Origin of the sequence: Arthrobacter sp. yr096 (genome assembly GCF_900108925.1) — a bacterium.
Taxonomy (GTDB): Bacteria; Actinomycetota; Actinomycetes; order Actinomycetales; family Micrococcaceae; genus Arthrobacter.
Window position 1 is genome coordinate 1 of record NZ_FNYI01000005.1, and the last position, 114,384, is coordinate 114,384.

Genomic DNA, 114,384 nt, shown 5'->3' on the forward strand with positions numbered 1-114,384 from the left:
CCAACAACTTACACCACACAACACACTGCACGCGTCCACTATGTGGTTCCCGAACAACAACCCACCACGGGTAGCCGGAACCAACAACTAAATAACAACACCACAGTTGTAACCCAAAGATTTCCCACCCACCCCCCACACACGGGGGACGGGACGGGTAACAGAGTTACGGCGGTCATAGCGTGGGGGAAACGCCCGGTCCCATTCCGAACCCGGAAGCTAAGACCCACAGCGCCGATGGTACTGCACCCGGGAGGGTGTGGGAGAGTAGGACACCGCCGGACAACCATTCACGAAGAGCCCCGACCACCACGGCCGGGGCCCTTCGCATTTAACACACTTGTTGAAATTCGGGTCTATCCGTGTTCGTGGATTTCACAGGGACAATACATGTTTCTGCACGTGTAGCAGGCAGGTTCCATGGTGCAACGGGGGCAGACGCCGCACTTTACGGGGGCGGTGTGCCTCTCGGCCTGCTCTGGAATGAAGGCCTCTCCACAGCGGTAGCACGGTGGCCGGGAGCTGTTCGCCCCGTGTGCACGCGCGTGGTTGCCTGACATCAGAAGTCTCCGACGCCTGTGAACATCAGCACTGCCATCAGGAGGAACAGGATCCCTGTTAGCAGGTCGGTACGAATGCGGGGAATCAAGTGGGCGATTGATCGGCCGATTTGGTGTCCGGCGACTGAAACGACGAAGGTGGTGAACGCGAACAGGATGGGAGCAACCCATAGCTCATGCCCGGCGAGGCCCAAAGCAGCGCCGGCGGCGACGTTGTCGATGCTCAGGGGTACGGGCAACCATCGCCGTGCCGTCTTCATGTCAAGATCGGCATGCTCTGGTGAACGGATTGCTTTGATGGTGATCCACAAACCATAAGCGGCCAGGCCGATGCCTCCGATGATCTCAGCTGTGTCCTCGATCTGTGTACTGAGGTAGACGCCAACCAGCATCCCGACGACGGGCGCCAGCCCATCCCACAGGCCAAAGATTGCGGACGTTCTGACCGACGTGCGCCAGGACGGTTTGAGTCCACCGAGGACCACTGAGGTTCGAAAAGTGTCCAGGCTCAGGGCGAATCCCAGCCCCAGAAGTGCAATCATGATGACTTTCCTTTCAACACCGTCGATGACAGCGTTACGTGCGTTTTTCCGTTCGTGGCCGGTACCGGCGTCGTTGACCGCTTGGTGCGGCCCACTTGGGTCTGGGAATCAAGGGCTGCGTTGTGGGGCGTGCGGGGTCGTTTGCCGCTGCCAGCGCTGCCTCAACGAGTCCGTGATCCGGAGCGAGATGACAGACCGGATCAGTCCGGGCGGCGTCTCCAGTGAGGGCAAACGCCTGACAACGGCAGCCGCCGTAGTCGATGTCCTTGCGGTCACAGCTGCGGCATGGATCGGGCATCCATGCGTCGCCGCGGAACTGCTGAAACAGGGGAGCCTCCTCCCAGATCCACTCAAGCGAGTGTTCGCGAACACTCGCAGGAGGAATCTTCAAGCCACGGGCCACCTCATGTGCCGCCGGACACGGGAGTGCCTCGCCGTTGGGAACCACAGTGAACTGCCGGCGGGCCCAACCGTCCATGCACGGCTTGGGATATTTGCTGTAGTAGTCGGGCAGTACATAGATGATGTCCATGCGGTCTCCGAGCCGTTCTTGAGCAGCCTGGACCACAGCCTCTGCTCGCTCAAGCTGCTCCCTGCTGGGGAGCAATGCGGCCTGGTTGAGTCCCGCCCAGCCGGCATACTGCGTATTGGCGAGTTCTATACGGTCAGCCTCCATCGTCTCGGCCATCTCGAGAATGCCGGAGATTCTGTCAATGTTCTGCTGGTGCAGCACCACGTTCAGGGTGAGCGGCCATCCCAGCTGCTTGACGAGCTTTCCAACCACCTGCTTACGTTCGAAAGAGGGGGTGCCGGCGATCAGGTCCGACAACTCTTGGTCATCGGCCTGGATACTCAGCTGCACGTGGTCGAGACCCGCCGCGCGGAGTTGCTCCGCACGACGTGTGGACAAACCGAGCCCGCTGGTAATCAGGTTGGTGTACAAGCCCAGTTGGTTGGCGTGTTGGACGAGGTCAACGATGTCGTGACGCTGAAGGGGCTCGCCGCCGGAAAGGTGAAGTTGCAGAACACCCAGCTCGGCGGCCTCGGTAAATACCCGTTGCCATTCATCGGTGGTGAGCTCATCACGGTAGTCATCGAGTTGGAGCGGGTTGGAACAATAGGAACAGTGAAGCGGACACGCATACGTGAGCTCAGCGAGCAGTCCGTAGGGTTTATCCATGACTTACCTCCATGCTGTGCTTGGTGACCAGTGCTGCCACGAAGCTTTGGACGTCGCCATCGGCAACTTGATCGAATTGGCCGCGCAGTTCGGCGCTGATCTCTGCGATGGTGCGGTTCGAGTCGCATAGCTGGACGATGGCAGCCCCAGTAGCGTTGAGAACCAACACCGTTTCCGGCGACAACAATGCATGCTGCTGGCGAGCGGCGTTAAACACCAAGCGGACATGCGGCGCAAGCCGCGGACGAGCGGTCTCGCTAATTCGGTCCATAAGCCTGGTCAATCGAATCGAGCATGCTCCACAGCACGTCACATTTGAATGACAGCGCTGCTACCGCGGCGGCTTGTGTTTAGGGGGTGATGCAGTGCGTCCGCACAATCTCAATGCCATGTTCGGAGTCCCTGGGAGCCTGGCTGATCCGGGCACGAAAGTAGGAGAGTTCGTGGGGGTCGATCCAGGTATAGTGCCGCTCGAATGCATTGAGCCGATGAGCCATCAAGTCCGGCGCAAACAACTCTGTCAGCTTAAGGATGTTCATGGTGGACTTATTGATCAGGCTCCGGCCATGGATGCTGGTGACCACATTGTTTTCCCGGTACAACCGGCCGATCACCGGAATCATGGCCTCGGCGAGAGCCTCCCGGCCCATCCACTTATCAAGACAAGAATCTGCACTGTGCCGCATCGGGCTACCTTTCGAGTGAGTAAGGTCCCGTCGGGTTTGGTTCCCCGGCCCTCAAGGGACTTTGCCAACGGGTCATTCAGGCCGGGGTACCAAAAGTTCGTCAGGCGACAGGCCGCCAGAGGATGGCTGAGCGGAGTTCTTTGGCTGCGCGTGCGGGGTCTGCTGCGCCATAGATAGCGCCGCCGGCCACTGCCACTTCGGCACCGGCCTGCTGTACATCCCCGATGGTGGCCACCTTCACTCCTCCAGCCACGGAGAACGGCACACGGGCCTCCGCCCCGGCACGAAGCAATCCGCTCAGATCAAAACCGGGTTTGGCTTGTTCGTCCAAACCAGCGTGCATCTCAACGAACTTCGCACCCAACGCCCGGGCTTCCTTGGCCCGGGTGACCTTGTCCGCCACACCAATCAAGTCCACCACGATGCCCTTGTTATGGGCCTTGGCGGCCTTCACAGCACCCGCGATCGTGGAATCATCGGCCGTACCGAGCACAGTCACCAGATCAGCGCCGGCCTTGAAAGCGATATCGGCTTCCAGTTCCCCGGCATCCATGGTCTTCATGTCCGCGAAGACAATCTTGTCCGGGTGGGCTTCCTTGATCGCCGTGACAGCGGACAATCCCTCGGCCTTGATCAGCGGCGTGCCCAGTTCAATGATGTCAACATACTCGGCAACCTGACCGGCCAGCAGCAGGGCCGCCTCGGTGGTCAAAACATCCATAGCAACTTGAAGCTTCATAACGGTTCCATTCATTCGATAGTGAACTACAGCTATATGCCTAATGGTCCGGTCAATGGAGGGTGGGGAACACGCTGATTAAGGATGGTAAAACCTACCTTTTAGGGTTGGTCGCCGGGCTTGCCGCTACCACGCCCAGGGTCGTTGGACTATGCCAATGCCCCCATCGGGTCCCAGGACGGCAGCACCGTTGGTTGCTTTCCGAGCGCCACTTGCAGTTCCGCGGGCAATCGCGATTTGTCGACCACCACCTCGAAGACGTACTCGTCGAACCAGTTGTCGGCCATGGTGAAGAAGCCGTTCTCTCCGGCCTCTTCGCCCCAACTGTTCTCAACCCTCCAGCGGCGCGTTCCGCCGTCGTGAATGTCAACTCCCGTAAGGAGCATCGCGTGGGTCATCGCCGACTCGCCATAGCGAACCCGGGCTTCCTTGCCCATGGCCAGCTCAGCACCATAGAGGCCCGCGTAGTCGAACAACCGGGCATCCCAGATTCCGTCCTTGCGGACCATGTGCGGTCCCACGTCGCACCCGAACCAGACCGGCTCGCCGTCCAGGATAGTGTCCCGGGCCAACTGCTTGGCCACCCCGATGTCAACGTTGAGGTACAAAACGGGGTGGGCTTCGATCACGTTCCCCAGGTGCTCAACAGTCAGGGTGCTTCCCTTGGCGTGCTCCGCCCTGGGGTCATCCACCAAGCAAACGTAATTATCAAGGTCACTGGTGGTGTACTTGGACAGGAATTCATGTGGCGTCAGTGGGCCCACCCGATGGAAAGTCCTTTCATCATCCGTGTAGTCCCAATCGATGGCTGAGGGCGGTGTACCCAGGTGCAGCGTCAGGATTCGGTGGACATCAGCAAGGATTCGGCTCTTCGCCCGGGCCAGGCCGGCAGCGTCATCCTGCTGAATTGATCCGCGCAACTCCCAGGCACCCCGGCGCAGTACGGAACGAAGGATCGAGTTCATGCGCCCTGTGTTGGACGAGGACTCCGTTTCCGGCATGGCCGACTTGGGTACCGCTCCATACTTCTGGAAGATGTTCACGGCCATATTCCACTGACCCCCGTCTCCGAGGACCGTGTGAAGCAGGTGTTGGACCAACCGATCGCCTTCGTCGCGGTCTGCCGTCTGCATGATGGACTCGAGGAAGTAGTTGGCGCGTTCCAGCTTGTCGAAATACAACGGGAAATTCTGCGAGAACTCGAAGTTCTTGACCCTCAGCTTCACGCGGGCTTCGGACCGCAGCAGGTTGAGTGCCGCGAAGAGCCAACAGCGGCCAGTCTTTTTCTGATGAGTAACCCGCCAGTCATCCAGACGGTTCGACATGCTGTTGGATAATGCTGTGGCCACCTGATGGTCAATCGCGAGCTCATCGACGCTGACACGGACAATGGCATTCTGTTTGTGCTTCAGGTCAGGATCCGCGGCGAACGAGTCTCGCAGGGCCGATACCTGGTCTGCGGTCAGCGCTTTGGATTTGCGCGTGTATTCGTCGGACGACGCACCGGCATCCACATATCCCACGGTCATCTTTTGATCCTTTTCCCTTGGCGCAGCTTGCGGGCAACCGTATGTCGCGGCCCGGTCGGTTCACCAGGGAGTGCCGCTGAAGTGCAGAACGTTGCCGTTCGGCAGCTCATATGGTCCGCGGCACCTCAGATATTCAGCGCGCGTCGGACGGCGCGGTTGTTTCGACGGGATACCGGAACCACGGTTTTCGCCGCATCGTCCATAATCAGGACAAGCTCGCCCTTCTCTTTCCGCTCAACTTCCCGAATGCGGCTGAGATTGACCAGATACTGTCGATGCACACGCAGGAACGTGCCTGTGTCTGAAAGATCATGCTCGAGCTTGTCCAGGCCGGACAAGGCTGCCCGAAGGCGTCCTTCATCCGTGAGTAGCCAGACTTCATTCCCTTCCATTTCGGCCATGGTGACCTCTGACGTTGCCAGCATCACCATGCGGTTCTCCTCGCGGAGGGCGACAACTCGGCGGGAGTGCCCCAACAGGACGCCACCTGTCTCTGCTTGTGGAAAGTGTTCGCCTGCGAAGGCGCCGAACGAGATCAGGTGCCCGATCAAGTTCTTCTGCAGGAAGACCGGGCGGATTCCTATCGATGATGGTTCATCGACGAGCGGTGTGAAGATCTGCGTTGAACCGGTCCAGCCCGGGTCCACATTTGCCCGCTTTGTGGCATAGCGGGCCGCATGGATGAAAGGAGGCAGCTGTGGGGTCCACCTCACCACGGGATCGATCGCTGGGGTGTTGCCGGGAACGCCCAGGATCACGCTCGCTATGTCGTCGGCAATGACCACCGCTCCCGCCGTGTCGACGGCAACCATCGGCTCATTCGATCGTCCCCGGGCATGGGAATATGCAGCCAGCAGTTCGTTTCCCCCGTCATGGGCACGCCGGCGCAAACTTTTCTGTGTATGGGTGGCGGAACTCTCCAGCCACTTCCTTGCAGAAAGAGGGAGATCTCCGCCCCAGCAGGAAATGTTCAGGACAGCGAGAGGCTCGCCATTTACCACCTCACGCACGGCGATCGCTCCGCAAGACCAGCTGTGGAATGCCTGCAACCAATGCTCGGACTGCTTGATCATCACGGCACGCCGGGTTTCGAGAGCTGTTCCCATACTGTTTGTTCCCACCGCGCTCTCGGACCAGCTGTACCAGGGGGCGAGTCCTCCCTCGGTGGCAACCGAACGCGTGTTTTTGTCCCCCCAAGCGGCAACAATTCTGCCGTTGGCATCCGCGATGGTCACCACCCCACCTGCGCTGGCCACCTCATGTGCCATGGCCGCTGCGCAGAAACCGAGTTCCGCGAACACCACGTCCTGGTCCAGCGAAGACATAGTGGGGGAAACCGCGTTCGGTGCTTCCGAAAGGAAGGGGTCGATGCGGTAGACGTCCCGGGATCGTTGCCAGGAAATCGCCACCTCGGGACGAACCCCGTCAAGGTCGTCTTCACCGTGGACGAATCGCTCCCATGCAACATATACAGGTGTGCGGGGCGTGGTCTGGAGCTGTTGTTCAATGCGCACTGCGAACCGCCTTAGCGTTACTCGTCGCATCGGGGCCTGCCGCGGCAGGAACTGCAGATGCGACGAAACGGGCTTGACGATCCCAGGTGTTGCCCACGATCGACAAACAGCAGGTTCGGGTGGGCGTTGATCGCCAAGCATCCAACGGAGCGCATTCTCGCGGGAGTCGTTACGGACTCTATTGCGAGGCAACACGTTTGGCAAGGGAATCAGGGACTCGACCTTTGGCTCATGGAGGCGGCCGACCCACAGATAGAGTCTGTGGATGAACCTCACGCATAGCCTGGATGTCATCCCGGCGATTGGAGATACCGGTCAGCTGCAGTTGCGCCCTTTGGAGCTTTCAGATGCCACTGAGCTGGCTGCTGCGTACCTCCGCAACCGTGACCACCTTGCGCCTTGGGAACCTGTGCGTGATGACGCCTTTTTCACCACGGAAGGGCAGGCGGACGTCATCCGGGGCAAACTGGACCTCTATGCAGCGGGCAGCGAAGTGCCCTGGGTGATCACCGGCACAAGCGGAATCATTGGGATGATTACGCTCACCGGAATCGTCCGTGGCCCGTTCCTGAACGCCAACCTGGGCTACTGGATTGATGCGGAATGCACCGGCAAGGGTGCAGCGTCAGGTGCCGTGTCCGCCGTCGTGATGATGGCTGCAGAGACACTGGGCCTCCATCGCATCCAAGCTGCGACTCTGGTCCACAACGCAGCCTCACAGGCTGTCCTGAAGCGGTGCGGGTTTGAGCGCATCGGTATGGCACCGTCCTACCTTCAGATCGCAGGGGAGTGGCAGGATCACGTCCTGTTCCAGCGCATTCTGTTCTAACCCCGCCCGGCAACAGGCCGCGGTCACCGCCAGAGGGTACGCCAAGGGCGTAAAGCGCCCCAAAAAACCTTGAAAATCCGGTGATTTTGGTCAAAAAGGGGCGGAAACACGCGGAATTTGCTGGCCATGAGAGCCCAAGCTGGTAAGTTTTCGAACAGTGGCTTGCTCGCATTCCGCTTGAAAGCTCAAAAACGTATGAGTCCAGGAGGACGTAAATGGCTAAGAACCGTAGTGAACTCGTTGCAGAGGTAGCAGGCAAGGCTGGCACCAGCCAGGCAGCAGTCAACTCCGTGCTCGATGCACTGTTCGAAGTTTTCGAGACTTCTGTCGCCGCCGGCGAAAAGATCACCATCCCGGGCTGGCTCGCAGTTGAGCGCACCGACCGTGCAGCTCGCACCGGCCGCAACCCGCAGACCGGCGAAACCATCCAGATCGCAGCCGGCCACAGCGTCAAGCTGACCGCTGGCTCCAAGCTGAAGGCTGCTGTCGCCAAGAAGAAGTAATTACTCTTCGGCGAACGCCTTGAAGGGACGGCAACCTGTTGGTTGCCGTCCCTTCTGCTTTGGGTAATGCACATAGCACCCTCCCGATTCGCAGCCCGGCGACCGGTAGCGGACAATGGATAAGTGCCATCAGCAAGAAGTTCCGCAACCGCCCCTTCGTCTGCTCCCAAGCCGGGAGCGCGGGGAGGCACTACAGCCGCGGGGATTTCCCTGCCATGGCAACTGGCAGGACTAGCTGCCCTGTTCCTGGTTCTGGCAGGGGCACTCATCTTCTCAGGAGCCTCCGCCGCCCGCCAGGTCTCGGACCCGGGCGCGTTGGTCCGGTGGGGCCTCCCCTTCGCGAAGGCCATCCACAATGTTTCCGTAGCCACAGTGGTTGGCGGCCTGATCTTTGCCGTCGGCATCCTGCCCAAAAACCTCGGCGGCTCCCGCTCCCGTGAGAAGGACCTCGACGCACCGGAGCATCCCGCTTTCGCCCGAGCACTGGCAGTTGCCGCTGCAGCAGGGGCGGCATGGACATTGTCGGCGGTCGCTGTGTTGGTCCTCACCTACGCCGACGTAGCGGGCCAAGCACTTTCCGGAGACGCGGAGTTCACCCGCTCGCTGGTGTATTTCATGACGGACATCGAAACGGGCAAGGCCTGGCTCGCGGTCACCATCATCGCCGCCGTGGTCACCACCGCACTCTTCGGTGTCCGTTCCTTGACCGGCCTGGCGTTCACTCTCTTGCTGGCCTTGATCGGGCTCATTCCCACCGCCCTGATCGGTCACTCTTCAAGCTCCAGTGACCACGAAGGCGCCATCAACTCCCTGGGCCTCCACCTGGTGGGCGTGTCCACGTGGGTTGGCGGCATCATCATGCTTGCGGTCCTCTCGGGAATTCTCACGGGTTCCCGGAGCAACGGAACTCCGGACATCACCGGGCAAACCCTCCGGCGCTTCTCCTCGCTGGCAGGCTTCGCCTTCGTCCTGGTGTTCGCCTCTGGCGTCATCAACGCGGCCATCCGCGTCACCAACCCCGCAGACTTGTTCGGCTCGTCATACGGCCAACTCATCGTCGCCAAGGCACTCGCCACGCTGGTGCTGGGTGGAATCGGCTTCATGCACCGCCAGTGGGTCATTCCGCAGCTCGGCAAGAGCGGTTCCATGTCTGCCCGCCGCGTGTTGTGGCAGCTGATTTTGGTGGAGCTGCTGGTGATGGGCGCGACGTCGGGACTCGCCGTAGCGCTGGGACGCTCGGCACCGCCGCAGCCCACCACCTATGCACCTGATGCGTCGCCGTCGTTCATTCTCTCCGGCTACGAGCTCCCTCCTGAGCTCACTCCGGAACGCTGGCTGACCGAGTGGCGTTTTGACTGGCTCTGGGTGGGGGTCGCGCTGTTCGGTGCGGTCACCTACATCATGGGCATCGTCAAGGTCCGCAAGCGTGGCGACCAATGGTCCTGGTTCCGGTCAGTGAACTGGATGATCGGCCTGGTGGTGTTCACCTACATCACCTCGGGACCGCCGGCTGTCTACGGCCGTGTTTTGTTCTCTGCGCACATGGTGGACCACATGGCACTCACCATGGTGGCTCCGATCTTCCTGGTCCTCGGCGCACCGGTAACCCTTGCCCTGCGTGCCCTCCCGGCCAGGGGCGAAGGCGCCCACGGCTCACGGGGACTGCGCGAATGGTTGCTGCTGTTTGTGCACTCAAAGTTCTCGCAGATCGTGACGCACCCGTTGTTCGCTGCGGCAAACTTCGCAGGGTCCATCGTCCTGTTCTACTACTCGGACCTCTTCGGCCTGGCGATGCGTGAGCACGTGGGCCATGAGCTCATGAACGTGCACTTCCTGTTGACCGGTTACATCTTCGTGCTGAGCATGATCGGAAGCGACCCCCTGCCACGCCGCGCTCCGTACCCAATGCGCCTGCTCCTCCTGCTGGCCACCATGGGCTTCCATGCCTTCTTCGGCGTGGCCATCATGGGTGGCACCGGGCTGCTGGCTGCAGATTACTTCGGCAACCTGGGCCGGGCATGGGGTCCGTCGGCCATTGGAGACCAGCAACTTGGCGGCGCCGTGGCGTGGGGCATCGGCGAAGTGCCCACATTGCTGGTGGCAATCGGAGTGGCAGTGATGTGGTCCCGCTCGGACGAACGGGAGACCCGCAGGGTGGATCGTGCAGCGGACAGGAATAACGACGCCGATCTCAGTGCTTACAACGATATGTTTGCCCGGCTCGCTGACCGCGATGCCAAGCTGGCAAGCCGCACTGCCCAACCATCCAGGACGGCCCCGGCCGAACGCCCCACCACAGGCCCTGCCGGGCAGACTGAACCAAACACCAAGCTGGAAGGACGCTGATGAGCGAAACCGTACGCACCCAACTCCGGGTCCGGGCCTCCGAACTGGAGGGCCGCGGCTGGCTCAACACGGGCGGCAAGTCACTGGACCTGGAATCCCTCCGGGGAAAGATCGTGCTGCTGGACTTCTGGACCTTCTGCTGCATCAACTGCCTGCACGTCCTGGATGAACTGCGCCCGCTCGAGGAAAAGTACTCGGACGTCCTGGTGACCGTTGGGGTGCACTCGCCCAAGTTTGAACATGAAGCGGATCCCGTCGCACTGGCATCTGCCGTTGAACGCTACGAAATCCACCACCCCGTTCTGGATGATCCCGAACTGGCAACGTGGAAGGCCTACACAGCCCGCGCATGGCCAACCCTGGTGGTCATTGACCCCGAGGGCTACATCGTGGCGCACCTTTCGGGCGAGGGCCACGCAGATGGCCTGGCCGTTCTGCTCGAGGAACTCGTGGCCGAGCACGAAGCCAAGGGAACCCTCCACCGCGGCAACGGCCCGTACGTGGCTCCGGTACCGACGTCGGGCACTTTGCGTTTCCCCGGAAAGGCCGCTCAGCTGGCCAACGGCAACTACCTCGTAGTGGACTCGGGACACCACCGGCTGGTGGAACTCCGGCCCGATCTGGAGACCGTGGAGCGAGTCATTGGCTCGGGCACCAAGGGGTACCTGGACGGACAGGCGGAAATCGCGCAGTTCAACGAGCCGCAGGGCGTCGCTCTGCTCCCCTCCGAGCTTGCTTGGAAGCTGGGCTACGACGCCGTGGTGGCAGACACCGTCAACCACCGCTTGCGCGGTGTGACGCTGAGCTCCGGCTACGTGCAAACGGTAGCGGGCAACGGTGTACAGCGCCTGCTCGACGCCGGTCCCGCCCGGGTGACGGACACCGGCGCCGGCACGTGGTCTGAACATCACGACGGCGGCCAGGCCGACTTCGCTGCCGACGCCATCGATGTTGGGGCGCTGGGTCTGGGCACAGGGGTCTCCCTGTCCTCGCCGTGGGACGTGGTGTGGAGCGAGAAGCTGCAGCGCGTTGTTATCGCCATGGCAGGAACCCACCAGATCTTCGCCTTTGATCCCTTGAGCAACCAAGTTTCCATCCTGGCTGGTTCCGGACTTGAGGGCCTGTTGGATGGCAAGGCCGAGGAATCCTGGTTCGCGCAGTCGTCCGGCCTGGCCATCGACGCCGACCACAACATCTGGGTTGCTGACTCGGAGACTTCATCCCTGCGCCGCCTGGTGGTCAGCGATTCGGGGGTGACCGTGGAAACCGCTGTAGGCAAGGGCCTGTTCGACTTCGGCTTCCGCGACGGCGATGCCACTGAAGCGCGTCTCCAGCACCCCTTGGGCGTCACAGTGCTTCCCGACGGCTCGGTGGCAATCGCCGATACGTACAACGGTGCCGTTCGCCGGTATGACCCCGCCACCAAGTCCGTGTCCACGTTGGCGAGGGGCCTCGCTGAGCCGAGTGACGTGGTGGTGGTCCAGGTGGAAGGCAGCGAGCCCCTGCTGGTAGTGGTGGAGTCGAACAAGCACCAGCTGGTTCTGGTTCCCATCCCCAAGGAAGCCCAGCAGGTGGACGAAGGTGCCTCCCAGACACACCGTCCCAAGAGCCCGGTGACCCCGGGAAACCTGGAGCTCGCAGTCCGGTTCAAAGCCCCCACCGGCCAAAAACTGGACGACCGTTGGGGCGACCCCACACAGCTGAAGATCTCCTCCACACCGCCGGAACTGCTGGTCTCGGGAGGCGGAACCTCGGTGGGCTTGCTGCGCACCCTTGAGCTGTCCGCCGATGTTCCCGAGGGCATCCTTCACATCACGGCCCGCGCGGCCGCCTGCGATGGTCCCGAGACGGAGGACGGCGAAATCCCGGATCACGCAGCCTGCCACCTGTACCAGCAGGACTGGGGCATCCCCGTAGTCCTGCAGGCCGACGGCGAATCGGAGTTGGTACTGGACCTCCGCGGCATGGACTAAGCCTTAGCTACTGAAAAGGCCCGGGTTTGAACTCCTCAAGGGGTGGCCCGGGCCTTTTCATGCCGCGGCAGCAGTTCCACGTTGGCCGTTCCTGAGCCACGGATTATCCACATAGTCCACGTGTGCAGTGCTGGCTCTTTGCCTGGAACGGCAGGCTGAGGGGATGGAAGCCGAGGAAGCCTTGCGACGTCTAGGGGGTGCGGCTAGACGGCCGGCCATGACCAGGCTCGGCGTCACCGACGCAGCGTTGAGACGTGCCAGCCGTGGAGGAGTGCTCCAGCCCGCGCGGGGAGTGTATGCCTTAGCCTCGGCTGATGCCGCCCACGTCGGGTTGGTTACTAACCGTCAGCTGCTTACGTGCATTAGTGCTGCCGGTTTCTACAACCTCTGGGTGCTGGCGAGCAGCGATTCCGTGCATGTGTACCAGGCCCGTGGCGATGCCGGAGTCGCAGCAATTCAGCACCGAGGGTTGCTGTTGCCTGCCCACCCATACCGCCCGGTCGCGTCCCTGGCCGATGTGCTGATACATGCTTTGCGCTGCCGGCCGTGGACGGAGGCCTTGGTGATGGTGGAGTGCGCCGTGGGCAGGGGTGACATGACAGTGGACTTCCTGCTGAGGCGTCTGAAGGGCAAAAGGAACGGCAAAGCCCGGGCTGTCCTCGGGTGGGTGGACCGCGGAGCGGAATCGCTGTTGGAGACGTTGGCCAGAACGCACTTCCGGCTGGCGGGGATCAGCGTGCAAACACAGTTCTATCTGGAGGGTGTGGGCTACGTGGATCTAATTCTGGAGGGCTGGTTGCTAGTGGAGCTCGATGGTCGTCACCACTCTGACTGGGCTCAGGTTAAAAGGGGCCATCGCCGAGGGAATGTCTCAGCTGTGAAGGGCTACACAGTGCTCCGCTACTACTACGCCGACGTAGTCCACAACCCTGAGGAGATGGTTCAGGAGGTCTTGGCGGTGCTGGCCCGGGGAAACCGCTCAAGACGCCGTCACGCTGAGCAAGGTTTTGCCGGCTCTAGAGAGGTCCATCCCCAGGAATCCAAGGAACTCGGGTGGGAATCGGGCCAGAAAGTTGCGGGGCGTGACATGGCTGGGCCACGGGGCGGGGAAGAATAAGTCAGAAGGTCAGCAGGGGAGTGACGGTGACCGTGTCTTCGCCAACGTCCAACTGAGTAGTGAAGCTGAAGTCATGCTCCACGCTGAGGTCGTTGCCCAGGCCGCTGAAGAGGTTGATCTCGCGGGCGGTCAGGCGGGCCTTGCCGTTCAGTGGTGCCACTACCCATTTGCCGCTGAAGGGCTCGATGGTGATTTTGGGGTACTCAGTGATTTCCCATTTGATGGTTCCGTCCACAACCCGGGCGTTGCTGACATGGTAGAACGGGCAATCCGGCTGGAGTCGCTGCTGCTCTGTGGCTTGGGCGGCACACGTGTCCAGGAATTCCCGGACCTTTCCAGCGACGGCCTCGTTCATGGATTTCGTGGAGCGCGTCTGCAGGTTGAGGGGCGCCTGGCCGGCGTCGCGCGTGGTCACCAAGGCAGACGTCGCGGGGGCCTCGAAGTAGGTGCCGTTCAGGCTCGCTTCATACTTGCCGGGGAAGAACACGGCGAAGGTGTTACGGCCGTTGGGCATGTTCACGGGCACACCGTTGAGCGTGGCCTCGCTGGCGTTGACCACAGTGACCTCGATGGTGGGCAGCGTGGTGGGCACGAACGCCCATTTCGCGAAGAACAGCCATTGGGTCCCGGTGCGCTCCATCAGGAACTCGGTGTGGAGCTTACTGCCGTCCAGCGTGTAGTCCACCGGCACGGCCATCCGGTTGCTGCCGCGTGCTTCGGGGTTTCCCACTTTGACGTCGGACATTTTGGAGGCGGCGGTTTGGAGAGCTGTTCCATCGAGCATGGCCGCGTTGGAACTGGGTACTTTGGCGCGGAGGAGCCCCAACGCTTCCTCGCCTTCACCCTTCTGCAGGGCTTCCAAATACTCCTTGACGGGCTGCTGGGGACTGGCCACCGAGGAGCTCACCAAGTTGATGCAGACGATCGCCCCGGCGGCAGCAAGCATCAGACCGAGCAGCCATCCGGCTGCGGTCTTGACGAACGCTTGACTCAACTGCACGCCCTTTACGTTACCTGCCGCGGCAGCAATCACTGTGCAGGAAGACCCCGGACTGACTTATATCCACCGTTTGGAGAAGGCCCGACGGCGGGTGGCCGCACGCGGTGCCGCCACCCGGCGTCGTGGTTTCTGCAGAGAAACAGGACTAACGGCGGCGCCGTGATGATGTGCCGAAGACTCCGCGCATGAGGTCGCGCCCAAGCTGCGTTCCCATGGATCGGACCATGCTCTTGAGTCCGCCGCCCAGCGCTCCACCGAGGGCACCGGCGATGTCACCGAACATGCCGTCCTGCTGCGGGGCCGGGGCAGGAGCCGGGGCCGGAGGAGCCGGGTAAGACTCCGGGATCGATGCGGGCCGCGAGCTGGGCCTTCCGAGGATTTCTTCCTCGATCCGGCGGGCTTCGGCATCGATGTCTGCCTGGGAAGAGCCTGACGAGGAGCCGGAGGAAGATCCCGGCGAAGAGGCGGGCGCCGGCGGCATCCCCGGCGCGGCTTCGCCCGTGGGGGCAGCGGCCTGGCCATTCAGTTTCTCGTAGGCGGAGACGTTGTCCACTGCCGTGCCGTATTTGGCCAGCAGGGAGGACGCGGCCACAGTGCTCCGGATCAGGTCATCGGTGCTGGGGCCCATGACGGATTCGGGCGCCCGGAGCCGGGTGAGGGCCACGGGAGTGGGAGCACCTTTCTCATTCATGACCGTGATGACGGCTTCACCGATCCCGGCAGTGGTGAGCGTCTCTTCGAGGTCGTAATCGCTCACCGGGAAGGTGGACACCGTTGCCTTAAGTGCTTTGGCGTCCTCGGGGGTGAAGGCGCGCAGGGCATGCTGCACACGGTTGGCCAGCTGGCCGAGGACGTCGGCGGGAACGTCCTTGGGAGTCTGGGTGACAAAGAAAATACCCACGCCCTTGGAACGGATGAGCCGGACCGTTGTGGTGATGGCTCCGAGAAAGGCCTTGGAAGCGCCGTTGAAGAGCAGGTGTGCCTCGTCCAGGAAGAAGACCAGCTTGGGCTTGTCCAGGTCGCCGGCTTCCGGGAGGTCCTCGAACAGGTCCGCCAACAGCCACATCAGGAACGTGGAGAACAACAGGGGCTTGGTCTGCAGCGTGGGGAGTTCAAGGCAGCTGATCACACCGCGGCCATCCGGGGCTGTACGGAGGAGCTCGGCGGTATCGAACTCGGGTTCCCCGAAGAACTTCTCCATCCCTTGGGCCTCAAGGGTCACCAGTTCACGGAGGATCACGCCTGCCGTGGCCTTGGACAACCCGCCGAGGTTGGCGAGTTCGGCCTTGCCTTCGTCCGAGGTGAGGAACTGGATGACCGCCCTCAAATCCTTAAGATCAATAAGCTCCAGGTTGTTCTGGTCCGCGAAATGGAAGATCAGCTGGAGGCTGGATTCCTGGGTGTCGTTGAGGTCCATGATGCGGGACAGCAGGATGGGCCCGAACGAGGTAATGGTGGCGCGGACCGGGATGCCGTTGCCATCCCCACCGAGCGAGAGGAACTCAACCGGAAAATTCTTCGCAGACCAGTCCTGCCCCAGCGCCGACGTGCGCGCCGTGAGTTTCTCACTGCCGGTGGCCGGGGTGGCCAGCCCTGACAGATCACCCTTGATGTCCGCGAGGAAAACCGGAACACCCGCCGTCGAAAGCTGCTCGGCAATCATGTGCAGCGTGACCGTCTTGCCGGTACCCGTGGCTCCGGCCACCAGCCCGTGCCGGTTCATCATGGCGAGCGGAAGCCGGACCTGCGCTTCCTTGTGGATCTCGCCGTCTACGATCGCGGCGCCGAGTTCAATGGTGGCACCTTCCAGGGTGTACCCCTGCTGGATGGTAGCGAGCTTTTCGGCAGTGGTTTTGTTAGCCATGCGCATAGCTTAGCTGTGCACGGCAAGATCCTTGCTGAACGCCAAATGCTTGATTTCCTCGGGGTCCGCGGCGAGGTCGAACAGCGCTTTGTACCCTGTGGCCAGATACAGGTTCTTGGCCTCCGGCTGGCGCGGACCGGTGGTCAGGTAGAGCTTCCGGTAGCCGCGGCGGCGCGCTTCGTTTTCAAGTTCCGTCAGGACCAGGCGTGCCAGTCCACGACGCCGATGGGCTGAGTGCGTCCAAATCCGCTTGAGCTCTGCTGTGTGCTCGTCGTAACGGCGGAAGGCCCCGCCGGCCACGGATTCGCCGTTTTCCTGAATGATGATCAGCGCGCCATGCGGGGCAGCGAATTCTTCGGCGGGGTAGCGGTTCAGTTCCTCCGCGGCCCCTTCGCTGCTGAACAGGTCCCCGTAGCGGGTGTTGTATTCGACCGCGAGCTCGTCCAGGAGCGGACGAACGCGGGGATCGCGCATGGGCAGGCTGAGGACGGTAAGGCCCGACGTCGGCAGGGTTGGCGTTGTTGTCATGTCAGGCCTTTCGCAGGGCGCCGGTAAGTTCGCGGGTAGTGGTCAGGGTTTCCAGGATCCGGCGCGCCAGGGCGTCGTTCTCCCGGAACGGTGCTGCATTGGTGTTGGGCCTGGCAAAGGCCCCCGCACCCCAACCGGACGTCCACGGGCCCACCGCAAACAATCCGTTCTGTGGAGTACCAACAGGGGACAATACCTGGTGATTCCCGGAGACCAGGAGTTTCCCGGTGGAGTGCGCGCCTTCGGAGGTGAGCAGCCTCTGTTCGGTGCCCCATCCGGCGTCGTGCAGGTCAGCCAGGGCGGGGTTTGCGGAGCGTTCAACCGAAGCTGAAGGCAGCCGGGCCTCGATGTAGGCGGACGCGTCAACCACCACGGGCGACTGGAACGAACCGGCCACGAACCGGCCTACGGAATCATCGGCACGCACCCACATGCCAGGACCCAGGAACTTCAGGAGACCTGCCCGGTGCAGCGCGAGCATCTCGCGGAGGCGGTGAGACGGCGGACCGGAGTCCACAAAGCTGAAGAAACCGTGCCACCAGCCGTGGATGGTCTGCTGGGAGCGGGCGTTGAGCCGTTCCTGGGGAACCAGCCGGCCCAAGTCCATATAAACGAATAACAGCGCAGTGAAGAGGGCCAGGGTCTGGGAGTGGTCCGGGCTGGTGCGGAGGTTGAGGTCGTTCTGGATGTAGGCGGCCACTGAGCGCTGGACGGTGTGGTGGTCCGCAAAGGCGCAGCCGCTCAACGGGTGGTCCAGTTTCTCCAGGTCCAGGCGCAGTGCGGGATTGGGCACGGCGAAGTTGACCAGGTCTTCCCGGGCGGAGCTGTACCAATCAACGGCGTCGAAGTGGGCCTCGAAGCTGGTCCACGTTCCCAGTACGCGTTCCGGGTAACCCGTGAACAGCTCACGGTAGTACGCGTAGCCTGCGTCCTTGGCGATGAGCGGCCAGAGCTGGGTACGGAAATCGAGTTCCTGGTGCTCGGCCAGCAACGCCTCCACAGCCTCGGCGGTGAAGTACCGCGGGCGGGCAACCGGCTCGCCGCGCAAAGTGGAGGAGATCTTGGAGTGGTACGGCACACCGCGTCGTGACCCTGCCCAGACCCTGGGTTCGGCGCCGGAGGGGACATAGTCCAGTTCGCCGTCGGGCCGTTCCTCGAAGCGGCCACCGCGGCCCTCGAACAGCAACACCAACAGGTCCACGAATGCCAGGCCCATGCCGGCGACGATCACGTCCTGGCCGGCTTTCACGCCCGAGTAGTCCACGTCCGTGGTGTACGACGGCGGCGCATGGAACCCACCGTGTTTGGCGGCGAAGTCACTGAGACGTACGGATTCCGGGTCCGGCTGCGAGTCGGTGTGGCCCAGGGCGTACACCACGACGTCGGCAACCACCTCGGCGCCGGAGGCCAACCGAACGCGGTGCGTACCGGCGTCGTGCCCGCCAGCGGCAGCGGCTGTGACGCCGATGGCCGTGTCACGGTGCACCGTCACCGTGACCTGGGGGCCGAGCGCGGCAACAGCCCGGCCGAAAAACCACTCGAGGTACTTGCTTTGGAGTTGCCGGGTGGGAAAGGACGCCGGAGTCAGGGAGCGCAGTTGTGCGAGCAGGTGCGGTTCCAGCGCAGGAACGTCCCTGATGGTGCCATCCAGCACGCCCGCTGCCCATGTTGAAAGACCCGGGCCGTCCACCGTGGGGCCATCGCAGGCCACGGAGTCGTCCGTGAACATGGTGACGTCAGCGGCCGTTGAGTTGAGCAGGAGGCCGGGGTCCTGGTCATAGCGCCAGATCCTCCCGGACCCTGGCTGGTGCGGCTCGATGACGTGGATGTGCAGCGGACCGTCAAACAGGTCAGCGCGGTTCGCGGCCAGCCGTTCGAGGACGCCGGCCGTGCGCGGGCCGCCGCCGATGAAGGCGAGGGCGGGTACTCGTGACGGCATGGGATCTCCTGAAAAACAGTGGTTGGTGCAGTCCAATCTAGGGACGTCCGGGCGGGCGGGTCGAGGAGCGGGTAACCGCCGTTCACCACGCGTCACGGAACGTCAAGACCCGCAAAACCACGACTCATTTGACGCTTGATGAACGCAATTGTGACGCCGTGCGTAGCCCTGAGAAGTCCTGCTAAGCCGGGTGAAGAAGTGCAAATTGCTGCCTTGCTGGCGGGTTTGGCACGCCCATAGATTGGCAGCCATCCGATAGACAACAACCGAACTGAAATGAGGTGGCGCATGAGTGCAATCGCACCGCCTGCCACGGCGGACACTGCACCGCCCACCCCGGACTACTCCGAGTACAAGCTGGTCCCGGCCCGCCACCCGTGGCGATGGGTGGGGACCGTACTGGTTGCTGCCGGCGTCGCTGCCATCGCATGGTCCCTGGTGACCAACCCGCGCTGGGAGTGGGGTGTGGTGGCCGAATGGTTCACAGCACAGTCGGTGGTCAACGGGCTCATCGAGACCCTTAAACTCACTGCCATTTCCGGTGTGCTGGGATTCGTGCTCGGTTTCATCCTCGCGCTCATGAGGCTGTCCGCTTCACCGCTGCTGGTCTCGGTGTCCTGGACGTTCTCCTGGATCTTCCGCTCCACTCCGCTGCTGGTCCAGCTCCTGCTTTGGTACAACCTGGGCTACCTGTACGAGAAGATCAGCCTGGGAATCCCCTTTACGGACGTCCGCTTCTTCGAAGCACAGACCACCACGCTCATCAGCCAGTTCGCCGCAGCAGTCCTGGGCCTCACCCTGAACCAGGCGGCCTACTCTGCGGAGATCATCCGTGGTGGCATTCTCTCCGTTGACCAGGGTCAGCTCGAAGCTGCCTCCGCCTTGGGCATCCCGGCGTGGAAGCGCTCCACCAGGATTGTGCTGCCGCAAGCCATGCGCGCCATCCTGCCCAACGCCTTCAACGAGATCATTGGCCTGGTCAAGGGAACGTCGATTGTTTACGTCCTGGCCTACTCCGAGCTCTTCTATACGGTCCAGGTCATCTACAACCGGACCCAGCAGGTACTGCCGCTGCTGCTCGTTGCCACGCTCTGGTACGTGGTGATCACCTCCGTGCTGAGCGTCTTCCAGTACTACATAGAACGCCACTTCTCCAAGGGTGCCCTGCGCACGCTGCCGCTCACGCCCTTGCAGAAGGCCCGCAAGTTCTTCGCCACCCATGTTGCTGCCTCTCCCACGAAGGACGCCCGATGAGCATCATCGCTGCACGCAAAGAATCCACGACGACGGCACAGGCTGACGCTGAAAACCAGACCGCCGCCTCGGCTACCTCGACTCCAGTGGCCCCTGCCACCCGTGGACAGGTGGACATCAGCAACGTCCGGAAGTCCTTCGGCGTCACGGAGGTCCTCAAGGGTGTGTCCTTGTCCGTCCAGCCAGGCGGAGTGGCTGTGATCGTGGGCCCTTCCGGCTCTGGTAAGTCCACCCTGCTGCGCACCATTAACCACCTGGAAAAGGTGGACGGTGGTTACATCACCATCGATGGCGAACTGGTGGGCTACGAGGTCCGCGGAAACAAGCTCCACGAACTGCGCGAGAAAGACATCCTCAAGCAGCGCACCCACATCGGCATGGTGTTCCAGAGCTTCAACCTCTTCCCGCACCTCACCGCCCTGGAGAATGTCATCGAGGCGCCGATCGTGGCGCAGAAGCGATCCAAAGCCGAAGCCCGGAAGCGTGGACTGGAGCTCCTGGACCGCGTGGGCCTGAAGGACCGTGCCGACGCCTACCCACGCCAGCTCTCCGGCGGTCAGCAGCAGCGCGTTGCGATTGCCCGTGCACTGGCGCTTGATCCCAAAATTCTGCTCTTCGACGAGCCCACGTCCGCACTGGACCCGGAACTCGTCAACGAGGTACTGGACGTCATCCGGGAACTCGCAAAGTCCGGCACAACGCTGATCATCGTGACCCACGAGATGGGCTTTGCCCGGGACGTCGCGGACACCGTGGTCTTTATGGACCAAGGCCAGATTGTCGAGGCCGGCACACCGCAGGACATCTTCGCCAACCCACGCGAGGAACGCACCCGCAGCTTCTTCTCCAAAGTCATCGAACCAGCTTTCAACATCTAGGACACCCTCCATGCTTCGCAAGACCAAAGCCAGGTTCCTGGCACTCGCTGTACTCCCCGCCGTCGTGCTTCCTGCGTTGGCCGGGTGCTCCGATCCCGGGGCGTCGGCCGCCAAGCCGGAGTCTGAGGCCGCCAAGAACGGCGTCGTCTACAACACCTCTGTTGACCAGAACCGGATCCGTGGGGAGAAAGACGCTGTCGCAGCGGGGGCCGTTCCTGCGGCCATTGCCAAGGACGGCAAGCTCACCGTCGCCACCACTGCAGGTTCCATTCCGCTGTCCTTCCACGCCACGGATGACAAGACGCCGATCGGCGTTGAGGTGGACATCGCCCAGCTCGTGGCCGACAAGCTCGGACTGGAACTGGACCTGCAGGTAACGTCCTGGGAGAACTGGCCGCTGAAGACCCAGTCCGGCGACTTTGAGGCAGTGTTCTCCAACGTGGGCATCAACGCAGCGCGTGTGAAGCTGTTCGATTTCTCCACCTACCGTGCTGCGTACATGGGTTTCGAAGCGAAGAAGAGCGCCAGTTACGACATCAAGGGCTCGGACGACATTTCCGGTCTGAAGATCTCCGTAGGTTCCGGCACCAACCAGGAGAAGATCCTGCTGGCCTGGAACAAGGAGCTTGAGGACAAGGGCAAAGCACCGGCTACGCTGCAGTACTACTCCTCGGACGCCGATACCATTCTGGCTCTCTCCTCAGGCCGCACCGACCTGAACCTGGCACCGTACCCATCGGTCACGTACCGGGAGAACACCCGCGATGACCTGAAGGTAGTGGGCAAGGTTAACGCCGGCTGGCCGGCCGAGACCCTGGTGGCCGCCACCACCCTCAAGGGCAACGGACTGGCCCCGGCCATCACCGATGCCTTGAACTCCACCATCAAGGACGGCTCCTACGGCAAGGTCCTGGAACGCTGGGGTCTTTCCGAGGAAGCCATCCCGGAGTCCAAGACCGTCACCGAGGCCACCTTCGGAGCAGGCAAATGAAGTTCCAGGTCCTGGACATCATCCCGCACCTGAAGAACCCGGTCACGGGGGAGATCGTCTCCACCGCTGACAGGCTGAACCAGGTAGTGGAGACAGCAAAGAGGTCCGAGGAACTCGGGTTGGACAGTTTCTCCGTGGGCGAGCGTCACGCAGGCGAGTTCGTCTCGTCATCGCCCACGACGGTCCTTGCCGCGATTGCCGCCGTCACCCACCGCATCCGCCTGCAGACCGGCGTCACCGTGCTCTCCGTCCTGGACCCGGTGCGGGTGGCCGAGGATTACGCCACCATCGACCAACTGAGCCGTGGCCGCTTGGAACTGGTGATCGGCAAGGGCAACGAAGTCCTGCAGTACCCGCTGTTTGGCCTGTCCCTGGATGACCAATGGGATCTGCTCGCGGAAAAGTACGCACTGCTGCGGACGTTGTGGCGCAAGGAAAGCGTCACCTGGTCCGGTAGCTTCCGGCCCGCGCTCACCGAACCGACCACGACGACGCCGCGCCCCTTTGCGGGGTCGCCGCGGATTTGGCACGGCTCGGCTACAACCCTGACGTCCGCTGCGCTCGCCGCCAAGTGGGGTGATCCGCTGTTCACGGCCAACGCCATCCAGCCGCGTGAAAACTACAAGGTCCTGATCGACCACTACCGCGAAGAATATGAGCGTCATGGGCATGATCCGCGTCACCAGTACCTGGGCTCGGGCAGCGGGGCCGGTGGGGTGTTCATCGCGGAGACCACTCAGGAAGCCATCCGCCAGTACGGTCCGGTCTATGAAGGTTTGACGGCCAACCGCAACGTCCCCGGCAACAACTCGCCATTTCGGGACATCCAGCACGCCGTAGCCGAGGGCCCGGCCCTGGTAGGCAGCCCTGAGCAGGTGATCGACAAGATCCTCAGCTACCACTCGCTGTACAACCACGATCTCCAGTCGATCTCCTTGCCCACCACTCTGCCCTTCGAGCAGCAGCTCGAGATCCTGGAACGCTTCGCGCTGGAGGTCATCCCGGCCGTACGGGCCTCGGCGCCCACCACGCTGTGGGAAGCCGGGGATCCTTTTGCGGGCCGCCCCGAATTCGCCGGTGCCACCGAGCCGGACGCAGCAGCAGCAGTCACCGCAGACCACGCCTTGAACAGGAGCGACACCGCACATGTCTACGCACACTGAAACAGCACTCGAATCCTTTGACGAGGGATGGCGGGAGTGGCATGCCGCGCATGAGCGCCACCGTGCCCACCCGCATGGCTTCCTCGCCGTCACCCACCTGCACTGGCTCAGCAGCGACGCAACCCGGCTGGAAGGCGCGCCGGGCACCTGGAGCGCGGATGACGACGTCGTACGTGTTGTCCTGGAGCCCGGCGAAAGCCTGCAGCAGGACGGGGCAGAACTGAGCGTCGGAGTGCCGGTTGTGCTGGGGCCGATCGCGGAGCGCGGCGGGATCAACCTGGTGTCCGGCGACACCGTGATCGAGGTTGCCAAGCGCGGCGGCGAGTACATCGTGCGGCCGCGGAACCCATCGAATGCCCTCTTGCAGGAGTATCAAGGTACGCCGGCCTACACGCCCAACGCTGCCTTTGCCGTTGGAGGGACGTTCGTCCCCTTCGAGGCGCCGCGCCCCACCACGGTGGGTGCCGCCGTTGAAGGCATCCAGCACGTTTACGAAGCCCCGGGCGAGATCCGGTTCAAGCTCGCAGGCGAGGAGCTGGCGCTGACCGCGTTCAACGGGCACGCGCCGGGCTCGCTCTCCGTGCTGTTCACCGACCAGACCTCCGGCAAGACCACCTACGCGGCCAACCGTTCGCTGTCCGTGGTGCCCGCCGAAGATGGCTCCGTGCAACTCGACTTCAACCGGGCAGTGAACCTGCCCTGCGCGTACACCGATCTCGCGACCTGCCCGCTGCCGCCCGCCGAAAACCGGCTTCCGGTGGCCATCGAGGCCGGCGAAAAGATCCCCTACGAACGTCAGGACCAGAAGTGAGCACTGTAGCCAAGGCCGGGTTCCTGGCCATTGAACTCGATGGCGCCGGGTATGAGGACCTTGCCCGCGCCGTCCTCTCCGCCGAGTCCGCTGGTTTCCACGTGGCAACCTTCAAGGACGCGCCGGAAGCGGGCCGGGCCAACGCCCTGCAGCGCGCCGCCTTCGCAAGCCCCCTAACCCGGACCATCGCCGTCGTGCCGGAGGTGGACACCGTATATACGGAGCCCTTCCACATCTCCACGCAGCTGGCGAGCCTGGACTACGTGTCCGGCGGGCGTGCCGGGTGGATCGCTACCGCAGCGGTGGCACCCGAGGCTGCCGCCGCCGTCGGACGTTCCTTCGTTGAAGGTGACGCGCTGGCGCAGGAGGCTGCCGCGTCCATCGAGGTTGGACGCCGGCTGTGGGATTCCTGGGAGGACGACGCCGTGATCCGCGATGTCGCCACCGGCCGCTACATCGACGTCGACAAGCTGCACTACGCGGACTTCGAAACCCCGGCGGACTTTTCCGGGGCCGGCTATTCGGTGAAAGGCCCGTCCATCATTCCGCGGCCGCTCCAGGGCCAGCTGCCGGTGTTGGCCCCGGCGTCGCTGGTGGGCGAGGGCCTGGTTCCTGCCGATGCCGTGGACGCTGTCCTGGTCAGCGCGCCAACTCCGGAGCTGCTTGCCGGGGAGGTTCGTGACGTGCGCGCGCGACTGGGTGCCTCCGTGGCGATTGTTGCGGAGCTCGACGTCGTCCTGGACGCGCGTGGGCAGGCTGCGGCCTCACGTTCAGTGGCCTTCCAAGGCGACCGTGCGGGATATGTTGGCTCGGCGGCCGGTCTCACCGACCTTCTGGCCTCACTCCTTCAAGAGGCCGACGGCGTCCGTCTCCACCCAGCCGCTGTGGAAATTGAGCTCGACGAACTGTCACGGCTTGTCCTCCCGGAGCTGAGGCGCCGCGGTTCGCTGCGTGCGCCGATCCAGGACGGCACGTTCCGCGACGTGCTCGGGCTGGAGCGCCCGGAAAGCCGCTATTCGACGACTGCCGCGGCCAGTGCTGCTGCCGGAAATTAAGGGGACCCCATGACACAGCACAACCGTGCTATTTTCCAGCCGAGCGGCCAGATCCAGTTCGGCATCTTCTTCCAAGGAGTGAACTCCGGGACCATCTGGAAAGCCCAGGAATCAGGCTCACAGACGGACTTCGAGTCGTTCCGGCACATCGTCCAGACTGCCGAGCGCGGAAAGTTCGCGGCCTTCTTCCTGGGCGAAGGGCTGCGCCTCCGTGAACACCTCGGACGCCCGCATGCCTTGGACGTTGTGGGTAGGCCCGACGCTCAGACCATGCTTGCCGCACTCGCCGCCGTGACCACCAACATCGGCCTGGTGGCCACGCAGAACACCACCTACAACGATCCCGCAGACCTCGCGCACCGCTTGTCTTCCCTGGACCTGGTTTCTGGTGGACGCGCTGCGTGGAACGTGGTGACCACGGATAACGCCTGGACGGGAGCCAACTTCCGCCGTGGTGGCTATCTGGACCACGCTGACCGCTACAAGCACGCCGAGGCGTTCGTGGAAACCGCCAAGCGCATCTGGGACTCCTGGGAGACTCCGTCCGGCCCGGCCCGCCGTGTGGTGCACGAAGGCCAGCACTACACCGTGGACGTCACTCCGCGTTTGCCGCGAAGCGCCCAGTACCGTCCTGTGCTCTTCCAGGCCGGCGACTCCCCGGAAGGCCGCGACTTCGCAGCCCGGCAGGCAGACGTGATCTTCTCCGCCCACCCCAAATTCGATAACGCCGTGGAGTTCCGCCGCGACATCGTGGCACGGTCCGTGGCTGCGGGCCGCGGAGCCAATGCCGTCCAGATCATGCCGGCCAGCGAGTTCATCCTGGCAGCCACTGACCAGGAAGCCCAGGAAAAGAAGGCTTGGGTCCGTAGCCTGCAGATCGGACCGCAGCAGGCCATCGCGTACCTGGAGCAGTTCTGGGGCCGGGAGCTTTCTTCCTATGACCCGGATGGTCCCTTGCCGGAGATCGACCCCGTGGTGGAGGAAACCTCGGAGACCCGTGGCAGCGGCTTCCATGGTGCCAAGGCAAGGCAACTTGCCGATCAGTGGCGGGCTGAGGCAAAGGACAAGGGCTTCTCCATCCGCCAGTTTGTCACCTCGAAGACTGCGCGCATCGATGCCACCTTCACCGGCTCCTACACCGCGGTGGCGGACCACCTCGCCGAATATGCACGGGTTGGGGCCGTGGACGGGTTCAACATTTCACCGTGGCTCATCCCCACAGGTCTGGACGACATCGTGAACCACCTGGTGCCCGAACTCCAGGAACGCGGCGTCTACCCGACGGAATACCGTGGGACTACCCTGCGGGAAAACCTGGGGCTCGAGACGCCGGTGCGGTCCGAAGACCCGGTACAGGTCTGATGACTCGGCTGATTAATTTTGCTGGATCATTCCTGCGCCGCTTGGCTGGGACCCCGGAATTCCGGGGTTCTACGTTCCAGCGGCGCGGAATGATCCAGCAGAATGACACGCCGGACACCACGGACGCTGCCCGCGGCACCATCAATCTCCAGCTGACGGTGTGGGGTCAGGCGCTTTAGCCCCCGGAGGCTAGAGAAGTTGGCGGAAGACGTTCCAGCCACTGCCCACGGGTCCGTAGGGACCCCAAAGGACAGCCGTGGACGCGCCTGAGGAGTAGGTGACCAGGTCACCGTTGCCGTTGATCGCGGCGAGGTCGTTGTACCTCGAGTGGCTGAAACTTCCCAAGCCGGCGATCTCGGAAAAGACGCCCCAGCCGCTGCTGATCATGGAAGACGGTTGCCATCCGCCTGTGCCATTGGCCGGGTAGAGGAAGAGGCGGCCGCTGCTGTCACGGGCGTAGATTTCCACGGGTCCGTCGCCATTGATGTCACCTGCGGTGATGAGCTTGTCCATGACCTGCCAGCCTTGGCCGATCTTGGTGGGGGAGAGCCACCCCCCGTTGCCGTCGCCGGCATAAAGGTAAAGATCTCCGGCTGCATTCCGCGCCAGGACGTCGTTGATGCCGTCACCGTTGAAGTCCCCAGGGCCCACGATGGAGTCAAAGACGTTCCAGCCTTGGCCTACCTGTTCCCTGGCGAGCCACCCGCCGTCACCGTCACCCGGGTAAAGGAAGAGCCGGCCTGCGGAGTCCCGGGCCAGGAGATCGTTGAAGCCATCGCCGTCAAAATCGCCGGGGGAGAAAACGATGTCGAAGATGTTCCATCCCTGCCCAACCTGTACGGGTTCGTCCCATTGGCCCCGGTACGTTGGGCATGCGCCCTCACAAGCGCCCTTGATATAGGTGTAAGTCCGGGGGTAGAGGATGAGCCGGCCATCGGCCGTGCGGCCCAGCGGTTCGAAGTTTCCCCGGCCGGTCCAGCCCATGGCCCTGCTGGAGGCTTTGATGGGCTTCGTTTCAGCGCTCAACTGGGTGCCGGTGGGGCACCCTGGTTCGCCGGGGGTGAGCGGGTGGACCCTCATCGAGATGCGGCTGCCCTGGTCCTCGGCCAGGACCCGCAGGGTATCCCCTTGCCGTTCCTCCGGGAGGGGCACACCGTCGCGCAACCACTCCAGGGTAATGGCGTCGCCGCTGCCGTCAGGGTTCCGGCAACCAAAATAGTCATAGTTGTATTGACGACGCATTTCGGCACCAACATAAGGAACGCCGTCGATGACTGGCGTCGGCTGGGACGCCGCGGAGACTGGCCCTGGACCCACCAGACTGGCCGACAGGGCCACAGCTGCAATAGTTGCGAGCTTTAGAGCGCGCGCTCGGAATGTCCCCATTTTGTTTCCCCCCGGAAGCCGGCACTCATGGTGCGTAGGTTTGTGTTGAGATTACCGTACTTCCGGAAGCGCGGTCAGGGGTGTCCGGGGGCCACCATGAAGACATCGATCGGGTCCTCGGATTCCAGCTCGAAGCCGTGACGCTCGTAAAGGCCGCGGGCCGGGCTTCCTTGCAGCACGTCCAGACGGAACGGGCGTTCGTCCGCTGATTTCTCCATGATGTGCCGAAGCACCGCCCCGCCCAACCCTTTGCCTTGGTGCGCCGGAGCCACATAGAAATGTTCAATCCACTGGCTGTCCGGCTCGGGACGGAGCGCGATCACACCGGCGTCCACACCGTCGGAATGGATGATGTACGTGTGCTCGGGCTGGAAGCCGTTCAGGAAGCGCTCGCGGACTCTAACAGGATCGTAACGCTGCAACCGCTCCAGGTCAGGGCGCATCACCACGGCGCGCAATTCGGCGATCCATGCAGCGTCAGTAGCCACGGAGGGGCGGAGGACGAAATCAGGCATGCCACCAGCCTATGGGGTCCTGGGCTGGAATCCTGGGTTGCACTGGTACGCCCTCAGGGCCGCAGCAACCGGCCCTGAGTCATGATGGTGTAGTGGATGACGAGGGTGGCGAGCTCTTGCGAGGCCGCAGAGAAGGCTTTGGCTGTGACCAGCGAGCTGGCCGCATAGGCGATTGCACATCGGTGAGATCCAGCAACCGGGCGGTGCACCGCGTGCACTTCTCAAGGTGGAGCCGGACCCTTTCCCGGGATCGCTTGCGGAGTCCTTTGCGTGCGTAGGCACCCAGCTGGCTTGAATACTCGCGGCAATCAGCGCTTACAGACTCGCTGACATGTTGCTGCAGGTACACCTGCCTCAGACGCTCTCTGGCGCGCAGTGCCAGCGATGAGACACCGTTGGCACTAAGCCCGAGCATCTTCGAGGCGGCAGCTGGTTTCATGCCTTCAATGTCCACATACCAGAGAACTGCCCGCCAGCGTTCAGGGAGGGCTTTGAATGCCTGGGCCACAGCAGCGGACTCGAACCTGGTCATGACGGGATCATGATGGACTTCCGGTGAGTCCAAGACAAAGGGATCATCCGTTGGCCGGGTCCGCGATCCGGAACGATTGACCTTATGGGCGATGCGCCGGACAGTTGTGAGCAAGTAGGCACGGAAGCACGTGTCCGGGCCCTTGCCGGCAGCCAGCGATTCGAACACCGAGGCAAAGGCGTCCGCGACGACGTCGTCCACATCAGCAGAGTTGTCTGTTTGCCCTTCAGCGACGTGACGGGCCATGCTCCGATGACGTTCGAAGAGTGTCTCGAAAGCGGCTTTATCGCCTGAACGCACACGCTCCACCCGGCCCGTGTCGCTGTCGTCCAGAGCCACGGGCCAGCCGGATCCAGTGCCACGCGGTGTTGAGCCCACATCGGCCCCCGATTTCGGACACGGCTCTCCCACGGGTAAACCGGACCGAGAATGTGCCGTGTTTACGGGGCCACGCTGCTGTAGCCCCCGCGCGGTCGCCATATCCAGGGTTCGCGCTCCACACACAGCGTAAGAGCAAGCTGCCCATAGCCGGATGGGGAACGTAGCTCATTTGGTGCCCTGACCCAGCAACCGCGACATGCCCAGTGGATCGACGACGTCGGCGCCACTTTCGGCCCTGGCACCTTCAGGGACGCGTCGGCCACTTGGGAGGAGCGTCTCCAGCAGGCGCCCGCCAAAAATGAGACACGAATCAGGTCTCAAGCGCACTTTGTAGATGTATCCATAGAGAAAGGGCTCCCACATGAAGCTCGAAGGCTGGCACATCCTCATCATCATCCTCCTGGCTCTGTTGCTCTTTGCAGCGCCGAAGCTGCCCATCTTGGCGCGCAGCCTTGGGCAATCGATGCGGATCCTCAGGTCCGACGTCCGGACGATGAAGGGTGAGGTCGCTGACACCACAGCCGAGGGATCCCCGCCTGAGTCTGGGTCTGGGCCTGGGCCTGGGCCTGAGTCGGTGGTGGGTCCGAAGCCCGCCGCGTCGCACAGTTCAACCGCAGACCGCGTCTAGAGAAGTGACAGAAACCAATCGCGGCATGGCCGGCCAGGGAGCCAGGGGAAGCGGACGGAAGGGCAACCCCGAAGCCCGGATGGCTCTTCTGGAGCACCTCAAGGAACTGAGGACCCGACTCTTCAGGGCTGGCATCGGTGTCATTGGCGGCACTGTGTTGGCGTTCATTGTTTATCAGCCGCTTCTGGACGCTTTGATCGAGCCCATCAAAGTCCTCAATGAGAAAGATGGACGGGCGTCCACTCTCAACTTCGATGGTGTGGCCAGTTCCTTCGATCTAATGATCCAGGTATCTGTCTTTCTTGGTTTGATCCTTGCCAGCCCCGTGTGGATCTATCAGTTGTGGGCATACATTGTGCCCGGGTTACACAAGAAGGAGCGGCGTATGGCTCTGGCTTTCGTGGCAGCGGCCGTGCCCTTGTTCCTCGCCGGCATCCTTCTGGCCTGGCTTGTACTGCCGAACGCCGTGCGGGTACTCACTGAGTTCACGCCCACCGGTGGATCCAACTTCATCAGCGCCACCACGTATTTGGCGTTCGTCCTGAGACTCCTCCTGGCCTTCGGTATTTCGTTCCTTGTGCCAGTTGTCTTGGTCGGGCTGAATTTGGCTGGGGTCATCAAGGGAGTCCAACTCATCAAGAGCTGGCGCATCACGCTTTTCCTGGTGTGTCTCTTTGCTGCAATGGCTGCTCCCGGGGGCGACGCCATGAGCATGTTCTATCTTGCTGCACCGATGTTGCTCTTGTTCTTTGTGGCAATCGGGATTTGCCTTCTCAATGACCGGCGCAGGGCGCGTCGCGCAATCAAGCGCTCTGCCGACATTGACGCTTCGGCCGCCCAGGCCACCCCAGCCCCGGATCTGGAGAGTCTCTAGGCGTGGGACACAACGACGACGACTTCGCTGGTGGTTGCGGTGGCCGGAACCGCGATGCGCACGGTCACGTCCCGAGGTGCGGCTTTCCGTTTCAAAGTGTATGGAGGGCGATGCAGACTGCTACGGGATTGCGCGGGACCATCTCGAGGGCGAGCGGCGTCTGCGTGGACCGGAAGACTGTGCCAGCCCGTCGGCGTCAGGACATCAGGGGGGACTACATGGGATCCCTGAACGTATCTTCAGCGAATCAAGTGGCCTGTCAATCTCTGGGGCGGACCGCTTTACAGATGAGCAGCCGAGGAGAGCGGCAGAGCGATTGCGAGTATGAGTCTGATGCGACGTTCAGGCTCATACTCGTATTTCATTAAAAAGCGGGATCACCGGAATTCCAGTTGCCGTGTTCGCTGGTATCCGCGCTAATAGCTCCAATTCTTTTGATCAGGCGCTGAAAGCACCGGTGAAATTGAGTGTACCGAGGCCACCTACCACGACTCCCGTAGCTGTGGAATTGATGTTCCAGCAAAGGGTCTGTGGGCATTCGACCTTGAGGAGGAATGGAAGACCTTCAAGAATGAAAACAAAGCTGATGCAGATGCTCTTTGGTACTACGGAATATCCACTAAGAATGCTGCCGCCATTCGGGAAGCTAATTCCGGTGAAGATGAGGTTTTCCCATACGGCGCTGATAGCACCCAGCGTGCCCTGCCCGGCACCAAGGTTGATTGTCTGAGTGTAGGTTTGTCCATTGGACATAGTGAGCGTCGCGCTCGTTGTGAGAATCGTGTATGTGGGTGCAAAAAGGGAAAGGTCGCAACCCATCGCGTTGATGTTAAAGGCGCTGGTAAATGCGAGCGTCCCTTTTCCGCCTACGACGATGGCTTGTGAAGTGAACGCGCCTACGGAACCTGTTGAAAAGCACGTAGGGCAACTGGGCAGGGTGGACGCGCTGGCGGCCGGTGCGGCGACTGCTGCCATGATGGCTGGTGCAGCCCAGGCTGCACCTTTGGTTACTTGACGGCGTGTGGGACTGCTGGGAATGGTGGCCATTGGCTACCTCTCGATTGAAGGGTGCTTTTGCACGGAAAACCAGGACCTCGTCCGGGCCTTTCAAGTATGGAAGTCCACCTCACGTCAAGCGAGCCTTGCGCACCTTAAGTACTAAGCCTTTGTTGTGAGGTTATTGGCAGCCAGGGCGTCACTGACAGCACTGACCAGGCTTGTCACCGCGGCTATCCCGGCACCGTCACTGGGTTCCGTCGCTACGATCCCGTCTCTGCCCACGAGCAGTGCGGTTGGATAGTAGGTCACTCCTGCAAGCCGCGATCCCATTGAACCGACGTCCGCGAAAGTGACCCCCGGGGTCAGGCCGGGTGCCACGGTAACAACTGTTGCGTTTGGCTCCAGTGTCCCTGCTGAGGAGATGACCTCCGCGAGGGCCAGATCGTTCTCCTCGCCCTCTCCCAGGAAGACGAGGACGCCGGCGCGGCCAGCCAGATGGTCACTCAGGGCAACGTCGTCGCCGTTCGCCGCCCGGAAAACCAATTGGCTCGAACGGAGTACGCGGGGAACCATCAACGTGCTGCCGGAAGGGGGCGCCGGCGCTGAGGCCATGGTCCACCCCAGGGCTGCAACTACGGTCAGCATCAACGCCAGTGTCAGGGTGGGAACCACCCGCTCAGGGAACCACAGGAAGTCTGGTCTCAAGGCGGCACCTGCCAACGCAAGTACAAGGAATATCGCGTTCCTGGCGATGGTGCGTCGCGTGACGTCGGATTTGGTACCAAAGCAGGAACAGGAAGCATCCGTCACACGCACATGGGCCCGATACACGATCCACAGCAATACGATGCCGATCAAAACGGTCAGCCACGCAGCCAGGAAACCGTAGAATCCGGGGAGAATGAGAAGGAATGCGGCGAGCATCAATTCACCCCACGGAATAATCCGGGCCGCAAATGGAACAGAGCTTATCCATGAAAGGCCCAGCCCTGTGAGAGCTTCATTCATGGTCCATGGCCGCCTAATTTTTGAAACTGCGGCCCAGGCCAGGATTCCCGCAACCAATACAGTGCAGGCAGCACCCAAACTGCTGAGAAGGATAAACATGGGGTAAGTCTACTCACGTGCAGAACCCGGTTTTATCGATGCTGGGATCCGACGAATTAAAGATGCGGTGGATCCAGTGAAATCAGGGGTTTCATGTGCAACGGCAAATTGCCTTGAGCGCAAACGGGAACTAAGTCCTGGAGAACAGTGCCGGGAGGGGTGTGTGCCTGGACGGCGCAACGTACGAGGCGGAAGCGTTCCCGCCACCCGTAGGATGAAGCCGACGAAAGGTGCCGCCCTCATGGTTACACGCGAAGAAGTAGAAGCCGCATATTCACGGACATCAGGCTGGGTTCGCCACACACCCTTGGCCGAGAGCGGCAACCAGGAACCGTATCACCTGTGGTTCAAATGCGAGTACATGCAGCACACGGGCTCATTCAAGGCCCGCGGTGCGTTCAACCGGCTGCTGACGGCGAAGGAGAACGGCGAACTGGATCCGGAGGTTGGGATCGTGGTGGCTTCCGGTGGCAACGCCGGCCTGGCCAACGCCTACGCAGCCGCGAAACTGGGCGTGCCAGCCACTGTGTTCGTTCCCGAATCCGCACCGGCGAACAAGGTGCATAAGCTGTACGCCATTGGCGCGAAGGTAGTGCAGGGCGGCAGCGAATATGCCGAGGCGTATGCCGCCGCCATCCGCTTCGCCGAGGAGAAGGGCGCGGTCTACTGCCACGCCTATGACCAGCCGGAAATCGTGGCCGGAGCCGGCGGTGTGGGACTGGAACTGCTGGATGAACTGCCCGACGTCGACACGATCGTTGTTGCTGTTGGCGGCGGCGGGTTGATGGGCGGCATTGCGGCAGCCGCCGAAGGCCGGGCGCACGTGGTGGGTGTTGAACCGGAGACTGTCCCTACCCTGCACACGGCATTGGCCAAGGGCGAGCCGGTGGACGTGGCAGTCTCCGGCATTGCAGCCGATTCGCTGGGTGCCCGCCGGATTGGCGAGATTGGCTTCGGAGTGGCCCGCCGTACGGGTGTGCAAAGCGTCCTTGTCAGCGACGAGGACATTGTCCAGGCCCGGCGCGACCTGTGGGAGAAGCACCGCATCGTGGTGGAGCACGGGGCAGCTGCAGCGTACGCGGGGCTGTTGTCCGGGGCGTATAAACCGCACGACGGCGAGACCGTTGCGGTGATTCTCTGCGGCGCCAACACGGACCCCGCACACTTCTAAGCCCCACACCACGCAAGAATCCCCGCCGGTTGATGTCCGGCGGGGATTCGACGTCGGCAGGGTGCCCTGCCGCAGCGGTTCCTACTTCTTGGGCAGGCCTGCCGGGTTCAGTTCGGACGCCGGGATGGCCTCGGAGGAAAGCCCCCAGCGGTCCAGGATCTTGGCGTAGTTGCCATCCTTGATGAGGGTGTTGAGCGCAGCCTGGGCGGCCACTGCCAGGCCGTTGTCCTTCTTGGTGGTGAAGGCGATCTCGGCCTTCAGCGGCCAGCCGCCTTCCAGCGTGCCAACTTCCTTGGTCTTCCCATCCTTTGCGGCCTTGTAGGCTGCGGAGGCGTTCGGCCCGAACGTCAGGTCAGCGCGACCTGACTGGAGGGCGAGCTGGGAGGCGGAGTCGTCGTCGTAATACTGGAACTCAACCGGCTTCAGGCCGTTCTTCTTGTTCTCCTCGTCCCAGCGGACCAGGATGGCTTCCTGGTTGGTGCCTGAGCCAACGATGATGCGCTTACCGGCAACGTCCTTGGCTTCCTTGATGGTGGAAATGTCCGAGTCTGACTTGGCGTAGAAGCCCAGGAGGTCGTTGCGGTAGGTGGCGAAGTCGAACTTTTCCTTGCGGGCTTCAGTAACAGTCACATTGGACAGGACGGCCTCGTACTTGCCTGATTCGACGCCAAGGGGCCAGTCCGCCCACGCGACGGGAAGAACCTCAACCTGCAGTCCCAGCGTCTCGCCCACGGCGTAGGCAATGTCCACCTCACTGCCAATCAGCGTCTTGTTGTCAGTGGCGAACGTGCTCAACGGTGGTGTGCCGCCGGTGGTCACGACGGTCAGCTTGCCGTCCGCCTTGATGGCGTCCGGAACCTTGGCGGCGGCTGCGGAATCCACCGTCACCTTGACGCGGTCCTGCTGCGGGGTCAGGTTGAATTCCTTGGTGGTGCTGGCGGATGAGCTGGATACCGACGGCGCCGTCGCCGCCGTTGCGCCCGGGTCCGAGCAGGCCGCGAGCCCCAGCAGGGCGGTGGCGGCCAGGGCCGCGGTCACGCCGGATTTGGCTGCGAAACGTGCCATGAGTTCTCCTTGGGTTGCCCGAAACGGGACGTCTGATGCGTGCTTGTGGCTGCAACTATCCGGTAGCCCTTAGGAGGTGGTCAAAGCGCCCTGAAACGCTGGGATACAGGGGGTCACGGCGGTTAATCGGGCGTCGAACGGTGTCACAAAAGCACCCCGGGAACCTGGAGAAACCACCGCGCGACGCAACTCACAGAAATAAGCCGGGTGCCGCCGTCGTTGTGGCTAGAGTGCCCGGCAACCAACCGTGCGGGCGCCGCGAAACGTACTGAAAGGCATTTCCCCGTGACTGTTCCTCTTTCCATCCTGGACCTGGCGACCATCGTGAAGGGCCAGACGGTGGCGGAAAGCCTCGCGGGCAGCGTGGCCATGGCGCAGAAGGCAGAAGAGCTGGGCTATCGCCGGGTCTGGTACGCGGAGCACCACAACATGTCCGCCATCGCTTCGTCGGCCACCAGCGTATTGATCGCCCATGTGGCCGCGCACACCAATTCCATCCGGCTCGGCGCAGGTGGCGTCATGTTGCCCAACCACTCGCCCCTGACCATTGCCGAGCAGTTCGGTACGTTGGAGACGCTGCACCCGGGCAGGATCGACCTCGGCCTGGGCCGTGCTCCTGGCAGCGACCAGAACACCATGCGTGCGCTGCGCCGCGACCATATGTCCTCTGACGCTTTCCCGCAGGATGTCCTGGAGCTCCAGGGCTACCTCACCGGCCCCACGCGCATCCAAGGTGTTGAAGCGACGCCGGGCAAGGGCACCAACGTTCCGCTGTACATCCTGGGATCCTCGCTGTTCGGCGCGCAGCTGGCTGCCCAACTGGGGCTTCCGTATGCCTTTGCTTCCCACTTCGCCCCTGCCGCGCTGCAGGATGCCGTGGCCATTTATCGTCGTGACTTCAAGCCTTCGGCGCAGTTGTCGGAGCCGCACGTTATTGCCGGCGTGAACGTCACCGCAGCGGACAGCAATGCCGAGGCACAGGCTATCCACCTCGCAGTGAAGCGCGCCCGGGTCTCGCTGTTCTTCGGCGGCGGCCGCGAGTTCACGGACGACGAAGCGGACATGGTCCTCGATTCCCCGCAGGGCCAGCACATCGCCCAAATGATGAAATTCTCTGCCGTGGGCACCAAGGACGTCGTCCGGGACTACCTTGATGAGTTCACCAAGCACGCTGACGCGGATGAGCTGATTGTGGCCCACCAGAGCGTCGGCACCGGGGAGCGCTTGCGGTCTGTGGAGCTCGTGGCGGACGTCGCAGGCTTGGTTCCCGCATAAATCCAAGGAAAAGCTTTACTCGTTTGCAATCAGGGAGGTATGCAAGCGAAACCGTCCGGGCGGAAACTGTAGCTATCCGCTTCGGAAGGATTCGCCATGCCTACGCACTTGAACCAGTCGGTCGCCGACTCTGCACTGTTGATGAAATCGCTCCCGCTTGGCCTGCTCCGGACCTTCCTGCAGTCGGACGCGGAGAACGGTATTACGCCTCAGCTCTTCTCAGAGCTCAAGGTGCTGGCGCGCGTCCCGGGCCTGCTGGTGGCCTGCAACTACGGCGGCACGCTCTGCTCCGCTGAGGGCGTGTCCACGGAGACCCTTCCGCTTGACAGCGCAGCAGTGGCACTCCGTGCTCTCGCAGCCTTGCCGAACACCCATACGGCCATCATCTCCGGCAGGTCGCTGAGGGACTTGGCTGCAGTGTCCAGGCTTCCGGCCGAGGTTCACCTGGTGGGGTCCCACGGTGTGGAGTTCGACATGGGCTATGCCTACACGCTCTCCCTCGCTACGGAACAGCTCCTCCAGCAGGTGGCTACGGCGCTGACCGAGGCCGTGGGGTTCGAGAAGGGCGTCAGCATTGTTCGCAAGCCGGTGGGCCTGGCCGTGCACACCAGGCCCGCAACGCCCGAGGTAGTGGACCGCGTCATTTTCAGGGCCCAGCAGATCGCCATTGAATGCGGGCTGTACTTCATCATTGACGGTTCCGTCCTTGACCTCACGGTCGAGGAGCCCGCCAAGGGCCAGGCGCTGGAGCAGCTACGAGCACGGCTCGGTGTCAGCGCCGCGCTGTACGCGGGGGACGCCGAAAGTGACGAGAAAGCACTGGCCACCCTGCGCGGACCGGACCTTGGTTTGCATGTGGGATCGGGGGATACGACGGCGGCACACACCCTTCCGGACCCGGAAGCCTTTGCGCGCGTGCTGGCTTTGTTGTTCGAACTGCGGCGGGCCTGGCTTTTTGGCGAGGACGCCGTCGGTTTGGAGCGGCATTCGATGATCGGCAACGGAAGCTCCACGGCATTGCTCACACCGGATGCCAAGGTTTGTTGGATGAGCCATCCGCTGCCCGATTCGGGATCGTTGTTTGCCCATATCCTGGGAGGGGATCCCGCGGGGCACTTCAGCATTGAGCCCATGAAGCCCTCGCCGGTATTGGCGCAGCGCTATGTGGACAACACCATGATTGTGGAGACCCGTTGGGCGGACGTTACTGTCACCGATTACCTGGAGCCTGCCCCTGAGGGCATCACCAGCCTGGTCCGCGTACTTTCCGGCACGGGAAGGGCCCGGGTGGTGTTCGCACCAAGACCGGACTATGCCAATGCGCCGTTCAGCATGGAGGCCCGCGGCGAGGAAGTGCACATCATCGGCACCTCGGATCCGATCATCCTCTCCGCGCCGGGAGTCACGTTCCTCATCACGAGCGACGGAAAGTACGCCACGGCAACCGCGGAAATCTCCCTCCAGGATGGCCCGATCGTGCTGAACCTGCGGTGCGGCGATACTGAGCCGCCACCCGCGGACCCGGCGGGCGAACCCAACCGGCGTGCCGCCGTCGGGCAGGTAGCACGTGAGTGGGTCAAGGCGCTGCAGTTGCCCAGCATCAAAACCTCGCTGGTGCGGCGCTCGGCCCTGGTGTTGAAGTCGTTGGTCCATGAGCCCACCGGCGCCGTCCTCGCAGCGCCCACCACGTCCTTGCCGGAAGGCATCGGGGGGACGCGAAACTGGGACTACCGGTATTGCTGGCTGCGTGACGGGTCCATGACGGTGAACTCGTTGGTTTCGCTGGGATCCACGGATGAAGCGGACGGGTTCCTGCGCTGGCTGGGACGCATCCTGGACAACGCCCCCGGCCCGGAATGGTTGCACCCCTTGTACTCCGTGACCGGTTCGCCGTTGTCCACGGAAGCAATCGTGGAAAGCCTGCCTGGCTATGCGGGTTCGCGGCCCGTGCGCATCGGCAACGCGGCTGACCACCAGGTCCAGCTGGATGTCTTTGGGCCCATCGCAGAACTGATTCACGATCTGGCGGAGCGGCGCGGATTCCTGCCGGAGGAGCACTGGTTCCTCATGGAGCAGATGGCGCACGCGGTACTTGCCCGCTGGCACGAGCCGGACCACGGCATTTGGGAAGCCCGCCGGCCGCCGCGGCATCATGTGTACACCAAAGTCATGTGCTGGGTGACGCTGGACCGCGCTGGGCGGACCGCCACGCTCCACGGCCGTTCACCTCACGCGGACTGGGCGCCCACGGCCGCCACGATCCGGGAAGAAGTTCTCCGTGAAGGCTGGGACTCATCCGCTGCGTCGTACACGGTGGCCTACGACAGTCCGGACCTGGACGCCGCGGTCCTGCACATCGGGATATCGGGCCTTCTGGATGTCCAGGACCAGCGGTTCCTGGATACCGTGACGGCCGTTGAGCGGGAGTTGCGGGTGGGGCCCACAGTGTTCCGGTACAGGTACGACGACGGCCTGCCGGGTTTGGAGGGCGGCTTCCACATCTGCACCACCTGGCTGATAGAGGCTTACCTCGCGGTTGGGCGTTTGGACGATGCGCTGGAGTTGTTCAACCAACTGGTGGCGTTGTTCGGGCCTACGGGTTTGCTGCCGGAGGAGTACGACCCCGGCACTGAGACGCACCTGGGCAACCATCCCCAGGCGTACTCGCATTTGGGCTTCATCCGTTGCGCACAGCTCCTGGACCGTTACCTGGCCAGCGCGGACGTGGAGTAGCCCGGCCAAGGGACAGCGCTACGCGAGCAACAACGCCACGGCGATCATTGCCGGTACCGCCACGATGGTGGTGATGAGCACGGTGTCCTTGGCCACGGTGATTCCGGCCTGGTAGCGGTTGGCCGCCACGAACACGTTCTGGGCTGTGGGCAACGCGGAGGTGACCACCACGGCAAACAGGGCGTGCCCCTCCATGCCCAGGGCAAAGCGTGCAAAGAGGTAGGCGATCAGCGGGTGGACAATCAACTTAAACCCGCTCGCCAACAAGGTGTCCAGCCTGCGTCCGGCGGACTTCTGCAGGGGCTTGGATCCGTTGAGGCTCATGCCAAACGCCATGAGCATGGCCGGGATCGCTGCGCCGCCAATGAGGTGGATGGGCTCCAGAATGAGCGTGGGCACCTGGAAACCAGTACCTGCCACCAGCAGGCCCAGTGCTGAGCCCACAATCATGGGGTTCTTCACGATCATCAACAGGAAACGCAGGGGAGTGGTGCGGTGGGAGCTGGTGCTGGCATCGAGGGCCATCAAGTACATCGGTGTGAAGAACGCCAGCTGGAAAATCAGCAGGGGCGCCACATAGCTGGCATCGCCCAGGACGAACACGGCAATGGGGATGCCGAGGTTGGCCGAGTTGGCCAGCGACGAACTCATCGATGACATGAGCGCCTCCGGCATGCTGCGTTTGAGCCAGAACTTGACGATCAGGAAGAACAGCAGCCCTGTGATGACGGCGCCTACCGCGGTCACCAGGAGAGGCGCGGCAAAAACATCGTGCAGCTTGGCCTTGCTCAGGGTCTCGAACAGGAGCGCCGGACTCGCCACGAAGAACGTCAGCGAACTCAGCACCGAACGGGCATTCTCACCCAGGATGCCGCGACGCCCAACGAACATGCCCACCAGGATGATGGCCCAGACAACAAAAAACCCGGACAGGACGCCGATCATGACAGCGGACGGGTGGGGTTTCGGCGGGTCACGGTTCCCAGCCTAGCCAGAGACGGCATCCGAGTAAGCGTTTTCAGGCGGAAGTTCCGTTATGTGGACGCCACAACAACGCTCGACGCCGGCACCCCAGTGAGTGCCGGCGTCGAGCGTTGTTGTTGAGCCTTAGCTCAGGTGCGCTGCGTTGCTGAGGGCGTGCGGCGGACGCATGAGTCCGGGCGTGTGGCCCTCCGCGGGGTCGTTTCCGAGCTGCAGGATCTTGTTGTCCTTGCCCACGTGGACCACCTTGGGTTGGTACGCCCGGGCCTCTTCCGTGGTCATTTCCGCGTAGGTGATCAGGATGACGGTGTCGCCGACGTGGACCATGTGGGCGGCCGCGCCGTTGATCCCGATCACGCCGGAACCGCGCTCGCCGGCAATGGTGTACGTCTCCAGCCGGGCGCCGTTGGTGACGTCCACAATGGAGACGAGCTCACCGGGAAGGATGTCGGCCGCGTCCAGGAGGTCCAGGTCGACAGTGACCGAACCGACGTAGTGGAGGTCGGCGTGGGTCACCGTTGCACGGTGGATTTTGGACTTGAACATTGTGCGGATCATAATGCGTTCAGTTTAGCGCGGCACCCTCATCCGGCGCTGTGACGTACCAGACGTTCGCCCGAGAGGTCAGCGGCGTCAGGAGGCCACGCCGCTGACCTCGTGGGCTGGCTCGTAGTTTTCCAAGCTGGTTCCCGCGACCACAAGCCCCCGCAGCTCAGCCAATCCGCCCGTCACCACGCCCGCAGCGCGTGCCTGCACCAGGACATTGCCCTGCGCGGTCGCCTCAACAGGTCCAGCAACCACGGTTTTGCCCGTGGCGTCCGCAGTGAGCTGGCAGAGGAGCCGGTTCTGCGAACCTCCGCCCACAATGTGCACCACTCCGGTGCTGCGGCCCGTCAGCCGCTCTGCTTCGGCCAGAGTCCGGGCATACCCGGCGGCGAGGCTGTCCATGATGCAACGCACGACGGCGGCAGGCCGGTCCGGGAGCACGGCACCGGTGTTGCGCACGGCAGCGCGGATGCGGTCCGGCATGTTGTCCGGCGCCGTGAACGCGGGGTCGTCAGCGTTGATCTGCGGACCGCCGGTTGGCAGTGCCGCCGCCGAGTCGAGCAACGCCGGCAGCGACTGGCTGAATCCCTGCGCAGCCCAAGACCTCTGGCACTCGCTGAGCAGCCACAGGCCACCAACATTGCGGAGGTACCGGATGGTTCCGTCCACGCCGCGTTCGTTGGTGAAGTTGGCCTGACGGCTCGGTTCAGTGAGCACGGGCTTGTTCAGTTCCACGCCCACCAGCGACCACGTGCCGGAAGAGATGTAGGCAAAGTGCTGTTCCTGCGCGGGAACGGCTGCCACTGCCGAGGCTGTGTCATGTGAGCCCACAGCCACTACCGCGGTGTCCGCTGGCAAGCCCGTCTGCTCAAGGATCGCCGGCAACAGTGTGCCCACGGTTTCTCCGGGCTGGATGAGCTCAGGGAAGATGTTCCTGGGCAGGCCCAGTGCGTCCAGGAACCCCGTGGCCCACCCGCCCGCAACAGCGTCGAACAGCCCGGTAGTGGAGGCGTTGGTGGCCTCGGTGCGGCGCTCACCGGTGAGCAGGAACGCGATCAGGTCCGGAATCAGAAGAGCCTGCACACCGTCCAGATTCGGTTCTGAAGCGAGCTGATACACGGTGTTGAACTGCAAATACTGCAAGCCGGTGGTGGCGTACAGCTTCTCAGGGGGAATAACTGCATGGACCCGCTCCACCGTGGCCCGGCTGCGCTCGTCCCGGTAGCTGAACGGAACCGAGGTGAGTTCGCCGGCGTCGTTCACCAAGCCGTAGTCCACAGCCCAGGTGTCGATGCCGATGCTGGTGATGTGCTCGCCGTTCGTGGCCGCCACGGAAGCGGCTGCTGCCAAACCCTTGAGTACCTCAGCGAACAGGGCGTCGAAGTCCCAGCGGAGGCCGCCGTCGAGCTCTATGACGCCGTTGGGGAAGCGGTGGATGGTCTCGAGGGAGACGCCCGTTGCGGCGGAGACGCGACCCAGCATGACGCGGCCGGAGGAGGCGCCGATGTCGATGGCGGCAAATACCTGGTTTGCCTGCGGAGCGGACACCGCCCCAGCGTGTGCCGGGGCGGTGTCCGTGGTGGTTCCGTTGGTCACTGTCGGTCCTAGCGGAGGAAGGCTGCTGCCACGCCGGCGTCCACGGGGATGTGGAGGCCGGTGGTGTGGGAGAGCTCGTTGCTGGTGAGCACGGACGCGGCGTTGGCCACGTGTTCCGGAAGGACTTCGCGCTTGAGGAGCGTGCGCTGGGCGTAGTACTTGCCCAGTTCCTGCTCGTCCACGCCATATACAGCGGCGCGCTTGGCGCCCCAGCCGCCGGCGAAGATGCCGGAGCCGCGGACCACGCCGTCGGGGTTGATGCCGTTGACGCGGACACCGTACTCGCCCAGTTCGGCGGCGAGCAAGCGGACCTGATGCGCCTGGTCAGCCTTGGTGGCGGAGTAGGCGATGTTGTTGGGGCCGGCGAACACGGAGTTCTTGGAGGAGATGTAGATGATGTCTCCACCGAGGCCCTGATCGATCATCACCTTGGCCGCGGCCTTGGACACCAGGAACGAGCCCTTGGCCATGACGTTGTGCTGGAGGTCCCAGTCCTTCTCGGTAGTTTCCAGCAACGGCTTGGAGATGGACAGACCGGCGTTATTGACCACCAGGTCCAGGCCGCCGAACGCAAGCACGGCTTCCTGAATGGCGGCGGCAATCTGGGCCTCGTCGGTCACGTCGGCCTGGACGCCGATGGCGACGTCGGAACCGCCCAGTTCTTCGGCCACCTTCTGGGCGTTCTCAAGGTTGAGGTCGGCAATCACTACGCACGCGCCGTCGGACGCCAGACGGGTGGCGATCGCCTTGCCGATACCCGACGCCGCTCCGGTCACCAGCGCGATGCGGGTGGCGTGGGACTTGGGCTTGGGCATCCGGGCGAGCTTGGCTTCTTCCAGCGCCCAGTACTCGATGCGGAATTTCTCGGATTCCTCGATGGGGGCGTAGGTGGAGATGGCCTCGGCGCCGCGCATCACGTTGATGGCGTTGATGTAGAACTCGCCGGCCACGCGGGCGGTCTGCTTGTCCTTGCCGAAGGAGAACATGCCCACGCCGGGGATCAGCACGATTGCCGGGTCGGCTCCGCGCAGTGCCGGGCTGTCCTGGTCTGCGTGCCGGTCGTAGTACGCCTGGTAGTCCTCGCGGTACGCGGCGTGCAGTTCCTTGAGCCGGTTGACCGAGTCTTCGATCGACGCGTCGGCCGGCAGGTCCAAGACCAGGGGCTTGACCTTGGTGCGCAGGAAGTGGTCCGGGCAGGAGGTGCCCAGCGCGCCGAGGCGCGGGTGCTCTGCGGACTCGAGGAATTCAAGCACGACGGCGTCATCACTGAAGTGCCCCAGCTGCGGCTTGTCCGTGGAAGCCAAGCCGCGGATCACGGGAGCGAGGGCGGCTGCCTTGGCTTTTCTTTCAGCCTCAGGGAGGGCGCTGTAACCGGGGAGCTTGGCGCCGAAGGGCTCTGCCTTGCCGTTGTCCTTGATGTAGTTCTCGGCTTGGTCAATGATCCAGAGCGAGTTGGCCTCTGCTTCTTCGCTGGTGGCGCCCCAGGCCGTGATGCCGTGGCCGCCCAGGATGGTGCCGATGGCCTGCGGGTTGGCTTCCTTGATCGCCGCGATGTCCAAGCCGAGCTGGAATCCGGGACGGCGCCAGGGAACCCACACCACTTTGTCGCCGAAGACCTTGGAAGTGAGGGCTTCGCCGTCCACCGCGGTGGCGATGGCGATGCCCGAATCCGGATGCAGGTGGTCAACGTGCGCAGCGTCCACCAGGCCGTGCATGGCGGTATCAATGGACGGCGCAGCGCCGCCCTTTCCGTGCAGGCAGTAATCGAACGCGGCCACCATTTCGTCTTCACGCTCGACGCCGGGGTAAACGGACTTCAGTGCCTGCAAACGGTCCAGCCGGAGGACGGCCAGGTTCTCAGCCTTCAGCGTGCCGAGGTCTCCGCCGGAGCCTTTGACCCACAGGAGTTCAACGTCCTGGCCAGTGACAGGATCCTTCTCGGTGCCCTTGGCGGAGGTGTTGCCGCCGGCGAAGTTGGTGTTCCGCTTGTCCGCGCCGAGGCGGTTGGAACGGGAAATCAGCTCTTCAACAGTCTTGCTGGTCATGCTTATGCGCCCCATCCGGCTTGCTGGCCGCCTGCGCGGTCCTCGTTGATCTTCTTCTGGTATCCGCTGGCCTTGTACGCGGCCATCGGGTCGGCGGGCAGGCCGCGGGAATCGCGCCACTCAGCCAGGACCGGGCGGACATCGGTGTAGAAGGCATCGTTGAAGATGCCGTTGGCGGCCAGGACATCCCCGGCACGCTGTGCTTCGGAGAGTGCTGCGGTGTCCACGAGCAGGGCGCGGGCGGTCATTTCCTGGACGTTGAGGACCGAGCGGATCTGGCCCGGGATCTTCTCTTCGAGGTTGTGGCATTGGTCCAACATCAGCGCGACACCGGAGTCCTTGCCGAAGCCGCCACCGCGGATGACCTCGTGCATGATGCGGAACAGCTGGAACGGATCAGCTGCGCCAACAATCAGGTCATCATCGGCGTAGAAGCGGGAGTTGAAGTCGAACGAGCCCAGCTTGCCCAGACGCAGGAGCTGCATCACGATGAACTCGATGTTGGTGCCCGGGGCGTGGTGGCCGGTGTCCAGGCAGACGAAGGCCTTCTCACCCAGTGCAAGGGTCTGAGCGTAAGACGTTCCCCAGTCCGGAACATCGGTGTGATAGAAAGCGGGTTCGAAGAATTTGTATTCCAAGACCAGGCGCTGCTGGTCACCGAGGCCCGCGTAGATCTCCTGGAGCGACTCTGCCAGGCGGTCCTGGCGGCCGCGGATGTCATCCTGGCCGGGGTAGTTGGTGCCATCAGCAAGCCAGATCTTCAGGTCCTTGGACCCGGTGGCGTGCATGATCTCGATGCACTCCAGGTGGTGATCGATGGCCCGGCGGCGCACGGACTCGTTGGACGAGGTCAGGGAGCCGAACTTGTACTCGTCATCCTGGAAAGTGTTGGAGTTGATGGTGCCCAGCCCAACGCCCAGGCCAGCGGCGTATTCGCGGAGGGCGGCGTAGTCATCAACCTTGTCCCAGGGAATGTGCAGCGCCACAGTAGGAGCGAGCCCCGTGAGTTCGTGAACCTTGGCGGCGTCGGCGATCTTTTCCTGAACGGTGCGCGGAGTACCCGGGGTGCCGAAGACCTTGAACCGGGTCCCGGAATTTCCGTAGGCCCAGGACGGCACTTCAATGGCCAGTTCCCCTAGACGGCCCAGGGCCGATTCTGTGGTGTTCATGCTTGTTCCTTTAGGTATTCGTGGGCGGTGTGCTTATTGATGTGTGTGGGGTCGGCGGCATCTGTGACGCCTGCTGCGGCGAGCTGATCCTCAAGGTTGAAAACTTCCTCGACGATTTCAAAGCCCTGGTCTGGAGGGAGGTCACTGTTGGCGAACAAGGATGCCATCTCGGCCTGCCAGCGGGCGTTAACCTCAGTGATTGCCATGCGGGCCTGCGCTTCTGCGTAGTCTTCGCATTCCAGGTAGCCGATCAGCTGGCCATCGGGAGCGAGGAACAGGGAGTAGTTGTTCCACCCTGCGTTTTTCAATGCGGACAGCATCTCCGGCCATACGGCGGCGTGGCGCTGCTTGTACTCGGCCATCAGTTCCGGCTGGACTGAAGAGCGGAAACAAACCCTCATGTGCGGATCTCCAGGGTTACTCGTCTTTGAATCGTTTCATTTGTTACGATTCAAATTACCCTCGTAAACGGGAGGGTGTCAAGGCGTTTCCAACACATTGACGTCAGCCAGCGGAGATCGGAAAGCATGTCCCAGACAGCCAGCATCAAAGACGTTGCCACTCACGCCCAGGTAGCAGTGGGAACTGTTTCCAATGTGCTGAACTATCCGGACAGGGTTTCGCAGAGGACCAAGGAACGCGTCCTGAAATCCATCGCTGAGCTCGGCTTCGTCCGCAACGACGCCGCCCGTCAGCTCCGCGCCGGCCAAAGCCGCACCATTGGCCTGATCGTGCTGGACGTTGGAAACCCCTTCTTCTCCTCCGTGGCTCGCGCGGCGGAAGATGCCGCTGCGGCCCTGGGAAGCGTGGTGCTGGTAGGGGACAGTGGGCAGGACTCCTCCCGCGAAGCGCACTACATGGACCTCTTCCAGGAGCAGCGGGTACAGGGTCTCTTGATTTCTCCGGTGGGCGACGTTTCAGGGCGCATTGATACGCTCCGCGACCGCGGCGTGCCCACGGTTCTGGTGGACGAACTCGCGGACACCGATCGCTGCAGCTCAGTCTCCGTGGACGACCAGGAAGGTGGCTACTTGGCCGCCAAGCACCTGCTGGACACGGGCCGCCGTCGTCTGGCCTTTGTTGGTACGCCGTCCATCCGGCAGGTGGCCAGCCGACTCAAGGGCGCGCAGCGCGCCGTGGGGGAGGTTACCGGCGCCAGCATTGAGGTACTCGACTCCGCCGGGCAGACCGTCCTCGCCGGACGACAGGTGGGCAACAAGCTGGTGGAGCGCTCGCCGGAAAAGCGTCCCGAAGCCGTTTTCTGCTCCAACGACCTTCTGGCGCTCGGCGTCATGCAATCGTTGACCATGCTGCGGACCGTCCGGATTCCGGAGGACATCGCGCTGATTGGTTACGACGACATCGATTTCGCCATTTCTGCGGTGGTCCCACTGTCTTCCATCCGTCAGCCTACTGAGGCGCTGGGCCGGACCGCGATCGAGCTGCTCGCGGAAGAACAGGAAAGCGGCGGAACCAAGCACAGGTCCGTCGTGTTCACCCCCGAGCTGGTGGTCCGCCAAAGTACAGCCGGTGCTTAGCTGCGCTCCTGCCCAGTTAGTCCCCAAAAAGCCCGGGTTCCCGCGAGCAGTTTCGCGGAAAGCCGGGTTTTTTGCCCCCCGCGGCCTCGGCTAACTGGGCAGGAACGCGCTACACGGTGTAGATGCTCCAGGATGCTGTGTGCTCGGCCCCGGGTTCCAATCGGATCAGGTCTGTTCCACTGTTGAAGGCATCCGGCGGGCAGGTCATGGGCTCCACGGCCAGGCCAATCCTGCCCGGAATCGGTGCCGGCTTGTCAGCCGTATGGATTTGCAGCCACTGGCAGCTTTCGTCCCAGGACATCCCGACGCCGGACCCTCCGACGCCGGTGCCCGCCGGGTCCCGTACGGAAAGCCGCGCCAGCCCGTCGTCGAACGTTAATCCTGTGAAAGCGTGGTCGATCTCGGTGCTGCCGATGGTGCGCGGGGTACGGAAGTCGTAGGCGTGCCCGTCCACGCCCACAACACCAGCGGGCAACAACCTGTCGGGCGTGACCTCAAGGAACGAGTCACCAGCGAACTCCAGGATCCACTCGTCCAAGGGCGAGGATCCGGCCACGAGATACGGGTGCGGGCACACGCCATAGGGTGCCGCGATGCTGCCGGCGTTCCGGGCCGTGACCGACGTGTGAAGCCCGGCGTCGTCCAGCACAAACCGGGCCGAAAGCTCCAGCGCGAACGGGTAACCCGCCGTGGGACCCACAGTGCACGTCAACGTGAGTGACCCGGCGTCGGACTCTTTTGGAGTCCAATCGAGCGGGAAGGCCAGGCCGTGCAGGGCCGTTTGCCGCTCTGGTTCGTTGACGGGCAACTGGTGATCGACGCCGTCGAACGTGTATTTGCCGTCCGCGATCCTGTTGGGCCAGGGGGCAGCAACGATGCCGCGGTAATCCGGGATCGGACCGCCCTCCGGAAACGGGACAACCAGGTCCCTCCCCTGGAACTGCAGAACGCGCAGCGCGGCCGCGCGGGCAGTCACAACTGCTGTGTAACCGCCCGCGCTCAGCGTGAATTCAGTGCTCACAGGCCGCCGGCCAGCTTGTAGTACGCGGCGTTCCAGTTGAGTTCCTTCTTGAACTGTTTGATGGTGGTGTCCTCGTCGATGGTGAGAAGTTCGGTCTTGGCAATTTCGGCGAAGTCCTCGAACACCTCCAGACCCACCTGCGTGGACAATACCGTGTGGTGCGCGGCGCCGGCAGTGAGCCACGCGGCGGCGGATGTGGCGAAGTTGGGCTTCGGCTCCCAGAGCGCGCGGGCTACGGGCAAGTTAGGCAGCGGCTGGTCGAGGTCGACGACGTCCACCACGTTCGCCACCAAGCGGAACCGGTCGCGCATATCGGACAGTGCGACGACGATTCCCGGCCCGGCGTCGGCATCGAACACCATGCGGACGGGGTCTTCCTTGCCGCCGATTCCCAGCGGGTGGATCTCCACACGCGGTTTCTTGGCGGTCAGCGATGGGCAGACCTCCAACATGTGGGCACCCAGGATTTTCTCGCTGCCTGGCTCCAAGTGATACGTGTAGTCCTCCATCAGCGATGCACCGCCGGGCAGGTCCCCGCCCATGACCTTCGCCGCGCGGACCAGGATGGCGGTTTTCCAGTCGCCTTCGGCGCCGAAGCCGTAGCCGTCAGCCATGAGGCGCTGGACTGCCATGCCAGGGAGTTGGCGCAGCTCGCCGAGGTCCTCGAAGGAGGTGGTGAAGGCCGCAGAACCGTTGGCCTCCAGGAAGCTGCGCAGGCCAAGTTCGATCTTGGCGCTGTACCGCAGCGATTCGTGGCGGGCACCGCCGGCCTTCAGCTCGTCAGCCACGTCGTAAAGGCGCTCGTACTCGGCAACCAAAGCATCGACGTCGGACTCGTTGGCACCGTGGACCGCCTCGGCGAGCTCGTTGACGGACCACGTGTTCACCGAGACGCCGAAGCGCAGCTCGGCTTCGGTCTTGTCACCCTCGGTGACGGCGACGTTGCGCATGTTGTCGCCGAAGCGGGTGAGCTTCAGCGTACGGACGGCGGCCCAACCAGCCGAAGCACGCTGCCATGCGCCCACCTGGCGGGCGACCTCGGGATTACTGACATGCCCGACGACGGTCTTCCGCGGCACGCCGAGGCGCGACTGGATGTACCCGAACTCGCGGTCGCCGTGGGCCGCCTGGTTGAGGTTCATGAAGTCGAAGTCGATGTCCGCCCAAGGAAGGTCCCGGTTGGCTTGGGTGTGCAGGTGCAGCAACGGCTTACGGAGCAGGTCCAGGCCCTGGATCCACATCTTTGCGGGGCTGAAGGTGTGCATCCAGGCGGTCACGCCGATCACTGAATCATCGGCGTTGGCCTCGAGTGCGGTGCGGCGGATGGCATCAGAATCGGTGAGGACCGACTTCCAGACGAGCTTCACCGGCACGTCGCTGCTGGCGTTCAGGGCGTTGGCAATCTCCTGCGACTGCGCTGCGACCTGTTTGAGGACGTCCTCACCGTACAGGTGCTGGCTGCCGGTGAGGAACCAGACCTCGAACTGTTCGAGGGACGTGTTGTTCGCAGATGATGTGGTGGCGCTGGGCATTTTCGTGGCTCCTGGGTGTAGTCCGGGGGTTTGGGGCGCTGGCGGCTGCCGGCTGAGGCGGGTTAGCGGCCGTAGACGTTCTGGTATCGGTCGTAGAGCGACTCGATCTTGGCTGGATCGATGGGCAGCGGATCGCCGAGCTGGCGGGAGATGTGGACCGTCCTGGCCACTTCCTCGCACATCACGGCGGCTTTGACTGCGCTGCGGGCGTCCTTGCCGATGGTGAAAGGCCCATGGTTTTGCATGAGCACCGCGGGGGAGTTGGAGTTCTTGAGCGTCTCCACAATGCCCTGGCCGATGGAGTCGTCGCCTATGAGCGCGAACGGTCCCACGGGAATGGATCCGCCGAATTCGTCACCCATCATGGTCAGTACGCAGGGGATTTCCTCACCGCGCGCGGCCCAGGCCGTGGCATAGGTGGAGTGCGTGTGCACCACGCCGCCCACCTCTGGCATGTGCCGGTACACGTAGGCATGGGCGGCGGTATCAGAGGACGGGGAGAGGTCCGGGTTGCCCCAGTCCACGGTTCCCGCGCTGCCGGTGTTCATTCCCCGCACAGGTGTGCCATAAAGGTCGGTGACCACCATGAGCTCCGGTGTGAGCTCGTCGTAGGAAACGCCGGACGGCTTGATGACCATGAGATCGTGCCCCGGGACGCGACCCGAGACGTTGCCCGCTGTCCAGACCACCAGTTCGTACCGGGTCAGCTCGGCGTGGAGTTCGCAGACTTCTTTGCGGACCCGGGCGATGGTTTCCAGCAGGGCGCTCATGCGGAGGCTCCTTCCGGGACGGTGGCTCCGCTTGCCGAGCCCTGAATTGCTGCGCGCTGGATGGCCTTGAGGCGGTGCATGACGTTGTTGGTGCCGCGGCCAAAGTAGTCGTGCAGGGTCCGGTATTCCTGGAAGAGGACCTCGTAGGCGGCCACGTTTTCCGGGATCGGTGTGTAGACAGCGCCTGGAGCTGAGGCCATGGCGGCGGCGGCTTCCCGGATGTCCTTGTACTTCCCGGCAGCCACTGCAGCATGGATGGCCGAGCCCAGCGCGGGGCCCTGTTCGGAACCGATGGTGGAGAGCTGCAGGCCGGTGATGTCGGCGTACACCTGCATCAGGAACGTGTTCTTCAGGAGCCCGCCGGCCACGATGAATTCCTTGACCGGGACGCCGGAATCGCGGAAGGCATCCACGATGGTGCGGGTGCCGAACGCTGTGGCTTCAAGCAATGCCCGGTAGGTGTCCTCGGGCTTGGTGGCCAGTGTTTGGCCCACCACGGTGCCGGAGAGTTCGTGGTCCACCAGCACGGAGCGGTTGCCCGAGTGCCAGTCCAACGCGATGAGGCCGTGCTCGCCAATGGCCTGCTTCTCTGCGAGTTCGGTGAGGTATTCGTGGATGCCCAGGCCTTTATCCTTGGCAGTCTGGTGGTATTCGGGTGGGACGCCGTTCTTGGTGAACCAGCCGAAGATGTCGCCCACTCCTGACTGGCCTGCTTCGTAACCCCACAGCCCGTCCACGATTCCGCCGTCCACCACGCCGCACATGCCCGGGACTTCACGCAGGACATCGCCGTTCATGACGTGGCACGTGGACGTGCCCATGATCGCGACGAGCTGTCCGGGCTGGACCGCGTTCGCGGCCGGGGCGGTGACGTGGGCGTCCACGTTGCCCACAGCCACGGCAATCCCTGCCGGAAGTCCGGTCCATGCTGCTGCTTCTTCGGTCAGATAGCCCGCGGCATCTCCCAAGCGGCCGATGCTGTGTTCAAGCTTTGCGGACACAAAGTCCTTAAAGTCCGGGTTGAGTGCAACCAGGAAGTCCTCGGACGGGTACTTTCCGTCCTGGTAGATGCCTTTGTACCCGGCGGTGCAGGCATTGCGGACGTAACTGCCGCAGAGTTGCCAGACGATCCAGTCGGCTGCCTCAACCCAGCGGTCCATAGCGCCGTAAACTTCAGGGTCTTCCTCCAGGAGCTGTAGGCCCTTGGCAAACTCCCATTCCGAGGAAATCAGGCCACCGTAGCGCGGTAGCCAAGCCTCGCCGCGTTCTTCGGCGAGCTGGTTGATGCGGTCTGCCTGCGGCTGGGCTGCGTGGTGACGCCACAGTTTCACGAATGCGTGCGGCCGGTCAGCGAAGCGTTCCAGTTCGTTCAGCGGCGTGCCCTCCGCCGTCGTCGGAACCATGGTGCACGCGGTGAAGTCGGTGGCGATGCCCACCACATGTTCCGGGTTTACACCGGCGTCAGCGACGGCGGCCGGTACAGCATTGCGCAGGACGTCGCGGTAGTCGTTGGGCACCTGGAGGGCCCAATCGGCGGGGAGCCGCTGGCCGCTGCCGGGAAGGTTTTCTGTTACGACGGCGTGCGGGTACTCGAAGACCCCGCTGCCGAGTTCTGCGCCATCCGAAACACGCACAACGACGGCGCGCCCGGACAAAGTGCCGTAGTCCACGCCGATGACAAACTGCTGATCGAGCGGGAGGTCTTGAGAGCTGTACATGGGGTCTCCATCCGGCTGGCCAAGGCCTCATTGCCGGGGGTCGGGGTGGAAAAGTGAAGAAGGTCTGATGCAATTGTTAGCGCTCACAACTTTGATGTCAAGAGCGGTCCGCATGGATCGGGGGCTCATGACGCTACTTGCTTGGGGGAGGTGCTAACTTGAGGCGGGCGCCGTGGTGGAGCGGACCACCAGACGTGGCGTGACGGTGGCAGCTGAGACGGTGTCGCCGTTTTCCAGACGATCCAACAACAACCCGATGCAGCGCTGGCCGAGTTCCTCGAAATCCTGGGCCACGGTTGTCAGTGGGGGGATGAAGTAGGCGGACTCCGGCTGGTCATCGAAGCCCACTACGCTGATGTCGTTGGGAACGTGGACGCCTGCTTCATGGAATGCGCGGAGGACGCCAAGGGCCATCTGGTCGTTGGCCACGAACAGGGCCGTCACAGAGCGGTCCGCAGCGATTCTTAGGCCTTCGCGGTAACCGCACTCAGCACTCCAGTCGCCCTCGATCAGCGTGGCGGGCTCAAAGCCGGCCTGAGTGAGTGCGTCCTGCCAGCCCTCGATGCGTGCTGCCGCGTCGATCCAATCCACCGGCCCGGACAGATGGCCTATCTGGGTGTGCCCGAGGTCCAGGAGATGTTGAACTGCCAGGTGGGCCCCGTGACGCTGATCCACGGTGGCACCGCTCAGTTGCTCATCGCCCACGGATCCCACGGCAACCAGCGGAACGTGGGCGGTGATGCCCCGAAGGACATCGAAGGTACCGGGGTGGGGGACCGTCACCACGATGCCGTCCACGCCTTGGTCCATGAAATGCGCTATGGCGTCCTTGATGGTCTCCGGCGTGACCTCCCGCAAAGCGGCTACGCTGACGAAATAGCCGGCATCCCGTGCGGCCTGCTGCACACCCAGGAGGGTATGGGACGGCCCGTACTGCGCCATCTCGCTGCCCAGCACTCCAATGGTTTGGGAGCGTCGGGTCACCAGGCTGCGTGCGGCCGTGTTTCGGCGGTAGCCAAGCTCGGTGATGGCCTGTTCAACGCGCTCGCGGGTTTTGGAACTCACATTGGGATGGTTGTTCAAGACGCGCGAAACGGTCTGATGCGAGACGCCCGCCACGCGGGCCACATCCTCCATGACAGGAGGCCGCTGATGTGCAGATTGTTCGATGCTCACCCTGTCACGATAGAGCACCGGTGCGCGGATCAGCCTTTCGCGACCCCCGCAGCGTAACGCCGGTACCGGTCCAAGAACGCGGGAACCCCGGAAGCACTCTGGGGTGTCAGCTCCAAGCCTTCAAGCTTCCAATCCGGGAGCTGCCCGGTCAGCACGCCCGCTGCCTGCCGGGCGGCGCCATCGGCCACGTACTCTCCGGGCTTTGGCACGAAGACCGGCACGCCGAATGCTGAGACGGCAATCTGTTGGACGGCCTCCGATTGCGCGCCGCCACCCACCAGGATGACGCGCTGGGCCAAGACGCCTTGGGCTTGAAGTGCCGCCAGGCCATCCGCGAGGGAGCACAGCACTCCCTCCACTGCGGCCCGGGCCAGATTGGCAGGTGAGTAGTTGGACACCGTGATGCCGTGGAGAGATCCCGTGGCGTCCGGCAGATTGGGTGTCCGTTCGCCCTCAAAATACGGGACGAGCGTTAGCCCGTCGGCACCCTCCGGGGCGGACAAGGCCAGATCGCTGAGTTCTGTCAGGCTCACGCCAAGTAAGGAAGCTGTGGCATCGAAAATTCGTGTCGCGTTAAGTGTGCACGCCAGCGGAAGGTAGTTACCGGTTGCGTCGGCGAAGCCTGCCACCAGGCCGCTGGCGTCCTGCGCCGGCACATCCGATACCGCGAACACAGTTCCCGACGTTCCAATGGAAATGACTACATCACCCACTGCGGCGCTGACGCCCAGGCCCGCTGCAGCATTGTCGCCCGCGCCTGGACCGATCAAGGCGCCCGCAGGGGTCTTGCCCGCCGCTTCCAAAGGTCCGACGACGGTTGGCAGCACTGGGACGTGGCCCAGGGTTCGCTCCAGGACCTGTGGCAAGTACTCGCCGGTGCCAGCCGAGAAGTAGCCTGTGCCGGAGGCGTCGGAGCGATCAGTTCGGAGGAGTTCCAACGATGCCGGTCCTGTGCCTGGACCATGGCCGGCCAAGCGCCATGACAGCCAATCGTGGGGGAGGCAGACCGCGGCCGTTAGCCGGGCATTGCCGGGTTCGTTCCGCGCCAGCCAGCGGAGCTTGGTGGCGGTCAAGGATGCCACAGGAACAGTTCCCGTGGTGGATGCCCAATATAGGCCGCCGGCAGCGGCATCGCCGCCACCGGCTTCAAGGATTAACTCCTCTGCGTCGGGCGCCGAGCGGGTATCGTTCCACAGCAAGGCTGGTCGGACGACGTTGCCGGATTCGTCCAAGCACACCATGCCGTGCTGCTGGCCGCCAATGGAGACGGCATCGACGTCGTCCAGGCCGCCCGCGTCCGTCATCGCCTCCTGTAGCGCCGTCCACCAGTGATCCGGGTGTACCTCCGTGCCGTCAGGGTGGGAAGCCCGGCCCTGGCGAACCAAGGCGCCGGTGACTGAGTCCCGGATGATCACTTTGCAGGACTGGGTAGAACTGTCGATCCCGGCTACGAGAGGCATGCGTTAATCCTTTGGATGACCGCCACCGGACCTGCCAGGAAATGGTCCTGGCAGGTCCCGGCGACGGGAATTCAGTGATGGAGTGATTCAGCGTGCGCCGAGAAGGTGCTCGATGGCCAGCTGGTTGAGGCGGACGAAGGCGAACGAGCGCTCGGCCGCCTGATCGGCGTCGAACGTTTCGAAGGCGCTGGCGTCAGCCAGCAGCTCCGCAGTGGTCTCGCCAGTGTTCAGCGTGGGCACGCCCAGCTCGAACACGCCCGAGGTAGCCAGCGCTTCCTGGACTGCCGGGTCTGCGCGGAAGGCCAGGGCACGTTCCTTGAGCAGCAGGTACATGGACATGTTGGACTTGGCCGATTCCCAGACTCCGTCATAGCCGTCAGTACGGGACGGCTTGTAGTCGAAGTGGCGGGGGCCGTCGTACTTGGGTCCGCCGTTGGGGAAGCCGTTCTCCAGCAGATCCACCGTGAAGAAGGCGCTGGTGAGGTCACCGTGGCCGAAGACCAGGTCTTGGTCGTACTTAATGCCACGCTGGCCGTTGAGGTCGATGTGGAAGAGTTTGCCTGCCCACAGGGCCTGCGCGATGCCATGGCTGAAGTTCAGGCCAGCCATCTGCTCGTGGCCCGTCTCCGGATTGAGGCCCACGATGTCGCCGTGTTCCAGCTGTGCGATGAAGGCAAGACCATGGCCAACGGTGGGGAGGAAGATGTCACCGCGGGGTTCGTTTGGCTTGGGTTCAAGGGCGATCCGCAGGCCGTAGCCCTTTTCCTTGATGTAGCCGGCGGCAGTGTCCACGCCTTCCTTCATGCGGTCCAGTGCTGCGGCGAGATCCTTGGAGCCATCGTATTCGCTGCCTTCACGGCCGCCCCACATCACGAACGTATCAGCGCCAAGCTCTGCGGCGAGATCGATGTTGCGGAGGATCTTGCTCAGGGCGAACCGGCGGACCGAGCGGTCGTTTGACGTGAAGCCGCCGTCCTTGAAGACGGGGTGGCTGAACAGGTTGGTGGTGACCATGGGTACCTTGAGGCCCGTCTCAGCCAGTGCACCCTTGAAGTTCTTCAGGATGAGGTCGCGCTCTGAGGTGGTGGCATCGAAGGGGACCAGATCATTGTCGTGGAACGTGATGCCGTACGCGCCGAGCTCGCTGAGCTTATGCACAGCTTCCACAGGGTCCAGCGCCGGACGGGTGGCTACGCCGAAGGGGTCGGCGCCAGTCCAACCGACGGTCCAGAGGCCAAAGGTGAAGCGGTCCTGCGGGGTGGGCTGCGGGGTCATATTTGCTCCTTTGCAAAGCACTGGGAAGAGGTTGGAAGAAAAGCCCTCCAATTAGTTTTCAATCTGAACTATATGGGGGATGATGGATCATGGTCAATGGAAGCCGCATAAATTCTTCGAATCCGCAGGGAGGTCCCACGCCAGTGAACGAATCAGCCGCGCCCGGCCGCGTCGGTGATGTCCGCCGTCGAAATCTTTCGCTCGTCCTGGACTCCATTGCCCGCACCGGGGACGCCAAGCCCAGCCGCGCACAGCTCGCTGCCGGAACCGGACTCACCAAAGCCGCTGTCTCCAGTCTTGTTGCAGACCTCGTGGAGTCCGGGCTGGTGTCTGAAGTTGGCCTCTACCGTGACGGGGAGCGGGGGCGGCCCGGGCAGGGGCTTGAACTCAGTGCGCGCCGTGGCGTTGTGGGCATGGAAATCAACGTTGACTACCTCGCTGTGGGGCTGGTGGATCTGGGTGGAAACCTCCGGTTCCATTCGACTGTCGAGTCGCGAAACCGCGGGCTTGCGCCGGACAAGGTCATGGAGCGCCTGGGGGCCCTGACGGCTGAGGTTAAAGCTGCGGCCGCTGCGGAGAACATCGCCATCCTGGGTGGCGGGTTGGCGGTCCCGGGGCTGGTGGATGAGCAGCGGAATGTTGTGGTGTCCGCCCCAAACCTCCATTGGGAGCGCGAGCAACTCAACCCGCAGTCGCTGCTGGAAGGCGCGCCCCTTGGTGTCCGGCTGTCCAATGAGGCCAACAGTGCGGCTCTCGGGGAGCTTTGGTATGGCGCCGGGCAGCCGGATTTCCTCTACGTGTCCGGCGAGGTCGGCGTTGGTGGCGGGGTCATTATTGCTTCGGAGCTCTATACCGGACCCGGCGGCTCGGCGGGCGAACTTGGCCACATTGTGGTACACCCGGAAGGTCCGGCCTGCTCCTGTGGGGGGTCGGGATGCCTGGAAACCTTCGCCGGCCAGGAGGCCATTTTTGAGGCCGCCGGGACCCCCACAGGCTCGCTGGGCGAACGCACGCACCTGCTGCTTGGCGCCCTCGCCGCGGAGGATCCCCGGGCCACCAAGGCCGTTCACGACGCCGGGAGGTACTTGGGCATTGCGCTCGCATCTTCTGCCCGGCTGATGGACATTGAGGCCGTGGTCCTTGGTGGCCACTTCGCTTTGCTGGCGGACTGGCTCAAGCCCTCGCTGCTTTCAAGTCTGGAGCGTTATGCGCCGGGGTTGCTGGATCCAAGCCGCCTGACGGTGTCCGGCCTGGAGCATTCCGGGACTCTTTTGGGCGCAGCGGGCCAAGTAATCCGCTCCGTCATTGAGTCGCCCTTCGAGTTCCTGTTGGCCAGCAAGCTGGCGTAGTCGGAAATCCCGGTGGCCGCCTTGCGCGGTACCCGGCGATGGCGTTTGCATCAGGGGAGGGTGGGCGCTTCCCTTGGATCATCAGCATGCTTACTATTGTTGGGTCAGTTATTCGCGCAAACTACCCCACGGACGAGTGCCCCATGACTACACAAGACTCAGCCCAGACCAGCGCAGCCAAGGCCAGGACCGCTCCTTCCCCGGAGGACCCCCGCAAGCCGGACAGCCCCAACGACCTCGCCAAACCCACCTGGATGTACATCGCCAAGCGGACCCTGCGGGAGTTCACCAAGGACCAATGTCCGGACGCCGCTGCCGGCCTCACCTACTACGGTGTCCTTGCCCTGTTCCCTGCGCTCCTTGCCTTGGTATCCCTGCTGGGAATCTTCGGGGACGCAGGGAAGACCACGTCCGCACTGCTGGATATCGTGCAGCAGTTCGCTCCAGGACCAGGTGTTGACACTCTGCGGCAGCCCATTGAGGAGCTGACAAAGTCCAATGCGGCCGGTTTCGCCCTGGTCCTGGGCATCGTGGTGGCCCTGTGGTCAGCCTCCGGTTACGTCACCGCGTTCAGCCGCGCCATGAACCGTGTCTATGAAGTGGACGAAGGGCGCGGCTTCATCAAACTGCGTGGCACGATGCTTGCGGTCACCGTTGTGGCGGTTGTGGGGGCGGCGCTGGCAGCCGCGATGCTGGTTCTGAGTGGGCCGGTGGCGGAGGCCATCGGCGGTGCCATCGGATTGTCGGAAACGTTCCTGACGGTGTGGAACATTGCCAAGTGGCCGGCTCTGGTGATCGTGGTGGTGGCCATCATTGCGGTGCTCTACTACTTCACTCCCAACGTCAAGCAGCCCAAGTTCCGGTGGATGAGCATGGGATCGCTGATTGCGTTGGTGATTTTCTCCGTGGCATCGCTCGGCTTCGGCTTCTACGTGGCCAATTTCAGCAATTACAACAAGACCTACGGTGCCCTGGCCGGCGTCATCATCATGCTGCTGTGGCTCTGGATCCTCAACATGTCCTTGCTGTTTGGTGCCGAGTTCGACGCAGAAATGGAACGTGGCCGCCAACTCCAAGGCGGCATTGAAGCAGAAGAAAGCATTCAACTCCCGCCGCGCGATACCAAGAAGAGCGACAAGCTGCAGGAAAAGGAAGACGCCGATATCCGTCGTGGCGAGGAAATCCGCGAAACCCAGGGCAACACAACACAAGGGGGCAAGTAGCCGGAATGGAAACTTCAGTCATGGGCCACACCAAGCTCAAATCCATCAAAAACGGCGACAGCGTCCAGATCAACGGTGAGGTTTTCCGGGTCAGCGCCGTGCAGCCCCAGGAAGGCTCGCGGAGCATCACGCTTGAACTTCAAGCGCACGACGGCGGCTCGGTCACCTTGATCGGCCTGCCGAAAGCGCGGGTGCAGCTCGCTGCGCGAGCTTCCTGAGCCACCCTGAAGAGACGGCCCTTCCCCGACTGACCGCGCTCGTGCCATCGTTTCATCATGCAGACGGTGTTTGAGGCGGCGGGCGGCAACGCGTTCTTTGTGTCGTTGGCTGAGGCCTGGCACATCAGGGTGGTTGCGGACGAGGTGGTGGGGCACGCTTTCCGTCACGGCGTGCGCCCCGAACACATCGAGCGGCTGGCCGCCTACTGGAGCGAGGCCCTGGGTGGCCCGCCACTATACTCGGGCACCTACGGTGACGAAACTTCCGTGGTGAGGATGCACAGCGGGAATGGGCCACACGAGGAGATGGACCGCCGGGCCATTGAGTGTTTCGACCAGGCTCTGACCGATGTTGGGGTGGGGGAGGCACGCCTCCGGGAAGTCCTGCACGCCTACTTTGCCTGGGCCACTACCAACACAATGGCCCGCTACGAACACTCAGCAGAGGATGTCCCTGCAGGGCTGCTGATTCCCAAGTGGTCCTGGGGCGGGTTGCAACCCGGCTAAAGACTCAGGCTTCGGCGGGGAAACCCTGATCGGCGTCATCCCACCAGCCCTCCCAGGCGCTGGAGGTCAGCCGCACAGAAACAGCGGGGGAGTGCTCGGTATTGGATTCGCCGGACGGCCCGCTGTGGCTGCCGCTGGCGTCGAGGAAAAAGTTCAGGGTCTTCAAGAGCATCATGGTGGTGTCCTTTCAGGGGTTTCGTGGACGTCTTTGTCCAGGTAAAACCAGCGTAGGTGGCCATTGTTTCCTCCCATCGACGCAATGTTTCAGCTGTGTACCACTTATCTCACCTGCGCCTTCGGGGACTTACAGCTGACACAAAAAGCGAGCGTACGGTCACCACCTTCTTTGAAACTCAAAGCTCCGCGACACACGCACAATTCGGCGTGTCCACCGATGCCAGCAATCAAAGTGGGTGGTGGCCGCACCGTTCACGAGCCAATCACGCTGAAGGCCCGACGGCGGCACTTACCCAGCGTCGTCGTCGAGCCTTTTCTTGGGGTGGCCCGTGCGGCAGGGGCCACCCACCTTCCTTTGGGCCCGGAAAACGGGCTGGCGACGCCCGGATTCGGGTGTCGCCAGCGACTACGGGTGGCACAGGACAGCAAAAGCGGGCCCCTGCCGTGACCTTGGCAGGAGCCCGCTGGCTTTGGAGCGATCCTCCCGCGGCGCTTAGGGCATCCGCGGGAGGATCACGTTGTTAGGCGAACGGGAGGACGAGCTCCGCGTAGCGCTGCTTCATGGTTTCCAGGACGCTGTCCCCGTCGGCATCCCATATTTCCTGGTTGAAGATCTCAACCTCAATGTCGCCCTTGTATCCGGCGTCCCTGACCCAGGTGCCGATGGTGGCGAAGTCGATGACGCCGTCGCCCATCATGCCGCGGGACAACAGCGCGTCCGCAGCGATGGGCAGGTTGAAGTCGCATACCTGGTAGGAGGCAATGCGGTTCTCGTGCCCGGCGCGTTCGATCTGCGCCTTCAGTTCCGGATCCCACCAGACGTGGAAGGTATCGACAGCGACGCCGACATCTTTTGCGTCGTACGGCGCGGCAAGGTCCAATGCCTGGCCCAAAGTGGAGATGAGTGCGCGGTCCGCTGCATACATCGGGTGCAGGGGCTCCAGTACCAATCGGACGCCGCTTTCAGAGGCGAAGGGAACCAATTCCTCGAGCCGGTCGGCCACGCGTTGGCGGGCCGCGACGACGTCCTTCTCACCGGGAGCAAGCCCACCAACCACCAGGAAGAGCTCCTGGGTGTCCAAGGCAACCGCTTCGCGGACGGCTTCGAAGTTGTCTGCCAGCGCTGCGGCCTGTCCTTCGGCGTCGGCCGCCGTGAGGAAGCCACCGCGGCACAACGAGGAAACGCGGAGCCCGGCGTCCTTGATGAGCTTGGCTGCCTTGTCCAAGCCAGCCTCGGCAACACGGTCACGCCACGGCCCGATCGCGGGGATGCCTGCGCGGGCACAACCGTCAACGGCCTCAGCCAAAGTCCACTTTTTGGTGGTGGCGCTGTTCAGGGAGAGTCGCGAGAAATCGGAACTCATGCGCCCACCCCGTTGATCCGCAGGAAGTCAGACATCCGGAACGCGGCAAGTGAGGGATCCTTCAACAGTCCGGCCTGGTCTGCCAGTTCGAACGTCTTGGCCAAGTGCAGCACCGAGCGGCCCGAGTGCAGGCCACCCACCATCTGGAAACCGGGCTGCTTGCCGTTGAGCCAGGACATGAAGGCGATGCCGGTCTTGTAGTAGAACGTGGGTGCGCTGAAGATGTGCTTCCCGAGCTCGCGGGTGGAGTCCAGGATGGCGCGCCCTTCCGCACCTTGGCCGGCGTCGTACTTCTGCAAGGCGACCGAAGCGGCCGGGTAGATGGCCGCGAAGATGCCCAGCAGAGCGTCCGAGTGGTGGGTTTCGTCGCCGTCGATCAATTCCGGGTAGTTGAAGTCGTCGCCGGTGTAGAGGCGGACGCCTTCCGGCAGGTTGGCGCGGAGGGCGACCTCGTGTGAGGCATCCAGCAGCGAAACCTTCACGCCGTCAACCTTGTTCGCGTGTTCACGGATCAGGCTGAGGAACGTTTCGGTGGCGACGGAGACGTCGTCGGAGCCCCAGTAGCCAGCCAGTGCGGGGTCAAACATGGTGCCGAGCCAGTGCAGGATCACGGGCTGGTCAACTTCCTGAAGCAGCGTCGAGTAGACGTGCAGGTAGTCGTCGGCACCGTTGGCAACCTTGGCCAGGGCGCGGGAGGCCATGAGGATGACCTTGGGTCCGGCCTCACTGACGACGGCGATCTGCTCACGGTAAGCGTCGATGACGGCCTGGATTCCGGTCGCACCCTCAGGGAGCGTCGCAATGTCCAGCTGATCGGTGCCCGCGCCGCAGGACACGAGGTCGCGGACGGACTTACCGGCGATAGCGGCGTTGCCCGCTGCCACGACGGAAGCGGCCTCTGCGCCGGTGCGCTTAATGAGCTGCTGGGTAGCGGCCCAGTCCAAGCCCATGCCGCGCTGCGCCGTATCCATGGCATCGGCGACGCCCAGGCCATAGGACCACAGTTCGTGCCGGTAAGCCAGGGTGGCATCCCAGTCGAGCTGCGCCGGGGCGCCGGGGGTGTTGTCCGCAGCGACCTCGGGGATGACGTGCGCTGCGGCGTAGGCGCGGCGGGCAGTCAGCGGGGCTGTGGGCTTGACCCACGCAGTGGCGGGCTGGAGGCGGTACTCGCGGGTGCCGCCGTCGTCAGTGGGAAGAATCAGTGACGTCATTAGAGGCTGATCTCCGGGATGTCGATGGTGCGGCGCTCGGCCGAGGACTGGAGGCCGAGCTCGGCCAGCTGAACGCCGCGGGCTGCGGAGAGCAAGCCGAAGCGGTGCTCGCGGCCAGCGACGACGTCGCGCAGGAATTCTTCCCACTGCAGCTTGAAGCCGTTGTCCAGTTCAGCGTTGGCGGGGACTTCCTGCCACTGGCTGCGGAAGGATTCGGTGACGGGCAGGTCCGGGTTCCAGACGGGCTTGGGGGTGTGGGCACGCTGCTGCGCAACGCACTTGTTCAAACCGGCGACGGCGGAACCGTGCGTACCGTCGATCTGGAACTCAACCAATTCGTCGCGGTAGACGCGGACGGCCCAGGAGGAGTTGATCTGGCCGATGACGTCGTCGCCGCCCGGGGTTTCGAGTTCGAAGATGCCGTAGGAGGCGTCGTCGGCGGTGGCCTTGTATTCCTTGCCGGCCTCGTCCCAACGTGCGGGGATGTGGGTGGCGGTCTTGGCGTTGACGCTCTTGACCTTGCCGATGATGCCTTCAAGGACGTAGTTCCAGTGGCAGAACATGTCCGTGGTCATTCCGCCGCCGTCTTCCTTGCGGTAATTCCAGGACGGGCGCTGTGCAGCCTGGACGTCGCCTTCGAAGACCCAGTAGCCGAATTCGCCACGGATGGACAGGATGCGGCCAAAGAAGCCTTCGTCCACCAGGCGACGGAGCTTGACCAGGCCGGGGAGGTACAGCTTGTCATGCACGACGCCTGCGGTGACGCCGGATTCCTTGCCGATCCGGGCGAGCTCGATTGCTTCTTCCAGGGTTTCGGCCGTGGGCTTCTCGGTGAAGATGTGCTTGCCGGCGCGCATTGCCTTCTTCAGGGTGGCGGCCCGGAGGCTGGTCATGGAAGCGTCAAACACGATGTCCACGGTGGGGTCGGCGATGACTGCGTCCAGGTCGGTGGACCATTCGGAGACCTTGTGGAGCTCGGCGAGCTCGCGGATCTTGGCTTCGTTGCGGCCAACCAGGATGGGTTCAACCTGAACCTTGGTGCCGTCTTCCAGGGTGAAGCCGCCGGCGTCGCGGATGGGGAGGATGGACCGCAGCAGGTGCTGGCGGTAGCCCATACGGCCGGTGATGCCGTTCATGGCGATACGGATCGTCTTTGTTTCGAAGCCCATGTTTTCTCCAGTGCCTTGTGTGCCGGTCGCTGTGCGGATGCCGGTGCTTGCTGATGTCATGTGGGAAAGCGCATTCCCGCTGCAATCGATCATGCACCATGGCGCGCCGGGTTGGCAAGCGCTTTCCCGAAAATCGGAAGGGAACTGCCATAATTTCCTTAGCGCCAGTCCCGACGCTTGCAGAAAAGGAGGGCCCCCGTGGCCGCCAGCACACTGAGTGAAGTTGCCCGTTTGGCCGGGGTTTCCCTGGCCACGGCGTCCCGAGTCCTGAACGGCTCATCCCGAAAGCCGGCTGAGGACATCGCAGAGCGCGTCCGGGAAGCTGCCGACAAGCTCGGCTATGTTCCCAACGCGCAGGCACAGGCGCTCGCAAAGTCCAGTTCGGGCTTGATCGGCCTCATTGTCCACGACATCGCCGATCCCTACTTCGCGGCCATCGCCCGTGGCGTCCAGGAAGCAGCCCGCCAGCAGAACCGCATGGTGTTGCTGGCCAGCACTTCCGGCGCCGCGCAGGACGAGAAAGAGGCAGTGGCCGCCTTTGCCGCCCGGCGTGCCGATTCCATCGTGATCGCCGGCTCGCGTTCCGTGCGCGCCGAGGACAAGCAGGGCAACATCGAGCTCGCCGCCGAGTTGGATCGCTACTGCCGCAATGGCGGACACGTGGGGGTTGTTGGCCACCCGGTAGTTGGGGCCTCGACTACCGAGGGTTACCACGTGGTGAAGGTCCCCAACGAGGAACTCGCCGCCGGCCTTGCTGCCGAATTGGCCGCCACACACCACGGTGACTTCCTGATCATTGCCGGCCCGGAGGGCCTGTACACCTCTGACGACCGGGTCCGCGGCTTCCAACGCGGACTCGCCGACGCCGGGAAGCCCGCTGCAGAGGTGATTCGCACCGGCTTCAACCGTGCCGGGGGCTACGAGGCCGGATTGGCGCTCGCAGACCGGATCAAGGCTTCCGCGGAACGGCTCTGCATCTTCGCCGTCAACGACGTCATGGCCATTGGCGTCACGGCGGCCCTGCGCCCCGAGGGTGTCTGGATACCCCGCGATGCCACGATTGCCGGCTTTGACGATATTGAAACCCTGCGCGACTTCCGGCCGGCCTTGTCTACCGTCCACCTGCCACTCGAGGACATCGGGCGTCTTGCTGCCGGAGATCCCGACACCCCTCCCGTCAGTGGCGTGGTCAAGCTCCGCCGCAGCACGGAAACGCCGGTGGAATCGCAGGCATGACTCTGCCGCACATCACGGCGCCCGGGGCACTCACGGTCATTCCCGCCGTCGGGCGTTCCGGTGCAGTGGCGCCCGCTGTGCTGGTGTTGCCCGGAGGGGGCTACGCAAAAGTGGCCGGCCATGAGGCCGAGCCCGTGGCTGAATGGCTCGCCTCGCTGGGAATTCATGCGTTCGTGCTGCGATATCCGGTAGCGCCGCATCGACACCCGGCGCCGCTGGCCGCCGCGAAGCAAGCCATGCAGTGGATCCGCTCTGGCGGGCACGGCCTTGCTGTTGATTCGTCGCGCGTGGGTGTCCTGGGATTTTCCGCAGGCGGGCACCTTGCTGCCAGCCTGTCCGTGGCGGTGTCCACCGGCGACACCGCGTTGGACGTTTCCGCGGCTGTGCCGGACCTCAGTATCCTCTGCTATCCAGTGATTTCCTTGGTGGACTCCGCACATCAGGGGTCTGTGGACAACTTGCTGGGCGTGGATGCAGGCAGGGATGTTCTGCAGGAATTGTCAGCAGAGCTGCACGTTTCGCCGGAGACCCCGCCCGCCTTCCTTTGGCACACGGCCGATGACCAATCCGTTCCTGTCAGCCACAGTCTCCTCTACGCAGGAGCGCTCAGCAGGGCCGGAGTTGCTGCGGAGCTGCATGTGTTCCCGCATGGTGTTCACGGCATCGGCATGGCTGTTGGGGTGCCGGGCGCGGAGCAGTGGACGGCTCTCTGTGCCGCGTGGCTCAGCCGAAGGTGGGCCTAGTCTTCGCCCAGGGTGATCGTGTGCAGGAAGGCGGCGTCGTTGAGCACGTTGTCCGGAAGGTCGTCCTCCACAAATTCCAGCATGATGTCCATGTCCTTGCCATTGCCCCGCAGGACATCGGTAACGGTCTGCCACAGCAGCTTCCGGTTCCGCAGCGGAAAGCGCTCGGCCTCGGGCCCCCACGAGAAACAGTGCACGCCCATGACATGCGGGAGGACGTGGTGGAGCGAGTCCAGTGCTTGCTGATCGGAAAGCCCGACGGCGGGCTGCCAGTAAGTGCCGACGTTGGCGTGGTTAACCCGGTTCAAGAGGTCCAGGGTGGTAGCAGGAGAGTCGGTGAGGGTGTTCCCGTGATACTCGAAAGCGATGGCGATTCCGCGTTCGGCAGCCAGATCGGCAATGCGACGGGTGTCCTTCACCACTGCGTCCCAGTGTTCCCGGCTGGCGCCAGCCGAACCGAGTTCCCCGGCCCATACCCTGATCCTTGGGGCGCCAAGCGGGGTGGCGAGGTCCAGGACGCGGCCGAAGTCTCCAAAGGCGCCGCAGCGGTAGTACGAGCCGAGGGATAGGACCGTCAGCCCAGCGGCTTGCGTGGCGCTCTTGGCGTGCGCGGCTGATTCAGCATCGCTCACATGGACATCAGTACCCCACTCGATGCCGGCAAGGCCTGCGTTCGAGGAAATGCGGACCACGTCGTCGATCCCGTGCGAGCGAAGGGTGACGGAGCAAATGCCAGGCGTGAGGTCAGCCAGAGTGGTGAGGTCGATCATGCTTCACAGGATACCGGGAATGCGCTTACCCAGTAAGGGTGTATCGTCTGTTGAACACAAATGAACGCTACTGGTTTACAGAGCTATCCAGTATCGACGGATCGGCTCGGTCACTCCCAGCTCCGGCGGGAAACTCTGGGGCGGGCGGACACTCTCCAGCGCGCCGCAAGCTTCGATGGTGCGGGCTGAGGCGGGGTTGGATTCTTTGCACGTCACCAAGACGCGCTCCAATCCGAGGGTGCGCCCCTCCTGGAGGGCGCCCCTGAGGGCAAGCTTGGCCAGGCTCCGGCCCCTGGCGCTGGGCCTGATTCCATTGGGTGAGCGTATAACGGCCGTGAATCACGCCTCTGAGAAAGGGGCAGTCGGGCGGGTGGTGGTGCGTTTCCGGACCTCACGCAGCACTATCTGCTCGGGGCAGACGGTCGACAGGAAGTCGCCGACTGAAAGGGCCAGGCGCTCACCTGCAAGGGAGTACATGATGCGGTTTGCGTCGCGGCGCTCCGTGACCAGGCCGGCCTGGCGCAGCACGCTCAAGTGCCGCGAAATGGTGGGACCTGTGGCATTGAACCTCGAAGCGATCTGGCCGGCGGCCAACTCGCCATCCTTGAGGTCCTGCAGAATCTGCCGCCTGGTGGGGTGCGCAAGTGCGGCGAAGATGTCTGATGCTGTATCTGCCATGTTTGCAATATAGCACAGTGGCTATATACAGTTTAGCTTCATTGCTAATAAGCGAAGGAGCAAGATCATGCGTGTAGCTATCACCGGCGGTACGGGCTTTGTGGGACGTCACCTTGCAGAGCGGCTCAACAGCGAGGACACTGTCATCGTCTCCAGGCGGACGGGCGTGCAGATCAATGATGTGGATGCTTTGGCGGCTGCCTTCAGTGGCTGTGACGTGGTGGCTCATTGTGCCGGCATCAACCGGGAGATCGGTGATCAGACCTTCGATCGTGTCCACGTCGACGGCACCCGCGCTGTCATAGAGGCTGCCCGAAGGGCGGGCGTCCATCGGATCGTCATGTTGAGCTTCCTCAGGGCCAGGCCCGGTTGCGGTTCGGCCTATCACGAGACCAAGTGGGCTGCCGAGGAACTCCTGCGCCAATCCGGCATTGCCTACACGATCCTCAAATCCGGAATGATCTATGGCCCGGGCGACCATATGGTGGATCACGTAACCAAGGCCGTGCGGACTTTTCCGGTTTTCGCAACGGTTGGTTACCGGGAGCGGACTGTTCGACCCATACCGGTGGAAGAGGCTGTCAATACCCTGATCGCCGCCCTTGAGGGTCGCGTACCCACCCCGACGGTCGCTGTTGTCGGAGCCGAAGAGCTTGAACTTGGATCGGCTGTACGCAGGATCGCCCGCGTGGCGGGCAGGCAACCCATGTTTGTCCCCGTCCCGGTGTGGGCCATTCGGGTGCTGGCGCGCCTCACGGAGTGGACGATGGTGGTGCCGCTCGTGGCGAAGGCCCAAGCGCAGATGCTCGCTGAAGGGGTCAGCGAGCCTGCGCCGTTCGCCCCCGGGCTTCCCGATGACCTCCGTCCGGTGCTTCCTTTCGATGACGAACGAATCCGCGCTGCGCTGCCCGATGGACGATTTGTCCTCGCGGACCTCCGGCTTGTCAGGTGGTGGACCAGGCGGCGTCGCCTTAACGGGCCGGGCACATCTGGCCACTAGGTCGATTTACTCAAGGTCCTGCCCATGATGGCCTGCGTCAAGGCATCGATCACTTCGGCGTTGGCCAGCGGGTTGCGGATGAGGGTGAAGTCGACGTCCCCCACGGGTGGCAGGCCAAACCGCTGGGTGATGACTTTCAGGTCCTCGGGAACCAGCGACGCCGGCATCACCGCCACACCAATGCCTGCCCGGACTGCTGCAAGCACACCACTGATCTGTTTGGTGCTGCACGTGATCCGCCACGTCCGGCCCTCTGCTTCCAAGGCGTCGATAGCCAGTTTTCGGCTCAGGCTGGGCGCCGGGTAGGCGATGAGCGGGACGGGGGCGCCGGGCTCCAAAACGGTCTGCTCGACGCCAACCCAGGCGAAGTTGTCGTGCCGGACCACGGTGCCTTCCTTGGCGCCGGCCACCCATTTCACGAATACCAGGTCCAGTTGCCCGGCGTTGAGCCGCTTGTAGAGTTGGTCGCTCTGGCTGACCGTGAGCTCCAGGTTGATTTGCGGGTACAGCTGCCGGAACTCGCGGAGGATCCGGGGGAGGCCCGTGATGGCGAGGTCGTCCGCGGTACCAAAGCGAAGCCGCCCACGCATTGCCGAACCGGAAAAGTAGCGGGCGGCGGAATCGTGGGCGGCCAGGATGCTGCGGGCAAAGCCGGCCATGGCATCGCCATTATCGGTGAGCCTGACTTCCCGCGTATCGCGGGCTACGAGGACGCGCTTGGCGGCGGCTTCCAGCTTCCGGACATGCTGGCTGACGGTTGGTTGGGCGAGCCCCAGGCGGTCCGCCGCTTTGGTGAAACTCAACGTTTCGGCCACGGCCAGGAAGGAGCGGAGCTGGACAGGTTCGAACACGAAACTCCTCAGGCGCAGGTCAGCGCCGGGCCGAGGTACTGCGCCGCTTCCCCTCGTGCTGCAAGCAGCTCATTGCGTTCCGCAATGCTAGTTATAGGCGCAATACGCTTCCATAATTGCTGCTGGCAACCATAGCGTTAAACGCATCCCACCGAAACTCTCGATCCGAGGACTACTTTTGGCACCCCCACCGCCTGCAGCGGCAAACGTCAGCCAGCCCGTCATCGATTCCCTCTCCGCACCTCAGCCCGCGGACACCGTCACCCAGCCACTCGCCGTCGTGAGTGAAAAGCTGCCCTGGCGGCACACCTTCATCTCCTTGAAGGTCCCCAACTTCAGGATCTTCGCTCTGGGCCACTTCATCGCGGTGATCGCCATCTGGATGCAGCGCATCGCCCAGGACTGGATGGTGCTCCAGCTTTCCGGGTCCGTCACCGCCGTCGGAATTACGGTGGCGTTGCAGTTCATGCCGTCGCTTTTCCTCGGCCCGTGGGGCGGCATGATTGCGGACCGCTTTGCCAAGCGCAAGATCCTCATCATCTGCCAGTCTGCGGCTGCGGTATTGGCCGCCCTGCTCGCGGTGCTCTCACTGAGCCAGCGCGTTGAGGTCTGGCACGTCTACGTGATCGCACTGGCTTTGGGCTTCGTGACGGTCCTGGACCAGCCGGCACGGCAGGTGTTCGTCAACGAGCTCGTCGGCCCCAAGTACCTGCGCAATGCCATCAGCGTAAACTCCACTACCTTCCAGCTCGGTGGCCTGATTGGGCCCGCCCTTGCCGGTGTGCTGCTCACAGCCGTAGGTGCCGGATGGGCATTCGCCGCGAACGCCGTTGCCTGCTGCTCCACCGTGGCAATGCTGCTGATCCTCCGCAAGGACCAACTGCATATCAGCCAGCCGACACCCCGAAAAAAGGGCATGCTGCGCGAAGGCCTCAACTATGCGCTCAGCAAACCCACCATTTACTGGCCATGGTTGATGGCAGGTTTTGTGGCAGTTTTCGCGATGAGCCTGCCGGTGCTGCTGGCCGCGTTCGCGGACCACGTGTACGACGCCGGTGCCGGAGGCTACGGCCTGCTGAACGCGATGGTTGCGCTCGGTGCATTGACCGGCGCGGTGGCGTCCACCCGCCGTCGTCAGTTGCGGTTGCGCTCGGTAGTGACGTCCGCCGGGTTGTATGGCCTGATGCTCTGCGTATCCTCGCTCATGCCGTCCATGGTGTGGTTCAGCGTCACCATGGTCCTGGCCGGCTTCTGGTGCCTCATGTTCCTCACGGCAGCAAACCAAATGGTGCAGACCAGTTCCAACATGAGCATCCGCGGCCGCGTCATGAGCCTCTACCTGGTGGTGCTCATCGGTGGCCAAGCGATCGGCGGTCCCATGATGGGGTGGCTGGCCGAGCACCTGGGTCCGCACCTGGCCATCCTGGTGTCCGGCGGTGTGCCGGCCATCGCAGCTGCGGTAGTCGCCGTCGTTCTGGCCCGCAAGTCTTCCCTGCACCTCAAGGTGGACCTGCGTGACCGTCGCCGGGTGCTGCGTATTGTGGACCGGGCGCAGGCAGCCTAAGTCACGGGCAGCTTAGGTCACCGGCAGCTTAGGTCACCGGCCCCCGTAGGGGGCCTGGGCTCCCGCGCCGGAGCAACGCCAGAGTGTCCACGCGGTGGCGGCCCGGAACCTGCCCGCAGGTTCGCGAAGCGAGTAGCCCAGTTCGCGTTCCAACCACTCCACCCGCTGTTGAAGGGTGGAGTGGTGAACATGGAGCCCCACAGCGGCGGACCGCACGCTCTGGTGCCCAACCACTTGATAAATGGTGGCCGGAACCCAAGGATGCGATTGACGCAGTCTTTCGACCGTCTGGACGTCCGCTGCGCCCGTGAGGTCAGCCTTGCCCACCACCTCCGCCAACACCACAAGGTCGCCAAGGTCCTCGAACCGGACCTGGTGGGGGCCTCCAGCGCTTTCGTCAACAGCGAGGCTGAGCGCCCTCGCCGCGTTCAACCACGCCTCAGGCACATCACCGCCTCCGGCATGGGCAAGGCCAGCCCTTGAGCCCGGCGCAAGGACGTCGTCCACGGTGGCGTGGCCTGGCAGCAGCAACGCCCAACTTGGGCCGATGAGTGCGCGAGGTCCGGACGTGGGCGGATGGGAGGCCGGGGCGGCTACCACCAAGGGTGCCTCGCCCACACCCAGGCTCCGGAGAGCGGCCCTGCGTTCATCCTCGGACACGTGCCGGTCACAGGCGATTCTCACGGCAGCCGCGGAGTCAGGCCGCTGGTGCCCGGCACCGCGGAGCAGTGGTCGCAGACCATGGGCGCAGCGCTCAAGGATCAACTGATCCAGCGGTCCAGGATCGCTGGAACGCTCCAGCCAAACAGTCGCGGCGCGGTTTTGGTCAACCAGGATGCGCGGCCAGCTGCTGGCCAGTTCCGCCGGTATATCCGGCAACGCCAACCCTGTCGATGCGACGCGCGACGCCAACCCTTGGGCCGCATCCCGTAGGCCAACCGAACAATCGGCAAGTGCGGCTGCAGCCCTCAGAAAGGAGATGGCTGGGGCACGTTGATCAGAGAGGGCGTCGAAATGCGCGATGACCCGCAAAGCACTGGCAGCATCGCCATCGGTGACTGCAAGACGACCGATAAGTTCTCTCATCCGGGCTCCTCACGTCACCAACCCCATGATTTTCCATTGAATCACGGAGCACAGTGAACGGCTCCGTCCCTGTCCGCAGCAGGGGACGGAGCCGGTTAAGTCACCGCACTGTGTAAGTCACTGTGCTGAGTAAGTCACCGCACTGTGTAAGTCACCGCGCTGTGGCCATGCTTCCGGCGGTCAGTGCACGCCGGAAGTAGTTGTCCCGCACCCATGTTGCAGCCTGACTCACAGCGGCGTGCGGGGCAAGCCCGTCAAAGCCGTGGAATCCGCCACCCCACATATGGAAAGAGACGTCCACGCCGGCCCGGGCCAGGCGTCGAGCGTAGTCGAGTGCTTCGTCACGGAATGACTCAACTGCCCCCACATCGATAAACGTCGAGGGGAGCCCCGAAGGGTCCTCCACCCGGGCCGGGGCGGCATAGGGTGAAACCCCAGGGCCGCCGCGTCGCTCGCCGAGCAAGGCGGTCCACCCGAACAGGTTGTCATTCCTGTCCCAGATGCCTTCGCCCTCCAGCATCCTGCTGCTGGGTGTCTGAAGCCGGTCATCGAGCATGGGACACACCAGGATCTGGTGGGTAAGTGTCGGGTACCCGCGGTCCCGGGCCATGAGCGCAGTTCCTGCCGCCAGCCCGCCGCCGGCGCTTTCTCCGGTGATCAGGATCTGCCCAGGATCGATCGAGAGCTGTTCCGAGTGCTCGGCCACCCAAACCAGTCCCGCATAACAATCGTTTACCGGTGCAGGGTCCGGAGCCTCCGGAGCCAGCCGGTAGTCCACCGAGACCACCACGGCCAGCCCTTCAGCAACGTATGGCAGGAGGCCGGAGACCGTGGTGCGGGGTGAGCCCACCACCATTCCGCCGCCGTGGGTGTGATAAATCGCAGGCCATGGTCCCGTGCCGGAAGACGGGCGGAGCACCAGCAAAGGTACATCGGGTTCGCCATCCCCGCGCTGAACCGATACGTCCTCCACTGTTACCTTGCCGCCGACCGTCAGATCGGCCGTGCCAAATGCCCCGGTCTCCACTGCGGTGCGGAAGGCTTCGCGCATCTGGGGCAACGTCTCAACGGTCAGGGGAGGTTGTGCTTGCCTGAGTCCTATAAGGGCATCTGCCAACTCAGGATCGAACGGGGGCCGCGGCGGGGTGTCGTGAAACATTTTCGTGACTCCATTGTCTGTGGAAGGTCACACAAGTCTCGCAGCCACGATGTCTGCCCAACACCCGCCAACCGCAGGCCAATTGACCCAATTACCCGCCAAATGGCGGTGGACCACGTTCTCAGATACGCGCTGTTGCCGCCAAATGCGGGTACTCCGCGGAACGGCCCTGGAACTGCAAGATGTCCGGGTTGCGGATCACGCCGTCGCGGATTTCGATGGCGCGGGAGATGGTCTCGTTGGCATCCCAACCGGCCGGTCCCGCCACCACGGTTTCCAGGAAAGGAAGCAGGGCCTCGCTGATTTCCCAGCTGGCCGAGTTCCACAGGTAGGACGGGCTGTGGTCCACGGCGTAGTAATTGACGTGCCCGCCCACTCGGAACATGGGCTCATCAAAAGTAGTTGTCCGGGCCCAGCTGAACCCCATGCCCTCGTCGCAGGAAACGTCCACGATTAAGCTGTCCGGCTTGAAGTCCGTCAGGTCCTCCGTCCGAAGATATGTCAGCGGAGCATTCGGGTCCTGCAGGGTGCAATTGACCACGATGTCCGCCGCCGCGAGGAACGGTGCCAACGGCTTGCGCCCGTTGTTGGTGATGACTTCGCTGAGATAAGGGGCATTGCTGTCGTGGTCGAACTGCACGATCCGCACCGAGTGGATGGGGGATCCGACGGCGGCGACGCCCCGATTGGTCAGGACCTGGACATCGTGGACACCGTGGGCGTTCAGAGCCGTGACGGCACCGCGGGCAGTGGCCCCGAAACCAATCACCACTGCGCTGAGCCTGCGTCCGTAGTCGCCGGTTGAACCGGTCAGAGCCAGCGCGTGCAGCACGGAGCAATACCCGGCGAGCTCATTGTTCTTATGGAAGACATGGAGTCCGAAGCCGCCGTCTCCGGCCCAGTGGTTCATGGCCTCAAAGGCGATCAGCGTGAGCTTCTTGTCGATGGCCAATTGGGTGATGGCCCGGTCCTGCACACAGTGCGGCCAGCCCCACAAGGTTTGGCCGTCGCGGAGTTCGGCGAGGTCCTGGGCCTGCGGCTTGGGCAGGAGGATGACGTCACTGGTGGCGATCAGCTCCTGGCGCGTGCCAAGACCACCTGCCAGCGATTCAAGTGTGCTGTCCGCGACGCCGAAGCGCTCGCCGTAGCCCAACTCGAAACGCAGCTGCCGGCGCACGTCCGGGGCGATGCGCTCCAAGTGCTGCGGATGAATCGGCAGGCGCTGTTCGTTGGGTTTCAGCGAGGAAGCCAGGACGCCTATGCTCTGCCGGCCAGTTGGCACGGTCACTTCTTGTTGCCGGTAGAGGGCTTTGCGGCCTCGGCGGCGGAGGACTCGGAAGCCCGCTTATCCGCACGTTTTTCCTTGATGGATTTACTGGATTTCTTCGATGCGGTTTGGCGCGGTGATTTGTCGCCCATGATGGCTCCCTTAGAGCGGAGTCGACATGACTCCTGACTCCTGACCATACACCTCCCCGGGAGAGTCAGTGGCAGGGGTCACTGGGCCGGCTGTGCCGCCGGGCGGCCATGCGTGACCCGGTGGGTCACTCGATCGGCGGTGTCGTCCACGGTGGCTGCCTTCTCCACAGGCTCCAGATAGAAGCGGGCACTGCTGATGATGCCGCCGTCCACACCGAAGATGATGACGCCGGTCATCTCGTGGGGTGTGCCGTCCCGCCACGCCCCCTTCAACTGCAGTTCGGTCCATATGGTGCTGCCGCTGACGCTGTGCGCCAGGAGATGCGCCTTGATATCAGGGACACCCGTAAAGAGCTGTTCCCAGTTGTTGCGGATAGTGTCCCGGCCGGTGAAGCCACGGGTGGGGTGGGCTGGTGTTTCGTTGACGTAACCCGGAGCGAAACACGCCGCCAGGCTTTCCAGATCGTGCTTGTTGGTGGCTTCCAGCAGGCGGTTGATGACGGCGAGCGGACCCGCCTCACCATCGTCGGTGAGAGTCATTGGAGGACCTCCCGGATAGGTGGATGTACGTACGAGTGTAGGCTCGGGAGGCCTCCCGGTCGACGGGTTCGCGGCCCGTGCGGTGAGCGGCGCCGTCGAACATTGTGTCCTGGACGCAAAAAACCCCGGATCGTTGGATCCGGGGTTTTCGTGGAGCGGGCGACGGGAATCGAACCCGCGTATCGAGCTTGGGAAGCTAGCGCTCTACCATTGAGCTACGCCCGCACTGCCCGGCAAAATTGCACCGAGCGAGTCCTAGCTTAGCGCAGTTGCGGCGGCCCTCATGACAGGCACACCGCTGGCAGGAGCCGGCCTACTTGAACAGCTTCAAACTGTTCCATCCGGAGCCCACCTGGCCGTACGTAGTCCATTGGCCACGGCCGAGGCCATAGTTGTAGAGGTTGCCGTCCGCCGTTTGCGCCGTGATGCCTCGTGTCCCGGCGCCGGTCAGTCCGAAGCCCGGGGCCAGGACCCGCATGTACTGCCAGCCCGTTCCCACGGTGGTGGCCGGCCCGAAGAAGCCGGCCCAACCGTCGCCGCGGTAATTGATCAGGGAACCGGACGGGGTCCGCGCCAGAATATCGTTGGCGCCGTCGCCCTCCCAGTCGGCAATGGTGAGCTCCATGCCGTTCCAGCCCTTGCCGATAACCTGCGGTGCACTCAGGGCGCCACCAAAGGTGTTGGGGTAGTAGCGCAGCACTCCATCGGGGAAGTATCCGACGACGCCGGGCCGGCCATGCGCGTGGGTCCACTTACCCACGGTGATGGTCATACGGTCCCAACCGCCGTTGCCCACAACAACCTGGCCGGCAAAACCGCCGCCCGGAAGGCCTCGATACACACCCAGACTTCCGTTGTTCCACTGCGCAAGGATGTCGTACACGCCATCAATGTCCCAGTCCACCACGAAAGCCTGCTTCAAGGCTGTCCAGCCCGAGCCAATCTGGATGGCTCCCGAATAGCCACCCGCCGCCGTCGCGGGGTAGCGCAACAAGCGCCCTGAAGCGTCAGCGGCCACCAGGTCAGCGCCGGATTTGATGCTGGCCGCGGCCGCCGTATTGCCGGCGAAGTAGTGCTCCAGGGTTGGGAAGCCACGCCTGTTCATATCGGTGGCCAGGGCAACGCCCACGTAGCGCAAATGCCAAGGCTCGTAGCTGTAGCCCGTGGTGCCCGTGTAACCGTTGGGGTAGCGGACGATGAAGCCGTATTTGTGCGCGTTGGCGGCAACCCACTTACCCGCCGCAGTATCGCCGAAGCACGTGCTGAGCCCGCAGTTTCCGGCCGCGTTGCCAATGTCCATGGCCAGGCCGGTTTGGTGTTCGCTGTAACCGGGCCGGGCCGAGATGGTGTCTGCGTACGCTTGGCCGTAAATGCTGACGTAATACGAATAGACCTGCTGTTGTTGGGCGTACGAGCGGTATCCGCTGACGATCGACAAGCCGCCCGTACCGGCATCGGCTGCTCCCTGGAACAAACCGTTGAGCCACGCGGCAGCTTCGGCGCGCATGTACTGACCCGAGCCGCGCGCGTTGATAAGGTCCGACGGCGCGTAGCCCGCCGGATTCAGTGGCCGCGATTTGTTGACAAGGACCGAAAAGCTGGCGGGATCACCAATGGGATCCACGCTCGGCAGCGGGTTCACCGTAGCGGGAACGGCCAACGTGGCGGCCGTTTCAGCAAGGGCCGCATGGGCGGAAACAGGTGCTGCGACGGCCGAGGCCGGAACCGCGGAAATTAAGCCGCCAGCCACCGCAACGGCGAGGAAAACCGCGCACGCTGCCACCCGTCGTCGAGCTTTTCCTGCAAAAGATTGATGTTCCGGAACCCGCATAACGCCCCCAATTCGGTTTTTGCCAGCCTGGGGCACTCTACCGTGCAGGGCCGTTTGTGTCAGCCGTGACTTTTGTGAAGCGCCAGATAACCATTCGGTCAAGGCTGGTCAGTTGGGTGTGCCGGGAGGTGTCCGCTGACTATTCTGAAGATGTTAGCTGCAGCGTATGGGGAACCGGGCTACGACATTGGACCGTACGCCGAAAGAGGTTTCCGTGGCATTCGCAGACTACGAAGTGGTGATAGGCAGGGACGCCATGACCGTCTACGGATTTCTCATGGACGGGATGAACAATTCCCTCTGGCGGTCCGGGATCCGCAGCATCTCACTCCGCTCCGGTAACCGTGGTCAAAAAGGCGCGCTCTACCAGCAGACAATCATCGGTCCCGGCGGACGCCCCATTGCCGCAGACTTCCAGATCACCGAGGCCCGGCCAGGCGCGGAAGTACGTTTCGCCGTGGTGGCGGGACCGGCCCGACCCACCGGGGGCTACTACCTCAGCACCGAGGGCCAGACCACCCGGCTCAGGTTCGCCCTGGAATACCATCCCAAGGGCCTTCAGAAGCTCATGAACGCCATGATCCAGAAGACCATGGAAGCCGAAGTGGCGCAGCTGGAGCAGCTCAAAACCGTCATGGAGTCGCGCTCGGTGGTGTGAGCACTACTGGGCGAGGGTGTGAGCACTACTGGGCGAGCTTGAAGCCGCTCCACCCGCCGCCAACCGTTACCGGCGTTGTTAGCCTTCCAGAGGTGAGATCCCAGTATTCGAGAACCCCGTTGGTTCCCAGTCCGGCGACGCCCGTGGTGCCTGACCCGGTGACGCCTTGCAAGGAACGCAGACCGGAGTAGTCCGTCCAGGCCGCGCCCACCACAGGCCTTGCCTCTTGCTTGGGAGTGCCCAGGCCGCTGCCGCGGTACAAGCGCAAGGAGCCATTCGGTTCCACGGTCAGGAGATCCTGGAACCCATCAGCGTTGTAATCCACCATGCTGAGGCGGATGGCCTTGTTACCCGTACCAATAGCGGCTTGCGAACGGATGTACGTCATACCGGCGTTCTTATACAGCCAGAGCCCACCCGACGCATCCATGGCGACGATCTGTGGCAGGCGGTTATTGGCACACCAGTTGCCGACGGCGATGTTCAACGACTGCCAGCCGTGGCCCAGGACCCCAGGGGAACCGAAACCGCCTGACACCCGGCCCGGGTACACCAAAAGGGCACCATCTGTGCGCTGGGCGATGAGATCGAAAACGCCATCACGATCCCAATCGGAAACGAATAACTCCTTGAGTCCGGTGAAACCAATCCCGATCTTGCGGGCCGCGCCGTACTTCGCGTTGCCCAAGGACTGGTACGAGTACACGGTTCCGTCCGAGCTGACAGATACAAGATCAGCGGCGCTGCGGATGGATGCGGCGCTCAGGTTCACAGTTGGCGGCTGGTATTTGTCGCCGGGCTGGCAAACGGCCACCGGATCCGTAGGCGGCGTCACTGTTCCACCCGGGCTGTTGGTGGTGCCGGCCGGGAGAGTGGTGTAACCAAAGAAATTCACCACGCCCCAGAGCGTGTACCGGTTGGGAGTGGTCTGCCAGTTGCCGTCCGTGTAGGTGATGCCGATGCCCATGACGTTGAAACGGGGATCGCGCAGAAGGGCATCATGGCCGGGCGAGCCCTTCCACCACTCAACAAGCTGCGCCGCGTCCCGGTCCCAGCGCACAGCGATGACCTCGCCTGCGCCGTTGTTCGGGTTGAGGGCACGCGGGTCTGTCCAGAAGTTGGCGCGGTGCTGGATGACCTCACGTGTCGCAATGTTGTTGGACCACTCCTGGGCCAGGCCGGCCACCGTTGCGTGGTACTTCACGGGTGCCAGGCCCAGGGACGCGCGGTAACTGTTAATCGCGTTGAACACAGTGAGGATTGCGGCGCTGTTGCTGTCGGGCAGGAGTGCCAGGGCGCCGTTGTCGAGGTTCGGATCGCTGCTGGGGGTCTTGCCGGGGAACGGTGTGGGCGTTGGTGCAGGGGCTGTGCTGGGTTCCGGGGTGGCTGACGCCGAGGGCGTGGGTGTGACGGTGGGCGACGGGGTGGCTGTTGCTGAGGGCGAGGGTGTAGGTGTGACGCTGGGTTTCGGGGTGGTTGTTGCTGAGGCCGAGGCTGAGGGGGTGCCCGACGGCGTGCCCGACGGAACTGGTCCCGCGGCGGGTGCTGACGGCGTCGGGATTGCGGCCGGCGACTCAGGCTGCGGGGGAGCCGGCTCCACGGGATCGGGAACGGCCGGGGCGCTGGTGCCAGGTGCCTCTGGTTCTGTGCCTTCCGCCGAGGGATCATCCGGCCCCCAAGACGGCCCAATGTTCGGCACAGGCGGCGGTGTCTCGATGACCGGATCTACGGCGATGGGCCTACTCGGCGCTTCAATTTCAGTTCCCGGTTCCAGGGCCGGCACCGTGGCGGGGTGGGAAGCGTCACTGGGCGCGGGCGTGCCCGCGGACGGTGCGGGGTCCGTCGTCGTACTCTCTTCCGGTGCCGCCAGACCGGACGGGACGCCGGCAGAGGGGGAGGGCAGGCCACCCGTGCCTGCGTCGTTGGCCGGCAGGATCTGGCTGGAGGCGGCCACGCCAAGGGCCAGCGCTCCGGCCAGCACAATAGCGGCCGGCACTGCCAGTTTTTTCACAATTACCCCGCGAATGCTCGTTGCCCCCAGGTACGGGCGCGGTTCTACATGTCCGGGAACTATAGTCCCACGGGGCGGCCCGGACAATGCATGCGGTGTTGGAGGCATGGGGTATTTTTGATGCTGTGCTGATCTCTGACCGCGATATACGTGCCGAAATAGACTCCCAACGGATTGTTCTTGAGCCGTACGACCCCGCGATGGTGCAGCCGTCTTCCGTGGACGTCCGGATTGACCGGTTTTTCCGGCTGTTCGACAACCACAAATACGCCCACATTGACCCCGCCGAGGAACAGCCTGAGCTGACCCGGCTGGTGGAGGTGGAAGGCGACGAGCCCTTCATCCTGCACCCCGGCGAGTTCGTCTTGGGCTCCACCTATGAAACGGTCAGCCTTGCCGACGACATTGCTGCCCGACTTGAGGGGAAGTCCTCCCTGGGCCGCCTCGGCCTGCTGACCCACTCCACGGCTGGCTTCATCGACCCCGGCTTCTCCGGTCACGTAACGCTGGAACTCTCCAACGTGGCCACCCTGCCCATCAAGCTGTGGCCCGGCATGAAGATCGGCCAGCTCTGCTTCTTCCGGCTGACGTCGTCGGCCGAGCACCCTTACGGCTCGGGTGAATACGGCAACCGCTACCAAGGCCAGCGCGGCCCCACCGCCAGCCGCAGCCACCAGAACTTCCACCGGACGTCCATCTAGCCTCTTTGCTGCGTCGCGCCGAGGGGCTGCTTCTCTTTGCCGAGGGCTAAGCCGGGGCGCGTTCGGTGGTTCGCGGGGGAGCTTTGGGGGTTCGCCGGAAGGCTTTGACCACGGGCTCCACGAAGCGAGCGGCCAGCGGACCCAGGATGGCCATGATGAGTACATATGCCGTGGCGAGTGCAGCGAGTTCGTCGGGCACTGCGCCGGAGGCAACAGCCAATCCCGCGATGACGATGGAGAACTCACCGCGGGCTATGAGGGCGGCACCTGCGCGGAAACGGCCCGGTACCGCGATCCCGGCCCGCTTGGCGGCCCAGAACCCCGTGAGCATCTTGGTGGCGGACGTCAGGACAGCCAGCACAAGGGCCCACCCGAGCACTGGCGGAATGGACGTGGGATCGGTGTTCAGCCCGAAGGCCACAAAGAAGATGGCGGCAAAAAGATCCCGCAGCGGTTCCAGGATCCGGGTGGCGTTGTGGGCAGTCGCACCGGAAATGGCGATGCCCAACATGAAGGCGCCCACGGCGGCGGACACCTGCAGGGCAGAGGCGATACCGGCCACCAGCAGGGCAAGCCCCAGGACGTTCAGAAGGAAGACCTCGGAGTTCTCACTGTGAACCGCTTGCGAGACCCGGTGACCGTGCTTGAGGGCGATGACCAGCACCACGGTGACAACGGCCAGCGCGATGCCCACAGTCTGTAATCCACCAAGGAACCCGACGCCCGCAAGGATGGCGGTGAGAATCGGGAGGTAGATGGCCATGGCAAGGTCTTCGAAAACCAGGATGGACAGGACCACAGGCGTTTCACGGTTACCGATGCGGCCTAGATCGGTAATGACCTTGGCTGCGATGCCTGATGACGAAATATACGTGACGCCGCCCATCACGATGGCACCCACGAGTCCCCAGCCCAGCAGCACAGCTATGCCGGCCCCGGGAATGAAGTTGAGGATGAAGTCCAGAACCCCGGCCTGCCACGACCGTCGCAGCCCGGTGACGAGTTCCGACGCCGTATATTCCAGACCAAGCATTAGCAGGAGGAGGATGACGCCGATTTCGCCGGAGAGATGGGCGAACTCGTGCATGCCGTCCAGCTTGACGAATCCGCCGGCACCGAAGGCCAAGCCGCCCACGAGGTACAGGGGAATGGGGGACATGCCGATTCGGCCCGCTAATCGAGCCAGGAGACCGAGGCAGAAGACGACGGCCCCCAGTTCAACGAGGGCTAGTGCGAGCGGATCCATTCCGGTCAGCCGTTGCGGAGGATGCCGGCTGCCGAGTCAAGACCTTCCTGCGTGCCGACCGCTACGAGCAAATCACCGGTGTGAAGTACGACGTCGGGTGCCGGCGACGGGACAACCTCGCCTTCGCGCATGATCGCCACGATGGACACACCGCTCCGGGTGCGGATCTGCGCCTTGCCCATGGGCTGGTTCACGAAGGGGGACTCCGGCGTAATCGAGAACTGTCGGGTGACAATGCCAGGTATTTCACGGTGCTCTTCCGCCAAGCGCATGGCGATATGTTGGCCACCCAGGAGATTCCCCAAGGTGGACGCTTCATCGGCGGTCAACGGGATGGAGGCCTGGCAGGTGTCCGGGTCATCCCAGGTGGAGACGAACAGCTCGGTCTCACCTTCCCGAAGTTCCACTACACCGATGCGACGGCCCGAAGCCGTGACGAAATCCTTGCGGATCCCGAGGCCCGGAAGTTCAGTCTCATCCACGTTCATTGCTACACCCTAACTCTGTTGTATGGGTCTGGTACGGCGTTCATGCTAGCCAGTCCTATGTAGTTAACGCTCTGGTACCACTGCTATTTCCACTTTGGCAGGAGGCTTAACCGGCAGGATCACCAAGAGCCCGGCCAAGAGGACCACCATGATCCCGAGGATGCCCCAGCGCTGCGCTTCACCTTCAGCAACAAGAGGTGCCGCAATGGCGATGCACAGCGTGAAAAGGGTGGGAGCCAGGAAGCTGACGGCCCGCCCGGTGGTGGCGTAGAGGCCGAACAGTTCGCCCGATTCGCCGTCCGGTGCAAGCCGGGCCAGGTAGGCCCGCGAGGATGACTGGGCCGGCCCCACGAACAGGCACAGCAGCAGGCCGAAGATCCAGAAAGTTGCTGCACCTGGCCACTCATTTCCCAAGAAGACGTAATCGCCGTTGCCAAGGACCAGGATGAACGTACCTGCCACCAGGAGGCCCACCAGGGAAATGATGATAACGGCCTTGGGGCCGATCCTGTCATCCAGGAAGCCACCAATGATGGCCCCGACGGCCGCCACGACGTTGCCGAAGATGGCGAAGAAGATGACGTCCTTGAGCTCGAAACCGAACGTACCTGCTGCGATGACCCCACCAAAGGTGAACACGGCAGCCAGACCGTCACGGAAAATAGCGCTGGAGAGCAGGAAGTAGATGGTGTGCGGACTGGTTCGATAGATGGCGCCGATGCGGCGGATCAGCAACCGGTAGGAGGCCAGGAAGCCCAGGGAAGCGGTGTCCTTCCTTACGGAGACTTCGGGAACGGCGAACATTACGGGGAGCGCGAAGATAAAGAACCAGAGGGCCGAGAAGACGGCTACCAGCCGGATGTTCAGGGAGTCCTGTGTTGATGCTCCGAACCACTCAAAAGAAGGCTGGACAAACAGCTGCAGCACCAGGAGGAGCGCAACGATCCCGCCCAGATACCCCATGCCCCATCCGAAGCCGCTGACCTTGCCGATGTTCCTGGGAGTGGAGATTTGGGCCAGCATGGCGTTGTAGTTCACGCCGGCAAACTCGAAGAAAACGTTGCCCAAAGCGATGAGGCAAACGCCGAGCAGCAGGAACTCGGGTTGCGGGAACACGAAGAAGCACAAGGCCGTGAGTACCGCGGTGGCGGCCGTATTGACGCCCAGCCACAGCTTGCGGCGTCCTCCGGCATCAGAGCGTTGGCCTGTCACGGGAGCCAGCAGCGCGATGGCCAGCCCTGCGATGGCGAGGGCGGCTCCGAGGGCTGCAGAGGCTGCATCTTCTCCGCCGAAGGCATTGGAGGTGAGGTACACGGTGAAAACAAACGTTGTCATGACCGCGTTGAAGGCAGCGGAACCCCAGTCCCAGGACGCCCACGCAAGGATTTGTCCCTTTTTGGAGGCGACGGGGCCAGAGGCGAGCTCGGATGTGGGGTGGGAGGCTTCGGGGACTGCGGCCGCGTTCATAGCTTGAATGCTATAGGGGCGGAGGGAACAGCGTGCAGATGACAGACCGCGTTGTGGAGAACACCGATTGAAACGTCACGGGTCCTTCGGAAAAGTGGCCAAAAACTGTCTGTCCCCCTTGATAAACTAGGTAAACCGAACCCAACGTATGACCGCCTGCTCCAACTTTTGACAATTCGTTCCTGACTTTGCGGAGATAACAGTGATCACAGTTCTCGCCATCACCTTTGCAGCGGCAACTGTGGCGCCCTTGATCTTCCGCAAACTGGGCCGGAACGCCTTCTACGCATTGGCAGCGGTCCCCGCGGCCGCATTCATCTGGTTGCTCTTCCAGTACGGACCCGTATATTCCGGTGGTGGCATAGAAGAAGTTCTGCCATGGATTCCAAGCCTGAAACTTGAGCTGGCCTTCCGGATGGATCCCTTGGCATGGGTCATGTCCCTGCTGATCCTTGGCGTAGGGTCCCTGGTGCTGGTCTATTGCGCCCGGTACTTCAAGAACAAGGACGCGGACCTCGGGGGCTTCGGAGCGCAGTTGCTGGCCTTCGCCGGCGCCATGTTCGGCCTGGTGACTTCCGATGACCTCCTGATGCTGTTCATCTTCTGGGAACTCACAACCATCCTGTCCTACCTGCTGATCGGCTATGCCCGCACGCGTTTGGCGGCACGACGCTCGGCCCTGCAAGCGCTCATGGTCACCACGGCAGGTGGTCTGGCGATGCTTGTAGGCCTCATCATCCTCGGGCAGGCCGCCGGTACCTACAGGATCTCGACGATCCTGGACCAAGCCGGGACGCTCATGACCGGACCCATGCAGGGGGCGGTGACTGCCGCCGTCGTGCTTGTCCTGTCAGGTGCGGTGACCAAGTCGGCGCTGGTTCCGTTCCATTTCTGGTTGCCTGGAGCGATGGCAGCCCCCACGCCTGTGAGCGCCTATCTGCACGCCGCAGCGATGGTGAAGGCGGGCATCTACATCGTTGCGCGCCTGGCGCCTGGCTTTTCGGAGTCGGAATTCTGGCTGCCGGTGGTCCTGGGACTCGGCCTGGCTACGATGCTTGTGGGCGGCTACAGGGCCCTTCGCCAGACGGACATCAAGCTGATCCTCGCGTACGGCACGGTCAGCCAGTTGGGATTCCTGACCATGGTGGTGGGGCTCGGCCGTCCTGATGCTGCACTGGCCGGGCTCGGATTGCTGCTGGCCCACGGCCTGTTCAAAGCCGCGCTGTTCCTGGTGGTGGGCATCATCGATCATCAGTCGGGGACGCGCGATATTCGTAAACTCTCCGGCGTCTTCCGCTCGTCACGTGCCCTGGGTGTTGTGGCTGCAATTGCCGCCGCTTCCATGGCTGGCGTGCCGCCGTTGGCCGGTTTTGTAGCGAAAGAGTCGGTGTTCGAGGCCTTCGTCCACTACGGCACGGGCCATGATGCTCCCGCGTGGGGCATCTGGATTCTGGTGGGCTTGGTGATCGGTTCCATCCTCACCTTCGCCTACAGTGCCCGTTTCATGTGGGGTGCGTTCGCCACCAAGCCGGGCGTTGAACCCACGCCGTTCAAGCCCATCAAGCCTGCGTTCCTCGCCGCCCCGGCTATCCTCAGCGTGCTGACCATCGTGTACGGCCTGTGGCCGGCGCCTGTGGATACCTGGATCCAGCCCTATGCGGCGTTGTTCGCCGACCGCCCGGACGCGGTCGACGCCGGTCACCTGGCTCTGTGGCACGGCCTCACCCCAGCGCTGGGGCTGACAGCCATCACGTTCGCGGCCGGTGCGGCAATGTTCTACGGACGTAACCTCGTGTCCCGAGCCCAGGGCTTGGTTCCGGATTGGGTGGATGGCGACCGCGCGTACCAGCACACTATTGGTGCCCTGGACGATGTTGCCGTGTGGGTCACGGGCCGCACTCAGCGTGGTTCGCTGTACTTCTACCTGGCAGTAATCCTGACGGTAGCGTTTGCTGTGCCGGCTACGGCTCTGATCATGGCGAACAAGCCATTGCCGGAAGGCATCTATTTCATTGACCCCAACTCTCCGCTGCAGTTGGTGGCGGGCGCCGGAATCGTGGTGGGCGCGCTGGCTGCGGTCCGCGCCAACAAGCGCTTCCTGGCCGTGCTCATGGTGTCCGTTACGGGCTACGGCATTGCCCTCATGTTCGCGTTGCAGGGCGCTCCGGATCTTGCCCTGACGCAGATGCTGGTGGAAACCATCGTGCTGGTGGCCTTCGTGCTCGCCATGCGCAGCCTGCCCGCGGAGCTGCGGGACCGGACCGGAGGCAGGCTCAGGGTGATCCGCGTGATCATCGGGGCAGCTTTTGGCGTCACCATGATTTTCGTGGCCATCTATGCCATGGGAGCCCGCGTCGCCACCCCCATTTCACTCGACTTCCCGCGGCTGGCCTATGAAGGCGGCGGGGGCCTGAACGTGGTCAACGTGACGCTCGTGGACATCCGCGCCTGGGACACCTTCGGGGAGATCTCCGTCCTCGCGATCGCCGCCACGGGTGTTGCCAGTCTCATCTTCGTCCGCAGCCGCGGCGATCGCATCAAGACCGCCGACGCCGTGCCTGAAGGCAGCGTGGGGCGCCGCACCGGCGTCGACCGCGGTTCCCGCGACGGAGCCACACTGGCGGTGGCCAAGAAGTTCACTGACGTCACCCGTGACGCCTGGCTGGTGGCGGGCCGCACGCTGGCCCCGGAGCGACGCTCGATCATCTTCGAAGTGGTCACCCGGCTGATCTTCCACTCGATGATTGTCTTCTCCATCTACCTCCTCCTCGCCGGACACAACCTCCCCGGCGGCGGCTTCGCGGGCGGCCTCACGGCAGGCCTGGCGCTGACCATCCGCTACCTGGCCGGTGGCCGGTTCGAGTTGAGCGAGGCGGCGACAGTAAGCGCCGGAACCCTTCTGGGGACGGGACTTGCGACGGCGGCAGCGTCCGGCGTGGTTCCGCTCTTCCTGGGCGGCCAGGTGTTCCAGAGCGCCATTATCGAGTTCTGGCTGCCTGTGTTCGGTGATATCAAGTTCGTCACGTCCACCATTTTCGACATCGGCGTGTACATCGTAGTGGTGGGATTGGCGCTTGACGTCCTCCGCAGCCTGGGTGCCGAAATCGACGAGCATTTTGAGGGCAAGGGCGCACCCCTTGCAGAAGAAGATGCCGCTGACCATTCCGTGCTGGCTGAAGAAGCCGCCGAATCCGCTGCGTCCGGGAAAGGTACCGCATGAGCATCAACCTGACCCTGCTGATCATCATGGGTGTGCTCTACGCCTGTGGCATTTACCTGATCCTGGAACGCAGCCTGACGCGCGTGCTTCTTGGCCTGATGTTGCTGGCCAACGCCACCAACATTCTGATCCTGAGCACGGGCGGCTACGCCGGCCTTGCGCCCTTGTTCACCAAGGAAACAAACCCTGAGGCGTACAGCGACCCCCTGCCGCAGGCATTGATCCTGACGTCGATTGTCATTTCCTTCGCCGTAACGGCCTTCATGCTCGGCATCATTTACCGCACGTGGGTCCTGGCCCGGCAGGATGAGATCCAGGACGACCTTGAGGACGTCCGCGTGGCGAAGACGCCGAGTTTCGACGCCGAGGATGACGCCATTGTGCCGCTGGAAACCTCGGAGTTCGCAATCACCCCATCCAGCGCTGCGGAACGGGACACCACGGATTCCACCGAGACCCCCAAAACGGCAACAACCCAGGAAGGAGGCAGCGCGTGAATCTCGCAAACCTGTCGCCGCTAGCTGTCCTCCTGCCAATTCTGGGTGCTGCCCTGGCTTTCCTTTTGATCCGGCACCAGAGTGCCCAGCGGGTGGTCAGCATTGGCATCCTGAGTGCCACCCTGCTGCTCGAGTGCCTGCTCCTGATGTCCGTGTGGGATGGCGGCACCACGTCCGTCACCTTGGGCGGATGGCTGCCGCCCTGGGGCGTTGTCCTTGTGGTGGACCAGTTCTCGTCGCTCATGCTGGTGGTCTCCACCGTGGTGAGCCTGGCGGTTTTGATTTACGCCACCGGTCAGGGCATGGCCGACGGCGACCATGAAGCGCCGGTCTCAATCTTCCACCCCACATACCTGATCCTGGTGGCGGGAGTATCCAACGCGTTCCTCACCGGCGACCTCTTCAATCTCTACGTTGGTTTCGAGATCCTGCTGACGGCAAGCTACGTCCTCATGACCCTCGGCGGGACAGGTCCGCGTATCCGGGCCGGAGTCACCTACGTTGTGGTTTCCGTGGTGTCATCCGTGTTGTTCCTCATTGCCATCGCCATGATTTACGGGGCGACTGGAACCATCACCATGGCAGATCTGGCCATCAAGCTGGCCGAACTGGACCAAGGTACACAAAACCTCCTGCACGTGATGCTGTTGGTAGCCTTCGGCATCAAGGCGGCAGTCTTCCCCCTGTCCTTCTGGCTCCCTGACTCGTACCCAACCGCTCCGGCCCCGGTCACGGCCGTGTTCGCCGGGTTGCTGACAAAAGTTGGCGTGTACGCCATGGTCCGCACAGAGACGCTCCTCTTCCCAGGGGACACCCTGAACGTGCCTCTCATGGTGGTGGCTTTACTAACCATGGTGGTGGGCATTTTGGGTGCCCTGGCCCAGAGCGACATCAAACGTCTCCTGTCCTTCACCTTGGTGAGCCACATCGGCTACATGGTGTTCGGCCTCGCGATGAGTTCCGTGGCCGGCCTGGGCGCCGCAGTGTTCTACGTAGCGCACCACATCACCGTCCAGACCAGCTTGTTCCTGGTAACAGGTCTCATAGAACGCCGCGGCGGCAGTTCGTCCATTGACCGGCTGGGTGGCTTGGCCAAGCTCTCACCCCTGCTGGCGCTGCTGTTCTTCATTCCAGCCATGAACCTTGCGGGCATTCCGCCCTTCTCCGGCTTCCTCGGAAAGCTGGGCCTCTTGCAGGCTGGCGTGGAACTGGGGACACCACTGGCCATCACGCTGGTGGTAGGCGGTGTGGTCACCAGCCTGTTGACGCTGCTGGCGATCGCGCGTGTTTGGAACAGGGCCTTCTGGCGCAAGCCCGAAGACGCCGAGTACCCGGATCCTGTGCTTCTGGCCAAGGGAAGTGTTGGCGTTCTGCCCCGGACCATGGTCGGTTCGACAGCGGGACTGGTGGTATTCGGCGTCGCGTTGACTGTCTTCGCCGGTCCGCTCTTCCGGGTGGCCGACGGATCTGCGGGAATCATGCTTGACCGCTCGGCTTACATCCATTCAGTGTTGGGTGACTCCGTCCAGGTGCCGCCGCTTGCACAAACAGTTGAAGAGCAGACGGGAGATGCCAAATGAGCCGCAAGCCGATTTCATTCCGCACTGAGCTCCCGCTCCTCATCTGGCTGGTCATTGTTTGGGGCGCTCTGTGGCGGGACTTCAGCCCCGGCAACCTGCTGTTCGGTGCCCTGATTGCGGTGTTGGTGGCGAAGTTCTTCTACCTCCCGCCAGTGGAGCTCAGCGGCAGGTTCAACATTCTTCGGGCCATTCCTTTCGCCCTGATGTTCCTCGCCAAAGTGGTGGCAGCGAGCTTCGCCGTGCTGTTCCTGGCTGTTACCAAAGGGCCCAAGGTGCGCAGCGCCGTCGTCGCCGTTCCCTTGCGCAGCCACTCCGACCTCATGGTGACGGCAACAGGTCATGTCATCTCGCTGATCCCGGGCTCACTGGTGGTGGAAGTGGACCGATCGACGTCCACGCTCTACCTGCACGCGCTCAATATCTACGAAGAAGCTGACATCGACAAGATCCGTCAGGAAGTCCAGAACATTGAAGCGGGCCTGATCCGCATCATGGGCTCGCGCGAGGAAGTCGAGGCGCTCACAGCTGAAGAGCGTCCCGGAATGGAAGGGGCAACGCTGTGAAGGAAATCGTTCTTATTGTCACGGCAGTGATCCTTAGCCTTGCTGCGGCAGGCGCGATTGTTCGCATCGCCATCGGACCATCCCTGTTGGACCGCGTGCTGGCATCCGATGTCCTGCTGGCCATCCTGGGCGCCGCACTGGCGATTGACATGGCGCTGAACCACCACCTCAACAACCTCATGCTCCTGGTAGCCCTGGCCGTGATTGGCTTCATCGGCTCGGTCACGGTTGCCCGGTTCGTTGCTGAGCGGAGGGAACAGAACAATGAGTCCTGACGCAACGGGCGTGGATGCCGTCATTGATGCCGTGACAGCCGTGTTCCTGGTGGTAGGTGCCTTGATGTCCCTCGGAGCGGCCATCGGTTTGCTTCGATTCCCTGACCTCATGAGCCGCATGCACGCTGCCACCAAGCCGCAGGTCCTTGGGCTGTTCCTCATGCTCGCCGCCATCGGTCTGCAGATGCGCACCTGGTGGGTGTGGCCGGTCCTGCTGGTGGCGTGGATCTTCCAGCTGCTGACGGCACCCGTCTCCGCCCACATGGTTGGCCGCTCCGCCTACCGCACCAAGCACGGCCACCGAGAGATGCTCACCAAGGATGAACTTGAGGCCGTCGTCCAGAGGGCGGCCGCGGGGCAAGAACCCGGGGACGATCGCTGAACTGATTGCATGACCCGAACGGCTGGTGCGACCCGAACGGCTGGTGAAGCAAAACAAGCGCGGGGCCACCTCAGTGGCCCCGCGCTTGTCTGTTGTCCGGGTGCTTCCTAGACGATGTCCTGGGATTTGGCGAAGCGGGCGATTGCGCGCTGCGTTCCGCGGTTGGCCAGGACCTGGATAAGGGTGCTCACAAACGCAGAAATCAATGCGAAGGTCAGGGCCGAGCGAAGGCTCGTCTCCATGTCATCGTTGCCTGTGGGTGGCTTGTTGCCGGTGGCTTTTTCCCACCCTTTGTTGACGAGTTTGGTTCCGACGAAGCCCGCTCCGAGGCTCACTCCGGTACCCAGTAGCTTGAGGAAGAGATTCATGTGCCCAGCCTAGCTGTAAAGGCTGGCCGGCATTGTCAGCGGCGGCTTTCCCGTTCCTTAAGAAAAGCGGCCAGGGAACCCACCGGCGCCAGGACGGGAACCACCGTGTGCGGGGCGGACCAGACAGCTTCCACTGAGGTGAACCCAGCGATTTCCTTCAGCAGGAAGTACGTGGGCGGCATCAGTTTCAGCGTTCCGGCGGCCTCGGCAGCGAGAATTCCGTCCACCGGCATCCACAATGATTTCCAGGCTTCAGTGGTCTGGTGCTGGGGTTCAGCCCTTGGGGCTGGCTTGGCGACGTAGAAGTAGGTGTCGAAGCGCTTGGGCATGTCCGTGGGGGTGATCCAGTTGGCCCATGGACGGAGGTTGTCGGCGTCAATGCTCAGCCCGGCCTCCTCATTGACTTCGCGGATTGCTGCCGCCAACACGGTTCCGGCGCTCGTTGCAGCAACGTTCGCGTCCGCCCCGATGGAGCTCTGGTGCCAGTCGGCGACGTGGCGTTGGAGCAGTTCCGTGGGGTAGTCCCAGCCGGACTTGTCAGCAGCATCCACCCGGCCTCCCGGGAACACCACCATTCCAGCGGCGAAGTCCATGGTGCTCACCCTGTGCTGGACAAAGGCCTCGAGGCCCCCGGGAGCGTCGCGAAGCAGGATTACGCTGGCGGCAAGGCGCGGCTCCGCCACAGGGGTGTGGTTGGGAAACTCCTGCTTGGGTAGGTCCGTCATGAGAAATGTGCCCCTTTGCCGCGTGGATTCTGCTGGATCATTCTCTCAGGTCCGGTTGTGGGGCCTGGTCTGCGTGGTTGGGGGTGGGTTTGGGGTGCGGTGTGGGCCCTGCAAGGTGCCCACGATGGGTTGTGGGGCCTTGTGTGCGTGGGTGGGGGTGGGTTTGGGGCGCAGTGTGGGCCCCGCACGGTGTGCTGTTGGGTTGTGGGGCCTTGTGTGCGTGGGTGGGGGTGGGTTTGGGGTGCAGTGTGGGCCCTGCACGGTGTGCTGTTGGGTTGTGGGGTCTGGTGTGCGTGGTTGGGGGTGGGTTTGGGGTGCGGTGTGGGCCCTGCAAAGTGCGCCAATGGGGTTGTGGGGTCTGGTGTGCGTGGTTGGGGGTGGGTTTAGGGCGCAGAGTGGCCCTGCAACGCGTGCCGATGGGGTTGTGGGGTCTGGTGTGCGTGGTTGGGGGTGGGTTTGGGGCGCAATGTGGGCCCCGCAAGGCGCCCTGCAAGGCGCCCGGCAAGGCGCCCGGCAACGTGCCCCCAACGCCCCCGGCAAGCACCGGAAAGCGATTGTGACTGGACAGCAGCGCCCGCCACGCCCGCAGGTGTAAACTGAACCCGCCCATCAGGGCAGATTGATAACGACAGGGGAGCGCCGCCGTCGGACCTTGCAGCGATGCAGGAGACGCGAGGGCGCTGAGAGTGCGGACAGCCGCAGACCCTCGAACCTGATCCGGTTAGTACCGGCGCAAGGGAGTCGAGCTTCTCAGAGTGTCCGGATCCGGGCGGCGCAGGCCGGCTGGGATATCCGGGTAGCACTTTCCCCTCCTGTACCTCAGGAGGCAGAAAAATGACCACGGTAAACGTGAAGAAGACCAGTTATAACTGGCGCGTAGTAGACATCGTGGTGGCGGCATTGATCGCCATCGCCGGCGGCGTTATTTTCTGGGCCTGGTCCCAGGGTGCCGCGCTGGTATCCATTCCCATGAACGCGACGTATCCGCCGCTCACCGGCCTGATTGCCGGTGGCTGGATGATTCCGGCGGTCCTGGGCATGCTTATTATCCGTAAGCCCGGCGCAGCCTTGTTCTGCGAGGCTGTTGCTGCCACCGGCGAGCTCATCATGGGTTCGCAGTACGGCACTACGGTGCTCATCTCCGGCATCCTCCAGGGCCTCGGTGCAGAGCTCATCTTCGCCGCGTTCCGCTACAAGAAGTTCAACCTGCCCACGGCACTCCTTGCCGGTGCGGGCGCGGGCCTCTTCTGCGGCCTTAACGATTCCTTCCTGCCGTGGGGCTGGAACATCGCCTACGAGGCAATCGACAAGCTGGCCTACATCACCTTCACCACCATCTCCGGCGCGATCATCGCAGGCGCATTGTCCTGGGTCGCCACCCGTGGTCTGGCGAAGACAGGCGTCCTGAGCTCCTTCGCGTCGCGCAAGGCCGCTTCGGAGCCAGTCTTCAGCTGATGCCGTCCACCACGAGCGGCACGGTGAGGCCCGCCGCCATCTCAGCCGAGGGCTGGGGTTGGCGGCATGCCGGCCGGGTCCAGCCTGCCATTCAGGGCCTCGACCTCCGGATCGAACCCGGCGAACGGGTGTTGTTGCTGGGTCCTTCGGGTGCCGGCAAGTCGACGCTCCTGCATGCCTTGGCGGGCGTGCTGGGAGACGAGGAAGACGACTCCGACGAGACAGGCTCCCTGCTGATCGACGGCGCTACTCCCCGCGAGCAGCGTGGCCGCGCCGGCCTGATGCAGCAGGACCCCGAAACCCAGGTGGTCCTCTCACGTGTGGGTGACGACGTCGCCTTCGGCGCCGAGAACCTGGCCGTGCCGCGGGACGAGATCTGGGCCCGCGTCCATGAAGCGCTCGACGACGTTGGGTTGCGTACGGCGGCTGGCGGAGGTTTGGCGCTGGATCACCCGACGGCGGCACTCTCCGGCGGCCAGAAGCAGCGCCTTGCCCTTGCCGGCATCCTGGCGATGCGGCCGGGGCTGATCCTCCTGGACGAGCCCACAGCCAACCTCGATCCTGCAGGCGTGCTGGAAGTCCGCGATGCCGTGAACCGGTGCCTGGACAAGACGGGCGCCACGCTGGTGGTGGTTGAGCACCGGGTGTCCGTGTGGAAGGACGTAGTGGACAGGATTGTGGTCCTGCAGCCGGGCTCGGCAGGCGCAGGATCAGGATCGGGCACAGGCTCAGGCACTGGTGTCCTCTTGGACGGCCCGCCGGACAAAGTGCTGTCCGAGGCCCGCAGCATGTTGATGGCAGCCGGTGTTTGGGTTCCCGGATACGTCCCTGCAACACGCAGGCGCAGCAACGAAACCCCTGCGGCGCAACTCCTCCTGGCGGCCCAGGACCTGTCGGTTTCGCGGGAGAAGCCGCGCAGGAAGGGCTTCAAGACCATCCCGCCGATTCCTGTTCAAACGGGTATCAGTGCACAGGTCAGGGCAGGCCAGGCGCTGACCATTACGGGTCCGAATGGTGCTGGGAAGTCCACGTTCGCGCTCACGTTGGCTGGCCTTCTGGCGCCGGTGGACGGAAAGGTGAGCGCCGCCGTCGAGCTTTCAGAAGGTGCGGGCATTGACCCGTTCAGATGGAAAGCAGATCAGCTGATTTCCCGGATCGGAACCGTTTTCCAGGAGCCGGAGCACCAGTTCGTCACGGGCAAGGTCCTGGACGAGCTCATGTTTGGTCCGAAGCATCTTGGCCACGGCGGAGAACGCGTGGACGAGCTCCTGGAGCGGCTGCGGCTCACCCACCTTGTGGATGCCAACCCTTACACCCTGTCCGGTGGTGAGAAACGTCGGTTGTCTGTAGCCACGGTGCTCGCCGCGCATCCCAAAATCCTTGTCCTTGACGAACCAACGTTCGGCCAGGATGCCAACACCTGGGCAGAGTTGGCCTCGTTCTTGTCAGAGCTCCTGGACGCCGGAACGGCCGTGGTCTCTGTGACCCACGACCAGGAATTCAGCGCTGTGCTTGGCGGGACTGAGCTGCGGTTGGATCCAGCAGCCCGGGCCCAGCCGGACCGCCAGGAAGCAGGTGCCGTGTGAGGAACCAACTGAACCTCGGCGGAAACCATGCCCTGCTGACCAAAGCCAACCCCTTGGCGAAGTTTGTGGCCGTCTTCCTCATATCGCTGGTGCTGGCCCTGTCCATCGATTGGGTCTCCGCATCCACCGCGATTGTTGCCGAGCTGGCCCTGTTCCCGCTGGCCGGTCTCACCCTTCGGCTGCTGTGGCAGCGTGCGTGGCCGCTGATCATCGCGGCGGCGATCGGCGGCTGGAGCACGGCGATCGTGGCGGCGGACAGCGGCGCTGTGCTGCTCGACGTCGGCCTCTGGTCCATCAGCGAAGGCTCCCTTGAGCTGGGGCTGGGTTTCATGCTGCGCGGCTTGGCGATCGCCCTCCCGGCGATCCTCCTGATGACCTGCACTGATCCCACCGATTTGGCTGATGCCCTGGCGCAGAAGGCCAAGCTGCCGCACCGGTTTGTCCTGGGTTCCCTGGCCGCCATGCGGTTGGTGGGCCTCATGGCCGAAGAGTGGCAGACCATCGGCATGGCACGCCGTGCCCGGGGGGTGGGATCCCAAGGCAACCCGTTCCAGAGGCTGAAGGCTACGCTCGGCCAGAGTTTCGGGCTTCTGGTTCAGGCTGTTCGGAGGGCATCGCGACTGGCAGTGACCATGGAAGCGCGCGGTTTCGGCGGCGGTCGACGCACGTGGGCGCGCGAATCCACGTACTCGCTGCTGGATGCCTGGGTGGTCCTTGGAGGTTTGCTCATCGCAGCCGGTGCCGTCCTGACGGCCGTGGGCGCCGGGACCTGGAGCTTCGTCTGGCGCTAGCGCTCCTGCGCCAAGAGCTGGGCACCAAGACGTGCCGCCGGTAGCGTTGGGGGCCGCCGGCGGCACTTCGCCTCCGTGCGTGAGGTGGGCTCAGACGGCCCGCTGCTCCTGGATCTCGTCGAATCCTGCCCGCGTCAGGAACCCCAGCTGGGCTTCTTTTTCGGCAAGTTGAATGATGGGTCCCAACTCAAAGCAGGTTGCCTCCAGGCGACGGAGTGCTTTGGCGTTGCGGGAATCCGGTTCCACCACAATCCGGTCCTTGCCCGGCAGGGAGAACATGTATTTGATCAGCGATGTTGCGAGCTTCGGTGTGAAGTGCGGGATGGGCCGGGTGGCTGGAGCCAACAGGAGGTGCATACCGATATCTTCTTCGCGGGCCGGGTATGCCTCGCCCACGGGATCGTGCAGCGGCTCATAGGTCTGGAACAGCGCCAGCGGCTCACCATCGAGCACCACCAAGAACGCGTGGTGGGTCTCCAGTGAGTCAAGGAATTCGTAGATCTCCTGGACGTGCTCGCGGGAATGCTCTGTCATTCCCCAGAACTTGGCGCGAGGCTGGGTGACCCACTCATAGATGAGGCCTATGTCCTCGCTGGGGATCAGCGGCACTATACGCAAGGCACCCCAGCTTTCGAGTTCTTCCGAGTAGACGGTGGTGCGGACAGAGAAGTCCTGGGTGGTGGTAGTCATGGTTTCCTTCGGGGACTGGTACTGCGAACGGGATGTACTACGGGGTGTCTTTGATCAGAACGGACCAATCCGTGACCACAGAGGCAAGCTGCCCCGCGGTCCAGAGCGGCAGTTGGTCGGAGAAATGCTGGTGTCCGGGCCTTCCGGCCGCACCGAAGGGGACGATCCAGCGGCTGTTGCGCACGTCCGACAGGTCCCAGACATAGCGCGCCACGGGGCCGCGGAAACTTCGGTCATCCACGCCGGGAAGGCTTTCGGTGCAGAGCACGCATCCGGTATCTCCACTCAGGCCGGCAGTGGGTGCTGCATCGGCCAGGCTGCCCGGGAGGACGTGAACGGCCAGGAGCTGGTGCCGGTCCGCCCAAGTGGCTCCGTCGAGGAGGGCTTCCTCCAGCGCCACCACCTCCAAGGCCGCTGCGGCTTCCACGGAGACGCTGATGCCAAGTTCCGGGCCGCGCGCCAGCAGCGTCTCCAGTGCAAATCCGATCCGTGAAGCCACGGACAACCAAGGTCCGAACAAGGGGGAGTATCCGGTGGGTTCGGCCAGTGGTGCAAGAGCGGAATGCCGGGCGATCCGTTGGACCAGTGCACCCCGCCATGCGGCGAAGACGGCGGCCTCCCGGCTGGCGGCGTCCATCCGGCCATCCCAGCGCAGCAGTGGGGCGCGCAGCTCTTTGGCTTCCGGGGACAGATCGTCAGCGTCCAGGCCGGCGAGGAGCGAGCGGAACAGCGGCCAAGGACCCAGCAGCGTATCGGTGTGGATGGCCTGCATGTGCTCCAGCGTCAACGCCCCGGTGGGGGTGGATTCCAGCAGCTCCCGGATCCTCAATGCCCGGTGTGCCGGTGCAAACTCCATGGCCACGGGGTCGCCGCCCCCTGCGGCGCGGTCGTTCGCGCTGACGGCAAACTGTTGGACCTCCGTGCGGGGCAAAACGACGTACTGGCCATCCCAGGCATGGCGGGCTGAGAAGGCGGGCGCCGGAAGCCGGCGATTGGCGGGATTCCGCTGTGGAACCAGCCCGGCCACGAAGTGCCGCACAGCCCCGGAATCGTCCGCGGCGACCACACTGTTGACCGGCTCGACCCACGCATCGAACGCGGCCTCCACTGCGGAGACGTTCCGGCTCCGCAGCAGTGCGGGGAGGGCTTCGAATCCCAAGCGGCCCTCAACCCGGGCGGGAAACCGCAGGCTCAAGGCGCCGCCGTCGGGCGTTTCGGAGATGACCGGACCACGCGCGGTTTCAATAATCTCAACGGACACCGGCTCCCCGCCGCGGACGGTGATGGTTTCGGAACTCACGACGACGGTTTCCCAGCCTTCTGCTCCCCGCGCCTCAACGTGGTTGCCGTGGGCGTCGCTGACCCGGCGCAATTCTTCTTCGAAGAGGTCCTGGTAGTCGGCCATGGCGTTGGTGATGGCCCAGGCGGTGTGGCCGGTGTGGGCGAAGTGCGGCAATCCAGGCACACCAGGAAACGCGAACCCGATCGCGTCGAATTCGGGGCACGCCAGCCGCACTTGCTGGTACACGCCGGGGAGTTCCATGAGGCGGTGGGGGTCGCCGGCGATCAGCGGCAGGCCACTAACTGTTTTTGAACCGTGGACCGCCCAGGCGTTGCTGCCGGACCAGACGGGGGCCTCGATGCTGAACAAACCCACGGCGTCATCCCCCAACGTCCGTGCGACGTGAGCCCGGAACATCTTGTTGGGAAAAGTGGAGAACAGGACGTGGTGGACCAGGAAGACGCCCAAGGGAGTCCAGGGATTCCACGGCTCAGGCGCGCTGGCGGACGCGTCGAACTCAGGGCCGCCCCGAAGGCCCTCTGCCAACGCTTGGTTGACCCCGGCCACGTACTGCCCGCACCAGCGTTGAGTGGGGTCGTCGAGGTTTTCGAAGCAGCGGCGCGCGGTGTCATCCAGCCGGGCTTGCCGGGCGAACCTGTCCCAGACCACAGCGTCGGGACCGAGTATTTCAGCGGTGCGGCCCTCTGAACGCCAGCGTTCCAACTCGATCTGCCATGACCGGTCGCTGGCGGCATTGTGGCCCTGCAGGAAGGCCAGTTGATCGGCAGATTCGGCCCACAGGTGCGGGATCCCCCACTGATCACGGTACGTGCCGGGGCCGCCTGCCGGGGCGGGATGGTGCGTCGGGGCAGGCGTCATAATCTCAGGCCGCTTTCGAGCTTAGGTTAGGCTTACTTAAGCTCAAGATAAATGGCTTTGGCCTGGTTCACAAATCGTGGCCGTTCGTGAAGGAGTGTTGCTTGAAGCGCAATTGGGAGGGCGTCGTCCTCAAAGTGATGGGTGCCAAGGACTTCACTTTGGAAGTCACCGGGCGGGAGGAGATCACGCCTGATTTCCTCCGCGTCCACGTGCGCGATGGTGGGCTCCTGGAGCGCAGCGGCCTGCATCCCACCATGTGGATCCGGCTCTGGTTTGACGATTCCGGCAAGGCCCACCAGCGCGCCTATACTCTGGTGGACGCCGACCCGACCGCCGGGACGTTCAGCATGGACTTCGCGATGCACAAGGGGGTCGCCGCAGATTGGGCCCGTTCTGTGCAACCCGGAGACACCATTGACGCCACGGTCCAAGGGAGTTCCTTCACGTTCCCGCAGCCCGCTCCGCGCCGGATCTGGGTGGTGGGGGATCCCGCGTCCATCCCGGCCATCAACTCCCTCCTGGATGAACGGCAGCGTTCCGCTCACGGCGCGGCTCCCGTGACAGCCTGGCTTGAATACCAGCACGACGCCGACCCCTCACTCACAGTGCGGACGTCCAGTCAGGACGTGGTCACGTGGATTCCGCGCAAACGCGATGGTGCTGCGTTGGTGGAGGAGGTCTGCAGTGCGCTCACGGCGGACACTGTTTCAGTGGGTGAGGACTTCTTCTGGATCGCCTGCGAAGCCTCCAGTACGCGTGCGATCGTCAAACATCTGCGCAAGGAACTCGGCGTGGACAAGCACCGTATCGATGCTCTGGGGTACTGGCGGGTCTAGGTACGGCTGTTGCTCTCGTCACGCCCCCGACTAGGACCGGCGTCGGGTTTTTATATCACGCAGGATGCTTCCACTGTGATGTTTGCCGCTGTAACGGCGTTTTGAGCGCGACTTCTAACTCATTTGTGATATTTCTTGGGTATGACGCAACCTACCGCCGAACATGTAGGCCTTCTGCTCCGCAACGCCCGTGGTGAAAAAGGCTGGACGCAAGGGCAGTTGGCTACTGAGCTGGGAACCAGCCAGAGCGCAATCGCCCGGATGGAGCAGGGCAAACAGAATCTCAGCCTCCGGATGATCGAACGCCTTGAAGCGATCTTCGGCCGATCGATCGTCAAAGTGGGCAAACCCCAAATGACCCACCTCCGGGTGGAGGGTGGCCGCACCCTGTCTGGCGAGGTGGATGTCAACAGCAGCAAGAATGCTGGCGTGGCCCTTCTGTGCGCCAGCTTGATCAACCGGGGTACCACCACGCTGCGTCGGCTTGCGCGCATCGAAGAAGTCAACAGGATTGTTGAAGTGCTGACGTCCATTGGCGTCGAGTGCACCTGGCTCAACGGGAGCGACCTCCGCATCCGCCGGCCCGAGGTCCTGGACCTCGAATCCATGGATGTGGACGCGGCCCGCCGTACCCGCAGCGTGATCATGCTGCTCGGTCCGCTGCTGGACGAGACCAGCGAATACCTGCTGCCATACGCCGGTGGCTGCGATCTGGGAACGCGCACCGTTGAACCCCACATGCAGGCACTGCGCCAGTTCGGCCTGTCCGTGGAGGCCAGGTCCGGTTTCTACTCCGTCACTGCTCCGCCCGCCGATGGCCACGACCGCTCCTTCGTGCTGACCGAGCGCGGCGACACCGTCACCGAGAACGCCATCATGGCCGCCGCGCACCGCGAAGGTACAACGGTCATCCGCAACGCGAGCCCCAACTACATGGTCCAGGACCTCTGTTTCTACCTGCAGGGCCTGGGCGTTGACATCGAAGGCGTGGGAACCACCACGCTGAAGATCACGGGCCGTCCGGCCATCGACGTGGACATCGAGTACTTCCCCTCAGAGGACCCCATCGAGGCCATGAGCCTGATCACTGCGGGCATTGTCACCAACTCCGAGGTGACCATCCGCCGGGTCCCCATCGAGTTCATGGAAATCGAGCTCGCCACCTTGGAGCAGATGGGCCAGAATCTGGAGATCTCCGGCGAATACACGGCACGCAACGGGCGTACCCGCTTGGTGGACGTGACCACCAAACCATCCGAGCTCCGGGCCCCCCAGGACAAGATCCACCCGATGCCGTTCCCGGGCCTCAACATTGACAACCTGCCGTTCTTCGCCGTCATTGCGGGCAACGCCGAGGGGCAGACCATGATCCACGACTGGGTCTACGAGAATCGCGCCATCTACTTGACGGAGCTGAACAAGCTCGGCGCACAAGTACAGCTCCTGGACCCGCACCGGATCTACGTCAACGGGCCAACCAAGTGGCGCGCCGCGGAAATCGGCTGCCCGCCCGCACTTCGCCCCGCAGCCTGCTTGCTCCTGGCGATGCTGGCTGCCCGGGGTACGTCTGAGCTGCGCAACATCTACGTGATCGAGCGCGGTTACGAGGACCTGGCCGAGCGCCTGAACACCATCGGCGCGAAGATCGAGTACTTCCAGGACTAGGCTCCACGCTTTTTTGCTGGATCATCCGCCCGCGCAATAGGAGGAAAGCCCGTCATTCCGGGCTTTCCTCCTATTGCCCCCGGCGATGATCCAGCAGAATTCTCAGCGCCGGGCGTGCGGATTACCTTGTGCCAGGAGCCAGCGAATCTGGGCCATCACCTCATCTGGGGAATTCCACACCTGTTCCGGGGCAAAGGACAACACCTGGTAACCCCTGGCCTGAGCGGCGTTCAATCTATCCATGTCCTTTCGCCATGCGGCCCGTGAGCTGTGGAATTGATAACCGTTGACCTCCACGATCAACCACCCGTCAATCAGCGCGTCCACCCGGCCCACTCCGGAGATACGCACTTGGCGTCGGAATGAGAGTCCCTGTGCTTCGAAGAGCAGCCGTGCGCTGATCTCCGGAACGGACTCGGACAAACCATCGGCCATCCGTAGCAGTTTCCTCGCGTTCCCAAAGTAGTTGGCCCGCAGCTCACCTTCCAGGACGCCCCTGACAACTCCATGCTTTTGCATCGCCGACTGTGCTACCGCAATGGCATCAACGTCCGGAAGACAGGTCAGCGCGTGAATAACGGTGTCTACCACGGAAGCAACAGGCAAGAGAGCCTCGGCTCCCAGCCGGAGCCCACTGTGCCGGACAAACCCCCGGCCTCTGTTGTGCTTGGTTGCCAAATGGAGTCCAACAGGTGGGTCCTTCAACCAAAGCCCATAGCGGACCGCGGCGCTGGCGCAGGTCAGCTGTCCGTTGTTCACCAGCGCCAAGAGATACTCCTGGTCGGCTGACGGTAGGGCCCAAATGCCATGCCGGGGTTGGTACGCACCAATTTTTCGGAGCTCAGCCGGAGCATGGCCGTATTGATTGAGGAGACCGGCCCTTGCCACTCCACCCATTGACATCAGGAATTCGAAGGTGTCCATGTAGCCAGCCAGCCACGATGTGGAGGTGTTCAGAGCTGGGACTTTGCTCTATGTGGACAAGGACCCGGAATTTCTGCTGGATCATCGGCCTGCACAACAAGAGGAAGCCCATCATCCCAGGCTTTCCTCTTGGTTCCCCCGGCGGTGATCCAGCAGAATTTCAGCGCCGGGTGCAGCTCTGTCCTCACTGGGTCCTTGGGCGCAAAATGGAGCATGCGGACATTCGGGGTTGAGGAAGAGCTGCTCATCGTCGATCCTGTGACGGGCGGGCCTCTTGCTCTCGCGGATGCGCTGCTCGCCGATCATGATGAACCCGCCGCCGGAACGGGTCTGAGCCACGAACTTAAACTGGAGCAGATCGAAACCCAGACCCGCCCGTGCCACAGCTACACCGAACTCCTGCAGCAGGTCCGCCGGGGCAGGGCCATGGCCAACCAGGCCGCCCGCCAGCATGGTGCCCGGGTGGCGGCGATCGCTACCTCCCCGCTGGCCTCCACCACGCACACCACCCCGGATCCCAGGTATGCCGCGATGCTTGACCGCTTCGGGATCATTGCCACAGAGCAGCTGACCTGTGGATTCCATGTACACACCGCGGTGGAGTCACCCGAGGAAGGGGTGGTGGTGCTGGACCATATCCGCGACAAACTGGCTGTGCTGACGGCCCTCACCGCCAACTCTCCGTACTGGCGCGGGCTCCCCACCGGCTTCGACAGCTACCGGACGCAGGCCTGGAACAGATGGCCAACGTCAGGCCCATCGGCTGTTTTCGGCTCGCTCACCGCCTACCGTCGCATCGTGAAGCGCCTCCTGGAAACGGGAGTGATCCTGGATGAGGGGATGATCTACTTCGATGCCAGGATCTCCAGGAACCATCCCACCGTGGAGGTCCGCGTGGCTGATGTCTGCCTCCGATCCGAGGACGCCGCATTGATTGCCGTGCTGGTGCGGGCTTTGGTGGAGACGGCTTCCCTGGAAATGCTCGACGGCGTTGAGCCCACCGCCGTGCCCACGGCACTCCTGCGGATGGCGAGTTGGCAGGCCAGCAATTCAGGGCTGCGGGGAGATTTGCTGGATTTTGGCGATTTCCGGCCCCAGCCGGCCGCGGATGTGGTGTGGGCGCTGGTGGATTACCTCAGTCCAGTGTTGGACGACCAAGGCGAGCTCAAGCTCGTCAAGGCGGGTATCTCTGAGATTCTGGAGCGCGGAAACGGGGCCACTGAACAACGTGCAGCTGCCGTGCGCTACAACAACAGGCGGCACAACCCGCCGGGAAGTCCGCCGGACCATGAAGCCTTGGCAGCGGTGGTTGGGCACGCAGCGAGAGTCACTGTGCAGGGTGCCGCGGCCGATGCGCGCAGGGATCCCTCGCCAACACTGACGCGGGTCCGGCGGCCTTAGTTTTTGGTTTCTTCCCACGTCATCAGGTAGGCCCCGGTGGTTCCTTCAACCAGGTAGAACACCAGCGGCGGGATGTCCTTCTTGGCGAGGAGGATGCCGCCGAACAGCGGAGCGCTGGCCGCGGCGGTCCAACCGATCCAGCGCTTGGCAGGTGAGGAAAGAAGGCTCCCACCCAAGGCGCCCAAGGCCACGACATGCAACGCGGAGTACATCAGGAAGGGCGCGTTGGATCCGCGGAAATCGGCAAAGCGCTCCAGGTCAGAGGCACGGCGGGAGAGGCTGTACACAAACAACGGGGCTCCGGCGAGCAACGCCCCGGCAGCGGCAAGAGCCCATTTCCTTGCCCGTCCGCTCGAAGGGTCCTTGCCCGGGACAGCCCGCGCGAACGCCGCGAAACCTACCGGCACTGCTACGGTTCCCGCGGCTGCGAGGTGTTGCCCAAGGATCCACCCGCGTTGGCCGGCCAGCAGCATCCGCAGCCGTTCCTGGGCGTCCGGGGTGAGATAAACACGGCTGACGGGGGAGATTCCCACAAACCACACCACCGTGCCGGCAACGATGACCGCTCCGGCACGGCGATAGGGATACTTCCCGCTCATGGCAGCAAGGTTAGACCTGTTTGAGGGCCTTCTCCAGATCCAGGATGAGATCGTCCACATCTTCCAGGCCCACAGACAAACGGACCACGCCGTCGCTGAGCCCGATCGCCGCGCGGCCCTCGGGACCCATTGCCCGGTGGGTGGTGGTGGCGGGGTGGGTGATGAGTGACTTGGAGTCGCCCAGGTTGTTCGAGATGTCGATGACGCGCAAGCCGTCAAGCAGGGCGAATGCGGAGTCCTTGGCGGATCGTCCGGCGGAGGGGAGCAGCTCGAAGGTCAGCACGGTGCCGCCGGCCTTCATCTGCTTGGCGGCCAAATCGTACTGCGGGTGGGACTTCAGCAGCGGGTACTTGACCCAGCTGATGGCAGGCTGCTGCTCCAGCCATTCCGCAATCTTCAACGCGGATGCCGAGCTGTGGTTCACCCGCAGCCCGATGGTCTCCAAACCCTTGGTGAGGACCCAGGCATTGAACGCTGACAGGGACGGTCCTGTGTGCCGCATGAGCTGCTTGACCGGGCCGTCAATGAATTCCTTGGTGCCCAGGATCGCACCGCCGAGGACCCGTCCCTGGCCGTCGATGTGCTTGGTGCCCGAGTACACGATCACGTCAGCGCCGAGCTCACCGCAGCGCTGCAGCAGGGGAGTGGCAAAGACATTGTCGACGACGACAGTCGCCCCGGCGGCATGCGCCAGGTCGCTGACGGCCGCGATGTCGACGATCTCCTGCATGGGGTTGGACGGAGACTCGAAGAACACAGCGGTGGTGGGTTCGGAGAGGGCCTCACGCCACTGCTCCAGGTCCGGTCCATCTACGAAAACGGTCTCCACACCCCAGCGCGGCAGGATCTCGTTGAGGATCACAAAGCAGGAGCCGAACAGGGAGCGTGCAGCAACAACGCGGTCGCCGGCAGCCAGCAGGGCACCCAAGGCGGTAAACACGGCAGACATGCCGGACGCCGTCGCGAAGCACGCTTCGGTTCCTTCGAGCAGGCGCAGCCGCTCCTGGAACGTTGCCACGGACGGGTTGCCGTAGCGGGAGTAGACAAAGCGTTCGTCCTCGCCGGTGAAAGCGCGTTCGGCAGCAGCAGCGGATTCGTAGACGAAGCCGGAATTCAGGAAGACGGGCTCAGCTGTCTCTTGGAAATTGGTGCGGTCAAGGCCACCACGGACGGCCTGGGTGTCAGGGCTCCAGCCGGCGGCGTCAGGATTGAAAGTCACTTACTCGGTCCCCAGGTTCGTCGGCAGGCCACGGTTTTTCCAGCCATTCACGGTGCGCTCACCGTAGCGGTCCGGTTCGCCTTCGAAGCCCTCCAGGACGTTGTAGGCGGTAAAGCCGGCCTGCGTTGCCGCGATAGCGGCCGAGACGGAGCGCTGGCCTGAGCGGCAGATGAACACGAGCTCCACCTTGTCGTCCTGCGGGGCCTGCTGCTGCAGGTCCTCGATGAACCGGGAGTTCGGGATGCCGCCGGCGAGGTTCCACTGGATGAACAGGGGATCGTTCTCGGTGGCTTTGGTGTCCGGAATGCCGATGTGGGCCCACTCGCCCTCGGTGCGGACGTCCACCAGAATGGCGCCTTCTTCAAGCTTTGCCCACGCATCCTGCGGGGTCAGGTCACCTGCGTAGCTCATGCGTGGCCCTCGAATGCTTCTTCGTCGTCGTTCTCCAGCTGGTCAACGGCGTTGGCCACAGCGGCATCTGCGTTGGCGATCGCGGCGGGCAGCACGATGGCCTGGGCCACGATCACGTCAGTGCCGTTGAACGTGGCGGCCGGGCTGCCGTGGAGCACGTAGCCTTCGGCGAGGGCGTTGTGGATCCGCTCGCAGAAATCACGGGTGTCCGGGCCTGTAATCAGGCGGTAGGAGAGTTTTTCTTCAGTGGGTTCAGGCATTGCTGGTGCTCCTCAGTCACGCTTGCAGTTCGAGTTGTCGATACGCCGAGTAGTCACCTGAGGCACCCCGCCGGAGAGAGGGTTGCCGACCAGCAAGTCAGGGCTTTGCGCTGGTTCTCATTACTCAAGAAAAACGTAACATCCACGACCGTTGAGCTGCATGTGGCGGGGGTATCGCCGTCGTCATGTTGCGTAATCGGCGGTTCTTGGAGTAGCCCTCCAAATAAGACGCCCCGGGAGCATAATTGACGCAGTACGACCCCCTGTAACTTCGCATGAAATCAGGTCGCGGTGAACGGACAGAGCAGTTCTACACTCAAGCCCATGCTTCATTTTGGATGGTTTGTGGGCCACGGATTCGGAGTCCAGGGTTGGGGAACTCCGGGTTACAGCCTGGGCTATGACTGGAAGAAACCTGCCCTGTACCAGGAGGCCGTGCGCGCGTTTGAGCAATCCGGCCTGGACCTGTTCATCATCGAGGATTCGCTGACCGTTCCGGACACGTATGGCGGCACGGCTGAGGTTTCGCTGGCGCATGCGTCCTTCGCTCCGAAGCATGATCCGTTGGCTTTGGTCCCGTACCTCCTTTCCGCCACGGAGCACCTCGGGATTGTGCCCACGGTCAGTGCATCGTTCTATCCGCCGTTCACGGCCGCCCGCCTCCTGGCTACCCTGCAGCACTTCTCGGAGGGGCAGTTGGGATGGAATGTGGTGACGTCCGGCAGCGATTTGGCCGCGCAGAACTACGGGTTGGACCAGCAGATCGAACACGACCTGCGGTATGAGAAAGCGGAGGAATTCGTCGACGTCGTCAGGCGGCTGTGGCGGAGCTGGGAGCCTGGCGCGGTGCTTGAGGACGCGGACGCCGGGGTGTTCGCGGACCACAACAAAGTGCATCCGATCGATCACCAGGGCCACTTCTTCAAGGTTCGGGGCCCACTGAACACGGCACCGCTGCCGGAGGAACCGGTCCTGGTCCAGGCCGGTGCCTCGCCCCGGGGGAAGGCGTTCGCTGGCGGACATGCGGATGTGGCGATTGCCTTGGCCCGCGGCGTTGACGGTATGAAGTCCTACCGGGATTCGATCCGTGCCGAGGCTGCCAAGGCCGGCAGGAACCCCGACGACGTCAAGGTGCTTTTTGTGCTCAAGCCCACCGTGGTTGGGTCTGCGGCAGAGGCCGAGGAATTGCGGGCACAACGCAGGGAGCTTACCCAACGCGACATCGACAGCCAGCTCAACTCCATCTCCTACCTTTCCGTGATCGACTTCAAGCAGTTCGACCTCGATGCCCCACTTCCCGAGCTGAGCACCAACAGCAACCAGGGCACCCTGGAGCACTTCGCCAAGGCCGCGCCTCCCGGCTCCACCCTGCGCCAGATTCTGCAGGCCCGCAGCGGCGGCGCAGGGGACTCGATCATTGGCACGGTGGGTGAAATTGCCGATTACCTGGAGTCCACCGGGTCTGAGGTGGGAGGCGATGGCTTCCTGTTCTCCGGCTTTGTGGATCCGGTCACCGTGCACGGTGTGCTGGACAAGCTCACCCCCGAACTTCGGCGACGCGGCCTGTTGAGGAAGAGTTACGGGAACGGTGGGTTCCGACAGAATCTTCTGGACTTCTGATGTCTGTTGCCGAGCCGTTGACGATTGGTGTGGCACCTGTGCGCGCCGTGGACGTGGCGAGGGCCGCCTCTGACCCTTCGTTTCACGTGAAACTCAACCAAGATGCGTTGTCTTTGCTATCGCGCTCTCGGGAGGTGGTGGAGAAAGCTGCCGCCTTGGGCCAGCGGGTCTACGGGCTGAACACCTTGCTTGGCTCTGGCAGGGACACCGCTGTGGAGGAAAAGTCCCTTCTGACGTATCAAGTCCAGGTGGTCAGGTATCACAACAGCGGAGTCGGTTCGCATCTGGACCGTGCCACTGCCCGATCCGTGATCCTGGCCAGGCTCATCGGTTTTAGCCGCGGTGGCTCCGGGGTGCGCCCGGAGACAGCCCGCTTCTATGCCGAACTGTTCAACCGTGGCGTCTTTCCCGCCATCCCGCGCGAAGGCTCGGTGGGGTCATCCGACCTGACCCAGCTTGCCGCCGTCGCTGCTGTTGCCATCGGTGAAGGCGAAGCGTTCGACTCCGCCGGACACCTGGTTCCGGGCGCCGAAGCGCTCGCTGAGGCCGGCCTCCAGCCGCTGGTCCTTGCACCTGGCGAAGCACTGGCCCTGGTCAGCGCCAACGCCTACTCGGTGGGGGCAGGAACTCTCGCTTTGGTGCGGCTGCAGCACCTGGCTGAACTGGCCGACGTCGCGCTGTCCCTCTCGCTGGAGACCATCGCAAGGTACGACGGCGGCGGGAACCTCAGCCCGTTCTCGCCGGCCATCCAAGCGGCCAAGGCGGTGGACGGTCAGCGGGACTCGGCCGCTGCTGTTCGTCGCCTGTTGAGCGGCGGGTGGTTGGAAGATGTCCGGCCGGAGGTATCGGTGCAGGATGCTTTGTCATTCCGGGCCGCGCCCCAGACGCACGGGGCTTTCCGTGCACTCGTTGCCCAACTTGGCGTGGCCTTGGAGGTGGAGCTGAACGGCCGGGGTGACAACCCTTTGGCCGATGTGGAGTCAGGGCTGATGGTCTCAGGCGGGAACTTCCAGCCGATGCAACTGGCCTTGGCGTTTGAAGGCCTGCGATTGGCTGTGGCGCACGTGGGCATCTCCAGTGAACGGCGCACTGCCAAGTTGTATCCGCCGCAACGGGCTATCCGGGCTAAACACTTGCAAGCGGCCGGATCGTCGGACTCCGGCCTGGCACAAGAAGAATTGCCCGGGCTGCTCTGGTACTCCGCCGCTGGGCTCCTGGCCGAACTCAAGTTCCTTGCAGCTCCTGCGACCCTTGGCGCCCCAACCCTCTCGGCCGACGTCGAGGACCATTCAACGCTGGCGCCGCTTGCCTTGCAGCAGTTGGAGAAATCGGTGGAGGCCTTGGAGAAACTCCTGGCGATTGAAGCCCTGACGGCGTCGTACCTGCTGCTCGAAGCGGGGGCCGCGCAGCCGCTCGGGAGGGGGACAGGCGACGTCGTGGGTCGTTTGGCTGATGTGTTGGCAGAGCGGCCGTCGGCACCGGATCTGGTGGAACGGGCGCGGGCTGTGCTGAGGAGTGCTGTGGCTGAGGAAGCAGTGGAGACGGGGGCATCAAGATGAGTACGGCGATCCGCAAGCACGGGCTGCACGCGGCAGGTCCGGTGCCGGACGGTCTGGACGCCTCGGTCCTGGACAAAGTGGGTAACACCCCGCTGGTGAAGCTGGAGTCACTGGGCCGGGGCCTGGGCAGCTCAATCCACATTAAACTTGAGTCCGAGAACCCCGGGGGTTCCATCAAGGACCGTACCGCACTGAGTATGGTCCGGGCTGCGGAGAAGTCCGGCGAACTTCAGCCGGGCGCCACCATCGTGGAGAGCACCTCCGGAAACACAGGGATTGGGCTCGCGCTGATCGGGCACCTGACCGGGCATCCGGTTGTGGTGGTCACCGGGGACACCATTTCCCAGGAGAAGCTCGCGGCGCTCCACAATTATGGTGCCCGGGTGATCCTGACGGATTGGAATGCGCCGTCTGAGTCGCCGGAGAATGCCCGGGCCGTGGCCGCGCGCATCACTGCCGAAACTCCGGGCGCGTGGCGGCCGATGCAGTTCGACAACCCGGCCAATCCCGCCGCGCACTACCAGACCACCGGGCCCGAGATCTGGGAACAGACCGGTGGCTTGGTAACCCACTTCGTTGCGGGCATCGGAACGGGTGGGACCATCAGTGGCAACGGCCGTTTCTTGAAGGAACGTGCGGCTGCCTCGCGGCCCGGTGGCCACGTGGAAGTGGTGGGCGCGGACCCCTACGGCTCGGCCTATAGTGGCGGACACCCTGGCGAGATCCTGGTGGACGGCGTGGGCAACTCCTGGCCCCAGGCCGAGTGGCCCAAGATCTTTGACCGCACCATCGTGGACCGTTTCCTGCGCATCCCCAACGACGAGGTTTACACCACCGTCCACCGGCTCCTCGACGAGGAAGGGCTCGCGCTGGGCCCATCGTCGGGGCTTGCGGTGGCAGCTGCCCTGCGGGTGGCCCGCGCCGCACCTCACGGTTCGGTGGTGGTTGCCATAGCTCCCGACGCCGGCACGAACTACCTCAGCAAGGCCTTCAACCCGGTGTGGTTGGCAGAGAACGGCATCCGCCTCGCCGCCGACACCCCCGAGTAGGACGCTCTCTCACCTTTTGCATGTTTTGGGTGGACGCTCTCTCACCTTTCGCGTGTTTTGGGTGGACGCTCTCTCACCCAAGGCATGCGCTCGGGGTGCGCTAGGCTCCAACCATGCCCGAACAGGAAACAAAACCATGTCTGGCCGGCTATCTGGATAAGCAGCAGCCGGATCTGTACGCAACGCTGAGCCACTATTCCCAGCAACTCGTAGATGAAGCTGACCGGCTGGACATCCCGCGCCGCACCTTGGAACTCATCAACTACCTGTCCTCGCAGATTAACGGCTGCGCTTTCTGCCTGGATCTCCACCACCGCCGGGCCCTGAAATATGGCGAGACCGAGCAGCGTCTGTCCTTGGTGGCCGTTTACAGGGAAGTACAACTCTTTGAGCCCGCTGAAGTGGTGGCCATGGAGATTGCCGAGCAGATCACCCGCATGAGTACGTCAAGGCCAAGTCCGGAGCTCTTTGAGCAGGCCCGGCAGCACTACAGCGACGGGCAGATCAGTGTCCTGTGCATGGCGGCGATCGGGATCAACGCCTTCAACCGGCTGTCCATCCTGAGCGAGCACCCGGTCCGCGCGGCCAGGAACTAGGCGCCTGCCCGAAGCTTCCCAACGCCCTTCCACAGCAGATCAGCCCTTGGCCAACCGCAATTGGTTGGCCAAGGGCTGATCCATTACCAAAAGAGGTCAGGAAGCCGCCGGGCTAAGCGTCAACAGCCTTCTTGAGCGAGCGGCGTCGTCCGTACTTGAAGTAGAAGAATGCGTAGCAGGCCCCCACGAACGGAACCCCGAACAGCAGCGCAGCCACCTGATTGGGGTCGAAAGCTATGCCGATCAGCGACACCACACAGAGCGCGAAGGCGAGGATCGGAACCAGCGGGAACAGCGGAGCCTTGTAGGGGAGGGTTGAAAGGTCGCCACCATTCCTGATGAACGTCCGCCGGTAGATGAAGTGCGAGGCCACGATGGACATCCACACTCCCACCGTGGCGAAGCCCGCCACTGAGACCAATACCAGGTAGACGGTGGCCGGAGCCACAACACTGCTGATGAGCGAAGCCAGGCCGCCCAGCATGCTGACGCAGAGGGCCACCATCGGGATGCCTCGCTTGGTGAGCTTGCGGAAGGCCTTGGGTGCGTGGCCTTCGTCAGCCAGCGAGAAGAGCATGCGGGCACAAGAGAAGAGCCCGCAGTTACCGGCGGAGAGCAACGCCGTGATGATCACAAAGTTCATGATGTCCGCGGCAAATGGAATGCCGAGCATGGAAAAGACCGTGACGAAGGGGCTCTCGTCCACACTGACTTTCTCGTAGGGGATGGTGGCCGCGATGACGGTAATGGCACCAACGAAGAAGATCATGAGCCGGATGACCGTAGTGCGCATGGCCTTGGGGATGTTGGCGCCGGGATTGGCGGTCTCGCCAGCGGCAACACCGATCAGCTCGGATCCGGAGAACGCGTAGAACACGGCCAGGCAGGTGACGAAGACGCCGGTGAACCCATTGGGGAACAGCCCGTTGGGTGTTGCGAAGTTCTCGCCGAAAGAGGGGTAGCCCCCTGCGGCGAGGGGGTGGAAGCCAGCCAGCGCGGCGCCACCCAGGATGATGAGGCCGACGACGGCGGCGACCTTGATGAGCGCGAACCAGAACTCCGATTCACCAAAGACGCGCGATGAAATGGCGTTCAGCGTGAACAGGACGGTAGCGAAGACGAAACACCAGATCCAGACGTCGACGCCCGGGAACCAGCGCTGCATGAGCAGGCCGGCTGCCGTGAATTCAGAACCCAGCGCCACCGCCCAGCACAGCCAGTACAACCACGCCGTTGCGAATCCGGTGGCCGGGCCGATGGTCCGGGCTGCATAGATGTGGAAGGCGCCCGAGACGGGGAACGCAACAGCGAGCTCCCCGAGGCAGGCCATCACCAAGTAGACGACGACGGCGCCGATGAGGAAGGCCAACACCGCACCCAACGGACCGGCCGTGGCAATGGTGTAGCCGGAACTAACAAAAAGGCCTGAGCCAATGACGCCGCCCATGGCAATCATCACCAGGTGCCGGGCCTCCATGGACCGGCGAAGACCTGTTGTTGAGGCGCCAGTCTGGGGGTGCGCCTCGGTTGCCGATGCTTCGGCTTCTGTGGGGGAGCTGAGTCCCATATTCCCTCCGGGAAGTTAGCCAGCAAAGTCTGAAGTAGTACCAGCCGGACGTGATCCAACTAACACGAGAACTAGATTCATCACATGACGAATGACCATTTCAAGGAGGATAAGAAATGCGATTGAACGCACAAACAGCTCTCGGTTGAGGCCAAGAGTTCCTAATCAATGAGTCACGCGAGCGATTACTCTACTTGCCACCTGCTAGGTTCCAAGCGGAGCTCCGTCGGCGGATGCCTCCGAAGCCGGGTGAGTTACTCGATTCCCGCGAACAACTCGTTCAATTCGGCGGTCAGTTGTTTCCGCACGGCAGGAGTGCCGATTTCCTTGCCGTTGATGTGGTTGACGGGTGCAATCAGGCGGATGCTCGAAATGAGCCACACGGCGTCAGCGTCGAACAGGTCCTGCGGGACAAGGGGTCCGTAGCCAAGCTCCCAGCCGGCAGCCTTGGCGGCGGCGAACAGCGCGCCCTGCGAGGTGCCGGGGAGAATGCCGCTGTCATGTTGCGGCGTGATGAGGCGGCGAACAGTCCTGACAGAACCTTCGCCGTCGTCGACTGTTTCAAGGTGTGCCAACAGCACAGTGGAGGTGGGCCCTTCCAGGACGCGGCCGTCAGTGGACGTGAAGATCGCGTCATCGGCACCCTGCTTGTGCGCGTAACGCAACGCGGCCATGTTGACGGCGTAGGAGAGCGTCTTGGCGCCCAGCAGCAGCCACGGCGCGCGCTCGCCGGCTTCGGTGTCGAAGCCGCGGTCCAAGAGGACGACGTCGATGCCCGTCTCCCGCTGCCGGCGACTGCCCGCGGGGGACGGCGAAGCCTGGACCCAGCATGTGGGGCTGGCGGCACCTTCGACGCCGCGGGTGACGATCAGCTTGACGACTACCTCGTCCTCCTCCGGGGTGGGAGCGGGGTGGACGTCGCGGAATTCGTTGATGGCGGTGTCGATCGCCTTGCGCCAGGCATCCTGCTCCGGAAGGGCCAAGTCCAAGGCCGCCGCGGAACTGACAAGCCGGTTCAGGTGGGCCTGGACTTTACGGGGGCGTCCTTGGACGGCCAGAAGTGACTCAAAAACGCCATCGCCGCGAGTGGCGCCCAAGTCCGTAGCCATGAGTTGTGGCTGGCTGGAGTCTGCAATGCGGCCGTTTTCGAAGGCGGGGTCCAGGAAAACAAGGACCGTGGGGGCAGGTGAAGTCATGCTCCCAGCTTAGTGCGGACCCGGTGGAGGCGACTTTGCCGGATAGGCTGTGGTCACTGTTGTTCTTGAATTGTGGGGGTTGTCGGGTGCTCTTTCCTTTTCCGTTTGGCCAGGAATGGACCTGGTTGCTGGGTGCGTGGGCCATTGCGGAAGTCATTATGCGCATCGTCCTGCTGGGCATCATTCCCGGCAACCGCCGTCCAACCACCGCGATGGCCTGGCTGTTGGCTGTGTTCCTCATCCCATCGGTGGGGTTCGTCTTGTTCCTGCTCTTTGGCAATTTCAAGTTGTCCAGGCGCAGGCGCGAGCAGCAGGAGGAAGTCAACCGCCGCGTCCGCGCTGTAACCTCCGATCTCTCCGATCCTGTGAGTGTCTACTCCGGGCCTGAATGGGTGAAGTCGGCGGGCGAGTTGAACCATCGGCTGGGATCATTGCCCATGGTCGATGGCAACAAGGTGGAGCTGATTCCGGGCTACGAAGAGTCCATCAAGGCCATGGCCCAGGCGGTTAAGGGTGCCAAGAGCTACGTCAACGCCGAGTTCTACATCATGAGCAGCGACTCCGTGACTGACGAACTGCTGACCGAACTGGAGAGGGCTGCCGAACGTGGCGTCACGGTCAGGCTGCTCTTCGACCACATTGGAACGCTGCGGGTCAAGGGATACCGCCGCCTGATCCGCCGCCTCAAGGCAGGAAAGATCCAGTGGAAGCGGATGCTCCCGCTGCTCCCCATCCATGGCCAATGGCGTCGCCCGGACCTCAGGAACCACCGCAAGATCATGGTGATCGATGGCGAGGTTGCCTTCACTGGCTCGCAGAACCTGATCGAGCCTTCGTACAACAACCCCAAGCACCACAAAATTGGCCGCAAGTGGGTGGAGCTCATGTCCCGGCTTGAAGGGCCGATCGTAGCAACGCTCAACGTCGTGTTCGCGACGGATTGGTTGAGCGAAACTGACGAATCCCTTGAGGACCAGTTGCGGCTGCCAACCAAGCCCGCCCCGGGCCGCGTGACAGCCCAAGTGGTGCCGAGCGGCCCAGGGTTCTCAACAGAAAACAACCTGCGCCTCTTCAACACCCTGATCTACTCGGCGCAGCACCGGATCTCCATTTGCAGCCCGTACTTCGTTCCGGATGATTCCCTGCTCTATGCCATCACTACCGCGGCACAGCGAGGCGTGGACGTGGAACTCTTCGTCTCCGAGAAGGGCGATCAATTCCTGGTCCACCATGCCCAGCGCTCCTACTACGAAGCCTTGCTGGGTGCCGGTGTGCGCATCTACCTGTACCGGGCGCCGTACGTTCTCCACGCGAAGCACTTCACCATCGATGACGAAGTGGCCGTTCTTGGTTCCAGCAACATGGACATGCGCTCCTTCTCCCTGAACATGGAGGTTTCGGTGATGCTTTTGGGCTCCGAAACCGTGGACCTCATGCGTGCTGTGGAGTCCACATATCGCGAGGTGTCCCGTGAGCTTATGTTGGAAGACTGGATGGACAGGCCCCCGCTGGCCAAGTATGTGGACAACGTGGCCAGATTGACGGCCACGCTCCAGTAGTTCGTGGACGGCTAACGCCCTCTAGAGACGCTCTTGAGGGCGTTGGCTGTACAAAAACTCAAGCAGGGAAGTCAGCACCCAGCGCGGACAGCACACCGAAGGCCTTGGTCCGGATTTCCTCGTACTCATCATCCGCCACGGAATCGGCGGTGATGGCTCCGCCCACGCCAAGGCTCAGCGTCCGGCCGCCTGGACCGTCGGGGTTTACCACCAATGTTCGGATGACGACGGCGAGGTCCGTGGCAGCGTTCAACGAGAAGTAGCCAATGGCGCCTGAATAGATGCCGCGAGGTCCTGACTCAAGCTGATCGAGGATGTCCATGGTGCTGATCTTGGGCGCGCCAGTCATGGATCCGGCCGGAAAAGCGACCGCCACGGCTTCGGCCCGCGGAGCACCCGGACGAAGGTGCGCGTCCACGGTGCTCACCATTTGGTGGACGGTGGCGTAGCTTTCGATCGCACACAGCCGGCTGACCGTCACGGACCCCGGAATGGCGAAGTGGCTGAGATCGTTGCGCAGCAGGTCAACAATCATGATGTTCTCGGCGCGGTCCTTGAGTGAAGTCTCCAAATCGTGCCGCAAAGCAGCGTCCTCGGAGGCATCAGCAGACCGGCCCCGGGTGCCCTTGATCGGCTCGGCCCGCATGCCGCCGTCGGACAGGATCCGAAGGAAGCGTTCCGGCGATGTGCTGGTGACCACCAGTTCGCCAAAGCGAAGGTAACTGGCGAACGGTGCCGGGTTCCGGCGTCGCAGGTTCAGGTAGGTGGCCCAGGGATCGAAGTCCCCCGCGGCCGCCTCAAGCGTGGTTGTCAGGCAGACCTCGTACGAGTTGCCTTCCGTGATTTCCTGTTGTGAGTCCGCGATTTTCCGTTTGTAGTCCGTCGCGGAGTCGCGGCTGACAAATTCGGGGACGGCCGCCGTCGGAACGGCGCCAGACAGCAAGGTCCCCGGCAGTACAGCACCAGACGGGGCGACTGCAACACTTTCGACGGCGGTGCGGGCCTCCCGGAACCATTCATCGGCGTCGGGCGCGTCCAGGGCGAGCAGCCAAACGGTGTGTTCGCGGTGGTCCAGCACCACGGCCCGGCCGGCGAAGAGCAGTGCCGC

General features: G+C 63.4%; 106 protein-coding genes, 1 tRNA gene, 1 rRNA gene and 2 riboswitches (1 of these 110 only partly in view). Of the genes, 47 read left to right on the plus strand and 61 right to left on the minus strand.

The genetic code is table 11. The features are described 5' to 3' along the window. Positions 1-167 precede the first annotated feature (167 nt). A 5S ribosomal RNA gene (gene rrf, locus BMY91_RS13290) occupies positions 168-284 on the plus strand. A 275-nt stretch (positions 285-559) separates the two neighbouring features. Here the strand turns inward: rrf and BMY91_RS13300 are convergent. From BMY91_RS13300 to BMY91_RS13330, 7 genes are all read right to left on the minus strand, one after another. Beyond that, positions 560-1,102: a manganese efflux pump MntP gene (locus BMY91_RS13300; protein ID WP_090822673.1), complete on the minus strand. Its 543-nt coding sequence runs from the start codon at positions 1,100-1,102 to the stop codon at positions 560-562. A gap of 34 nt (positions 1,103-1,136) precedes the next feature. After that, a complete protein-coding gene (gene pqqE / locus BMY91_RS13305; RefSeq protein WP_090822675.1) occupies positions 1,137-2,282 on the minus strand; it encodes a pyrroloquinoline quinone biosynthesis protein PqqE in 1,146 nt (381 codons plus the stop codon). Next, complete coding sequence (pqqD, locus tag BMY91_RS13310; RefSeq protein ID WP_090822677.1) at positions 2,275-2,553, minus strand: pyrroloquinoline quinone biosynthesis peptide chaperone PqqD; 279 nt, start codon at positions 2,551-2,553, stop codon at positions 2,275-2,277. The genes pqqE and pqqD overlap by 8 nt, the downstream gene beginning before the upstream one ends. Before the next feature lie 79 nt (positions 2,554-2,632). Beyond that, positions 2,633-2,932: a thiaminase II/PqqC family protein gene (locus BMY91_RS23655; RefSeq protein ID WP_371261054.1), complete on the minus strand. Its 300-nt coding sequence runs from the start codon at positions 2,930-2,932 to the stop codon at positions 2,633-2,635. Positions 2,933-3,068: 136 nt separating this feature from the next. After that, entirely contained in the window at positions 3,069-3,707 is a 639-nt protein-coding gene (gene hxlA, locus BMY91_RS13320; protein WP_090822680.1) for a 3-hexulose-6-phosphate synthase, read from the minus strand. A gap of 149 nt (positions 3,708-3,856) precedes the next feature. Beyond that, complete coding sequence (locus BMY91_RS13325) at positions 3,857-5,236, minus strand: C1 family peptidase (RefSeq protein ID WP_090822682.1); 1,380 nt, start codon at positions 5,234-5,236, stop codon at positions 3,857-3,859. A 125-nt stretch (positions 5,237-5,361) separates the two neighbouring features. Beyond that, positions 5,362-6,750, minus strand: coding sequence for a DNA-binding protein (locus BMY91_RS13330; protein WP_218143850.1), 1,389 nt, complete (start codon positions 6,748-6,750; stop codon positions 5,362-5,364). Between the two features lie 265 nt (positions 6,751-7,015). On the opposite strand from BMY91_RS13330, the gene BMY91_RS13335 reads away from it, so the two are divergent. From BMY91_RS13335 to BMY91_RS13355, 5 genes are all read left to right on the plus strand, one after another. Further along, positions 7,016-7,579: a GNAT family N-acetyltransferase gene (locus tag BMY91_RS13335; protein WP_090822686.1), complete on the plus strand. Its 564-nt coding sequence runs from the start codon at positions 7,016-7,018 to the stop codon at positions 7,577-7,579. 215 nt (positions 7,580-7,794) lie between these two features. Beyond that, complete coding sequence (locus tag BMY91_RS13340) at positions 7,795-8,082, plus strand: HU family DNA-binding protein (protein WP_011776355.1); 288 nt, start codon at positions 7,795-7,797, stop codon at positions 8,080-8,082. A gap of 123 nt (positions 8,083-8,205) precedes the next feature. Beyond that, positions 8,206-10,428, plus strand: coding sequence for a bifunctional copper resistance protein CopD/cytochrome c oxidase assembly protein (locus tag BMY91_RS13345; protein ID WP_090822688.1), 2,223 nt, complete (start codon positions 8,206-8,208; stop codon positions 10,426-10,428). Continuing rightward, positions 10,428-12,401, plus strand: coding sequence for an NHL domain-containing thioredoxin family protein (locus BMY91_RS13350; RefSeq protein ID WP_090822690.1), 1,974 nt, complete (start codon positions 10,428-10,430; stop codon positions 12,399-12,401). The genes BMY91_RS13345 and BMY91_RS13350 overlap by 1 nt, the downstream gene beginning before the upstream one ends. 217 nt (positions 12,402-12,618) lie before the next feature. After that, positions 12,619-13,518, plus strand: coding sequence for an endonuclease domain-containing protein (locus tag BMY91_RS13355; protein ID WP_256212735.1), 900 nt, complete (start codon positions 12,619-12,621; stop codon positions 13,516-13,518). A 1-nt stretch (position 13,519) separates the two neighbouring features. On the opposite strand, the gene BMY91_RS13360 is transcribed toward BMY91_RS13355, so the two are convergent. The 4 genes from BMY91_RS13360 to BMY91_RS13375 all read right to left on the minus strand — a co-directional run bounded on the left by BMY91_RS13360 (position 13,520) and on the right by BMY91_RS13375 (position 18,849). Continuing rightward, positions 13,520-14,548, minus strand: a complete 1,029-nt coding sequence (locus BMY91_RS13360) for a hypothetical protein (RefSeq protein WP_090823462.1) — start codon at positions 14,546-14,548, stop codon at positions 13,520-13,522. Between the two features lie 115 nt (positions 14,549-14,663). Next, positions 14,664-16,382 (minus strand): helicase HerA-like domain-containing protein, encoded by a 1,719-nt coding sequence (locus BMY91_RS13365; protein WP_177179917.1) that lies wholly within the window; start codon positions 16,380-16,382, stop codon positions 14,664-14,666. Positions 16,383-16,391: 9 nt separating this feature from the next. Continuing rightward, positions 16,392-16,910: a GNAT family N-acetyltransferase gene (locus tag BMY91_RS13370; RefSeq protein ID WP_090822696.1), complete on the minus strand. Its 519-nt coding sequence runs from the start codon at positions 16,908-16,910 to the stop codon at positions 16,392-16,394. A gap of 1 nt (position 16,911) precedes the next feature. Beyond that, positions 16,912-18,849 carry an FAD/NAD(P)-binding protein gene (locus tag BMY91_RS13375; RefSeq protein WP_090822698.1) on the minus strand — a complete coding sequence of 646 codons (1,938 nt, stop codon included), beginning with the start codon at positions 18,847-18,849 and terminating at the stop codon, positions 16,912-16,914. Positions 18,850-19,137: 288 nt separating this feature from the next. Here BMY91_RS13375 and BMY91_RS13380 point away from each other — a divergent pair, with 288 nt between their 5' ends. From BMY91_RS13380 to BMY91_RS22940, 8 genes are read left to right on the plus strand one after another with little or no spacing between them, the layout of a single operon-like run. Next, positions 19,138-20,103 carry an amino acid ABC transporter permease gene (locus BMY91_RS13380; RefSeq protein WP_175538632.1) on the plus strand — a complete coding sequence of 322 codons (966 nt, stop codon included), beginning with the start codon at positions 19,138-19,140 and terminating at the stop codon, positions 20,101-20,103. Next, positions 20,100-20,981 carry an amino acid ABC transporter ATP-binding protein gene (locus BMY91_RS13385; protein ID WP_090822704.1) on the plus strand — a complete coding sequence of 294 codons (882 nt, stop codon included), beginning with the start codon at positions 20,100-20,102 and terminating at the stop codon, positions 20,979-20,981. The genes BMY91_RS13380 and BMY91_RS13385 overlap by 4 nt, the downstream gene beginning before the upstream one ends. Before the next feature lie 10 nt (positions 20,982-20,991). Beyond that, on the plus strand, positions 20,992-21,972 hold the full coding sequence (locus tag BMY91_RS13390; protein ID WP_090822706.1) for an ABC transporter substrate-binding protein: 981 nt from the start codon (positions 20,992-20,994) through the stop codon (positions 21,970-21,972). Then, the gene (locus tag BMY91_RS13395) at positions 21,969-23,135 is read left to right on the plus strand and encodes an LLM class flavin-dependent oxidoreductase (protein ID WP_090822709.1); all 1,167 of its coding nucleotides are present in this window, start codon (positions 21,969-21,971) and stop codon (positions 23,133-23,135) included. The genes BMY91_RS13390 and BMY91_RS13395 overlap by 4 nt, the downstream gene beginning before the upstream one ends. Then, entirely contained in the window at positions 23,119-23,946 is an 828-nt protein-coding gene (locus tag BMY91_RS13400; protein WP_090822711.1) for a DUF1684 domain-containing protein, read from the plus strand. Before BMY91_RS13395 ends, BMY91_RS13400 begins: the two co-directional genes overlap by 17 nt. Then, the gene (locus BMY91_RS13405) at positions 23,943-25,001 is read left to right on the plus strand and encodes an LLM class flavin-dependent oxidoreductase (protein ID WP_090822713.1); all 1,059 of its coding nucleotides are present in this window, start codon (positions 23,943-23,945) and stop codon (positions 24,999-25,001) included. The genes BMY91_RS13400 and BMY91_RS13405 overlap by 4 nt, the downstream gene beginning before the upstream one ends. Before the next feature lie 9 nt (positions 25,002-25,010). Then, entirely contained in the window at positions 25,011-26,363 is a 1,353-nt protein-coding gene (locus tag BMY91_RS13410; RefSeq protein ID WP_090822715.1) for an NtaA/DmoA family FMN-dependent monooxygenase, read from the plus strand. After that, positions 26,363-26,542, plus strand: coding sequence for a hypothetical protein (locus BMY91_RS22940; protein ID WP_143054071.1), 180 nt, complete (start codon positions 26,363-26,365; stop codon positions 26,540-26,542). The genes BMY91_RS13410 and BMY91_RS22940 overlap by 1 nt, the downstream gene beginning before the upstream one ends. Before the next feature lie 10 nt (positions 26,543-26,552). Here BMY91_RS22940 and BMY91_RS13415 read toward each other — a convergent pair whose 3' ends face one another. From BMY91_RS13415 to BMY91_RS13425, 3 genes are all read right to left on the minus strand, one after another. Then, positions 26,553-27,749, minus strand: coding sequence for an FG-GAP repeat domain-containing protein (locus BMY91_RS13415; RefSeq protein WP_090822717.1), 1,197 nt, complete (start codon positions 27,747-27,749; stop codon positions 26,553-26,555). Between the two features lie 74 nt (positions 27,750-27,823). Continuing rightward, entirely contained in the window at positions 27,824-28,264 is a 441-nt protein-coding gene (locus tag BMY91_RS13420; protein WP_090822719.1) for a GNAT family N-acetyltransferase, read from the minus strand. A 79-nt stretch (positions 28,265-28,343) separates the two neighbouring features. Beyond that, positions 28,344-29,135, minus strand: coding sequence for a sigma-70 family RNA polymerase sigma factor (locus tag BMY91_RS13425; RefSeq protein ID WP_256212736.1), 792 nt, complete (start codon positions 29,133-29,135; stop codon positions 28,344-28,346). 403 nt (positions 29,136-29,538) lie between these two features. Between BMY91_RS13425 and BMY91_RS13435 the strand changes: the two genes are divergently transcribed. Continuing rightward, complete coding sequence (locus tag BMY91_RS13435) at positions 29,539-29,805, plus strand: twin-arginine translocase TatA/TatE family subunit (protein ID WP_090822724.1); 267 nt, start codon at positions 29,539-29,541, stop codon at positions 29,803-29,805. A gap of 79 nt (positions 29,806-29,884) precedes the next feature. Then, positions 29,885-30,679, plus strand: coding sequence for a twin-arginine translocase subunit TatC (gene tatC, locus BMY91_RS13440; protein ID WP_177179929.1), 795 nt, complete (start codon positions 29,885-29,887; stop codon positions 30,677-30,679). A 438-nt stretch (positions 30,680-31,117) separates the two neighbouring features. On the opposite strand, the gene BMY91_RS13450 is transcribed toward tatC, so the two are convergent. Together BMY91_RS13450 and BMY91_RS13455 are read right to left on the minus strand one after the other, a co-directional pair. Then, entirely contained in the window at positions 31,118-31,726 is a 609-nt protein-coding gene (locus BMY91_RS13450) for a hypothetical protein (protein ID WP_090822730.1), read from the minus strand. 111 nt (positions 31,727-31,837) lie between these two features. Further along, positions 31,838-32,785, minus strand: a complete 948-nt coding sequence (locus tag BMY91_RS13455) for a MauE/DoxX family redox-associated membrane protein (RefSeq protein WP_371261049.1) — start codon at positions 32,783-32,785, stop codon at positions 31,838-31,840. Between the two features lie 241 nt (positions 32,786-33,026). Between BMY91_RS13455 and BMY91_RS13460 the strand changes: the two genes are divergently transcribed. Beyond that, positions 33,027-33,956, plus strand: a complete 930-nt coding sequence (locus BMY91_RS13460; protein WP_090823464.1) for a threonine/serine dehydratase — start codon at positions 33,027-33,029, stop codon at positions 33,954-33,956. An 81-nt stretch (positions 33,957-34,037) separates the two neighbouring features. Here the strand turns inward: BMY91_RS13460 and BMY91_RS13465 are convergent, their stop codons facing one another. Continuing rightward, positions 34,038-35,021: an ABC transporter substrate-binding protein gene (locus tag BMY91_RS13465; RefSeq protein ID WP_090822734.1), complete on the minus strand. Its 984-nt coding sequence runs from the start codon at positions 35,019-35,021 to the stop codon at positions 34,038-34,040. Between the two features lie 285 nt (positions 35,022-35,306). Here BMY91_RS13465 and BMY91_RS13470 point away from each other — a divergent pair, with 285 nt between their 5' ends. Continuing rightward, positions 35,307-36,296 carry an LLM class flavin-dependent oxidoreductase gene (locus tag BMY91_RS13470; protein ID WP_090822736.1) on the plus strand — a complete coding sequence of 330 codons (990 nt, stop codon included), beginning with the start codon at positions 35,307-35,309 and terminating at the stop codon, positions 36,294-36,296. Between the two features lie 96 nt (positions 36,297-36,392). Further along, complete coding sequence (locus BMY91_RS13475) at positions 36,393-39,029, plus strand: trehalase-like domain-containing protein (RefSeq protein WP_090822738.1); 2,637 nt, start codon at positions 36,393-36,395, stop codon at positions 39,027-39,029. Positions 39,030-39,047: 18 nt separating this feature from the next. Here BMY91_RS13475 and BMY91_RS13480 read toward each other — a convergent pair whose 3' ends face one another. The 6 genes from BMY91_RS13480 to BMY91_RS13505 all read right to left on the minus strand — a co-directional run bounded on the left by BMY91_RS13480 (position 39,048) and on the right by BMY91_RS13505 (position 45,767). Further along, entirely contained in the window at positions 39,048-39,974 is a 927-nt protein-coding gene (locus BMY91_RS13480; RefSeq protein ID WP_090822740.1) for an AEC family transporter, read from the minus strand. 162 nt (positions 39,975-40,136) lie between these two features. Beyond that, a complete protein-coding gene (panD, locus tag BMY91_RS13485; protein ID WP_175538633.1) occupies positions 40,137-40,568 on the minus strand; it encodes an aspartate 1-decarboxylase in 432 nt (143 codons plus the stop codon). Positions 40,569-40,643: 75 nt separating this feature from the next. Further along, positions 40,644-42,152 (minus strand): rhamnulokinase, encoded by a 1,509-nt coding sequence (locus BMY91_RS13490; protein WP_090822742.1) that lies wholly within the window; start codon positions 42,150-42,152, stop codon positions 40,644-40,646. An 8-nt stretch (positions 42,153-42,160) separates the two neighbouring features. After that, on the minus strand, positions 42,161-44,197 hold the full coding sequence (locus BMY91_RS13495) for a bifunctional aldolase/short-chain dehydrogenase (protein ID WP_177179918.1): 2,037 nt from the start codon (positions 44,195-44,197) through the stop codon (positions 42,161-42,163). 2 nt (positions 44,198-44,199) lie between these two features. Further along, complete coding sequence (gene rhaI, locus BMY91_RS13500; RefSeq protein WP_090822747.1) at positions 44,200-45,366, minus strand: L-rhamnose isomerase; 1,167 nt, start codon at positions 45,364-45,366, stop codon at positions 44,200-44,202. Next, on the minus strand, positions 45,363-45,767 hold the full coding sequence (locus BMY91_RS13505) for an L-rhamnose mutarotase (RefSeq protein WP_090822749.1): 405 nt from the start codon (positions 45,765-45,767) through the stop codon (positions 45,363-45,365). The genes rhaI and BMY91_RS13505 overlap by 4 nt, the downstream gene beginning before the upstream one ends. A gap of 126 nt (positions 45,768-45,893) precedes the next feature. Between BMY91_RS13505 and BMY91_RS13510 the strand changes: the two genes are divergently transcribed. Further along, positions 45,894-46,904 (plus strand): LacI family DNA-binding transcriptional regulator, encoded by a 1,011-nt coding sequence (locus BMY91_RS13510; RefSeq protein ID WP_090822751.1) that lies wholly within the window; start codon positions 45,894-45,896, stop codon positions 46,902-46,904. Positions 46,905-47,013: 109 nt separating this feature from the next. Here BMY91_RS13510 and BMY91_RS13515 read toward each other — a convergent pair whose 3' ends face one another. From BMY91_RS13515 to xylA, 7 genes are all read right to left on the minus strand, one after another. Then, the gene (locus tag BMY91_RS13515; protein WP_090822753.1) at positions 47,014-47,925 is read right to left on the minus strand and encodes an aldose 1-epimerase family protein; all 912 of its coding nucleotides are present in this window, start codon (positions 47,923-47,925) and stop codon (positions 47,014-47,016) included. Next, positions 47,922-49,457, minus strand: coding sequence for an L-arabinose isomerase (gene araA / locus BMY91_RS13520; RefSeq protein WP_090822755.1), 1,536 nt, complete (start codon positions 49,455-49,457; stop codon positions 47,922-47,924). The genes BMY91_RS13515 and araA overlap by 4 nt, the downstream gene beginning before the upstream one ends. A 62-nt stretch (positions 49,458-49,519) precedes the next feature. Beyond that, a complete protein-coding gene (locus BMY91_RS13525; RefSeq protein WP_090822757.1) occupies positions 49,520-50,227 on the minus strand; it encodes an L-ribulose-5-phosphate 4-epimerase in 708 nt (235 codons plus the stop codon). Beyond that, positions 50,224-51,945, minus strand: coding sequence for a ribulokinase (gene araB / locus BMY91_RS13530; protein WP_090822759.1), 1,722 nt, complete (start codon positions 51,943-51,945; stop codon positions 50,224-50,226). The genes BMY91_RS13525 and araB overlap by 4 nt, the downstream gene beginning before the upstream one ends. A 153-nt stretch (positions 51,946-52,098) precedes the next feature. Next, on the minus strand, positions 52,099-53,082 hold the full coding sequence (locus BMY91_RS13535) for a LacI family DNA-binding transcriptional regulator (protein ID WP_090823468.1): 984 nt from the start codon (positions 53,080-53,082) through the stop codon (positions 52,099-52,101). A 68-nt stretch (positions 53,083-53,150) separates the two neighbouring features. Further along, complete coding sequence (locus BMY91_RS13540) at positions 53,151-54,581, minus strand: xylulokinase (RefSeq protein ID WP_090822761.1); 1,431 nt, start codon at positions 54,579-54,581, stop codon at positions 53,151-53,153. A gap of 87 nt (positions 54,582-54,668) precedes the next feature. Next, positions 54,669-55,856 (minus strand): xylose isomerase, encoded by a 1,188-nt coding sequence (gene xylA, locus BMY91_RS13545; protein ID WP_090822763.1) that lies wholly within the window; start codon positions 55,854-55,856, stop codon positions 54,669-54,671. Between the two features lie 143 nt (positions 55,857-55,999). On the opposite strand from xylA, the gene BMY91_RS13550 reads away from it, so the two are divergent. The 4 genes from BMY91_RS13550 (at position 56,000) to BMY91_RS13565 (ending at position 59,153) form a co-directional block, all read left to right on the plus strand. Next, complete coding sequence (locus BMY91_RS13550; RefSeq protein ID WP_256212737.1) at positions 56,000-57,205, plus strand: ROK family transcriptional regulator; 1,206 nt, start codon at positions 56,000-56,002, stop codon at positions 57,203-57,205. A 143-nt stretch (positions 57,206-57,348) separates the two neighbouring features. Beyond that, on the plus strand, positions 57,349-58,428 hold the full coding sequence (locus BMY91_RS13555; RefSeq protein ID WP_090822765.1) for a YihY/virulence factor BrkB family protein: 1,080 nt from the start codon (positions 57,349-57,351) through the stop codon (positions 58,426-58,428). Positions 58,429-58,433: 5 nt separating this feature from the next. Then, on the plus strand, positions 58,434-58,646 hold the full coding sequence (locus BMY91_RS13560) for a hypothetical protein (RefSeq protein WP_090822767.1): 213 nt from the start codon (positions 58,434-58,436) through the stop codon (positions 58,644-58,646). A 57-nt stretch (positions 58,647-58,703) separates the two neighbouring features. Beyond that, a complete protein-coding gene (locus BMY91_RS13565) occupies positions 58,704-59,153 on the plus strand; it encodes a globin domain-containing protein (protein WP_090822770.1) in 450 nt (149 codons plus the stop codon). A 4-nt stretch (positions 59,154-59,157) separates the two neighbouring features. Here BMY91_RS13565 and BMY91_RS23140 read toward each other — a convergent pair whose 3' ends face one another. The 4 genes from BMY91_RS23140 to BMY91_RS13580 form a co-directional block, all read right to left on the minus strand. Then, positions 59,158-59,328: a hypothetical protein gene (locus tag BMY91_RS23140; RefSeq protein WP_177179920.1), complete on the minus strand. Its 171-nt coding sequence runs from the start codon at positions 59,326-59,328 to the stop codon at positions 59,158-59,160. A 523-nt stretch (positions 59,329-59,851) separates the two neighbouring features. Beyond that, on the minus strand, positions 59,852-60,694 hold the full coding sequence (locus BMY91_RS13570; RefSeq protein WP_090822772.1) for a sugar phosphate isomerase/epimerase family protein: 843 nt from the start codon (positions 60,692-60,694) through the stop codon (positions 59,852-59,854). Further along, positions 60,691-61,905: a dihydrodipicolinate synthase family protein gene (locus tag BMY91_RS13575; protein WP_090822774.1), complete on the minus strand. Its 1,215-nt coding sequence runs from the start codon at positions 61,903-61,905 to the stop codon at positions 60,691-60,693. The genes BMY91_RS13570 and BMY91_RS13575 overlap by 4 nt, the downstream gene beginning before the upstream one ends. Continuing rightward, positions 61,905-63,074 carry a Gfo/Idh/MocA family protein gene (locus BMY91_RS13580; RefSeq protein ID WP_090822776.1) on the minus strand — a complete coding sequence of 390 codons (1,170 nt, stop codon included), beginning with the start codon at positions 63,072-63,074 and terminating at the stop codon, positions 61,905-61,907. The genes BMY91_RS13575 and BMY91_RS13580 overlap by 1 nt, the downstream gene beginning before the upstream one ends. A 198-nt stretch (positions 63,075-63,272) precedes the next feature. On the opposite strand from BMY91_RS13580, the gene BMY91_RS13585 reads away from it, so the two are divergent. Together BMY91_RS13585 and BMY91_RS13590 are read left to right on the plus strand one after the other, a co-directional pair. Beyond that, positions 63,273-64,310 carry a LacI family DNA-binding transcriptional regulator gene (locus BMY91_RS13585; protein ID WP_090822778.1) on the plus strand — a complete coding sequence of 346 codons (1,038 nt, stop codon included), beginning with the start codon at positions 63,273-63,275 and terminating at the stop codon, positions 64,308-64,310. Then, positions 64,307-65,053, plus strand: a complete 747-nt coding sequence (locus BMY91_RS13590; RefSeq protein ID WP_090822780.1) for an alpha/beta hydrolase — start codon at positions 64,307-64,309, stop codon at positions 65,051-65,053. The genes BMY91_RS13585 and BMY91_RS13590 overlap by 4 nt, the downstream gene beginning before the upstream one ends. On the opposite strand, the gene BMY91_RS13595 is transcribed toward BMY91_RS13590, so the two are convergent. The 3 genes from BMY91_RS13595 to BMY91_RS13605 form a co-directional block, all read right to left on the minus strand. Beyond that, on the minus strand, positions 65,050-65,823 hold the full coding sequence (locus BMY91_RS13595) for a sugar phosphate isomerase/epimerase family protein (protein WP_090822782.1): 774 nt from the start codon (positions 65,821-65,823) through the stop codon (positions 65,050-65,052). The two genes, BMY91_RS13590 and BMY91_RS13595, sit on opposite strands and share 4 nt — an antisense overlap. A 75-nt stretch (positions 65,824-65,898) precedes the next feature. Further along, positions 65,899-66,150, minus strand: a complete 252-nt coding sequence (locus BMY91_RS13600; RefSeq protein WP_371261055.1) for a GNAT family N-acetyltransferase — start codon at positions 66,148-66,150, stop codon at positions 65,899-65,901. Between the two features lie 12 nt (positions 66,151-66,162). After that, the gene (locus tag BMY91_RS13605; RefSeq protein WP_090822784.1) at positions 66,163-66,501 is read right to left on the minus strand and encodes a metalloregulator ArsR/SmtB family transcription factor; all 339 of its coding nucleotides are present in this window, start codon (positions 66,499-66,501) and stop codon (positions 66,163-66,165) included. A gap of 67 nt (positions 66,502-66,568) precedes the next feature. Here BMY91_RS13605 and BMY91_RS13610 point away from each other — a divergent pair, with 67 nt between their 5' ends. After that, complete coding sequence (locus BMY91_RS13610; protein WP_090822785.1) at positions 66,569-67,501, plus strand: NAD(P)H-binding protein; 933 nt, start codon at positions 66,569-66,571, stop codon at positions 67,499-67,501. Here the strand turns inward: BMY91_RS13610 and BMY91_RS13615 are convergent. Continuing rightward, a complete protein-coding gene (locus BMY91_RS13615; RefSeq protein WP_090822787.1) occupies positions 67,498-68,352 on the minus strand; it encodes a LysR substrate-binding domain-containing protein in 855 nt (284 codons plus the stop codon). The genes BMY91_RS13610 and BMY91_RS13615 overlap by 4 nt on opposite strands. Positions 68,353-68,530: 178 nt before the next feature. Here BMY91_RS13615 and BMY91_RS13620 point away from each other — a divergent pair, with 178 nt between their 5' ends. Continuing rightward, entirely contained in the window at positions 68,531-69,916 is a 1,386-nt protein-coding gene (locus BMY91_RS13620) for an MFS transporter (protein ID WP_090822789.1), read from the plus strand. Positions 69,917-69,949: 33 nt separating this feature from the next. Here the strand turns inward: BMY91_RS13620 and BMY91_RS13625 are convergent, their stop codons facing one another. From BMY91_RS13625 to BMY91_RS13650, 7 genes are all read right to left on the minus strand, one after another. After that, a complete protein-coding gene (locus BMY91_RS13625) occupies positions 69,950-71,002 on the minus strand; it encodes a helix-turn-helix domain-containing protein (protein ID WP_090822791.1) in 1,053 nt (350 codons plus the stop codon). A gap of 151 nt (positions 71,003-71,153) precedes the next feature. After that, complete coding sequence (locus tag BMY91_RS13630; protein WP_090822793.1) at positions 71,154-72,161, minus strand: alpha/beta hydrolase; 1,008 nt, start codon at positions 72,159-72,161, stop codon at positions 71,154-71,156. A 121-nt stretch (positions 72,162-72,282) separates the two neighbouring features. Beyond that, positions 72,283-73,449, minus strand: coding sequence for a N(5)-(carboxyethyl)ornithine synthase (locus BMY91_RS13635; protein ID WP_090822795.1), 1,167 nt, complete (start codon positions 73,447-73,449; stop codon positions 72,283-72,285). Further along, a complete protein-coding gene (locus BMY91_RS23460) occupies positions 73,446-73,580 on the minus strand; it encodes a hypothetical protein (protein WP_256212738.1) in 135 nt (44 codons plus the stop codon). The genes BMY91_RS13635 and BMY91_RS23460 overlap by 4 nt, the downstream gene beginning before the upstream one ends. A gap of 78 nt (positions 73,581-73,658) precedes the next feature. Then, the gene (locus BMY91_RS13640) at positions 73,659-74,120 is read right to left on the minus strand and encodes a nuclear transport factor 2 family protein (RefSeq protein ID WP_090822797.1); all 462 of its coding nucleotides are present in this window, start codon (positions 74,118-74,120) and stop codon (positions 73,659-73,661) included. A 151-nt stretch (positions 74,121-74,271) separates the two neighbouring features. Beyond that, positions 74,272-74,345 (minus strand) — tRNA-Gly (locus tag BMY91_RS13645). An 88-nt stretch (positions 74,346-74,433) separates the two neighbouring features. After that, positions 74,434-75,903: a M15 family metallopeptidase gene (locus BMY91_RS13650; protein ID WP_256212739.1), complete on the minus strand. Its 1,470-nt coding sequence runs from the start codon at positions 75,901-75,903 to the stop codon at positions 74,434-74,436. 262 nt (positions 75,904-76,165) lie between these two features. On the opposite strand from BMY91_RS13650, the gene BMY91_RS13655 reads away from it, so the two are divergent. Continuing rightward, positions 76,166-76,609 carry an SRPBCC family protein gene (locus tag BMY91_RS13655; RefSeq protein WP_090822802.1) on the plus strand — a complete coding sequence of 148 codons (444 nt, stop codon included), beginning with the start codon at positions 76,166-76,168 and terminating at the stop codon, positions 76,607-76,609. Positions 76,610-76,634: 25 nt separating this feature from the next. On the opposite strand, the gene BMY91_RS23465 is transcribed toward BMY91_RS13655, so the two are convergent. After that, the gene (locus tag BMY91_RS23465; protein WP_256212740.1) at positions 76,635-78,605 is read right to left on the minus strand and encodes a CAP domain-containing protein; all 1,971 of its coding nucleotides are present in this window, start codon (positions 78,603-78,605) and stop codon (positions 76,635-76,637) included. 140 nt (positions 78,606-78,745) lie between these two features. Between BMY91_RS23465 and dcd the strand changes: the two genes are divergently transcribed. After that, positions 78,746-79,321, plus strand: coding sequence for a dCTP deaminase (gene dcd / locus BMY91_RS13665; RefSeq protein ID WP_011776299.1), 576 nt, complete (start codon positions 78,746-78,748; stop codon positions 79,319-79,321). Between the two features lie 46 nt (positions 79,322-79,367). Here the strand turns inward: dcd and BMY91_RS13670 are convergent, their stop codons facing one another. The 3 genes from BMY91_RS13670 to BMY91_RS13680 form a co-directional block, all read right to left on the minus strand. Then, a complete protein-coding gene (locus tag BMY91_RS13670; RefSeq protein WP_090822804.1) occupies positions 79,368-80,567 on the minus strand; it encodes a cation:proton antiporter in 1,200 nt (399 codons plus the stop codon). 5 nt (positions 80,568-80,572) lie between these two features. Continuing rightward, complete coding sequence (locus tag BMY91_RS13675) at positions 80,573-81,055, minus strand: cation:proton antiporter regulatory subunit (protein WP_090822806.1); 483 nt, start codon at positions 81,053-81,055, stop codon at positions 80,573-80,575. 63 nt (positions 81,056-81,118) lie between these two features. Continuing rightward, a complete protein-coding gene (locus tag BMY91_RS13680) occupies positions 81,119-82,522 on the minus strand; it encodes an MFS transporter (protein ID WP_090822808.1) in 1,404 nt (467 codons plus the stop codon). Positions 82,523-82,724: 202 nt separating this feature from the next. On the opposite strand from BMY91_RS13680, the gene BMY91_RS13685 reads away from it, so the two are divergent. Genes BMY91_RS13685 through mnhG form a run of 6 tightly spaced genes read left to right on the plus strand, consistent with a single transcriptional unit; the run spans position 82,725 to position 89,039 of the window. After that, a complete protein-coding gene (locus BMY91_RS13685) occupies positions 82,725-85,742 on the plus strand; it encodes a Na+/H+ antiporter subunit A (protein WP_090822810.1) in 3,018 nt (1,005 codons plus the stop codon). Further along, on the plus strand, positions 85,739-86,239 hold the full coding sequence (locus BMY91_RS13690) for a Na(+)/H(+) antiporter subunit C (RefSeq protein ID WP_090822811.1): 501 nt from the start codon (positions 85,739-85,741) through the stop codon (positions 86,237-86,239). The genes BMY91_RS13685 and BMY91_RS13690 overlap by 4 nt, the downstream gene beginning before the upstream one ends. Continuing rightward, positions 86,236-87,819: a Na+/H+ antiporter subunit D gene (locus BMY91_RS13695; RefSeq protein ID WP_090822813.1), complete on the plus strand. Its 1,584-nt coding sequence runs from the start codon at positions 86,236-86,238 to the stop codon at positions 87,817-87,819. Before BMY91_RS13690 ends, BMY91_RS13695 begins: the two co-directional genes overlap by 4 nt. Beyond that, entirely contained in the window at positions 87,816-88,382 is a 567-nt protein-coding gene (locus BMY91_RS13700) for a Na+/H+ antiporter subunit E (RefSeq protein ID WP_090822816.1), read from the plus strand. The genes BMY91_RS13695 and BMY91_RS13700 overlap by 4 nt, the downstream gene beginning before the upstream one ends. Beyond that, complete coding sequence (locus tag BMY91_RS13705; protein ID WP_090822818.1) at positions 88,379-88,657, plus strand: MrpF/PhaF family protein; 279 nt, start codon at positions 88,379-88,381, stop codon at positions 88,655-88,657. The genes BMY91_RS13700 and BMY91_RS13705 overlap by 4 nt, the downstream gene beginning before the upstream one ends. Further along, positions 88,647-89,039 (plus strand): monovalent cation/H(+) antiporter subunit G, encoded by a 393-nt coding sequence (mnhG, locus tag BMY91_RS13710; RefSeq protein WP_090822820.1) that lies wholly within the window; start codon positions 88,647-88,649, stop codon positions 89,037-89,039. The genes BMY91_RS13705 and mnhG overlap by 11 nt, the downstream gene beginning before the upstream one ends. Positions 89,040-89,146: 107 nt before the next feature. On the opposite strand, the gene BMY91_RS13715 is transcribed toward mnhG, so the two are convergent. Beyond that, positions 89,147-89,407: a DUF4235 domain-containing protein gene (locus BMY91_RS13715; protein ID WP_090822822.1), complete on the minus strand. Its 261-nt coding sequence runs from the start codon at positions 89,405-89,407 to the stop codon at positions 89,147-89,149. Positions 89,408-89,442: 35 nt separating this feature from the next. Next, complete coding sequence (locus BMY91_RS13720) at positions 89,443-90,132, minus strand: NUDIX hydrolase (RefSeq protein WP_090822824.1); 690 nt, start codon at positions 90,130-90,132, stop codon at positions 89,443-89,445. A 620-nt stretch (positions 90,133-90,752) separates the two neighbouring features. Beyond that, positions 90,753-90,889: riboswitch (TPP riboswitch) on the plus strand. 77 nt (positions 90,890-90,966) lie between these two features. Here BMY91_RS13720 and BMY91_RS13725 point away from each other — a divergent pair. The 3 genes from BMY91_RS13725 to BMY91_RS13735 are packed head-to-tail and all read left to right on the plus strand — an operon-like array spanning position 90,967 to position 93,964. After that, a complete protein-coding gene (locus BMY91_RS13725; protein ID WP_090822826.1) occupies positions 90,967-91,587 on the plus strand; it encodes an ECF transporter S component in 621 nt (206 codons plus the stop codon). After that, on the plus strand, positions 91,587-93,173 hold the full coding sequence (locus BMY91_RS13730; RefSeq protein ID WP_090822828.1) for an ABC transporter ATP-binding protein: 1,587 nt from the start codon (positions 91,587-91,589) through the stop codon (positions 93,171-93,173). The genes BMY91_RS13725 and BMY91_RS13730 overlap by 1 nt, the downstream gene beginning before the upstream one ends. Then, positions 93,170-93,964, plus strand: a complete 795-nt coding sequence (locus BMY91_RS13735) for an energy-coupling factor transporter transmembrane component T family protein (RefSeq protein ID WP_090822830.1) — start codon at positions 93,170-93,172, stop codon at positions 93,962-93,964. The genes BMY91_RS13730 and BMY91_RS13735 overlap by 4 nt, the downstream gene beginning before the upstream one ends. Before the next feature lie 90 nt (positions 93,965-94,054). On the opposite strand, the gene BMY91_RS13740 is transcribed toward BMY91_RS13735, so the two are convergent. Next, positions 94,055-94,654: a GNAT family N-acetyltransferase gene (locus BMY91_RS13740; protein WP_090822832.1), complete on the minus strand. Its 600-nt coding sequence runs from the start codon at positions 94,652-94,654 to the stop codon at positions 94,055-94,057. A 37-nt stretch (positions 94,655-94,691) separates the two neighbouring features. Continuing rightward, positions 94,692-96,815, minus strand: a complete 2,124-nt coding sequence (locus BMY91_RS13745) for a penicillin acylase family protein (protein ID WP_090822834.1) — start codon at positions 96,813-96,815, stop codon at positions 94,692-94,694. Between the two features lie 101 nt (positions 96,816-96,916). Between BMY91_RS13745 and BMY91_RS13750 the strand changes: the two genes are divergently transcribed. Next, on the plus strand, positions 96,917-97,651 hold the full coding sequence (locus BMY91_RS13750; protein ID WP_090822836.1) for a siderophore-interacting protein: 735 nt from the start codon (positions 96,917-96,919) through the stop codon (positions 97,649-97,651). 141 nt (positions 97,652-97,792) lie between these two features. Next, complete coding sequence (locus tag BMY91_RS13755) at positions 97,793-99,316, plus strand: UDP-N-acetylglucosamine 1-carboxyvinyltransferase (protein ID WP_090822837.1); 1,524 nt, start codon at positions 97,793-97,795, stop codon at positions 99,314-99,316. A gap of 102 nt (positions 99,317-99,418) precedes the next feature. On the opposite strand, the gene BMY91_RS13760 is transcribed toward BMY91_RS13755, so the two are convergent. Next, positions 99,419-100,240: an endonuclease domain-containing protein gene (locus BMY91_RS13760; RefSeq protein WP_090822839.1), complete on the minus strand. Its 822-nt coding sequence runs from the start codon at positions 100,238-100,240 to the stop codon at positions 99,419-99,421. Positions 100,241-100,453: 213 nt separating this feature from the next. On the opposite strand from BMY91_RS13760, the gene BMY91_RS13765 reads away from it, so the two are divergent. Then, positions 100,454-101,641 carry a glutamate--cysteine ligase 2 gene (locus BMY91_RS13765; RefSeq protein WP_090822841.1) on the plus strand — a complete coding sequence of 396 codons (1,188 nt, stop codon included), beginning with the start codon at positions 100,454-100,456 and terminating at the stop codon, positions 101,639-101,641. Here BMY91_RS13765 and BMY91_RS13770 read toward each other — a convergent pair. The 4 genes from BMY91_RS13770 to BMY91_RS13785 are packed head-to-tail and all read right to left on the minus strand — an operon-like array spanning position 101,638 to position 104,130. Then, positions 101,638-102,240, minus strand: coding sequence for a hypothetical protein (locus BMY91_RS13770; RefSeq protein WP_090822843.1), 603 nt, complete (start codon positions 102,238-102,240; stop codon positions 101,638-101,640). The two genes, BMY91_RS13765 and BMY91_RS13770, sit on opposite strands and share 4 nt — an antisense overlap. A gap of 10 nt (positions 102,241-102,250) precedes the next feature. After that, positions 102,251-103,459: an O-succinylhomoserine sulfhydrylase gene (locus BMY91_RS13775; RefSeq protein WP_090822844.1), complete on the minus strand. Its 1,209-nt coding sequence runs from the start codon at positions 103,457-103,459 to the stop codon at positions 102,251-102,253. Further along, positions 103,460-103,870, minus strand: a complete 411-nt coding sequence (locus BMY91_RS13780) for a rhodanese-like domain-containing protein (protein ID WP_090822848.1) — start codon at positions 103,868-103,870, stop codon at positions 103,460-103,462. Then, positions 103,867-104,130, minus strand: coding sequence for a DUF1737 domain-containing protein (locus tag BMY91_RS13785; protein WP_090822850.1), 264 nt, complete (start codon positions 104,128-104,130; stop codon positions 103,867-103,869). Before BMY91_RS13785 ends, BMY91_RS13780 begins: the two co-directional genes overlap by 4 nt. A 13-nt stretch (positions 104,131-104,143) precedes the next feature. Further along, positions 104,144-104,255, minus strand: a riboswitch (SAM riboswitch). Positions 104,256-104,421: 166 nt separating this feature from the next. On the opposite strand from BMY91_RS13785, the gene BMY91_RS13790 reads away from it, so the two are divergent. The 4 genes from BMY91_RS13790 to BMY91_RS13805 all read left to right on the plus strand — a co-directional run bounded on the left by BMY91_RS13790 (position 104,422) and on the right by BMY91_RS13805 (position 108,954). Continuing rightward, positions 104,422-105,750 carry an NtaA/DmoA family FMN-dependent monooxygenase gene (locus BMY91_RS13790; RefSeq protein ID WP_090822852.1) on the plus strand — a complete coding sequence of 443 codons (1,329 nt, stop codon included), beginning with the start codon at positions 104,422-104,424 and terminating at the stop codon, positions 105,748-105,750. Beyond that, a complete protein-coding gene (locus BMY91_RS13795; RefSeq protein ID WP_090822854.1) occupies positions 105,750-107,309 on the plus strand; it encodes an aromatic amino acid ammonia-lyase in 1,560 nt (519 codons plus the stop codon). The genes BMY91_RS13790 and BMY91_RS13795 overlap by 1 nt, the downstream gene beginning before the upstream one ends. Next, positions 107,306-108,358: a PLP-dependent cysteine synthase family protein gene (locus tag BMY91_RS13800; protein ID WP_090822856.1), complete on the plus strand. Its 1,053-nt coding sequence runs from the start codon at positions 107,306-107,308 to the stop codon at positions 108,356-108,358. Before BMY91_RS13795 ends, BMY91_RS13800 begins: the two co-directional genes overlap by 4 nt. Positions 108,359-108,471: 113 nt before the next feature. Then, positions 108,472-108,954 carry a carboxymuconolactone decarboxylase family protein gene (locus BMY91_RS13805; protein WP_090822858.1) on the plus strand — a complete coding sequence of 161 codons (483 nt, stop codon included), beginning with the start codon at positions 108,472-108,474 and terminating at the stop codon, positions 108,952-108,954. 112 nt (positions 108,955-109,066) lie between these two features. Here BMY91_RS13805 and BMY91_RS13810 read toward each other — a convergent pair whose 3' ends face one another. After that, the gene (locus BMY91_RS13810; RefSeq protein ID WP_090822860.1) at positions 109,067-110,521 is read right to left on the minus strand and encodes an amino acid permease; all 1,455 of its coding nucleotides are present in this window, start codon (positions 110,519-110,521) and stop codon (positions 109,067-109,069) included. A gap of 254 nt (positions 110,522-110,775) precedes the next feature. Continuing rightward, positions 110,776-111,717 carry an aminodeoxychorismate lyase gene (locus tag BMY91_RS13815; protein WP_090822862.1) on the minus strand — a complete coding sequence of 314 codons (942 nt, stop codon included), beginning with the start codon at positions 111,715-111,717 and terminating at the stop codon, positions 110,776-110,778. Positions 111,718-111,803: 86 nt separating this feature from the next. On the opposite strand from BMY91_RS13815, the gene cls reads away from it, so the two are divergent. Further along, complete coding sequence (gene cls, locus BMY91_RS13820; RefSeq protein WP_090822864.1) at positions 111,804-113,276, plus strand: cardiolipin synthase; 1,473 nt, start codon at positions 111,804-111,806, stop codon at positions 113,274-113,276. Between the two features lie 58 nt (positions 113,277-113,334). Here the strand turns inward: cls and pabB are convergent, their stop codons facing one another. Then, a protein-coding gene (gene pabB / locus BMY91_RS13825; protein WP_090822866.1) for an aminodeoxychorismate synthase component I crosses the window boundary here: on the minus strand, positions 113,335-114,384 show its 3' portion. 1,008 nt of this gene lie beyond the right edge of the window; 1,050 of the gene's 2,058 nt are visible here — the last part of the coding sequence; its start codon lies beyond the right edge, outside the window — the gene reads right to left on this strand; the stop codon is at positions 113,335-113,337.

Coding starts and splice junctions, on each gene's coding strand:
- BMY91_RS13300 (WP_090822673.1), bottom strand. CDS start 1,102: ATGATTGCACTTCTGGGGCTGGGATTCGCCCTGAGCCTGGACACTTTT.
- pqqE (WP_090822675.1), bottom strand. CDS start 2,282: ATGGATAAACCCTACGGACTGCTCGCTGAGCTCACGTATGCGTGTCCG.
- pqqD (WP_090822677.1), bottom strand. CDS start 2,553: ATGGACCGAATTAGCGAGACCGCTCGTCCGCGGCTTGCGCCGCATGTC.
- BMY91_RS23655 (WP_371261054.1), bottom strand. CDS start 2,932: ATGGGCCGGGAGGCTCTCGCCGAGGCCATGATTCCGGTGATCGGCCGG.
- hxlA (WP_090822680.1), bottom strand. CDS start 3,707: ATGAAGCTTCAAGTTGCTATGGATGTTTTGACCACCGAGGCGGCCCTG.
- BMY91_RS13325 (WP_090822682.1), bottom strand. CDS start 5,236: ATGACCGTGGGATATGTGGATGCCGGTGCGTCGTCCGACGAATACACG.
- BMY91_RS13335 (WP_090822686.1), top strand. CDS start 7,016: ATGAACCTCACGCATAGCCTGGATGTCATCCCGGCGATTGGAGATACC.
- BMY91_RS13340 (WP_011776355.1), top strand. CDS start 7,795: ATGGCTAAGAACCGTAGTGAACTCGTTGCAGAGGTAGCAGGCAAGGCT.
- BMY91_RS13350 (WP_090822690.1), top strand. CDS start 10,428: ATGAGCGAAACCGTACGCACCCAACTCCGGGTCCGGGCCTCCGAACTG.
- BMY91_RS13355 (WP_256212735.1), top strand. CDS start 12,619: ATGACCAGGCTCGGCGTCACCGACGCAGCGTTGAGACGTGCCAGCCGT.
- BMY91_RS13365 (WP_177179917.1), bottom strand. CDS start 16,382: ATGGCTAACAAAACCACTGCCGAAAAGCTCGCTACCATCCAGCAGGGG.
- BMY91_RS13370 (WP_090822696.1), bottom strand. CDS start 16,910: ATGACAACAACGCCAACCCTGCCGACGTCGGGCCTTACCGTCCTCAGC.
- BMY91_RS13375 (WP_090822698.1), bottom strand. CDS start 18,849: ATGCCGTCACGAGTACCCGCCCTCGCCTTCATCGGCGGCGGCCCGCGC.
- BMY91_RS13380 (WP_175538632.1), top strand. CDS start 19,138: ATGAGTGCAATCGCACCGCCTGCCACGGCGGACACTGCACCGCCCACC.
- BMY91_RS13385 (WP_090822704.1), top strand. CDS start 20,100: ATGAGCATCATCGCTGCACGCAAAGAATCCACGACGACGGCACAGGCT.
- BMY91_RS13390 (WP_090822706.1), top strand. CDS start 20,992: ATGCTTCGCAAGACCAAAGCCAGGTTCCTGGCACTCGCTGTACTCCCC.
- BMY91_RS13395 (WP_090822709.1), top strand. CDS start 21,969: ATGAAGTTCCAGGTCCTGGACATCATCCCGCACCTGAAGAACCCGGTC.
- BMY91_RS13400 (WP_090822711.1), top strand. CDS start 23,119: ATGTCTACGCACACTGAAACAGCACTCGAATCCTTTGACGAGGGATGG.
- BMY91_RS13410 (WP_090822715.1), top strand. CDS start 25,011: ATGACACAGCACAACCGTGCTATTTTCCAGCCGAGCGGCCAGATCCAG.
- BMY91_RS22940 (WP_143054071.1), top strand. CDS start 26,363: ATGACTCGGCTGATTAATTTTGCTGGATCATTCCTGCGCCGCTTGGCT.
- BMY91_RS13415 (WP_090822717.1), bottom strand. CDS start 27,749: ATGGGGACATTCCGAGCGCGCGCTCTAAAGCTCGCAACTATTGCAGCT.
- BMY91_RS13420 (WP_090822719.1), bottom strand. CDS start 28,264: ATGCCTGATTTCGTCCTCCGCCCCTCCGTGGCTACTGACGCTGCATGG.
- BMY91_RS13435 (WP_090822724.1), top strand. CDS start 29,539: ATGAAGCTCGAAGGCTGGCACATCCTCATCATCATCCTCCTGGCTCTG.
- tatC (WP_177179929.1), top strand. CDS start 29,885: ATGGCTCTTCTGGAGCACCTCAAGGAACTGAGGACCCGACTCTTCAGG.
- BMY91_RS13450 (WP_090822730.1), bottom strand. CDS start 31,726: ATGGCCACCATTCCCAGCAGTCCCACACGCCGTCAAGTAACCAAAGGT.
- BMY91_RS13455 (WP_371261049.1), bottom strand. CDS start 32,785: ATGTTTATCCTTCTCAGCAGTTTGGGTGCTGCCTGCACTGTATTGGTT.
- BMY91_RS13460 (WP_090823464.1), top strand. CDS start 33,027: ATGGTTACACGCGAAGAAGTAGAAGCCGCATATTCACGGACATCAGGC.
- BMY91_RS13465 (WP_090822734.1), bottom strand. CDS start 35,021: ATGGCACGTTTCGCAGCCAAATCCGGCGTGACCGCGGCCCTGGCCGCC.
- BMY91_RS13475 (WP_090822738.1), top strand. CDS start 36,393: ATGCCTACGCACTTGAACCAGTCGGTCGCCGACTCTGCACTGTTGATG.
- BMY91_RS13480 (WP_090822740.1), bottom strand. CDS start 39,974: ATGATCGGCGTCCTGTCCGGGTTTTTTGTTGTCTGGGCCATCATCCTG.
- panD (WP_175538633.1), bottom strand. CDS start 40,568: ATGATCCGCACAATGTTCAAGTCCAAAATCCACCGTGCAACGGTGACC.
- BMY91_RS13495 (WP_177179918.1), bottom strand. CDS start 44,197: ATGACCAGCAAGACTGTTGAAGAGCTGATTTCCCGTTCCAACCGCCTC.
- rhaI (WP_090822747.1), bottom strand. CDS start 45,366: ATGAACACCACAGAATCGGCCCTGGGCCGTCTAGGGGAACTGGCCATT.
- BMY91_RS13505 (WP_090822749.1), bottom strand. CDS start 45,767: ATGAGGGTTTGTTTCCGCTCTTCAGTCCAGCCGGAACTGATGGCCGAG.
- BMY91_RS13510 (WP_090822751.1), top strand. CDS start 45,894: ATGTCCCAGACAGCCAGCATCAAAGACGTTGCCACTCACGCCCAGGTA.
- araA (WP_090822755.1), bottom strand. CDS start 49,457: ATGCCCAGCGCCACCACATCATCTGCGAACAACACGTCCCTCGAACAG.
- BMY91_RS13525 (WP_090822757.1), bottom strand. CDS start 50,227: ATGAGCGCCCTGCTGGAAACCATCGCCCGGGTCCGCAAAGAAGTCTGC.
- araB (WP_090822759.1), bottom strand. CDS start 51,945: ATGTACAGCTCTCAAGACCTCCCGCTCGATCAGCAGTTTGTCATCGGC.
- BMY91_RS13535 (WP_090823468.1), bottom strand. CDS start 53,082: ATGGAGGATGTGGCCCGCGTGGCGGGCGTCTCGCATCAGACCGTTTCG.
- BMY91_RS13540 (WP_090822761.1), bottom strand. CDS start 54,581: ATGCCTCTCGTAGCCGGGATCGACAGTTCTACCCAGTCCTGCAAAGTG.
- xylA (WP_090822763.1), bottom strand. CDS start 55,856: ATGACCCCGCAGCCCACCCCGCAGGACCGCTTCACCTTTGGCCTCTGG.
- BMY91_RS13555 (WP_090822765.1), top strand. CDS start 57,349: ATGACTACACAAGACTCAGCCCAGACCAGCGCAGCCAAGGCCAGGACC.
- BMY91_RS13560 (WP_090822767.1), top strand. CDS start 58,434: ATGGAAACTTCAGTCATGGGCCACACCAAGCTCAAATCCATCAAAAAC.
- BMY91_RS13565 (WP_090822770.1), top strand. CDS start 58,704: ATGCAGACGGTGTTTGAGGCGGCGGGCGGCAACGCGTTCTTTGTGTCG.
- BMY91_RS23140 (WP_177179920.1), bottom strand. CDS start 59,328: ATGATGCTCTTGAAGACCCTGAACTTTTTCCTCGACGCCAGCGGCAGC.
- BMY91_RS13570 (WP_090822772.1), bottom strand. CDS start 60,694: ATGAGTTCCGATTTCTCGCGACTCTCCCTGAACAGCGCCACCACCAAA.
- BMY91_RS13575 (WP_090822774.1), bottom strand. CDS start 61,905: ATGACGTCACTGATTCTTCCCACTGACGACGGCGGCACCCGCGAGTAC.
- BMY91_RS13580 (WP_090822776.1), bottom strand. CDS start 63,074: ATGGGCTTCGAAACAAAGACGATCCGTATCGCCATGAACGGCATCACC.
- BMY91_RS13590 (WP_090822780.1), top strand. CDS start 64,307: ATGACTCTGCCGCACATCACGGCGCCCGGGGCACTCACGGTCATTCCC.
- BMY91_RS13595 (WP_090822782.1), bottom strand. CDS start 65,823: ATGATCGACCTCACCACTCTGGCTGACCTCACGCCTGGCATTTGCTCC.
- BMY91_RS13605 (WP_090822784.1), bottom strand. CDS start 66,501: ATGGCAGATACAGCATCAGACATCTTCGCCGCACTTGCGCACCCCACC.
- BMY91_RS13610 (WP_090822785.1), top strand. CDS start 66,569: ATGCGTGTAGCTATCACCGGCGGTACGGGCTTTGTGGGACGTCACCTT.
- BMY91_RS13625 (WP_090822791.1), bottom strand. CDS start 71,002: ATGAGAGAACTTATCGGTCGTCTTGCAGTCACCGATGGCGATGCTGCC.
- BMY91_RS13630 (WP_090822793.1), bottom strand. CDS start 72,161: ATGTTTCACGACACCCCGCCGCGGCCCCCGTTCGATCCTGAGTTGGCA.
- BMY91_RS23460 (WP_256212738.1), bottom strand. CDS start 73,580: ATGGGCGACAAATCACCGCGCCAAACCGCATCGAAGAAATCCAGTAAA.
- BMY91_RS13640 (WP_090822797.1), bottom strand. CDS start 74,120: ATGACTCTCACCGACGATGGTGAGGCGGGTCCGCTCGCCGTCATCAAC.
- BMY91_RS13670 (WP_090822804.1), bottom strand. CDS start 80,567: ATGGATCCGCTCGCACTAGCCCTCGTTGAACTGGGGGCCGTCGTCTTC.
- BMY91_RS13675 (WP_090822806.1), bottom strand. CDS start 81,055: ATGAACGTGGATGAGACTGAACTTCCGGGCCTCGGGATCCGCAAGGAT.
- BMY91_RS13680 (WP_090822808.1), bottom strand. CDS start 82,522: ATGAACGCGGCCGCAGTCCCCGAAGCCTCCCACCCCACATCCGAGCTC.
- BMY91_RS13690 (WP_090822811.1), top strand. CDS start 85,739: ATGAGCATCAACCTGACCCTGCTGATCATCATGGGTGTGCTCTACGCC.
- BMY91_RS13700 (WP_090822816.1), top strand. CDS start 87,816: ATGAGCCGCAAGCCGATTTCATTCCGCACTGAGCTCCCGCTCCTCATC.
- mnhG (WP_090822820.1), top strand. CDS start 88,647: ATGAGTCCTGACGCAACGGGCGTGGATGCCGTCATTGATGCCGTGACA.
- BMY91_RS13715 (WP_090822822.1), bottom strand. CDS start 89,407: ATGAATCTCTTCCTCAAGCTACTGGGTACCGGAGTGAGCCTCGGAGCG.
- BMY91_RS13720 (WP_090822824.1), bottom strand. CDS start 90,132: ATGACGGACCTACCCAAGCAGGAGTTTCCCAACCACACCCCTGTGGCG.
- BMY91_RS13725 (WP_090822826.1), top strand. CDS start 90,967: ATGACCACGGTAAACGTGAAGAAGACCAGTTATAACTGGCGCGTAGTA.
- BMY91_RS13730 (WP_090822828.1), top strand. CDS start 91,587: ATGCCGTCCACCACGAGCGGCACGGTGAGGCCCGCCGCCATCTCAGCC.
- BMY91_RS13740 (WP_090822832.1), bottom strand. CDS start 94,654: ATGACTACCACCACCCAGGACTTCTCTGTCCGCACCACCGTCTACTCG.
- BMY91_RS13745 (WP_090822834.1), bottom strand. CDS start 96,815: ATGACGCCTGCCCCGACGCACCATCCCGCCCCGGCAGGCGGCCCCGGC.
- BMY91_RS13755 (WP_090822837.1), top strand. CDS start 97,793: ATGACGCAACCTACCGCCGAACATGTAGGCCTTCTGCTCCGCAACGCC.
- BMY91_RS13760 (WP_090822839.1), bottom strand. CDS start 100,240: ATGGACACCTTCGAATTCCTGATGTCAATGGGTGGAGTGGCAAGGGCC.
- BMY91_RS13765 (WP_090822841.1), top strand. CDS start 100,454: ATGCGGACATTCGGGGTTGAGGAAGAGCTGCTCATCGTCGATCCTGTG.
- BMY91_RS13770 (WP_090822843.1), bottom strand. CDS start 102,240: ATGAGCGGGAAGTATCCCTATCGCCGTGCCGGAGCGGTCATCGTTGCC.
- BMY91_RS13780 (WP_090822848.1), bottom strand. CDS start 103,870: ATGAGCTACGCAGGTGACCTGACCCCGCAGGATGCGTGGGCAAAGCTT.
- BMY91_RS13785 (WP_090822850.1), bottom strand. CDS start 104,130: ATGCCTGAACCCACTGAAGAAAAACTCTCCTACCGCCTGATTACAGGC.
- BMY91_RS13795 (WP_090822854.1), top strand. CDS start 105,750: ATGTCTGTTGCCGAGCCGTTGACGATTGGTGTGGCACCTGTGCGCGCC.
- BMY91_RS13800 (WP_090822856.1), top strand. CDS start 107,306: ATGAGTACGGCGATCCGCAAGCACGGGCTGCACGCGGCAGGTCCGGTG.
- BMY91_RS13805 (WP_090822858.1), top strand. CDS start 108,472: ATGCCCGAACAGGAAACAAAACCATGTCTGGCCGGCTATCTGGATAAG.
- BMY91_RS13810 (WP_090822860.1), bottom strand. CDS start 110,521: ATGGGACTCAGCTCCCCCACAGAAGCCGAAGCATCGGCAACCGAGGCG.
- BMY91_RS13815 (WP_090822862.1), bottom strand. CDS start 111,717: ATGACTTCACCTGCCCCCACGGTCCTTGTTTTCCTGGACCCCGCCTTC.